Here is a 115,343-nt window from a genome sequence, read left to right as displayed (position 1 = left end):
TTCCAGGGCATGTGCAAACGGTTCCTGGTCTTCAATGGGCGACTGCGTCAATGGACCCACCACATCGATCAGTGGCTGCATGAAACTCTCGAAGCCTTGGGCTTCGAGGCTGTCAAAGGCCAGGCTGCGGTCTGTCATCTCCTGCAACAGACGGCGTGCGGGATGGTCCTTGTCACTGAAAAATCGCGGGTCTGCCAGCGCCAGTTTCAAGAGGGCAGGTTCCAGCGACTTGACGAGCTGCTGCACTGGCCAGAGCAGACGGTCATCGCGTTCGATGTTGTCCAGCATGAGCGCCATCACTTCCATGCTCAAGGCCTGGCCAAGCCCCGCTTTGTGTGGCGCCGTGGTGGTTGCAGCCAACGGGGCCGCCAAGGCCTGCGGGCCCCGGCTGCCCAGCCGCTCCATCATGCGATCCACCTGGTTCATTTCCTGGAGCGCTTCAAAAGCCGCCGGCACGGTGATGTCAAAGTCCGGTGCGGGTGCCGCCGTGCGGTCGGAGGTGCTTTCGAACTCGCGCGAAAACCGTTCAGAGAAAGGCATTTCGGGTGCTGGGCCATCGGTTAGCTCGCCTGTCAGCAGGCGGTGCAACTGGTGCAGCGTCAGCAGGGTTTGGGTGGGGGCGGTTGCTGGTGCGGGGGCATGCTGCGCGGGTGTATGTGTGCCGTCCGTACGCCACTGTGCGGATTCCGGACCGAACCCGGGAGCGTGGCCTTCTGCACCCACGGGCTTCACGTAGACGTAGTTGCCGCCTTGCTGGCGAACCGCAAAACCGGCAGGCTTGATGCCGCTTTCCTGCAACTGCCCGATCAACTGGAGATACAGGGCCATAAGCTCTTTGCCCATCGCCTCGGCCAAGTGCCCCATCCAGTCCCGCCGCACCTGCTCGGACGGCTGCATCTGCCCGACCACGGTTTGTAGGGCCTGCAGAAATAGCTCGGGTTGCAGGGGGTTGTGCCCGGGGTCCACGGTGGATTGGCCTTGCGCTGCGCTCATGAGCGCGTTCAGATCGGCCAAGGGCGTTGCCACGGCTTCGGCGAGCACCTGCCTTGCACGCGCACGCTCGACGCTCTCGCTGATTTGTGACTCGTCCATCAGCTCCAGCTCGTCAAACTGGACCGAAAAAAGCGACCGTGTCGCGGGCTGCTCTCGGTCAGCACCTTTGGCTACGGCTTTCTCCAGGGCGCCAGGAAATCGCTCGCACATGACGGAGCCGACACGGACGAGGTGCTGCCGCGCGTGCATGATGCTGTGGCTCTCGCCGGGGGTGCGGGCCTGGTCTTCGCGTGCTTGCAGAGCCCTGCGGGCGGATTCGATGACGCGCTCCAAAAGATGGCCGGAATGCGCCAAGGAGACGCGCACGACCTGGTGGTAGAGCGCGATGTCGGGACCGGCGGAGGATGAAGTAGCGTGGTTCATGGGCCCATTTCGTAGTCGTGGTGCCATGTTGCGCGGGTTTGAAGGCGTCGCTTTCGGCCAAACGGTATCGGTTGCGCGGCCATTGTCACGGACTCATCGAAAAAGGGGCGCAAAGCCCCTTTGGTCAGCAGCCGTTTCAGTAGTCAGGCCGCCTGGGCAGTACCTTCAGCCGGCGTGGAACTTCACCACCAGCGGCACGATGAGCAGCGCCACGATGTTGATGATCTTGATCAGCGGGTTCACAGCCGGGCCAGCGGTGTCTTTGTAGGGGTCACCCACGGTGTCGCCGGTGACGGCGGCCTTGTGCGCCTCTGAGCCCTTGCCGCCGTGGTGGCCGTCTTCGATGTATTTCTTGGCGTTGTCCCAGGCACCGCCGCCGGTACACATGGAAATGGCGACGAACAGGCCGGTGACGATGGTGCCCATCAGCAGGCCGCCCAGGGCCTTGGGGCCGAGCAGCAGGCCAACCACAATCGGCACCACCACGGGCAGCAGGCTGGGGACGATCATTTCCTTGATGGCAGCGCTGGTCAGCATGTCCACGGCTTTGCCGTATTCGGGCTTGGCCGTGCCTTCCATGATGCCCTTGATATCGCGGAACTGGCGGCGCACTTCCACCACCACGGCGCCAGCTGCGCGGCCCACGGCTTCCATGGCCATGGCACCGAACAGGTAGGGAATCAGGCCGCCGATGAACAGGCCGACGATGACCATGGGGTCGGACAGGTTGAAAGTAATCGCCTGGCCATAGCTTTCGAGCTTGTGCGTGTAGTCGGCAAAAAGCACCAGTGATGCAAGACCGGCCGAACCAATGGCGTAGCCCTTGGTCACGGCCTTGGTGGTGTTGCCCACGGCGTCCAGCGGGTCGGTGATGTCACGCACGCTGCTGGGCATTTCGGCCATTTCGGCAATGCCGCCAGCGTTGTCGGTAATCGGCCCGTAGGCGTCCAGCGCCACCACGATGCCCGCCATGCTGAGCATGGAGGTGGCCGCCACGGCAATGCCGAACAACCCAGCGAGCGAGTACGACACCAGGATGGCGGCGCAGACAAAGATCACCGGCCAGGCGGTGGAGCGCATGGAAACGCCCAGGCCGGCAATGATGTTGGTACCGTGGCCTGTGGTGGAGGCCTGTGCAATGTGCTGCACCGGCTTGTACTGCGTGCCGGTGTAGTACTCGGTGATCCAGACCAGCGCTGCGGTGAGCACCAGGCCGGTGGCGCATGCGCCAAACAGCTTCATCTGCGCGCCCGTGCCGCCCAGGGCGTTGTCGGGAATGATCCAGGCGGTAACGAACCAGAAGGCAATCAGCGAAAGCACCCCGGCAATCGCCAGGCCCTTGTAGAGCGCTGGCATCACGTTCTTCATTCCCGGCGAGGCCTTGACGAAGAAGCAGCCAATGATGGATGCCACGATGGAGACCGCACCCAGCGCCAGTGGGTACATCACGGCGCTCACTGGGGCAGCGGTCAGCATCAATGCGCCCAGCACCATGGTGGCAATCAGCGTGACGGCGTAGGTTTCGAACAAGTCGGCGGCCATACCGGCACAGTCGCCCACGTTGTCGCCCACGTTGTCGGCGATCACGGCGGGGTTGCGCGGGTCGTCCTCGGGGATGCCGGCCTCGACCTTGCCCACCAGGTCGGCACCCACGTCGGCGCCTTTGGTGAAGATGCCGCCGCCCAGGCGCGCAAAGATGGAAATCAGCGACGAGCCAAAGGCAAAGCCGATCAGCGGGTTGAGCAGATTGGCCAGTGTGTGGTCTGCCACCGGGTTGCTGCCCACCAGGAACCAATAAAAACCGGTGACCCCCAGCAGGCCCAGGCCCACCACCAGCATGCCGGTGATGGCGCCGCCGCGAAAGGCGACATCGAGCGCCGGGCCGATGCCCTGCGTGGCGGCCTGCGCGGTGCGCACGTTGGCACGCACCGACACGTTCATGCCGATGAAGCCGCAGGCGCCCGAGAGCACGGCGCCAATGACAAAGCCAATGGCCGTCTTGCTGTCCAGAAAGATGCCGATGAGCACGGCCAGCACCACGCCGACGATGGCAATGGTCTTGTACTGCCGCGCCAGATAGGCGGCGGCCCCCGCCTGGATGGCGGCGGCAATCTCTTGCATGCGGGCGTTGCCCGCGTCTTTGGAAAGAATCCAGCCTCGGGCCCAGATGCCGTAGGCCACGGCGATCAGCCCACAGACCAGGGCGAGGATGAGAGGGGAAGTCAGCGCTGTATTTCCAGCCATTCTTGTATCTCCAGGGTGTTGTTTCGCACGGGAGGAGACACAACGCATGGGGAATGTCTCCGCTGCGTTGCTTCCTCGTGCCCCATACCGGGAGACGATTGGCCAACGCGGTCAATTTACCCTGAAAAATGGCGTGCAAGCGCCAAGAAAGGGGCGCGCCGGTAAAATGAGGGTTAATCCCGACCTGAATTCTTTAATCCTCATCAAACTTCAACGCGAACGACCACCATGTCCCTCAATAGCGTCACCCCTGGCAAGAATGTTCCCGAATCCTTCAACGTGGTCATCGAGATTCCCATGGACTCCGACCCGATCAAGTACGAAGTGGACAAGGAGTCGGGCGCCATCTTCGTCGACCGTTTCATGACGACGGCGATGTACTACCCCTCCAACTATGGCTATGTGCCGCGCACCCTCAGCGGTGACGGCGACCCGGTGGACGTACTGGTCATTACTCCCTACCCACTGCACCCCGGCGTGGTCGTGCCTTGCCGTGCGCTGGGCATCCTGAAGATGGAAGACGAAGCCGGCATTGACGGCAAGGTGCTGGCTGTACCCACGAACAAGGTGCTGGGTATGTACTCCGCCTGGAAGAACATTGAAGACGTGAACCCCGCACGCCTCAAGGCCCTGAGCCACTTCTTCGAGCACTACAAGGACCTGGAAGAGGGCAAGTGGGTCAAGGTGCTGGGCTGGGAAGGCATCGAAGCCGCACACAAGGAAATCGTGGACGGCCTGGCCAACTACGAGAAGGCCAAGGCCTGACGCCAGGTGCCAGGTGCCAGGCGCAGTGTCAGTGACACTGTGCTGCCCCACTCAAAAGCATGCAGAAGGCGACTTCTGCATGCTTTTTTCATGGGGCATCCAGCAATGATGGGTTGCTTATCGACGGGTGAGCCGCCATTTAGATGTGCAGTGTTTTTAGCCTTTTGCGCTGATGCCGTAAGCGTTAGCGGCTATCAAAAATTTATTTTTTGGCCGTTTGCTGCGTGGCAGGCGTTGTGCTGCTCGAGCGCAGGCGGTGTAGGGCAGGGCAGCGCCCTGGTGGATAAAACCGGGACCACCATGACCGAAGTTGTGACGGATATCCGCAGTGTCATGGACATCATGGGTGAGATCAGCGCCGCGAGCCGTGCCCGGGCCATGGGGCTGGCTCAGGCGGTTGGCCATAGCCCACCGGGGTCCCCGGCCGTCAGGGCCGGAAAGACGATGACCGAATGGCCATCGCCCAGTGATGCACGCTGCAGCAAGGGCCACGCCGTGAGTACGGCTCCCAGTTCCCAGGGTGTGCGAAATTCCATGGCACAGCAAGTGCAGGCCGGGCAGCGGTATGGCGTGGGTGCGTTCCCGGGAGGGTGCTGTTCAAGGGCATCAGGTCTCCAGGGCAATCAAAGGCAGGCGAACTGGCATTTTTCCAGGGGTATGACGCTGTCAAGTGGGCAAAGCCTTCCAATGAAGACGGGGATGTGCCTGGGGCCGTAGCGGTGGGTTGGACATTCGTTACCCATGCTGCACAACGGTAGATGACCTCTCGTAAACCGGAGAAAAAAACGGTATCGTGACTTTTTTCTGTCGCTCATGCGACTTGTGTGGGCGGCGGCATAAGATAACTGCCTACGCGACCCCAACCAGGAAAATTTTTATGATTTCGTTCAGCCAGCTCAGTGTTTCCCGGCGACTCGGGTGGTTGGTGGGGGCTGCCATGCTGGCCATGCTCGCCCTGGTGGCCATCATCATGGTGTCTGAGCGCAGCCTGATCCTGCAGGAGCGCCAAGCCAGCGTACGCCAGGCCGTGGAAACCGCCCATGGCGTGATTGCCTACTACCACGCGCAGGCGACCAAGGGCACCATCACCGACGACGAAGCCAAGCAGCGCGCGATGGATGCGGTACGGGCACTGCGCTACAACAAAACCGAATATTTCTGGATCAATGACATGCAGCCCAAGGTGGTTATGCATCCCATCGTTCCAGACATGGAGGGCAAGGACCAAAGCCAGCGCAAGGATCCTACGGGCAAATACCTCTATGTAGAGTTTGTCAAGGTGGTGCAAAAGGATGGTGCTGGTTTTGTGGACTATCTGTGGCCCAAGCCGGGCAGCGATGTGCCGGTGGAAAAAGCGGCCTACGTCAAAGGTTTTGCACCCTGGGGCTGGATTGTGGGCTCCGGCGTGTACGTTGATACGGTACAGGCGACCTTCTTGCAGCGGTTGGGCGAGGCGGGTGGGGTCGCAGTGCTTCTGGCCCTGGGCCTGGGTTTGATTGGTTTCTGGATTGCGCGCAGCATCCTGCGGCAGTTGGGGGGAGAACCCTCTTTGCTCAATGCCATCACGCACCGCATTGCGCAAGGCGATCTGGCGGTGGATATGCCTCAGAGCAAGGATGAGACCAGTGTGATGCACGGCATTCAATCCATGCGCGACAACGTGGCCAGCATCGTGACACGGGTGCGTGAAGGTTCCGAGAACGTAGCAACGGCGAGCGCCGAGATTGCCCAGGGCAACCACGACCTGTCGGCACGCACAGAGCAGCAGGCCAGTGCACTGGAAGAGACAGCGGCGTCCATGGAAGAGCTGAGCAGCACGGTGCGCCAGAACGCCGACAACGCCCGCGAGGCCAATCAGCTGGCAGTGAATGCATCGAGCGTGGCGCAGCAGGGCGGCGAAGTGGTGGCCCAGGTGGTGGAAACCATGAAGGGCATCAATACCAGCAGCCAGAAGATCGCCGACATCATTGGCGTGATCGACGGCATTGCCTTTCAGACCAACATCCTGGCCTTGAACGCTGCGGTGGAAGCCGCCCGCGCGGGCGAGCAGGGGCGGGGCTTTGCCGTCGTGGCCAGCGAAGTACGCAGCCTGGCGGGGCGCAGCGCCGAGGCGGCCAAGGAGATCAAGAACTTGATTTCTGCCAGTGTCGAGCGCGTGGAGCAAGGCAACGCCCAGGTGGACAAGGCGGGAGCGACGATGACCGAAGTGGTGGCGGCGATTCGGCGGGTGACCGACATCATGGGTGAGATCAGTGCCGCGAGCAGCGAGCAAAGCTCAGGGGTGGCGCAGGTGGGCGAAGCGGTCACGCAGATGGACCAGGCCACGCAGCAAAATGCTGCTTTGGTGGAGCAAATGGCAGCGGCGGCCAGTAGCCTCAATAGCCAGGCTGGAGAGCTGGTGCAGTCTGTAGCGGTCTTCAAGCTGGCACACAGCCCTGCCACGCCTGCCCGGGCAGCGACACCACCCGCGCGCCCTGCGCTGGCAAAGCAGCCTCCTGTTGCGGCGCCTGCACGGAGCAAGGCGCCGGGTTTGAAGGCGCCCGCGCCCAAACCGTCGGCTCCGCCCAAGGCCCGGCCTATACCCCCATCTGCAGTGCCACCGGCGCCGGTCCAAGGCAAAGGCGACGATGACTGGGAGAGCTTCTAGGGCGTGTCATCAATCTAACCGTCTTATATGGACTCCCCCACAAGTTCAAGAAACTGATCGATATTTTGGTTGTTGGGGAAGCGCCTGCAGTCGTATATCCGGCATCTAAAATGGGATCGTATTTGTCCCGTGCCGACATGGAATCTGCGTCACCAATGCGCCAGTCGCTACGAACGGCAGGCAAGCTGCCGGAAGAGTTATCGGCGTCTATCGGTGTGGGGTGAACCCTATTGGCCATGATGGTCGATCAATCTCGTCACAAGCGTGGATGGGTGTTCAGTTTCTTCTCGATAACGGCTGTTTTGGATGTTGGCATTCAAGCGGGCATCGCAAAACTCTCCCTGCTGATCTTCTTGCCTAGGCGCACGGTAGGTTCATCAAACGCCACCTTGTCGCGCAGCGTGGCATAACAAATCCGCGCCAGTTTGTTCGCCAGCGCGCACGCCGCCTTGTTGTGATTGCTGCGGGCTTGCACATCCAGTGCCCAGCGGCGCACCCCACAGACCTCGCGCCCCGCGTTATCCGCCACCTTGGAGGCGCGCAGCACGCTCCTGGCGCCATGCGTGAGCAACATACGCAAGTAGCGGTCCCCTTTCTTGGAGATGTGCCCCAGGTAGCGGGAATTACCCGAGCTGTACTCTTTCGGTGTCAGCCCAAACCAGCTGGAGAAATGCCTAGCATCCTTGAAGTGGCTCACATCACCGGATGTAGCTGCCACCATCGCAGTCGCGGTCAGCAGGCCAATACCGGGAATCGACAGCAGCGTAGTGCAGGCCGGGCTGAGCCTGGCCAGCGCAGCCAACTCGCGCTCCAGTTGGGCAATGCGTGCTTCCAAAAGACGAATCTCCTCAATCAACAACTTGGCGGTGCCGCGAATCAAGTCCGGCACGGCCGTGTTGGGGTCGGCCAGCACACGGCTGATTGCTTCAATGCCGGTGCGTGCTCCCACTGGGATGGCAATGCCAAACTCACGGCAGAACCCACGAAGGGCATTGATGCGCGAGGTGCGGGTACCCATCCAAAGGCTGCGGATGCGGTGCATACCCTGCAAGGCCTGTTGTTCCACCGACTTGATGCGCACCGGGCGCATGTCGGAAGCACGGGCGGCTTCCAGCAGCGCTGCCGCATCGGCAGCATCGGTCTTGTTGCGCTTGACGTAGGCACGGATGTACTGGGCGGGTAGCAAGCGCACCTCGATGCCCAGGCCGTTGAGCCAGCGTCCCCAGTGGTGGGCTGAGCCACAGGCTTCCATGATGACCAGGGAAACGTCACGGTTGACAAACCAGCGCTCAAACTGGGTGCGGGTGAGGCGATGGGTTTCAACCACGCGCCATTGATCATCGGCCACGGCGAGTTGAAACACGGACTTTGCAAGATCGACGGCAACGGTAGTAGCATTCATGTCGGACTCCTTACGTTGAACAACCTGATCTCCACGCCAATGAAAACCAGGACGCAAATGTTGCGCAAAAAGACGGGGGAGTCCATCCCATCACTTGAGGGCGTGGGGATTGCATTGCGGGCTGATAGGTATTAAGATTCAGATAAAATGAATCTTTTGTAGACCATGAGCTCCTGAAGGCAGGTGCTGTGGTCATGCCTCCATGAATCAACCCATTTCGCCCTTACTGACCCCAGCCGCGCAGGCACAACCTCCCGCTGTTCTTCAGGGTTGGCCTTTGCTGCGCTTGGGATTTCGTCCGTTTTATCTGGGAGCAGCGCTCCTGGCCTGCCTGTCGGTGCCGTTGTGGATTGCCGTGTTTCTGGGGCATGCACGCCTGGATCTGCCCATCAGCCCCTTGCTCTGGCATGCGCACGAGATGCTGTTCGGCTTTGCGGCAGGCGTCATCGTCGGCTTCTTGCTGACGGCGGTGAAGGCATGGACCGGGCTGCCCACGCCGCGCGGGGCGGTTCTGGGGGCGCTGGCTTTGCTGTGGCTGGCGGCGCGCGTGGCTGCAGTGACTGCGCCCTACGCGGTGTATGCGGTGCTGGATGTGGCGTTGCTGCCGATCGTGGCCGGCATCCTCTTGCGGGTCCTGCTGAAATCGGGAAACAAGCGCAACATACCGCTCATCTCCATTCTCTTGCTGATGTCGTTGGCCAACCTCGCATTCCACCTGGCCGCCACGGGTGTGATCGACTTGCCGCCTCTCTCGCCGCTGTATGCCGGCCTGGCGTTGATCGTGATGATCGAATGCGTCATGACAGGGCGGGTCGTGCCCATGTTTACCAAGAGCGTGACTCCGGGGCTGGTGATTACAGTGTCTCGCCGTTTTGAACTGGGCACGCTGGCAGTGACCGCGCTGGCCTTGGCGCTGTGGGTGTTTGCCCCGGCGGGTCTGTGGACTCTGGTGGCCTGCGTATTGGCCGCTGTGGCGCATGCTGTGCGTTTGTGGAAGTGGCACCCGCTGGTCACGCGCAAGCGCCCCATTTTGTGGATTCTGCATGCCTCCTATGCCTGGATTGCTGTGGGCTTTGTACTGCTGGCCATGGCCCAGGTAGGCTGGGTGGTAGCGTCGGCGGCGGTACACGCTTTTGCTGTGGGAACCACGGGCGGGTTGATCATCGGCATGATCACCCGCACTGCACGCGGCCATACCGGGCGGCCCCTGCAGGCCAGCCGTGCCGAGGTGCTGGCCTATGCCCTGGTGATGGGGGCGACCGTGCTGCGTGTCTTGCTGCCGATCGCTGTGCCGCAGTGGTATGGCATGGCCCTGGCCATTGCAGCCGCGGCATGGTGCGTGGCGTTTGCGATCTACCTTGTGATTTACACCCCCTGGCTTGCCCAGACCCGGCTGGATGGCAAGGACGGCTGAAAAGCCGCCTGTCTCGTTTTGTGCCCAGGGAACGCACAGTGCGTTCCCGTATTTTTATCCTCCGTTTGCCTAGAAAGGCTTCTCCATGCTTCCTACCCAGTCCCCTGTGATCGATGTACGCACCCTCGAGCCGCGTGAGCGCCATGTGCAGATTTTTGGGAAGTTTGATGCGATGCGCGCGGGCGAGGCTCTGCAGATCGTGAACGACCACGACCCCGTGCCACTGCGTCACCAGCTGGAATCCCGTGCGCCAGGCCAGGTCCAGTGGGCCTACCTGGAGTCGGGCCCGGCACAGTGGCGGGTGCTGATCAGCAAGCTCGAGGCCAAGGTGACCGAAGAAGCGGGTTCTTGCTGCTCGGGCGGCGCCTGCGGCGGTTGATGTGTGCCATCCTGCCCACTCTGGTGGTGGGCAGGGGTCGTTTTTACAGTCCGAGGGATAGCAGGGCCGCCTCGGACATCATGGAGCGATTCCAGGGCGGATCGAACACCATGTTGACCGTGATCTCGCCCACCCGGGGCAGGGCCAAAACCTTGTCGCACACCTCGTTGGCAATGGCTTCACCCATGCCGCAGCCGGGGGCGGTCAGCGTCATATCGATCACGACGCGCACTTTTTCGGTATCTTCCAGCGGCTCCAGCACGCAGCGGTAGATCAGCCCCAGTTCCACGATGTTGACCGGAATCTCCGGGTCGTAGCAGGTGCGCAGCGTCTGCCAGACGAGATCGCTGACATCCTTCGCCTCGACGACCTCAGGCAGTGCCAGCGCTGCAGGCTCTTTTTTTCCGATGGCATCGGCGTCCGTACCGCGCAGGCGCACCAGTTGGCCTTCGACCACCAAGGTAAAAGAAGAGCCCAACGCTTGCGTGATTTGCGCCAGGGTGCCTGCTTCCAGATCAATGGGTGAGCCATCGGGAATGCGCTCGACGCACACCGAACGGCGGACCAGGACATCTTCGCGTTGGCGCTTCATCATGGTGTTTTCTCCGCGTGGGGCGTTGCCACGCTTGTGTTGTCTGCTTCCTGCGCCAGGGCATGCATGAGGGCGTGCCAGCCGAGCAGGGCGCATTTGATGCGGCTGGGGTAGCGTCGTACCCCGGCCAGGCTGATGAGTTTGCCCAGATGGGCGTTTTCAGGATCGGTCTCGCCGGTCAGTACGGCGCGGAACTGCTGCTGCAACTGCCGCGCCACTGCCACTTCCTGGCCTTTGATGGCTTCGCTCATCATGGAAGCCGATGCCATGCAGATGGCGCAGCCCTGTCCGTGGAAGCGGATGTCGTGCACATGGCCCTGGCGAATGTCCAGTTCCACGGCAATGTTGTCGCCGCATTGCGGGTTGGTACCGCGTGCCTGGTGGGTGGGGTGGGCAAGGTGGCCAAAGTTGCGCGGTGCGCGTTTGTGTTCCACCACCACGTCCTGGTACAGGTCATTGTCCGGGGTGTTCATTTCAGGTCTCCATTGCGTTGCGCGGCATCCACGACACAGAAAACTGGCAGAGCCCAGGAGCAAAGCGACATAGGGTGGTGTTTCACTTCAGCATCTCCAGTGCGCGGACCACGCCTGCCAGCAGGCGTTCCACTTCGTCGTGGGTGTTGTAAACGGCGAACGAGGCGCGTGTGGTCGGGCCAACGCCCAGGTGCTCCAGCAGCGGCTGTGCGCAGTGGTGGCCGGTGCGCACTGCAATGCCTTGCCCATCAAGCAGCGTGCCTATGTCGTGCGGGTGCACATTGCGGGCGACGAACGACACCAGGGCCGAGCGTGTAGCGTGCGGCGCCAGCACCGTGATGCCCTCGATGGCGGCGAGGCCCGCGGCGGCATGCGCCCGCAGTGCATGCACATGGGCATCGATCACGTCGCGCCCAACCTCGTCGATGAAAGCCGCCGCCGCCGCCATGCCCACGGCGCCGGCCACATGGGGCGTACCGCCCTCCAGCCGGGCAGGCAGACCGGCGAAACCGGCATCTTCGTACGTCACCCATTCCACCATGTCGCCGCCCAGGCGCAGGGGCATCAGGCGCTCGAGCGCGGTGCGCTTTCCCACCAGGGCGCCGATACCCATGGGGCCATACATTTTGTGGCCTGAAAAGGCCATGAAATCGCAGTCAAGCTGCGACAAGTTGGGCGCGGCGTGTGCCATGGCCTGCGCAGCATCCAGCACGGTGAGCGCGCCCGCCTGCGCTGCCAGGGCCAGCAGGTCTTCATACGGAGGGCGCTCGCCGGTCGCGTTGGCGCAGGCAGTGATCGCGAAAACCCGCGTGCGCGGTGTCAGCAGGCGGGCCAGGTCGTCGGTGTGCAGACGGCCCTGCGCATCGGGCAGCAAGATGCGCAGGCTGGCGCCGCTGCGCCGTGCAATCTGTTGCCATGGCACCAGATTGGCGTGGTGTTCCAGGCCACTGACGATGATCTCGTCCCCCGGGCGCAGCCATGCTGGGCCCGTGCCACCGGCCCAGAGCCCCTGGGCCACCAGGTTCAGCGATTCGGTGGTGCCCGACGTAAAGACCAGTTCATGCGCCGCGCTTGCGCCGACGAAACGCTTCAGATCGCTGCGCGCCTGTTCAAAGGCGTCGGTGGCGCGTTGGCTCAAGGTGTGCACGCCGCGATGGATATTGGCGCGGTCTTTCTCCTCGAAATGGCGCATGGCCGACAGTACCTGCAGCGGCATTTGTGTGGTGGCAGCGTTGTCGAGGTAGGCCAGTGCGCCGCCCTGAATGCGCTGCTGCAGCACCGGAAACAGGTCGCGCAGGCCATGCACCACGGAATCAGCTGTCAGAGACGGTGTTTGCGGAAACTGCAGATCACCCATGGTGCGCCTCCAACTGCTGCGCGATGGTGCGCGCCAGCAAGCCATCGGCCATCAGGGTGGCCAGCGTTTCCGGGTCGTCGAAGCAGCGTTCCAGCAGGGCCGTGGCCATGCCTTCAATGATGAGTGCACGCGCACTGGTTTCGTCCAGACCGCGCTGGCGGGCGTAGAACAAGGCGTCTTCAGGCAAGGCGCCCCAGGTGGCGCCGTGTGCAGCCTGCACCTTGTCGTGCAGTATTTCAAGGTGCGGGCGCAGCACCAACCGGGGCTCGCCTGCCAGGGGGATGCCGTTCAGGCGCTGGCGCACGGTGGCATCGTCTGCCCCCGGGGCGATGCGGGTGTGTGCGTTGACCACGGCATGCGCCTGGCCGCTGGCCAGCACCAGCGTTTCCACCGCACTTTCGGTGCGGGCGGCGTTGTGGGCAGTGTGCACCTGCTGTTCCAGCACCACCGCATGGGCGAACAGTACAGCACCCGTGCGCGCGCTGGCGCGGGTGCCCTGCAGGTCCAGCACCGTGCGCTGGAGGTGGTACTGGCTGCCAGAAGCCACCAAGGCCTGCGCATAGTGCGCTCCTTGGCCCAGCCGGGCATGCACCAGGTGGGCCACCTGGTCGCCCGCGGCGGGTGCGGTGATGCGCAGGTGCTGCAGCATGGCGCCTTGGCCCAGATGCAGGTGCACATGCAGGTTCTGCGTCACGCTGCGCTGGCATTGCGCGGGTTCGCGGTCGTGGGTTTCGATGAGTACGCAGCGCACGCCATCGGGCACGTCCACCACCAGCAAAGGGGCCTCCACGGTGCTGCGTGGTTGGTGATGCAGGTGCAGCCACACAGTTTTGCCGGAGCCTTCTTCGGGCATCGCGCCCACACGCAGGCGCAAGCCCTGGCGGCACAGCGCACGGTGCGCCCAGGCAAAAGGGGCGGCGTCGCTGTCGCCGGGCTGGACCAGGCCGCCAAAAAGCTCTGCCCGCTGTTGCGGGTCGCTGGCATCGAGCCAGCGAGCGGCAACGCTGCATTGCAGCGTGTCGCCCACGGGGTGCAGCGTCCAGCCTGCGCCAGCGAGGGGCGAGGCATCGCAACTTGCCGGGTTGGCCTGTGCGCCGTCTCCCAGCCAGGCGCGCGCTGGGGGGGTGGCAGGTGGCGAAAAGATTCGTTGCGTGGGGCAATCCAGCCGCGCACGGCCAGGTGTTCACGGGCGGTCAGCGCATCGGCTTTGGCGGTGTTCATGGCTCAGGCCTCCGCCAGTTCGGGGCTGCGGGCAAAACCGGTCTGGGCGATGCTGCGTGCCAGCTCCAGCCCTCCTGTTTCTGCGATGCAGCCTTGGTCCAGCCGCAGCACGGCATCGGGTTCCAGCGATTCGATCAGGTGCAGGTAGTGGGAGATCACCACCAAGGCCGTTCCCTTGGCGCGCAGTTGGTGCACAAGCTGTACCACGGCCCGCACGCCATCGACATCCATACCCGAGTCGATTTCGTCCAGGAAAGCCAGGCGCGGCTGCAGCAGGGCCAGTTGCAGCAGCTCGTTGCGCTTGCGCTCGCCGCCCGAGAAGCCTTCATTGACCGGACGCGCCAGCATGGCCTCGGGCAGGCCGAGCTGCTGCGCTGCAGTGCGGGCGCTGGCCAGGAAGTCGAACGCATCCAGCGGCTCCTGGCCCCGGGCTTCGCGCACGGCGTTGAGGGCGCTGCGGATAAACAGGTTGTTCTTGACACCCGGGATGTCAGGGGGCGACTGGAACGACACAAACAGCCCGGCGCGGGCACGTTCGTGTGCGTTCAGGGCCAGCAGATCCTGGCCGTCCAGTTGCACTTGGCCGGATGTGACGCGGTACTGCGGGTGACCCGCAAGCGTCAAGCCCAAGGTGCTTTTGCCGCTGCCGTTGGCGCCCATCAGCACCACCAAGGAACCCGCAGGCACGTCGAGAGAGACGGATTTAAGGATGTTGCGCTCACCGATTTGCACGCGCAGGTCACGCACTTGGAGCAGGGGGCTGTGGGTTGTCATGGGATTTCCTTTATAAATTTGATAGCTGCTTGCGCTTGCTGTACATGGTCTAGAGGCTGTTTTATTGAATTTTTCCCCATTAACCCACGGCGCCTTCCAGCGACACCGCCAGCAGGGCCTTGGCTTCCAGGGCAAATTCCATCGGCAGCTCTTCCAGTACGGCCTGGCAGAAGCCGCCCACGATGAGCGCCGTGGCTTCTTGCGGATCAATGCCGCGCTGCTGGCAATAAAAAAGCCGTTCTTCGGAGATGCGGGTGGTGGTGGCCTCGTGCTCCACCACGGCATCGCTGCGCGCCGTGTCGATATAGGGAAAGGTATGCGCCCCGCAGTCCGGGCCGATGAGCAGCGAGTCGCATTGCGTGTGGTTATGCGCGCCGGCGGCGCCCCCGTTCACGCGTACCAGGCCCCGGTAGCTGTTGTGGGCATGGCCCGCGCTGATGCCCTTGGAGACGATGCGGCTCTTGGTATTGCGCCCCAGGTGGATCATCTTGGTGCCGGTGTCGGCCTGCTGGTAGTGGTTGGATACCGCGATGGAGTGGAATTCGCCCCGCGAGTCATCGCCGCGCAGCACCACGCTGGGGTATTTCCAGGTGATGGCCGAGCCGGTTTCGATCTGCGTCCAGGCAATGTGCGAGCGTTGCCCTGCGCACAGCCCGCGTTTGGTCACAAAGTTGTAAATGCCACCGCGCCCCTGTTCATCGCCGGGGTACCAGTTCTGCACGGTGGAATACTTGATGTAAGCGTCGTCGTGCGCGACCAGTTCCACCACAGCGGCGTGCAACTGGTGTTCGTCGCGCTGGGGGGCCGTGCAGCCCTCCAGGTAGCTCACATGGCTGCCTTCCTCGGCAATGATCAGGGTGCGCTCGAACTGGCCTGTGTTGCGTGCGTTGATGCGAAAGTACGATGACAGCTCCATGGGACAACGCACCCCCTTAGGGATGTAGACGAAAGAGCCGTCGGAAAACACCGCCGAATTGAGTGCGGCATAAAAGTTGTCCGCCACAGGCACCACGGTGCCGAGGTAGCGTTCAATCAGTTCTGGATGGTGCTCCACGGCGTGTGAGAACGAGCAGAAGATCACGCCCACCTCGGCCAGTTGCTCGCGGAAGGTGGTCCCTACGGAGACAGAATCAAAAACAGCGTCCACCGCTACCCCGGCCAGGCGGGCGCGTTCGTGCAGCGGTACATTGAGTTTTTCGTAGGTTTCGAGCAGCTTGGGGTCTACTTCGGCCAGGCTCTTGGGGCCATCTTTGAGGGATTTGGGCGCTGAGTAGTAGCAAAGCGCCTGGAAGTCGATGGCATCGACCTGCAAGCGTCCCCAGGCCGGGGGCTCCATGCTCTGCCAGCGCTTGAATGCGGCCAGCCGCCACTGCAGCAAAAACGCGGGTTCACGTTTGCGCAGTGAAATGGCACGAATCGTGTCTTCATCCAGACCCGGAGGCAGGGCGTCTGATTCAACGTCTGTCACAAACCCGTGTTGGTAGGGGCGCTCAAGCGCTTGCACCAAAGGTGCGGCCTGTTCAATGCTGCTGGACATAGTGCATTTCCTTTCAGGGTTGCGCCGGGGCAGTGGCGCGCCCAGGGCGGTGCCGGGATGGGTTTGTGGAGTGTTGTTTCATCGCAGAATCCAAACAGCATTTAATGTGCATAGCGTATGCATCTTTAAGCGCGTATGCAAATGTGCAATCCGGTGACCGCGCCTGCATCAAGGGCATCCAGGATCTAAGGCGATGCTGAACAAGTCACCGCGATGGTGCGCGCCGTGCACCGGGATGGGATGCAAGGCGCAAAACGCAGTCATGGCCGCGGCTATGGCGAGGATTTGCAACGCCGCAGACCGCCCGAGGTACGGATGTGCAGCGCGTGAGGGGCTTGTTCAGCATCGTCCCAAAGGTTGCCATGGGGGTCGTAAAACGAAGGAGTCGTGAAAGAGTGTGTGATCGGGCAGAATCGCTCCTCATCCTTGTCAAACCCTCGTTTTGATCCTCCACATCACCCCCCGTCAACGACAGTGGCTTGTGTCACTGCTGGTGCTGGTGTCTGGCCTGCTGATGGTGCAGTTGTGGGATCGTCACTCGGTGCAGCAACAAGTCGACAAGAGCAAGGCGCTGGCAGCGGACTTGGCAGCAGACCATGCCCAGGCATTGCAGCGGGGTATCGATCGGGCTCTTTCAGCCACCTATGCGATGGCGGCCTTGGTTCGGCAAGGGGGGGGTGAAGTGCTGGACTTTGATGGGGTGGCGACTGAAATGCTGCCCTTCTACCCGGGCATCGCCGCCCTGGGCCTGGCGCCCAACGGCATCATTTGCTGTGTGTCACCGCTGGCGGGCAATGAAAAGAGCCTGGGCTTCAACCAGTTGACGGACATTGCGCAGAACCGCGAGGCGCGCCTGGCGCGTGACACAGGTAAATTAACTTTGGCAGGGCCACTTCAATTGGCGCAAGGGGGCTTGGGGGTGGTGGGGCGTTTGCCGATCTATCTCACCGCAGCGGATGGCGAGCGCCGGTTCTGGGGTTTTTCTTATGCCACCCTGCGGTTCCCCCAGGCGCTGGATGCGGCCCGTCTGCCCGTACTGAGCGAACGCGGTTATGCCTATGCGTTGTGGCGCAAGGTGCCCGAAACGGGTGAACGCCAGCAAATCGAGACATGGAATGCGCAGGCCTTGATCGACCCTGTCGAGCGCACACTCGCTTTGCCCAATGGCGCCTGGACACTGAGTGTGGCGCCCCTTGCAGGTTGGTACCACACGGCAGATCGGGTGCTGGAGGCGTTGGTGGGTGTCTTTGTCAGCCTGCTGATGGCTTACCTCGCATGGCTGCTGTACGCCATGCGTATTCGGGATACCCAGCTCGAAGCGCTGGTTGCGCAGCGCACCAGCGAAATCCTGGCCACGCAACAGCAATTGGAAGCCACGGTCAATGCCATCCCCGACCTGTTGTTTGAAATGGACCTGGAGGGGCGCTATTACAGCGCGCATGTGCCTCGCAAGGATATGTTGATCCCCGCAGCCGACCAGTTGCTGGGCCGATCGGTGGTTGAAATCATGCCGCAGGATGCCGCCCGGGCGGTGTTGGACGCCATCCATGAAGCGAATCAAAAAAGCTGGGCTTCAGGTGCGCAAATTCGCTTGTTCCAGCAGGGGGGCGCAGAACGCTGGTTTGCACTTTCCGTGGCGCGCAAGGCTGTACAACCGGGGGTAGGCCCGCGCTTCGTGGTGCTGTCCCGTGACATTACCCAGAACAAGCTGGACGAAGCGCAGGTGCGCCAACTGGCCCATTTCGATGCGCTGACCGGCCTGCCCAACCGTGTTTTGCTGGCAGACCGTTGCCATACGGCGATCATCATGGCCCAACGACACACCCAGTCGCTGGCGCTGCTTTTTCTGGATCTGGACCATTTCAAGAAAATCAACGATTCACTCGGCCATCGTGTGGGAGATGCCTTGTTGCAGGCGATGGCGCGGCGCCTCATCGCCATGGTGCGCGAACAAGACACTGTCTCGCGCCTCAGCGGGGATGAGTTCATTGTGGTGCTGCCGGACACCGATGCGCTCGGCGCGGCCCACTTGGCCGAGAAGCTGCTGCACGCGGCCGCCGAACCCTTCGAGATAGAGTCGCATGAGCTGACCGTGACGCCCAGCATCGGTATTGCGATGTTCCCGGGCGACGGTACGGACTTTGATAGTTTGTCGCGCTGCGCTGATGCGGCCATGTACTACGCCAAACAACACGGGCGCAACCATTTTCGGTTTTTCACGGCCGAGATGCAGGCCAGCTCCGAGCGCACACTGTTGCTTGAAAACGCCCTGCGGCGCGCTCTGGAGCGAGATCAGCTCACGCTGCATTACCAGCCCCAGATTTCGGTCGCTACGGGGGCCATCATCGGCGCCGAGGCCCTGCTGCGCTGGAAGCACCCCGAACTGGGACAGGTATCTCCAGCGGAATTCATTCCGGTGGCCGAGAGCAGCGGCATGATTTTGCCCATTGGCGAATGGGTGCTGCGCACCGCGACGCGCCAACTTCAGGAATGGATGCAGGCGGGCCATGGGTTGACCATGGCGGTCAACCTGTCAATGGTGCAGTTCCGCCAGGCCGATCTGGTGCAGCGCATCGGCGCCATCCTGGATGAGGCGGGTCTGCCCGGCCGTTGCCTGGAGCTGGAACTGACCGAGGGTGTGGCCATGACCGATCCGGACGGCGCTATTGCCATCATGGACAAGCTGCACCAGCGTGGCATTTTGCTGTCCATCGACGACTTCGGCACGGGCTATTCGTCACTCAGCTACCTGAAGAAGTTCAAGGTCTACAAGGTCAAGATCGACCAGACCTTCGTGCGCGACATCACCACCGACCCTGATGACCGGGCTATCGTGAGCGCCATCATTTCCATGGCCGGCAGCCTGGGCATGCATACCATCGCTGAAGGCGTGGAGACGACTGGCCAGCTGGCTTTTCTGCAGGCCCAGGGCTGTGAGGAGGTGCAGGGCTACTTGTACAGCCGCCCGGTGCCCGCAGCGCAGTTTCTGCAACTGCTGGAGCAGGCGCAAACCGACTACTGAGTCTTTAATCCGGGGTACGTAAGGGGTTGCGCGCTTGCAACTGCTCCAGGTAGTTCGCCATGCCGACGCCTTCGCGTTCCAGGTAATGACCCACCGCATCGGCAAAAGCCGGATGTGCGAGCCAGTGGGCGCTGTGGGTGGGCACGGGCAGCAGGGCACGGGCCATCTTGTGTTCGCCCTGGGCGCCCCCTTCAAAGCGCTGCACACCGTGCGCTATGCACCACTGCAGCGGCTGGTAGTAGCAGGCTTCGAAGTGCAGGCAGTCCACGCGCTCCAAGGCACCCCAGTAACGGCCATAGGCTACGAATTCAGAGTATTTTTGGCCTGTAACGCTTGATGGATAAGCGCTAATAGCTATCAAACTACTAGCAATTTGCTGCCCATTGCGTTCTGCGATGAACAGCAACCATGCCTCAGGCATGTGGGCCGCCATGCGCCGGAAGAAATCCCGTGTGAGGTAGGGCGGATTGCCATGCTCCAGGTAGGTGCGCTCGTAGCAGCGGTAGAAAAAATCCCAGTCGCTGGATGCAATGTCCGTGCCCTGGCGCCACTCAAAACGCACGCCTGCGTCGGCCACCCGGCGGCGCTCCTGGCGGATTTTCTTGCGCTTTTCCTGGCTCAGGCAGGACAGGAAATCGTCAAAATCGCGGTAAGCCACCGAGCCGCCGCCGGGCCGCCCCAAGGCGGTGAGAGCCCCCTCGGGGGGCAGCGAGGACACGGCAGTGCCGAGCGTGGGGGCCATTGAGCCGCCGCCGGGCCGTCCCAAGGCGGTGAGAGCCCCCTCGGGGGGCAGCGAGGACACGGCAGTGCCGAGCGTGGGGGCCATCGAGCCACCGCCGGGCCGCCCCAAGGCGGTGAGAGCCCCCTCGGGGGGCAGCGAGGACACGGCAGTGCCGAGCGTGGGGGCCATTGAGCCGCCGCCGGGCCGCCCCAAGGCGGCGAGAGCCCCCTCGGGGGGCAGCGAGGACACGCCAGTGCCGAGCGTGGGGGCCACATTCTTCCAATGGAATTGCACCGTCTGGCGTTGCATCAGTCCTGCTGCCTTGCAGGCATCCATGTCTGTATCGTCCGCAAACAGCAGGTGCAGCGAAGAGACGCCGGCCTGCGTGCACCAGTCGCGCAGCGCCTGCACCAGCGCGGCGCGGGCCTCACAGTCCCGCGCCATCAGGCGCGTGCCTGGAACCGGTGTGAAGGGAACGGCCACCACCGCCTTGGGGTAGTAGGACAGGCCATGCTCTGCATAAGCGTTGGCCCAGGCCCAGTCGAACACATATTCGCCGTAGGAATGGCTTTTGACGTAGAGCGGGCAGGCGGCCCACAAGACATCGCCCTGCCAGAGCGAGAGAAAGCGCGGCGTCCAGCCAGTGCGCGGCGTAGCGCTGCCGCTCTCGTGCAGGGCGGCCAGGTATTCGTGGCGCATGAAGGGGGTGGGCTGGGCTTGCAGGGCCAGCAGGGCGTTCCAGTCGGCCGCGGCGATGTCCAGCGGAGATGTGGACATGCGGGTGATAATGGCATTTTCAGCCATGGCCATTCCCGCAGCTGTTACCCGCTGGTGGGCTTGTGTGTGTTGGCTCGGCGATGCTCTCTGGGGCCCTGGCGGCTCGTTTCCATTCCATGACGCTTTCCATTTGCACTGCTCAGCTTAATTTTGTGGTGGGCGATCTGCCCGGAAACGTGCAGAAAATCGTTGCCGCGGCGCACGAGGCCCACGCCGCCGGAGCGCACCTGCTGCTGACGCCTGAACTGGCCCTGTGCGGCTACGCCGCCGAAGACCTGTTCCTGCGTCCCGCATTCCAGTCTGCCTGCGATGATGCCGTGAAAGCGGTGGCCCGCGAGACAGCGGGGTTGAAAGACCTGGCGATTGTGCTGGGCCATCCCCAGCGCGCGGCCCCCGATGCCCCCGCATTCAGCCCCTGTCTGAACGCAGCCAGCGTAGTGCGCAATGGCCGGGTGGAGCAGACCTATGCCAAGCGCGAACTGCCCAATTACCAGGTATTTGACGAACGCCGCTACTTTGTGCCGGGCCAGGAGTCTTGCGTGTTCGAGGTGGGTGGGCTGCGCGTGGGCTTGCTGATCTGCGAAGACGCCTGGCATACCGCGCCGGCGCGCGATTGCGTCCAGTCGGGTGCGGAGCTTCTGGCGGTGATCAATGCATCCCCCTTCCACATCGGCAAAAGCACTGAACGCGAACAGACCATGCGGGACCGCGTGCTGGAGACCGGCTTGCCGCTGGTTTATGCCCATCTGGTGGGAGGCCAGGACGAGGTGGTTTTTGAGGGCCGTTCGTTTGCCCTGGATACTGCAGGCGCCGTAGCAGGGCGTGCGCCAGGTTTTGTAGAAAAACTGGTGTTTACGCAGGTGGTTAAAGCGCAATCAGCTATACAAATAATAGCAAATGTGCAGCCTGAGCCTCGCATGGAAGCCGACCTGTGGGATGCGCTCGTACTGGGTGTGCGCGATTACGTGCGCAAGAATGGTTTTCCGGGCGTGCTGCTGGGTTTGTCGGGCGGCATGGATTCGGCGCTGGTGCTGGCGATTGCGGTCGATGCGCTGGGCGCTGCCAAGGTGCGCACGGTGATGATGCCCTCGCCGTATACGGCCGACATCAGCTGGATTGATGCACGCGACATGGCCGAAAGGTTGGGTGTGCAATACGACGAAATTGCCATTGCGCCGACGTTTGACGCCTTGCGGGCCGCGCTGGCGCCGCATTTTGTGGGGCGCAGCGAGGACACGACCGAGGAAAACCTGCAGGCACGCATTCGCGGCACACTGCTGATGGCGCTGTCCAACAAGTTTGGCGCCGTGGTGCTGACCACGGGCAACAAGAGCGAGCTGGCCACGGGTTATTGCACCCTCTACGGCGACATGGCGGGCGGGTTTGCGCCCATCAAGGACGTCGCCAAGACCGTGGTTTTTGATCTGGCGCGCTGGCGCAATGCCAACGACCCCTATGGCACGGGCGCCAACCCGATTCCCGAGCGCATCATCACCCGCCCCCCCAGCGCAGAACTGCGCCCTGACCAGACGGACCAGGACAGCCTGCCGCCCTATGAGGTGCTGGACGCGATCATTGAGCGCTACATGGAAAATGACGAGCCGATCGAGAGCATCGTCGCTGCCGGTTTCGCTCGCGCCGACGTCGAGCGCGTGACGCGCCTCATCAAGATCAATGAATACAAGCGCCGCCAGGCCCCGGTAGGTATCCGGGTCACGCGGCGCAGCTTTGGCAAGGACTGGCGCTATCCCATCACCAGCCAGTTCAGGGCCTGAACCCGGCCGCCACCGACGCCCCCTATTTGCCGCATCAAGGAGTTACCCCATGAAAATGATCACCGCCATCATCAAACCCTTCAAGCTCGAAGAAGTCCGCGAAGCCCTGGCCGAGTGCGGTGTCACAGGCTTGACCGTGACTGAAGTGAAGGGTTTTGGCCGCCAGAAGGGGCACACCGAGCTGTATCGGGGAGCGGAATACGTGGTGGACTTCTTGCCCAAGGTAAAGATCGAGGTGGTGGTCAAGACCGAAGACCTCGATCGCTGCGTTGATGCCATCGTGGGCGTGGCCCGCACGGGCAAGATCGGTGACGGCAAGATTTTTGTCACCCCGGTCGAGCGCGTGGTGCGCATCCGCACAGGCGACTTGGACGACACTGCCATCTGAACGGCAGCACGCCTCGCAGCAGACCAGAGGTCAGATCACCGCGCGCAGTTCTGAGCCGTTCGGACTGGCGGGTATGGGCCGCACCAGGTGCGGGAGCAGGGTGTCTGCCGAAGTGCTGGCGTGTACCAGGTCCATTTGCCAGGGCCCCATGAAGCCGCTGCCCACGCTGGTATGCAAAAAGGCCAGCAAGCCATCGTAGTAACCCGCCACGTTCAGCAGCCCGATGGGCTTGTCGTGGTATCCCAGCTGGCGCCAGGTCCAGACTTCAAACAGTTCCTCGAACGTGCCTATGCCCCCTGGCAGCGCCAGAAAGGCGCCGCTGCGCTCGGCCATGAGCGCCTTGCGTTCGTGCATGGTTTGCACAATGTGCAGCTCATCGCAGGCATGGTTGGCGTATTCCTTGTCGACCAGCGTCTGGGGGATCACCCCCACCACCCGGCCGCCTGCCTGGGCCGTGGCCTGCGCCACCATACCCATCAGGCCGCTACTGCCGCCGCCATACACCAGTTGCCCGCCGTGGGCACCGATCCATGTGCCCACAGCATGCGCCGCGTTGGCAAACAACGGGTTCTCACCGGGGCGCGAGCCGCAGTAAACACACAGGGAAAAAGAGGGTTCAACCATGAAAATACCTTTGAAACAAAGCCGCGCCCCAGACCCCGATGCACAGCAGCAGGCTCAGCAGCACGGCGGCGCTGCCCATGTCTTTGGCGCGCTTGGACAGGTCATGCCATTCGGGGCCAATGCGGTCAATGGCAGCTTCAATGCCTGTATTGAGTAACTCGACCACCAAGAGCAGTACCACGGTGGCGGCCAGCAAGGCGGTTTCAATCCAGGTGCGACCCAGCCACAGCGATAGCGGCAGCAGCACCACGGCTGCAAGCGCTTCCTGCCGAAACGCAGTTTCGCCCCAGGCGCTGCGCAGGCCTTGCAGCGAATAGCCTGTGGCGTGCCAGAGGCGATTCAAACCGCTACGGGCCTTTTGGGGATTGACGGGATCGGTGCTTGACGGAGTAGAAGAGGGCATGGGATACCAGCGCCAGCAGAACGCGCTGCAACGGCCGACTACAGGCCAGGGGGTTGTGAATTCACCAGACGGGTACCTGCCCATGCGTCATGCCAGAACTGCTGTTGCGGGTGCAATCGGCTCGCGAGGGCCCAAACTGCGACCCAACCCAGCACGATCACGGTAACTTCGCCCGCAGGCAGCGAAAAAGGGGACACTGCAAGCAGCGGAGGCAGAAACCAAAGCCAGCTCAACACGTAGCGTGCCAAGGCGCGTGCCTGCGATACGGGGTGGCCTGCTGTGTCCACCACCCGGATATGCCAGGTTTTCATGGCCAGGGTCTGGCCCTTGGCCCAGAACCAGGTGAAATAGATACCGAAAACGACAAACAAGAAAGCCTGCAGCGCGTGGCGATTGTCCAGCGCATTGCGCGTCTGGCTCAGGGTGCCAAACAGGTACCCGGCAATGAAGACCACGCCAAACATCAACATGCCTTCATAGAGCCAGCAGGCCATGCGACGTCCCAGGCTGGGGGCAATGGCGTCGGTTGTCACGCGCGCTGGCTGGACAGTGGGATGGGCGGTGGCGGTAGGCTCTGGCATTGCGGAGTGTGCTGCTCAGTTCAGGTAGATGTCGGAGGGCCGCGTATCGGGCGTCGGTGGTTCGGGTGGCTCTGCCGGCGGGGGGGCGACTGGCGGGGCTGGAACGGCCGTGCTGGCGGGTGCGTTGGCGCTTTGTGCATCGGGTGAGCGCGTTTCGGCGGCCACACCAGGTGCTGCAATGCGGGCCTGTGCTGAAGAAGACGGGGGAATTTTGGGGGGGTTTGCGGGGTTGCCCGCAGGGTTCACGGCCGCAGGCACCTTGGCCAGTCTCTTTGACGCACTGGGGCGTAGGGCGGGAGCTGCTCCCTGCGGTTTTGTGTTGGCACGGGCTGCGAGCTTGCGTTTTTCTTCTTCGCTCAATGCCTGGTAGGCGTCCCATTGAGAGCGTTTGTCTTCGGTTGACAGACGGTTGGTTACTGCAAAGTTGAGCCGTGCTTGGTTGCGTTGCTGCGCACTCAGGCTGGCCCAGGCCGTCATGCGGTCGTGCAGTCGCGCCTGTTCTTCCTCGGGCAAGGATGGAAAGGTTTGTGCCAGTGCCAGCCAGCGACGCTTTTGCAGGCTGCCCAGGAAGGCCCAGCGCTCTGCCAAAGGGTAGAGCGCGAGCTTCTGCGGGGTATTGAGGGTTTCCCAGCCGGGCCCTTCGTCCTTGGAGTGGGCTACTCCCGCTTTCTGGATTTCGGGAGCGTTGGTCTGCGGCTGGGCGGGTGTCGTCGGGGCACTGATCGTTGTTCCAGGAACCATGCGCACCTGTTGCACCACCATCCATGCACCCGCAGCCAGCCCTCCTAGCAACGCCAACGCCAGCACGATGGCTGGCGTTGGGCTGCGGGAACGGTGTGGCGTGTTTACGGGTGCGTGCATGCAGTGCTAAAACAAAAATCAGTGGCTTTGCGTGCCGCCCGATTTCAGAAACTGGGCGAAACCAGGGTCAGAGTATGCCGTGGGAGGCAAATCGTCGGCAAGCAGGGCTGCGTCCAGCTCAGCCACTTCCATGGTTCCGACTTCGTCCAGATCCAGATTGATCACCACCAGGCCGGCCAGCAACGCCATGATGGGAACAGCCGACAGGAGCGACTGCCACCAGTTCATGCCGCTGCCGCCGCCACCCAAAGTGGCGCTGTGGCCCGTATGCACGAGCACGGGCGCCGTATGAACCACGGCAACGGCTTTCTTGCGGCGCGCCAGCGCCTGCATGCGGCCGGCACGCAAACGCTCAGAAATATCGTAAGGCAGCTCGCTGGCACCTTCGGTCAGTCGAGCCGTGATGCGCAGGGCAAAGCGATCAGCGGGCAGTTCGTACGGAGGAGTATGTGCGGTGTTCATAGGTGGATTCCTTTGGCCTTGAGCGCCTTGCTGAGGGCCTGAATGGCACGGAAACAGTGTGTCTTGACGCTGCCTTCAGAGCAACCCATGGCGGCTGCCGTTTCCGCTACATCCATTTCTTCCCAATAACGCATCAGGAATGCTTCCCGTTGACGTGGCGGCAGTTCCAGGATTTGAAGCTCGATATCCCGCAGCGTTTGTCCCCGGCGCGCCAGATCTTCGGCGCTCTGGGCTTGCTCGCCGCCTTCGGGGCCGTTCCAGGCTTCCAGCAGGTCGAAATCCCCACCGCCATCGGCGTCGCTCTCGAAATCGCTCATGTGCGAGAACAACGCATTGTGCGTCTTTTGACGGCGAAACCAGTCCAGCGTGCAGTTGGACAGGATGCGCTGAAAAAGCATGGGCAGCTCGCTTGCCGGCTTGTCCCCATAGTGCTCAGCCAATCGCATCATGCTGTCTTGCACAATGTCCAGGGCTGATTCCTCGTTGCGTACGTGGTACATGGAGCGCTTGAAGGCGCGCTTTTCTACGCTTTGCAGGAAATCCGAGAGTTCTTTTTCGGTGGCCAAAGGGTTTGGGGCAGGGGTGTGTGCAGTACGGAGGGCGCTGCAGCGGGGTGTGCGCAAAACGCCTTTGATTATCGCATTGGGGCGGTTTTTTTCTGCTCCCCACACTTTTTCTTTGTTGCAGTGCGATAATGGCCGACTGCAAACATAAAGGCAAACGGGTCACGGTCCGGCGCGGCAATCTTCACGCCCATGTCCTTGGCCTCAAGTTCTAAGCTGGCTTCACAAGAGTCCACGCAAGGGGCACCCAAGGTTTTTCGTTAGAGAAAATCACAAAGGTTCATCATGGAAATCACCAAGGCCGAAATCGCTTCGGCAGCCGCTGCGCAACACAATCCCGCCTCGCTGGAACTCATGGGTTCCGAGATTCTCGTCAAGGCCTTGCAGGCCGAGGGCGTGCAATACATCTGGGGCTATCCCGGCGGCGCAGTTCTTTATATTTACGACGCCCTGTACAAGCAGGACACCATTCAGCATGTACTCGTGCGCCACGAGCAGGCTGCCGTCCATGCGGCCGACGGCTATGCCAGGGCCACCGGCGAGGTGGGCGTGGCGTTGGTAACGTCCGGTCCCGGCGTCACCAATGCCATTACCGGCATTGCCACGGCTTATATGGACAGTATTCCCATGGTCATCGTCACAGGCCAGGTGCCTACGGCGGCCATTGGCCTGGATGCATTCCAGGAATGCGATACCGTGGGTATCACGCGGCCCATCGTCAAGCACAATTTTTTGGTCAAGGACGCACGCGACCTGGCTATGACGATGAAGAAGGCCTTCCACATCGCACGCACCGGCCGCCCAGGCCCGGTGGTGGTGGACATCCCCAAGGATGTGTCTTTCAAGAAGATTGCCTACGAGGGCTACCCACAGAGTGTGGAAATGCGCTCCTACAACCCGGTGCGCAAAGGCCATGGCGGTCAGATCCGCAAGGCCTTGCAACTGCTGCTGACGGCCAAGCGTCCTTTCATCTATACCGGTGGCGGCGTGCTGCTGGGCAATGCCACGCAGGAACTGCGCACCCTGGTGGACATGCTGGGCTACCCGATCACCAACACCCTCATGGGCCTGGGTGCCTATCCGGCCAGCGACCGCAAGTTCCTCGGCATGCCAGGCATGCACGGCACGGTGGAAGCCAACAATGCCATGCAGAACTGCGACGTGCTGCTGGCCGTGGGCGCGCGGTTTGACGACCGCGTGATTGGCAATCCCAAGCACTTCGCCCAGAATGATCGCAAGATCATCCATATCGACATCGATCCGTCGAGCATCTCCAAGCGCGTGAAGGTGGACATTCCGATCGTCGGCGATGTCAAGGATGTGCTGACCGAGCTGATTTCCATGATCCGTGAGACACCCACGCGGGTGGAGGCTGGTGCTCTGGCCGCATGGTGGGAGACCATCGAGGCCTGGCGCGAGCGCGATTGCCTGAAATACAGCATGGGTAGCACTGACGTGATCAAACCGCAGTACGTTGTGGAGACGCTGTGGAACATGACCAAGGATGCAGACACCTATGTCACATCCGACGTGGGTCAGCACCAGATGTGGGCCGCCCAGTACTACCGGTTTGACGAGCCGCGCCGCTGGATCAATTCGGGCGGTTTGGGCACCATGGGCGTGGGCATTCCCTACGCCATGGGTATCAAGCTGGCTAAGCCCCAGAGTGAGGTTTTCTGCATTACGGGCGAGGGCTCGGTGCAGATGAACATCCAGGAGTTGTCCACCTGCCTGCAGTACAACACGCCGATCAAGATCTGTGCGTTGAACAACCGCTACCTGGGCATGGTGCGCCAGTGGCAGGAGATCGAATATTCGGGCCGCTACAGCCACAGCTATATGGATGCGTTGCCCAACTTCGTGAAGCTGGCCGAGGCCTATGGCCATGTCGGCATGCTGATCGAGCATCCCAAGGATGTGGAGCCCGCACTGCGTGAAGCGCGCAAGCTCAAGGACCGCACGGTGTTCATGGACTTCCGCACCGACCCCACCGAGAACGTATTCCCGATGATCCAGGCCGGCAAGGGCCTGACCGAGATGCTTCTGGGATCGGAAGACCTTTGAGCATAATTGGCCTCTAGCGCGCGTCCATTAAGCGCTGGCAGCTATCATTTTTGTAATTTTCGACGAATCTATTGCCTGCCAAGTCTGGCGCTTACCGGCGCCAGGGGAGGGCAGCGAAAAACGACAGTTTTCTGCGATCATTTTTGGATCGTGCTGCCGTCGCAAAAAGAGGAATCTGCACCATGAAACACATCATTGCCGTATTGCTGGAGAACGAGCCCGGCGCTCTTTCCCGCGTGGTGGGCCTTTTCTCGGCCCGTGGCTACAACATCGAGTCGCTGACCGTAGCGCCCACCGAGGATGCCTCGCTCTCGCGCATGACCATCCAGACGACCGGCTCGGACGACGTGATCGAGCAGATCACCAAGCACCTCAACCGCCTCATTGAGGTCGTCAAGGTGGTCGACCTCACCGAAGGCTCCTACACCGAACGCGAGCTCATGATGGTGAAGGTGCGCGCTGTGGGCAAGGAGCGCGAAGAGATGAAGCGCATGGCTGACATCTTCCGTGGCCGCATCATCGATGTGACAGAGAAAAGCTACACCATCGAGCTGACGGGCGACCAGGTCAAGAATGAAGCCTTCCTGCAGGCCATTGACCGCACGGCCATCCTGGAGACCGTGCGTACGGGCGCCAGTGGCATCGGCCGAGGTGAGCGCATCCTGCGCGTGTAACGGATTGGGGCGTTCAACCGGCTAGCGTTGTTGGGAAGCCTTGCCGTGCAACAGCACTGTCTGCGGCTCCCCGCCTAGCCATCCGGCCGAATCCCCATCCGATGTAAGACAATCCCATTTTTTTTCAGTTTCAACCCCTGCGAATTTCAACCGGAGCGACCATGAAAGTTTTCTACGATAAAGACTGTGACCTGAGCCTGATCAAGGGCAAGACCGTGGCCATCATCGGCTACGGCTCGCAAGGCCACGCCCATGCACAAAACCTGAACGACAGCGGCGTGAAGGTCGTGGTCGGCCTGCGCAAGGGCGGTGCATCGTGGGACAAGGTCGGCAAGGCCGGTCTGAAGGTAGCTGAAGTCAACGAAGCCGTCGCATCTGCCGATGTTGTGATGATTTTGCTGCCCGATGAAAACATCGCAGGCGTTTACAGCGAAATCGAGCCGCACCTGAAAAAAGGCGCCTCGCTGGCTTTTGCCCACGGTTTCAACGTGCACTACAACCAGGTCGTGCCCCGCGCCGATCTGGACGTGTGGATGGTCGCCCCCAAGGCCCCCGGCCACACCGTGCGCAACACCTACACCCAGGGCGGCGGCGTGCCCCACCTGGTGGCCGTGCACCAGGACAAGTCCGGCAAGGCCCGTGACCTGGCCCTGAGCTACGCCATGGCCAATGGCGGCGGCAAGGCCGGCATCATCGAGACCAACTTCAAGGAAGAGACCGAGACCGACCTGTTCGGCGAGCAGGCCGTGCTGTGCGGCGGCGCCGTCGAGCTGATCAAGATGGGTTACGAAACCCTGGTTGAAGCCGGCTACGCCCCTGAGATGGCCTACTTCGAATGTCTGCACGAGCTCAAGCTCATCGTGGACCTGATCTACGAAGGCGGCATCGCCAACATGAACTACTCGATCTCGAACAACGCCGAGTTCGGCGAGTACGTGACCGGCCCTGAAGTCATCAACGAAGAGTCGCGCAAGGCCATGCGCAACGCTCTGAAGCGTATCCAGAACGGTGACTACGCCAAGATGTTCATCCAGGAAGGCCGCCTGAACTACCCCAGCATGACCGCCCGCCGCCGTAACACGGCTGACCACAGCATCGAAGTAGTGGGTGCCCAGCTGCGCGCCATGATGCCTTGGATCGCCAAGAACAAGCTGGTCGACCAGACCCGCAACTGAGTATGCCGCTGCTGCGGTAACCCATGCAAAGGCCACTTCGGTGGCCTTTGTTTTGGGTGAAGCACTCCACCTGCGGCGTGAGGCCACGGCTACACTGCAGCGTTCTGTGGTGAGTTAATACTACTTTTTTGATAGCTGCTTGCGCTTAATAGATAAGCGTTGGAGACACATTTGATGCATGACGGAGAAGAGTCCCATACTGACCAGGGCGTAGTGCTACGCAAGCGGCGCAAGGGCATCTACATCCTGCCCAACCTGTTTACTCTCGCCGCGCTGTTTGGCGGGTTCTATTCCATTGTCATGGCCATCAACGGTCGGTTTGACCAAGCTGCCATCGGTGTGTTCTGTGCCATGGTGCTGGATAGCCTGGATGGCCGCATTGCCCGCATGACCAATACGCAAAGCGCGTTTGGCGAGCAAATGGACTCTCTCTCAGACATGGTGTCGTTCGGCGCCGCTCCTGCTCTCATCGCCTATGTCTGGGCGCTGCACGGCCTGGGTCGGTGGGGGTGGATTGCCTCGTTCGTTTATTGCGCCTGCGCTGCTTTGCGGCTGGCGCGTTTCAACGTCAACACGGCTGTGGTGGACAAACGTTATTTCCAGGGTTTGCCGTCCCCGGCTGCCGCGGCACTGGTAGCGGGGTTTATCTGGCTGATGACCGAGTTGGGCGTAGCACGTGGACAAGATCACTGGATCAGCTGGGCGCAGGTGACCTGGTTGATGTTTGCTTTCACGTTGTACGCGGGCCTGACCATGGTGACCAATGTGCCGTTCTACAGTTTCAAGGATGTGCAGATGAAGAAAAGCGTGCCGTTCATCGTGATCGTGCTGATTGCGTTGGGCATTGCCATCATCAACATCCACCCGCCCATTGTGTTGTTCAGCGTATTCGTGTTCTATGGGCTCAGTGGCTATGTCGTTTATGCCGTGCGCAAGTCCCGGGGGCAGCACAGCAGCGTCATCAGCATGTCTACGGATGAGCCCGACGAGCGTGGTTTGCACAAATGATGCGGGCGCATGCAATTTTTGTGCTACATTGACATCCATGAAATCGTTTGCACTGGCCCTACTGCTATCCCCCCACGGGCGGAGACAGTAAAGCGCGCGCGCACACTTTTTCCACACAGGCCCGTCTGCAGTCGCAACGGGCTTTTTTTATGGGTGCCATAAATTGCGCTGCGGGCCATCAACCCACCAGGAACCAGGAGAAACCACATGGCTGACAAGCTGATTATTTTCGATACCACCTTGCGCGACGGCGAGCAGTCGCCCGGTGCATCCATGACGCGCGACGAGAAGCTGCGCATTGCACGCCAACTCGAACGCCTGCGTGTGGATGTGATCGAAGCCGGTTTTGCGGCCAGCTCCAATGGCGATTTCGAGGCGGTGCAACTGATCGCCAACTCGATCAAGGATTCCACCATTTGCTCGCTCTCGCGCGCCAATGACCGCGACATTGCCCGCGCGGCCGAGGCTCTTAAGGGGGCCAACAGTGCGCGCATTCACACCTTCATTGCCACCAGTCCGCTGCACATGGAAAAGAAGCTGCGTATGACGCCTGAGCAGGTGCTGGAGCAGGCCAAGCAATCGGTGCGCTTTGCACGTAACTTGGTGGGCGACATCGAGTTCAGCCCTGAGGACGGTTACCGCAGCGAAGTGGACTTTCTTTGCCGCGTCATCGAGGCAGTGATCCATGAGGGCGCTACTACGATCAATGTGCCCGACACCGTAGGCTATGCCGTACCTGAGTTGTACGGCAACTTCATCAAGACCTTGCGCGAACGCATTCCCAACAGTGACAAGGCAATCTGGTCTGTGCACTGCCACAACGACCTCGGTATGGCAGTGGCCAATTCGCTCGCCGGCGTCAAGATTGGTGGCGCGCGCCAAGTGGAATGCACCATCAACGGTTTGGGTGAGCGTGCGGGAAACTGTTCGCTCGAAGAAGTGGTCATGGCGGTCAAGACACGCAAGGACTACTTCAACTTGGAAGTGGGTATCGATACGCAGCATATCCTTGCGGCCAGTCGCATGGTAAGCCAGACGACTGGCTTTGTGGTACAGCCCAACAAGGCCGTGGTAGGCGCCAATGCCTTTGCCCATGCCAGCGGTATCCACCAAGATGGCGTGCTCAAGGCCCGTGACACCTACGAAATCATGCGCGCTGAAGACGTGGGTTGGAGCGCCAACAAGATCGTTCTGGGTAAGCTCAGCGGTCGCAACGCTTTCAAGCAGCGCTTGCAGGATCTGGGGGTAAGTTTGGAAAGCGAGGCCGATACCAACGCCGCGTTCGCTCGCTTCAAGGAACTCGCCGATCGCAAGAGCGAAATCTTTGACGAGGATATTCTGGCGCTGGTGAGCGATGACAGCGTTCACGGGGGCAGCGAGCAGTATGCGTTCGTGTCTCTGGCGCAGCACAGTGAAACCGGAGAGCGGCCCCATGCCAGCGTGGTTTTCACGGTAGACGGCAAAGAGGTGCGAGGCGAGTCTGATGGCAATGGGCCTGTGGATGCCTCACTCAAAGCCATCGAGTCGCATGTGAAAAGCGGCGCAGAAATGGTGCTGTATTCGGTCAATGCCATCAGCGGCTCCACCGAGAGCCAGGGCGAAGTCACTGTGCGACTGCAAAACAGTGGGCGGGTTGTCAATGGTGTGGGGGCTGATCCCGATATCGTGGTGGCCTCGGCCAAGGCCTATATCGGTGCACTCAATAAACTGCACAGCAAGGCGGATCGGGTGGCTGCGCAGGGTTGAATCGCCGAGGCGAGTTCGCAGGGGCGGTTGAATCCGCGTAAAATCTCGCCTAATTGATGCAAATCATCGCGCAAGACATTGATCTTGCGCGATTTTTTTATTGGAACTACACTGTGAAACAATTGTTGCCGCCAGGAGATGAGCTTTGATTTCACACCAATCCAAGATGGCCCCACGCTCACTGCTTCAACTGTGTGGAATGGTATTGGCAGGGCTGTTGTTTGCCACCTCTGGCGCCCAAGCCGCACCGCGTAAACAGGCGGTGGAAAAAAAGCACCAAGTCGCAGGAAAACGTCCTGCAGCCAAGTCGGTGGCCCCGCGCAAGCTGGCAGCACGTGGGAAGGCTTCACGTATCGTTTCGGCGTCCGCACGTGCACCGGTTCGCATGGCGGCAGCGCGCCAGTCCTTTGGAGAGTTGGCAGGCCTGCATGATCGGAATGACCCCCTGGACCTCAAATCCAGTGTTGCCTTGGTCGTAGACCAGGACACCCACGAAGTCTTGTTCAGCAAAAACGATCAAGTCGTGCTTCCTATTGCCTCGCTCACCAAGCTCATGACGGGTCTCATCATCAGCCAAGCGGCCTTGCCGATGGATGAGGCCATCACCATCACAGAAGACGACATCGATACGGAGAAGGGAAGCCGCTCGCGTCTGGTTGTTGGCACCACGCTGAGTCGGAGGGAGATGCTTCATTTGGCGCTGATGTCCAGCGAGAACCGGGCAGCCAATGCATTGGGACGCACCTATCCCGGAGGCCTCAAGTCTTTTGTCACCCAAATGAATGTCAAGGCGCGCCTGTTGGGAATGACCGATACGCGCTACGTTGAACCCACCGGGCTTTCCAGCCTTAACCAGTCCAGCGCCCGCGATCTGGCGTTGCTGGTCAACGTTGCTCACAGCGACCCGGTTCTGCGCGAATTCTCCACTTCCCCAGGTTATGAAGTTGCGGTCGGGCAAAAAACCCTCCAATACAACAACACAAATCAGTTGGTGAAAAATCCCAGTTGGGATATTGGCCTGCAGAAAACGGGCTATATCTCGGAAGCAGGCCGTTGTCTGGTGATGCAGACACAAATATCGGGACGTAAACTGATCATGGTTTTCCTCGATTCGGCAGGCAAGCTCAGCCGAATTGGCGATGCGGTTCGCGTGCGCAACTGGGTTGAATCCATGGTCGCCACGCACCCAGCGGCTTTGGGTGGCGGGGGCATTGCGGGCAAGAGTTGAAAAAATTCTTGCCGTGTCGCACTGGTGCAGCCTGTTGTTGGGCCTAATGGGTCGGTAACGATAGGGCGCCCCGTGGCGCACTATCTGGCTGCGGTTTGTAGCCTAAAGCTACGGATATTTCGTGCGCTGTGGACTGCAATTTGGGTAACCAGCTTTCATCCAGCCGATCGGCCGGAGCAGAGATCGATAGGCCGGCCACTAGCCGTCCTTGGTCGTCATAGATGCCTGCCGCCATGCATCGCACCCCCAGTTCCAACTCCTCGTTGTCACGGGCGATGCCGCTGGCGCGGGCTTTGGACAGTTCCCGTTCGAGCGCAGGCAATTGCGTCAGGCTGTTGCGTGTGTGGCCAGCCAGGCCTGTGCGCATGGCGTAGGCGCGTAGGCGTTGAGGATCGTCAGCCGCCAGAAATAATTTGCCAGTAGATGTCAAGTGCAGTGGCGCACGCCCCCCAATGGCCCGCACCACCTGCATGCCTGAGCGTTCGCTGTACGCCCGTTCGACATAAATGATCTCATCACCCTGGCGCATGCTGAGATTGACAGGTTGCTGTATGAGGCGGTGCAACTCGCGCATGGGATGCATGGCTGCATCGCGGACACTCAGGCGCCCTTTGACCAAGTTACCCAATTCCAGAAGGCGCATCCCCAGCCTGTAACTACCTGATTCGGGGCGGTCCACGAAACGGCCAATGGCCAAGTCATTCAGGATGCGGTGTGTGGTGGAGGGGTGCAGTCCGGTTCGCTCGCTGATTTCTTTGAGAGAAATCGCTTCCTCACGCGAGGCAAGCACATCGATCAGTGCAAACATGCGCTCGATGACTTGTACGCTGGGTTTGGCGGGAAGGTCCGGGTCTGTTTTCTTCATGGGGTGTGCAATACGGCAGAAATGTGATTTTACCTTGTGAAATCACGCCGCTTCTCTGGAACAGGTGACTTGCGCAAACCGACCGGGTGCCATTGCTCGTCTGTCAATACTTCATGGGGAAGAAAGCGGGCCTTGTAGTTCATCTTGGGGCTCTCTGCAATCCAGTAGCCCAGGTAGACATGGGCCAGGCCCAGTGTACGGGCCTGTTCAATCTGCCACAGGATGCTGAATGTGCCATAGCTGCTGCGGGCTTGGGGTTCGTAGAAGGTGTAGACCGCCGAGAGCCCATCGTCGAGTACATCCAGTAGCGACACCATGCGTAAAGGGCCCGGGGTGCCTTCCGTGTCCGGTTCACGGAATTCCACCAGACGTGAGTTCACCCGGCTCTGGAGCAAAAACTGGGTGTACTGGTCAATGCTGTCATGGTCCATGCCTCCGCCAGCGTGGCGACCGTTCTGGTAGCGTAGATAGAGTTGGTAGTGTTCAGGGACGAAGCTGGGGCGCAGTACCCGGGCTTGTAAATGGGCGTGCTGTGCCTGGGAGCGGCGTTGGCTGCGATCGGGCTTGAAGTCATTGACCAGCACGCGCAGTGCCTTACACGCTCGGCAACCATCGCAATAAGGGCGGTAGGTAAACATCCCGCTGCGGCGGAAACCTTGTGAGACCAGTTGGGAATAGATGTCGCTGCGGACCAAGTGGCTAGGCGTTGCAACCTGTGATCGGGCTTGGCGATTGGGCAGGTAACTGCACGGATATGGTGCCGTGGCGTAGAACTGCAGTGTTTGTAGAGGAAGGTCGTTGAGTTGCGTCATGCCGCAGGCGCTGAGGGTGGCAGAAGCTCGTCCCAGTATACGGGGTCGAAAGACCAATGCAGTGGTTCCTGCGTGCATGCTGCAGACACATGTTGCAAGAATGCCGTGCGCGAGATTTCCCGTGCGCCGAGTGACGCAAGATGGCCCGTGTTTTGCTGGCAGTCAATCAGAGGAACCTGCTGGTGACGGCACAAGCATACCAAAGCAGCCAAGGCGATCTTGGAGGCATCAGTCGCCAGCGCAAACATGGATTCACCGAAAACAGCGCGACCCATGCCAATGCAGTACAGACCTCCAACGAGTTGACCGCCCACCCAGGTTTCAACACTGTGGGCATGGCCTGCTGCATGAAAGGCGCAATAAGCCTCGATCATCGATGGCACGATCCAGGTGCTGTTCTGTTCTTTGCGTTTTTTTCCTGCGCAATAGGCAATTACCGCCTGAAAGTCGTGGTCTACCCTGATTTCACATTCAGAGTTGGCACGAAATTTTTGGAGTGTCTTGCGCAGTGAACGGTGCAGCTGAAAGTTGCTTGTCTCCAGCACCATCCGTGGGTCGGGTGACCACCATAAAATGGGCTGGCCCGTGCTGAACCAGGGAAAGGTGCCTTGGCGATAGGCTTGAGCGAGATGAGATACGTCGAGATTTCCCCCGGCCGCTAGCAGTCCAGGGGCTGGGCTATCAGGCCCCCAAGCCCGAAGAGGGGCGGGGAATGGATCCGTATTTTCCAGCCAAGGCAGTTCGGGTGACATGGGGTTGGTTAACGAGCAATGTCATGATTGTCGCTGAGACAAGGGGCCTTGAATTCAGACAAATCTGGTGCAGCAGCAATTTGCAAAAAAAAGAGCCCTGAACGGAATCGTTCAGGGCTCTTTTTTTTGGCTCCTCGACCTGGGCTCGAACCAGGGACCTACGGATTAACAGTCCGGCGCTCTACCAACTGAGCTATCGAGGAATGATTGGTATTGAAAAAGCCCCGCTTACACATGCAGGGCCTGAAAATTTTGGCTCCTCGACCTGGGCTCGAACCAGGGACCTACGGATTAACAGTCCGGCGCTCTACCAACTGAGCTATCGAGGAATAAGCCTCAGATTATATACATAAAAAATTGTGAAATTCAGCTGTTTGCCATATTCATACAGGCTCTGGGCGGCACCAGAGCCATGTCAGCACGCAGGCCATGAAAGTGCAGGCCATCGCCGCAGCCCAAATCTTGGGCGTTGTGACAAACAAGATGACTCCGCACAAGGTCATCAGTATCGTCGCGCTCCATTTTGAGCGGCGGTTGACACGGCCGCCGTTGGCCCAGTCGCGCAGCATGACACCAAACAAGGGGTGGTACCACAGCCATTCGTGCAGGCGGGGAGAGCTACGAGCTGCGGCCCATGCGGCCATCAGTATGAATACGGTGGTCGGCAGTCCGGGAACAAACACGCCTATGATTCCCAGCACCAGACACATGATGGCAAACGACAGCAGTGCCCATCGCACCAGCAGCGGAAGCGTGCGGTGAACGGGTGGAGCAGGTCGGCCGGTGCCAGCTGCTGCTGCGGTAGGCTTGCCAGTGGAGGGTTCCATGGTCTGGGTCGGTAGGGCATGGTTTTTAGTCACCGTATTTTGCATCCAGGGCTGTGCTACTGGAGGGAAAGAGCCTGTCCGCAGTACCGGTATGCTGTGGTTCGGTTTGCAGCCCTGCCAATACAAGCGTTGGCAAAAAGATTTACGCTCGCCCGTTACCAACTTTTCTCTGACCATGGCTGTCCACACGATACTGAAAATGGGTGACCCGCGGTTGTTCCGTGCGGTTCGTCCTGTGACTGAATTTGGCACTGATGCACTGCGGCAACTGGTCGCCGACATGCACGACACTATGCGTGCGGCCATGGGGGCAGGGCTTGCTGCACCGCAGATCGGGGTGGATCGTCAGGTGGTGGTCTTTGGCTCCGATGTACCCAACCCCCGCTACCCTGACCGGCCACTGGTGCCTGCCACGGTGCTTATCAATCCAGTGATTACCCCGGTAGGGGATGAAGAGGCGCTGGATTGGGAAGGCTGTCTGTCGGTGCCCGGATTGCGAGGCCGCGTGCCGCGTTGGTCCCACATCCGCTACACAGGCTATGACATGCAAGGGAATGCCATAGAGCGCGATGTAGATGGTTTTCACGCGCGGGTGGTGCAGCATGAGTGTGATCATTTGGCTGGCATCCTGTACCCGATGCGTATGCGCGATTTCACCCAGTTTGGTTTTACTGAGGTACTGTTTCCGGAGATGGATCCAGGCCTGGATGATTGAGCGTCTCCAGCTCTGCGTCAGTCCACAGTCTGGAGCCAGTCGTAAAGCAGACGTCCTCTGGGCCTTCTAGGGAGAAGGTGGAACCACTTCCTTCGGTGACGTCAATGATCAACTGGCTGTTTTTCCAGTATTGATACTGGGACTCGCTGATATAGAAGGGGCAGCCTCCGATTTTCCCGAGCAGCAGGTCGTAACGGCTTGGGGTCAGCTCGCCTTCGAGGTAGCACATCGGCGCACTGCCATCGCAGCACCCGTGTGATTGATAGAACATCAATGCCAAACCGTGCTGCTCTTTGAGGCGATCGATCATGGCCTCGGCAGCAGGCGTCGCTACGACACGTTCGGGCATGGCAGTCCTTTCAAGGTCGGTTGCTGAGAGAAAAAAGGCGGCCAGAGGCCGCCCGTCCTACGTCAGAAGAAGCCGAGTGCCTTGGGGCTGTAGCTTACGAGCAGATTCTTGGTCTGCTGGTAGTGGTCGAGCATTACCTTGTGGGTTTCGCGGCCAATGCCTGATTCTTTGTAGCCGCCAAACGTGGCGTGAGCGGGATAGGCGTGGTAGCAGTTGGTCCACACCCGGCCTGCTTGGATGGCGCGTCCCATACGGTAGGCTGTGCTGCCGTCCCGTGTCCATACCCCAGCGCCCAGACCGTAGGGTGTGTCGTTGGCAATCGCCAGGGCTTCAGCTTCGTCTTTGAACGTGGTGACTGCCAGCACAGGGCCGAAGATTTCTTCCTGGAAAATGCGCATCTTGTTGTGGCCTTTGAACAGTGTTGGCTGGATGTAGTAGCCGCCCGACAGGTCGCCGGGCAGCTGTGCGCGGTTGCCCCCGATCAACACCTGCGCACCTTCTTCCTTGCCCAATGCAAGATAGGTCTCGATTTTTTTCATCTGCTCAACGGAGGCCTGGGCGCCCATCATGCAGTTGGTGTCAAGTGGGCTGCCCTGCTGGATGGCTTTGACACGTGCCAGAGCGCGTTCCATGAAGCGGTCGTAGACCGATTCCTGGATAAGTGCTCGGGAGGGGCATGTGCAGACCTCGCCTTGGTTGAAAGCAAACAGCACCAGTCCTTCGATGGCTTTGTCAAAGAAGTCGTCATCGGCATTGGCCACGTCGGCAAAGAAGATGTTGGGCGACTTTCCACCCAGTTCCAGCGTGGCCGGAATCAAGTTGTTAGCCGCAGCTTGCGCAATGACTCGTCCTGTGGCGGTGGAGCCCGTAAAGGCAATCTTGGCAATGCGGCGGCTGGACGCCAGCGGCATTCCCGCCTCACGGCCATAACCGTTAACGATGTTCAAAACTCCGGGAGGCAATAGGTCGGCAATCAACTCCATCATGACCAAGATGGATACCGGCGTGGATTCCGCCGGTTTGAGTACCACGCAGTTGCCAGCGGCCAGTGCCGGTGCAAGCTTCCATGCAGCCATCAGAATGGGAAAATTCCAGGGAATGATCTGGCCAACGACGCCCAGGGGTTCATGGAAATGGTAGGCAATGGTGTCGCCATCGATTTCGCTCAGACTACCTTCCTGAGACCGCAGACAGCCTGCAAAGTAGCGGAAATGATCCGCGGTGAGGGGAATGTCTGCATTCAGCGTTTCACGAATGGCCTTGCCGTTATCCACCGTTTCTACGTAAGCCAATAGTTCCAGGTTTTGCTCGATACGGTCGGCAATTTTGAGGAGAATGTTGGAGCGCTCTGCGGCAGGGGTGCGACCCCATTTTGTCGAGGCGGCGTGTGCGGCATCCAACGCCAGTTCAATGTCTTCTGCAGTAGACCGTGCAGCCTGGGTGTACACCTTGCCGGTGATGGGAGTGACTACATCAAAGTACCCACCCTTCACCGGTGCAACAAACTTGCCGCCAATAAAATTGTCATAGCGGGGTTTGTATTTGATCTTCGCGTCGGGGGAGCCGGGGAGGGCGTACAGCATGGAATGTCTCCTTGAATGAATGTGTTGACCATGAAGCGATCCACGATTCCCGTGGGCAGTCTTCGCAGGACGTTACGCACAATGCATGCCAGCCTTTGTTTGGGTAGTTTGATGGCGTGAAGCCAGTGTTCTTGCTGGTTTAAGGCGAAAGCGAGGCTGTACCGGGTGTCCCAGTGTGCTGCCAGGTGGTACAGGGTGTTGCAAAACAGAACAACTGGGTGGGTTTTCCTGCTGAAACTGAAATACACCCTGGCGCACAATGGGCCTGTCACCATGTATGCCGCAATGGCGACGCCGGAGATGGCGCACCCATCCTGGCCACTGAACCATCAGGAGACAAACGGCCATGCCCCCTTCCGCTCTTCCGGATAGACCCGTTCCGCGCCTGCTCAGACAGGCACGCCGCCAACTGATGAACAGCGGCAGCTTGCCGCCCGACATGATTCAGTCGGAGTTATCCCGCTCCTGGTTGCGAAGCTGGAATGCCGGTTTACAGCCTTGCGGTCGAACTCCAGGCGTCCCGCATGCTTCTGCTGCACAACTGGCCCGGGCGCTCGAAATTCAGCGTGAATTGGTCGCGCATGCGCGACCAGTGATGGAGTTTTTGTTCGACCAGACACGCGACAGCGACAGCATGGTGGTGCTGGCCGGGACGGACGGCATGCTCTTGCATGCATCAGGAGACCCTCAGTTTGTGGACCGTGCCGAGCGAGTCGCGTTGCGCCCGGGTGCCACATGGCATGAGCAATACCGCGGTACGAATGCGATTGGCACGGCACTTACGGACGATCGTGCGCTGGTTGTGCACGCCGATGAGCATTTTCTTGAGCGCAATGGTTTCCTGACCTGTGCCGCAGCCCCCATTCACGCCCCCGATGGCCATTTGCTGGGTGCACTGGATGTGTCCGGCGACTACCGTGGCTACCATCGTCACACCCTTGGTCTGGTACGGTCGGCCGCGCGAATGATTGAGCACCGGCTGTTTGAGACGCGGCACGACCTGCGCCAATGGGCTGGATTGCGATTGCGTCTTCATGCCCAGCCTGAAGGTCTGGGAACCATGACGGAAGGTTTGTTGGCAGTGCGGGGGGATGGTGTGCTCGTCGGCGCCAGTGTTTCGGCCCTCGATCTTCTAGGCCTTGTCTGGCAAGACCTGGGACAGGTGCGGTTGGATGCAGTTTTGGTGGAACCACTAGACCAGTTGTTCGATTGGTGTCAGCGATCGGTGCATATTCCGCGGGTCGTACACACAACATCAGGAGAATCCGTCTGGTTGCGGGCCGAGACGGGGCGTTCGCTGCAATACACGCGCGGCGCGCAGTCACAGTTGCCCGAGGCGGGGCAAAGGAAGGATGCGCTGGCGGCGCTGGACACGGGTGATGCAGTGATGCAAGCAGCGATTGCGCGTGCACGCAAGGTGATGGATAAGCCGATTCCCTTGCTGCTGCAGGGGGAGTCGGGCGTGGGCAAAGAGATGTTTGCCCGGGCCGTGCACGACAGCGGCACACGCTGCACAAAAGCCTTTGTCGCGGTGAACTGCTCCGCTTTGCCCGAGAACCTGATAGAGGCCGAACTGTTTGGTTATCAAGGGGGCGCATTTACCGGTGCCCGCCGCGAAGGCACGCCTGGGCGTGTCCGAGAGGCACATGGCGGAACCTTGTTTCTGGATGAGATCGGAGACATGCCGTTGTCTTTGCAGGCCCGGCTGTTGCGTGTCCTGCAAGAGCGCGAGGTCGTGCCCTTGGGGGGTGGAAAACCTGTGCCAGTGGATTTTTCCCTGGTCTGCGCAACCCATCGGCAGTTGCCTTTGGAGATGCAGGCAGGACGCTTTCGCGAAGATCTGTATTACCGCATCAATGGTCTGACACTGCAATTGCCCGCTTTGCGTGAGCGCTCCGATTTTGACCATCTCTTGGAAACTCAGCTCTCGCGCCTGGTGCCCGATCGCCCGATTGCCGTTGCTGCTGGATTACGCGACAACTTGCGTCGGTATCCCTGGCCGGGGAACGTGCGTCAGCTGGCAAATGCCTTGCGCACGGCCTGCGCGCTGCTGGAAGAGCACGAATCCATCATCGACTGGCACCACCTTTCCGATGACTTGGCGCTGGCCCTCGGATTGGGCGTTGCTGCCCCAGACCAAGCAGGCGCGGCTGGTAGTGAGGCGGTAGACGTGAGATTGGCGAAGCTTCAGTCGATTTCGCGCCAGGCCATTGCTCAGACCGTTGCGGCTTGCGCGGGCAACTTGTCCGAGGCAGCCCGGGTGCTGGGTGTCAGCCGCAATACCGTCTACCGGCGCCTTCGGGAAGTGCCGGGGGGCGACTGATTCAGGGGCCGGGGGGCGTGACCAGGTCCCAGATGGCGATGAACAATGCAGCGATCACGGGCCCGATGACAAAACCATGCAGGCCGAACAGGGTCATGCCGCCAAGGGTAGAGATGAGCACCACATAGTCGGGCATCTTGGTGTCTTTCCCCACCAGGATGGGCCGCAAGATGTTGTCCACCAGCCCGATCACTCCCACGCCATAAGCTGTCAATATGCTGCCTTGCCATACAGCGCCTGTGGCAAAGAAATAGATGGCCACCGGGCCCCAGATCAGACCGGCGCCTACAGCCGGCAAGAGGGACAGAAAAGCCATCAGGACCCCCCACAGTACGGGCCCTTGAATTCCCAGCACCCAGAAAATGAATCCCCCCAGCAAGCCCTGCGTGGCGGCCACCATGATGTTCCCCTTGAGGGTGGCGCGGATCACGGTGATGAACTTGCTGCTCAGATCCTGTTTATGGCTTTCGTCCAGCGGAATAGCCCTGCGGATACGCGCCCCCAGCGCCTGGCCATCGCGCAACAAAAAGAAAAGCAGATACAGCATCACGCCAAAGCTCACCACAAACTGAAGGGTGTTCTGCCCAATGTTCAGTGCGCGGGTCGCCAGCAACTGGCTGGCCTGCACCGACACCGTAGACAGCTTGTGCTGCAGTGCGGCCACACTGGTCAGATCCAGGCTGTCGAGCAGACTCACGGCCCAGGCGGGCAGGGCGGCAATGACCTGCTGCACATAGGTGCCGAAATCCAGTTGGCCCGAGCGCAGCCGCTCGTACACATGGGTGGCCTCCTGCACAAGCGAAATGCTCAGCAGCGTCATGGGCAGGATTACCACCACCAGGCACAGCAGCAGGGTCGACAGCGCAGCCAGATTGGGCTTGCCTGGCATGCGTTTACGTACCTTGCGGTGCAGCGGCGAGAAAAGAATGGCCAGCGCAACACCCCAAAAAACGGCTTCATAAAAGGGGAAAAGAATCGCTGCGAAGGCCACGGAGACCGTGACCAGGAGCAGCAAGAGGGTCTTGTTCTGGAGCGTAGGCTGGTTCATGGGTGTGTGTCGGTTCGGCAACAATGCAAGGCGCTGAATGTACGCCAGAGCCGCATCGCGCGGACGGTGTGCATGAAACAAATGAGGCGCAACGGCGCCAGGTTTCAGCGATCAATGGCACAATCGAGTTCGTACCAGGCCCTTCCCCAGCCACAGTCGCATCCGCCAACCGGTTCAGCCGTGTCGCGGAAGGTTTGTTAAACCACCAAATGCTTTCTCAAGGAAAGCGGAGGTCAGCGGAATATGAGCGAGACAACGTCCGTCTATCAAGCCTATCAAGGCAACACCTACCTCTTCGGCGGCAATGCGCCCTATGTCGAGGAAATGTACGAAAACTACCTGGCCAACCCCGGTAGCGTCCCGGACACCTGGCGAGAATATTTTGATGCCCTGCAGCATGTGCCTGCGGTGGATGGCAGCAATGCCAAGGACGTGCCCCACATGCCGGTCGTCAATGCCTTCGCCGAGCGCGCCAAGGCAGGTGGTACCAAGGTGGTGGTGGCCAGCGCCGATGCCGAAATGGGCCGCAAACGTACCGCCGTGCAACAGCTCATCGCTGCATACCGCAACGTGGGACAACGTTGGGCCGACCTGGATCCGCTCAAACGCACCGAGCGCCCGGCCATTCCAGAACTCGAACCGTCGTTCTACGGCTTCAGTGACTCTGACCTGGAAACGGTGTTTGACGCCAGCAACACGTTCTTCGGCAAAGAAAAAATGCCGCTACGCGAATTGCTCAACGCATTGCACGAAACCTATTGCGGCACCATCGGTACCGAATTCATGTATGCCACCGACCAGAACCAGAAGCGCTGGTGGCAACAAAAGCTCGAAAGCATTCGCAGCAAACCTAATTTCAGCCCAGAACGCAAGAAGCGCATTCTGGATCGCCTGACGGCGGCCGAAGGCTTGGAACGTTTTCTGCACACCAAGTATGTCGGCCAGAAGCGCTTTTCGCTCGAAGGGGGCGAGAGCTTCATTGCCGCCATGGATGAACTGATCAGTGCAGCAGGTGCGCGGGGCGTCCAGGAAATCGTGATTGGCATGGCCCACCGTGGTCGGTTGAACGTGCTGGTCAACACACTGGGCAAGATGCCCAAGGACCTGTTCGCAGAATTCGACCACACTGCGCCTGAAGATCTGCCCTCCGGTGACGTGAAGTACCACCAGGGCTTTAGTTCCGATGTTTCGACCCCTGGTGGCCCCGTCCATTTATCGCTGGCCTTCAATCCTTCTCACCTGGAGATCGTGAACCCGGTGGTCGAAGGCTCTGTGCGGGCTCGCATGGACCGTCGCGCAGACCCGCAAGGCAAGCAGGTGCTGCCTGTGCTGGTGCATGGTGACGCGGCTTTTGCTGGCCAGGGCGTGAACCAGGAAACATTGGCATTGGCACAGACCCGTGGTTATTCCACCGGCGGCACAGTGCACATCATCATCAACAACCAGATCGGCTTCACGACCTCTGATCCGCGCGACATGCGGTCCACGTTGTACTGCACGGACATCGTCAAGATGATCGAGTCGCCGGTTTTGCACGTCAATGGCGACGACCCTGAAGCCGTCGTGCTGGCCATGCAGTTGGCGCTGGAATTCCGCATGGAGTTCTGCAAGGACGTGGTGCTGGACATCGTCTGCTTCCGCAAGCTCGGCCACAACGAGCAAGACACCCCCAGTCTGACGCAGCCCCTGATGTACAAGAAGATCGGTCAGCACCCCGGCACGCGCAAGTTGTATGCCGATCGCCTGGCCACGCAGGGCATGGGCGAAACCCTGGGCGACGACATGGCCAAAGCCTACCGCGCCGCCATGGATGCTGGTAAGCACACGGTCGATCCGGTGCTGACCAACTTCAAGAGCAAGTACGCAGTGGACTGGAGTCCGTTCCTTGGCAAGAAGTGGACTGATGCTGGCGACACAGCGATTCCGTTGGCCGAATGGAAGCGCTTGGCCGAGAAGATCACCACCATTCCAGAGTCTGTTTCACCGCACTCCTTGGTGAAGAAGGTCTATGACGACCGCGCTGCCATGGGCCGTGGGGAAGTCCCGGTGGACTGGGGCATGGGCGAGCACATGGCTTTCGCTTCGCTGGTGGCCAGTGGCTATCCGGTGCGTCTGTCGGGCGAAGACTGCGGTCGTGGCACCTTTACGCACCGCCACGCGGTCATTCATGACCAAAAGCGCGAGAAGTGGGACGTGGGCAGCTACATTCCGCTGCAGAACGTGGCGGACAACCAGGCGCCTTTTGTTGTCATCGATTCCATCCTGTCGGAAGAAGCGGTGTTGGCTTTCGAATACGGCTATGCCTCCAATGATCCGAACACGTTGGTGATCTGGGAGGCGCAGTTTGGCGACTTCGCCAACGGTGCGCAGGTCGTGATCGACCAGTTCATCGCTTCGGGTGAAGTGAAATGGGGCCGTGTGAACGGCATCACCCTGATGCTGCCGCACGGCTATGAAGGCCAGGGCCCCGAGCACAGCTCGGCCCGCCTCGAACGATTCATGCAGTTGGCGGCTGACGCCAATATGCAGATTGTGCAGCCCACTACGGCAAGCCAGATCTTCCATGTGCTGCGCCGCCAGATGGTGCGCAACCTGCGCAAGCCCCTGATCATCATGACGCCCAAGTCGCTGTTGCGTAACAAGGACGCGGCTTCGCCGTTATCCGAGTTCACCAAGGGCAGTTTCCAGACGGTGATTCCGGAGCACAACCAGGATGTCGTGCGCAATGCTGCCAAGGTCAAGCGCGTCATTGCTTGCTCAGGCAAGGTGTATTACGACCTGGTCAAGCACCGCACTGAACTGGACAGCCTGGACGTGGCCATCGTGCGCGTCGAGCAGGTCTACCCATTCCCGCACAAGGCCTTTGCAGCGGAACTCAAGCGCTTCCCCAAGGCGACTGAGATCGTGTGGTGCCAGGACGAGCCGCAAAACCAGGGTGCCTGGTTCTTCATCCAGCACAACATCTACGAAAACATGCTCGATGGCCAAAAGTTGGGCTACTCGGGCCGTGCGGCCTCCGCATCGCCGGCGGTGGGTTATTCGCATCTGCACCAGGAGCAGCAAAAAGCCCTGGTCGAAGGTGCCTTCGCCAAGCTCAAGGGTTTTGTCCTGACCAAGTAAGGCCGGAAACCCCTCACTCAGTACAAAACACCTCTCTGGAAAGAATTCAAAATGGCTATCGTAGAAGTCAAAGTCCCCCAGTTGTCCGAGTCCGTGGCCGAGGCCACCATGCTGCAATGGAAGAAAAAGGCCGGTGATGCTGTCGCCATCGACGAGATCCTGATCGAGATTGAAACCGACAAGGTCGTACTCGAAGTGCCGGCGCCCGCTGCGGGCGTGCTGGCCGAGATCGTGCAGGCCGACGGCGCTACCGTGACGGCAGAGCAACTCATCGCGCGCATCGACACCGAAGGCAAAGTCGGTGCTGCGGCACCCGCAGCGCCTGCGGCACCGGCTGCTGTAGCGCCCGTCGCAGCCTCTGCAGGTGGCAGCAAGAATGATGTGGCCATGCCGGCTGCCGCCAAATTGCTGGCAGACAACCATTTGTCGGTCAGCGCCGTGGCAGGCACAGGCAAGGATGGCCGCGTGACCAAGGGCGATGTGCTCGCAGCCGTGGCTGGCGGCGTGCAGTCCACCGCCTCGGTGATTCCCACCGGTGTGCCGACCAAGACACTGCCCCAGGTTTTGGCTCCGGCGGCTAAGCCTGATCTGGGCGATCGTCCTGAGCAGCGTGTTCCCATGAGCCGCCTGCGCGCCCGTGTGGCCGAGCGTTTGCTGCAATCGCAATCGACCAATGCCATCCTGACCACGTTCAACGAAGTGAATATGGCCCCGGTGATGGAGATGCGCAAGAAGTTCCAGGACGCTTTCTCTAAAGAGCATGGCGTCAAGATTGGCTTCATGAGTTTTTTCGTGAAGGCAGCGGTGCATGCGCTCAAGAAGTACCCTGTGATCAATGCATCGGTCGACGGCAACGACATCGTTTACCACGGCTATTTCGACATCGGCATCGCTGTGGGTTCGCCCCGTGGTCTGGTGGTGCCGATTTTGCGCAACGCCGACCAGATGAGCTTTGCCGAGATCGAGAAAAAGATCGCCGAGTACGGCCAAAAGGCCAAGGACGGCAAGCTGGGCATTGAAGAAATGACGGGCGGCACGTTCTCCATCAGCAATGGCGGAACCTTCGGCTCCATGCTCTCCACGCCCATCATCAACCCGCCACAGTCAGCGATTCTGGGCGTACACGCGACCAAGGACCGTGCCGTGGTGGAAAACGGCCAGATCGTCATCCGTCCGATGAACTACCTGGCCATGTCGTACGACCACCGCATCATCGACGGCCGCGAAGCCGTTCTGGGCCTGGTCGCCATGAAGGAGGCTTTGGAAGATCCTTCCCGCCTGCTGTTCGACATCTAAGCCACTGCACGTGGCCCGACCCACCCGCGCGGCACCCTTGGGCGCTGCGCCTGGTGGGTTTTCAACCCATTGAATGAGGTTTTCCCCATGAGTAAACAATTTGACGTCATCGTCATCGGCGGTGGTCCCGGCGGTTACATCGGTGCAATTCGCGCTGCCCAGTTAGGCTTCAACGTTGCGTGCATTGACGAGTGGAAGAATGAAAAGGGCGGCCCCGCGCCCGGTGGCACCTGCACCAACGTGGGCTGCATTCCGTCCAAAGCGCTCCTGCAGTCGTCTGAGCATTTTGAACACGCCAACAAGCACTTTGCAGACCATGGCATCACCGCTACGGGCGTCAAGATGGACGTAGCCAAGATGGTCGGCCGCAAGGATGCGGTGGTGAAACAGAACAACGACGGCATCCTCTACCTGTTCAAAAAGAACAAGATCAGTTTCTTCCATGGCCGCGGCTCCTTTGTGCGCACGGTGGAAGGCGGCTACGAGATCAAGGTCGCCGGCGCTACTGAAGAGTCCCTGGTGGGCAAGCAAGTCATCGTGGCTACGGGGTCGAATGCGCGAGCGCTGCCTGGCGTGGCGTTTGATGAAGAGAACATCCTGTCCAACGACGGTGCGCTGCGCATTGGCGCGGTGCCCAAGAAGCTGGGCGTGATCGGTTCGGGCGTGATCGGGCTGGAGATGGGTTCGGTCTGGCGCCGCCTGGGTGCCGAAGTCACCGTTCTGGAAGGCCTGTCCACCTTTCTCGGCGCCGTGGATGAGCAGATCGCCAAGGAAGCCAAGAAGGCCTTTGACAAGCAAGGCCTGAAGGTCGAGTTGGGCGTGAAAATTGGCGAAATCAAGTCCGGCAAAAAGGGCGTGAACGTCGCCTACACCAACGCCAAGGGTGAGGCTGTCAGCCTGGATGTGGACAAGCTCATCGTGTCGATCGGCCGCGTGCCCAACACCATTGGCCTGAATCATGAGGCTGTGGGCTTGCAGCTGGACGAGCGCGGCGCCATCGTCGTCGATGCCGATTGCAAGACCAATCTGCCGGGCGTCTGGGCGGTGGGCGATGTGGTGCGCGGCCCCATGCTGGCCCATAAGGCAGAGGAAGAGGGCGTGGCCGTGGCCGAGCGTATCGCAGGCCAGCACGGACATGTCAATTTCAACACCATCCCCTGGGTCATCTACACCAGCCCAGAAATTGCCTGGGTGGGGCGCACCGAGCAGCAGCTCAAGCAGGAAGGTGTGCAGTACAAGGCGGGTACCTTCCCCTTCCTGGCCAATGGCCGCGCACGCGCCCTGGGTGACACCACGGGCATGGTCAAGTTTTTGGCCGATGCAAGCACAGATGAAATTCTGGGCGTACACATCGTTGGGCCTATGGCCAGCGAGTTGATTGCAGAAGCGGTGGTCGCCATGGAGTTCAAGGCCAGCAGCGAGGACATCGCCCGGATCTGTCACGCCCACCCGTCGCTCTCCGAATCGATGAAGGAAGCTGCGCTGGCAGTGGACAAGCGCACCTTGAACTTCTGATATTTTTGTTTTGTAGAAAAATATGGCTCTAGCGCTTATTGGATAAGCGTTAGTAGCTATTGTTTTTATAGTATGGAGAATTGCCTTTGTCCTCGTCAGTAATCCAGGCCTACGAGGCTGAGCTGGCCAGCAAGGGCTTTCAGAGCGACCCGGCGCAACTGCGTGCGGTGCAGGCCCTGCAGCGCTGTGCCGACGAGTGGGCTGCCTATAAGTCCAAGCGCTCCAGCGCCCTGAAGAAGCTGATCAACCGCCCCGATATTCCGCGGGGCGTGTACATGTACGGCGGAGTGGGGCGCGGCAAGAGCTTCCTCATGGATTGCTTCTTCAACGCCGTGCCGCTCAAGCGCAAGGTGCGCCTGCACTTTCACGAATTCATGCGCGAGGTGCACCGCGAGTTGGCGGGCCTGCAAGGTACGGTGAACCCGCTGGATGTGCTGGGCGCACGCATTGCCAAGCGCTACAAGCTGATCTGCTTCGATGAATTTCACGTGGCGGACATTACCGACGCCATGATCCTGCACCGGCTGCTGGCGGCCCTGTTCGAAAATGGTGTGGGATTTGTCACCACCTCTAATTTCGAACCCGATGGCCTGTATCCGAACGGCTTGCACCGCGACCGCATCCTGCCCGCCATCGCTTTACTGAAAGAGCGCATGGAAGTCATCAACGTCGACAACGGCACCGACTACCGCAGCCGCACCCTGGAGCAGGTTCAGCTGTACCACACGCCGCTGGGGGCTCTGGCCGACGCTGAGATGGAGCGCACTTTCGATCAGCTGGCGGAGGTGCGCGATGAAGACCCGGTGCTGCACATTGAAGCCCGTGAAATTACGGCACGGCGCAAGGCGGGCGGAGTGGTGTGGTTCGATTTTCGTACCCTGTGCGGCGGACCGCGATCGCAGAATGACTACCTCGAAATTGCCACGCAGTTCCATACTGTGCTGCTTTCTGATGTGCCCTACATGCCCGTCAGCATGGCGTCGCCTGCGCGGCGTTTCACTTGGCTTATTGACGTGCTGTACGACCGGCGCGTCAAGCTCATTCTCTCTGCCGCGGTGCCGCCCGAGCAGCTTTACACCGAAGGACCGCTGGTGCATGAATTTCCACGCACGGTCTCGCGCCTCAATGAAATGCAGTCCAAGGAATACCTGGCCCTGGAACGCCGCGTCGTCGACACGGGGTTGACGTGAAGCGGACAGTCTCTCTGGCCTTCCTGGGCGCCGCTTTCATGGCCATGGCAGCCTGGGCCCAGGTGTTGCCGGAGGACGGGCGTGCGGCTTCCGTTCCCGCACCCTCTGAAGTGTCTGCCCGGGCCGCTGGGCGACAGGCCGTGCGCAAGGAGCGGGAGGCCATCGCCCAGGCTTTGCGGCAGTCCGAGGCTGATTGCTACCAGCGTTTCGCCGTTGAAGACTGCCTGCGCAAGGCCCGGCGCCATGCACGCGATGCCCAGGCTGTGCTGCGCCAGCGCGAGTCCGTGTGGGATGAGGCCGAGCGCCAGGAGCGTGCGGCCCAGCGTCTCGAAGACATCCGGCAGCGCCAGCGCGCGCGCACCGCACCGGTACCAACTCCTGCGCGGCCTGCGGTAGCCCCAGGCCGCGTTGACCGCAATACGGAAGAGGCCCACGCGGATCAGCGTGCCCATCATCTGGCAGAGCGCCAGCGAGCCGCACGCAAAGCCCAGGCACAGCACAACCAGGCTGTGCAGCAAAAGGCAGAGAGCGAACGCTTGCGGCGAGCCGAACGCTTGCAGGCCGCCACGGCCCGCAAGGCGCGTGTGCAGCAACGGCAAGCCGACGAAGCTGCTCAAGGTAAAAAGCCCGCAGCGCCCTTGCCGCCCTGAGCCGTTACCGCCGAGCAGGCCAGGCCTATGCGCAGATCAGGTCTTGACCGCTGGCGAAATACCGAGCGGTGGCACCAAGGGTGCGACCTTTTTTTCTTCCTGCAGGGCTTCAATCTTCACGATCACCAGCGACAGGTTGTCGCCGCCGCCCCGGGCACGCACGCGCGCCTTTTCGATCAGAAACTCGGTGGCTTCGCGGGGGGTGAGCGAGTCCACGACCGAACCCAGTTCGGTGGGAGAAAAATAGTGCCATACGCCATCACTGCAGGCCAGCAGCACATCGCCCGGATGCAGTTGGTGGATCATGTGGGTGGCGATAGGCGGGTCGCTCTCGGTGCCCAGGCAACCCACCAGAATGTTGGAATGCGGGTGGTTGTTGGCCTCGGCTTCGGTGATCTCGCCCCGGTCTACCAATGCCTGCACGTACGAATGGTCGCTGGTGCGGTGCATCATGCGGCCATTTTGGAAATGATAGATCCGCGAATCCCCCGCATGTGCCCAGTGGCAGTCCCCCCTTGGATTGATGAGGAAGGCTGTAATGGTGCTGTGGGGTTCTTGCTCTGACGTGATGGCGGTCAGCCGGATGACGATATGCGCTTCCTGCACCAGGGCTTTGAGCATGGTCACAGGATCATCGGTTTCGGGAGAGTAGCGCTCGAACAACTGGCGCGCGGTCAGCATGACCTGGTCAGAGGCCTTGCGCCCCCCGCTGCGGCCCCCCATGCCATCGGCCAGCACCGCTAGAACGCAGCCGTTGTAGCGCGGATGCGAGAGCAGGGCGACCTGATCCTGCTGGTATTCCCGGTCACCTTTGTGGATGCCGGTTGAGGCGCTGAGGCGAATCGCTTTGGACATTCCGTTGATTGTGGATGAAGCAGAGATTGCCGGAACCTGGACAGACCATTAGAGCGCGTATTATCAAGCGCTGTGTGGCGTTTTTACCATGCCACGATGCCCCCAGGGGCCCGTTCTGTCTTGGATTTGTCGCAAACACCCCTCGAAAACCCCCTCTCATCGCTTGCCCGGTGTGTGGAGCAGTCGTTTGCGCCCGGGGGCGCTCTCTCTCGCACCGAAGCCGATTTTCGGCCCCGGCCGGGCCAGCTGCGTATGGCGCTGGCGGTGGCCCGGACCATAGAGCAGGGTGGTGTGCTGGTGGTTGAAGCGGGCACTGGCGTGGGTAAAACTTTTTCTTACCTGGTGCCGACACTGCTCAGCGGTGAGAAGGTGCTGCTCTCCACCGCCACTAAGGCCTTGCAGGACCAGTTACATGCGCGGGACTTGCCGCGCCTGGTGCAGGCGCTGGGCCTGCCCGTGCGCACGGCGCTGCTCAAGGGCCGGGGCAGTTACCTGTGCCTGCATCGGCTTGAGCAGGCCCGCCAGCACAGCGCCGTCCATGACGGCAGCGTGGCACAGACGCTGGCCCGCATCGAGCTGTGGGCCCAGACCACCCGCTCCGGAGATCTGGCAGAACTGCCCGCACTAGATGAACGGTCGGCGGCCATCCCGCTGGCCACGTCGACGCGCGATAACTGCCTGGGCTCGCAATGCCCGCAGTTTCGACAGTGCCATGTGTTACAGGCACGGCGTGAAGCACTGGAGGCAGACATCGTGGTCATCAACCACCACCTATTCTTCGCAGACAGTGCAGTGCGTGAATCAGGAATGGCTGAATTGCTGCCCACCGTGCGCGTGGTGGTGTTCGATGAAGCCCATCAACTCAATGAAACGGGAGTTCTGTTTCTTGGACGGCAGCTTGGCACGGGGCAATTGCTGGATTTTGCGCGAGACCTGCTGGCCGTGGGCTTGCAGCGCGCGCGTGGCATGGCCGACTGGCAAGGGCTGGGCGTGCAGATGGAACGTGCAGCGCGTGACCTGCGATTGCTCTCCGAAAGGGTCTGGCCTGCGACTCGCCTGTCCTGGGAGGGCGAGGTACCCGAAGGCCTTTCTGCTGCCGCCTGGCACGGTGCATTGGCCCAGGTCACACAGGCCTGCCTTCAGGCACTCCAGTCGCTCGAGGTTGTATGCGAGATGGCTCCCGATTTTGTGCGCTTGCAAGAGCGCGGCACGGCGATTCTGGCAAGCCTGGAGCAGTTTGCCGGGCCTTGTGCGCATGACGCAGTGCGCTGGGTGGAGGCGGGCACGCAGTTGCAGCTAGTGGAGGCGCCGCTTGATATTGCTGTCTCTATGCAGGCGCGGTTGCAAGACTCCTTGACGGTAACCGATGGCGAGGAGACTGGTCGCTGGCCGGGTGAAAATCAGGAGCGCGCACGCGCCTGGATCTTCACCTCGGCAACGCTGGGAACCGATCCCCAACTGCGCTGGTTTACCGAGCCTTGCGGCCTGCAGGGTGCGGCAGTCCTGCGTGTGGAAAGCCCGTTTGACTACGCGGCCCAGTCGGCGGTGTACGTGCCTCGGCATTTGGTGCCGCCCACTGACCTGCAGCACGGCCCGCAACTGGCCCAGCTGGTGGGAGATGCTGCGCAGCGTTTGGGCGGACGCACCCTGGTGCTGACGACCACCCTCAAGGCCCTGCGCCTGCTCGGTCATCTGCTGCAGGCACGGTTTGCGGATGGTTCGGCGGGGCTGGAGGTCCTGGTGCAGGGCCAGGGAGCAAAACGCCGATTGATGGACCGGTTTCGCATCGGAAGCAGCCAGGGACAGGCAGGCTGCATTTTGGTGGCGTCCGCGTCGTTCTGGGAAGGGTTTGACGTGCCGGGGGATGCGCTGCAGCTGGTAGTGATCGATAAACTGCCTTTTCCGCCCCCGGATGATCCTTTGGTCAAGGCGCGCTCACACCGCATCGAGCAGGCTGGGCACCGCGCTTTCAAAAACTATTCGTTGCCCGAGGCCGCGGTGGCGCTGCGGCAAGGGGCCGGCCGCCTGATTCGGCATGAATCAGATGCCGGTATTCTGGTGATTGGTGATACGCGGCTGGTGACCAAAGGCTATGGTCGGCAATTGCTGGCAGCCTTGCCGCCCATGCGCCAGCTTCAGTCAGAGCAGGAGTTTGCCCAAGCGCTGGATGCGCTCACCAGAACTTCCACCAAGGATTCGTCTTGCCCTTGAGGCCGTGCTGCATGTAGCTGCTTTGCGGAAAGGTGGTGTCCATGACGCGGCGGGCGTCATCACGCAATTGGGTCAGTCCCAGGGCATCGTAGGACTGGATCAGGATGTACAGGGCCTCTTCGGTGGCTGGTACGGCCTGGTAGTCGGCCAGCGCGCTTTGTGCCCGGGCGATGGCAGCCACGTAAGCACCCCGCTGAAAGTAGTAGCGCGCCACATGCACTTCGTACTGCGCCAGCGAGTTGACGATGTAGGTCATTCGCAGACGAGCATCCTGGGCATAGCGGGATTCGGGAAAGCGGGTGGTCAACTCACGGAAGGACTCGAAAGAGTCTTTGGCGGCCTTCTGGTCGCGCTCCGACAGGTCCTGCTGCGACAACCACGAGAACATGCCCAGGTTGTCATTGAAATTGACCAGCCCCTTGAGGTAGAGCGCATAGTCCAGTGCTGGGCTGGCGGGGTGTAGCTTCATGAAGCGGTCCAGCGTTGCCAACGCCTGGGCTTTCTCGCCACCCTTGTACTGTGCATAAGCCTTGTCGAGCTGGGCCTGCTGGGCCAGCGGCGTGCCGGCGGCGCGGCCTTCGAGTTTTTCAAACAAGGGGACGGCCTTGTCATAGCTGCCACCATTGAGCTCGTCGCGGGCCTCTGCATAGATGCGTTCGGTGGTCCAGCCTGCGGTCTTGTCTTCCGGAGTGCTGGAGCAGCCTGCGGTAAGCAGGCTCGCAGCCAACAGGACAGGGACGATCGCAATGGGTGCACGCAGCATGGCAGGCAGCTTTCTGGCAAAAACAAGGAAATTCCTGGGACACCGCAGCCGGTGGCGGCGTAGGACGAGAGCGGGCCATTGTAGCGGTCACGGGTTGCCCGGGGCGCTGCTGATCGATTGCGTCCGGGCGGAGGGCCTGGGGCTTTCTACAATGCCTGCATGTTTGTTCATTTGCGCCTGCACACCGAATTTTCCGTCGTTGACGGCACCAACCGCATCGACGAGGTGGTTGCCGCCGCCGCCGCCGATGGCCAGCCTGCGCTGGCCATCACCGACTTCAATAACCTGTTTGGCGCCATCAAGTTTTACAAGGCAGCGCGAGGCAAGGGTGTCAAGCCGCTCCTGGGCGCCGAGATCCTGCTCGAGGGCGAGGGGGCCGCTGCTCCCACACGCCTGGTGCTGTTGGTGCAAGGCCCGCAGGGCTATCTGAACCTTTCGGAGTTGCTGGCTCGCGCCTGGACACGCAATGTGGTGAAAAACCTGGCGGTCTGCACCTGGCAATGGCTGCAGGAGCTGGGCGAAGGGCTGATTGCGTTGTCGGGAGCCCAGGCCGGGCCGGTGGGGCAAGCCCTGGTACGGGGAGATGAGACCGGCGGCGCCGACCTTGCGCTGCGGCTGGCGGGCATATTCCCCCATCGTTTTTACCTGGAGATCCAGCGAGCGGGGCGCCCTGACGACGAAGCCCATGTGGTGGCTGCTGTGCAGTTGGCGGTGCGTCTGAACCTACCGGTGGTCGCCACCCATCCGGTGCAGTTTGCCGCCCCGGAGGATTACGAAGCGCACGAAGCGCGGGTGTGCATTGCCGAGGGGGAAATCCTGGGCAATGCCCGCCGCGTGCGCCGCTTTACCCGCGAGCAGTATTTCAAATCTGCCGCGCAGATGGAAGCGTTGTTTGCCGATGTGCCCTCGGCCGTGGCCAACACAGCCGAGATCGCGCAGCGCTGCAATTTGTCGCTGGTGCTGGGCAAACCGCAACTGCCCAACTTCCCCACGCCCGGCGGCATGCCCATTGAAGAGTATTTTCGGGTGGCGTCTTTCGAGGGCCTTGAGGACCGGCTGGCGCATCTCTACCCGGACGCTGCCGTGCGCGACCAGCAGCGTGCGCGGTACGTGGAGCGCCTGGAGTTCGAACTAGGCACCATCCTCAAGATGGGGTTTCCGGGTTACTTCCTCATCGTGGGCGACTTTATCCAGTGGGCCAAAAGCAATGGCTGTCCGGTGGGGCCGGGTCGGGGATCGGGCGCGGGTTCGTTGGTGGCCTATGCGCTCAAGATCACCGACCTTGACCCCTTGCAATACAACCTGCTGTTCGAGCGTTTCCTCAATCCCGAGCGGGTATCCATGCCCGACTTTGACATCGACTTCTGTCAGGCCAACCGCGATCGGGTGATCGACTATGTGAAGGACAAGTACGGCAAGGACGCCGTCAGCCAGATCGCTACCTTTGGCACCATGGCGGCCAAGGCGGCCATTCGTGACGTGGGCCGGGTCATGGACATGAGCTACATGTTCTGTGATGGTATCTCCAAGCTCGTGCCTGCCAAGCCGGGCATGTCGTACACGCTGCAATACCCTCCGGATCCCAAAAAGGACGGCGATAAAAACAACTACGCCCTGGAACTTGAACCCCAGCTTTACGAGCGCGTGCGCAAGGAGGAGGACGTGCGTACCGTCATCGAGATGGCGCAAAAGCTCGAAGGCATGACGCGCAATATCGGCATGCACGCAGGCGGCGTGCTGATTGCGCCGGGCAAGCTCACCGATTTTTGCCCGCTGTACCAGCAGCCCGGCAGCGACTCGGCCGTGAGCCAGTACGACAAGGACGATGTGGAGGCCATTGGCCTGGTGAAGTTCGACTTCTTGGGGTTGGCCACGCTGACCATCCTGGAGATTGCCAAGGACTTCATTGTTCAGCGCCACAAGGGACAGGAGAGCTTCGCTTTCGAGAACATCCCGCTCGACGATCGTGCAACCTACCAGTTGTTTTCAGACGGCAAGACCGAGGCCGTGTTCCAGTTTGAAAGCCGGGGCATGCAAGGCATGCTCAAGGAGGCGCGGCCCTCGCGGCTTGAAGACCTGATCGCCCTCAATGCCCTGTACCGTCCGGGCCCCATGGATCTGATCCCGAGCTTCGTGAACCGCAAGCACGGGCGGGAAGAGGTGGAATACCCGCACCCGCTGGTCGAGCCCGTGCTGGCCGAGACCTACGGAATCATGGTCTACCAGGAGCAGGTGATGCAGACCGCCCAGGTGCTGGGCGGCTACAGCCTGGGCGGTGCCGACATGCTGCGCCGGGCCATGGGCAAGAAAAAGGCCGAGGAGATGGCCGAGCACCGTGCCATCTTCCGCAAGGGCGCTGCGGAGAAGGGCATCGGTCAGGAGAAGGCCGACGAGGTGTTCGACCTGATGGAGAAGTTCGCGGGCTACGGCTTCAACAAGTCGCACGCCGCCGCCTACTCGCTGCTGGCCTACCACACGGGCTGGCTCAAGGTGCACTACACGGCCGAGTTCTTCTGCGCCAACATGACCGTGGAAATGGACGATACCGACAAGCTCAAGGTCTTGTTCGAGGACGCCCGCAAGAACTTCAAAATGGAGTTCGAACCCCCCAACATCAACCGGGGGCGCTACCGTTTCGAGCCCGTCACCAACACCGTGATCCGCTATGGCCTGGGCGCCGTCAAGGGTACGGGCCAGCAAGCCATCGAGGCGATCGTCGCTGCGCGCGAAGGCCGCGGCGAAGGGCCGCAGGGTACAACGTGCGGCCCTTTCACCAGCTTGTTTGATTTCTGCGTGCGTGTGGACCGCAGCAAGATCAACAAGCGCACGGTCGATGCACTCATCAAGGCGGGGGCCTTTGATTCGCTCGACCAACACCGCGCAGCGCTCTCGGCGTCGCTGGATCGGGCCTTCGATTTTTCTACAGCCACCCTGGCCAACGTCAACCAGGGCGGGTTATTTGACATGATGGGCGACGATGCCCACGGCTCCAGTACCCAGGAGCCCGACCTGGTGGATGTGCCGCCCTGGGGTGTTCGTGAGCGCTTGATGTTCGAAAAATCGGCGCTGGGCTTTTACCTCTCCGGCCATTTGTTCGATGAATCTGCGCGGGAAGTGGGCCGTTTTGTGCGGACTCGACTGGATGAGTTGAGCGAAGGCCGTGAAACCCAGACTGTTGCCGGCATCGTCAGTGACTTTCGCGTGGTCAACGGCCAGCGCGGGAGGCAGGGGATTTTTCAACTCGACGATGGAGCGGGCAGGGTAGAGGCGTCGGCCAGCGAGGCCGTCATCACGGCGTTCCGCGACCAGCTCAAAGACGATGAGCTGGTCATCATCAGTGGCCGCCTGCAACCTGGGCGCAACGGCTTTGAGGCCCGTTTTATCGTGCAGCAGGTCATGGATCTGGCGACCGCACGCTGCCGTTTTGGCAAATACCTGCGCGTGGCCGTAGGAGATAAGCCACCCGAAGTCGCTCGCCTGCTGCGTGAATTTTCGCCCCGCCGGGAGAGCACTGAACAAGGTGAATTGCTGCATGGCCTGCGCGTGCGTCTGGGTGTGCGTTGCAATGCAGGGGGGCAGGGCGCCACGGCAGAGTTGCAGCTGAGCGAGGCCCACCGCACCTATCCCACCGATGCAGCGCTGGCGGCCTGGCGCGCCCAGGCCGCCGGTGGCGATGCCGTGGTGGTCTATGAATGAAGCGTCAGGACCCGGGGTTTGAAATGGCCCCTATCGTGGTCATATTTCCTTTGCAAGCAATCGAATCCGCGGGTCGCTAGAATGAAATTAATGGCAACTAAACCCCCTTCAATTTCCCCTGCGCCCGCCGTGCAACGGCCTTCGCCGGACGACGGCGGTTCGGTCGTGCTGGAGCGGCGCACCCAAAAGGCCAAGCCGCCGCAGATGTACCAGGTGCTGATGCTCAACGACGACTACACCCCCATGGAGTTCGTCATCGTTGTTTTGCAGGAGTTTTTCAGCAAGGACCGCGAAACAGCCACCCAGATCATGCTCAAGATCCATCTGGACGGCAAAGGTGTCTGCGGCGTGTATTCGCGCGACATTGCCGCCACCAAGGTCGATCAGGTGCTCGATGCCGCACATCAGGCAGGTCATCCGCTGCAGTGCGTCAGTGAGCCGGTTGAATAAATGGCCGCCCGCCCCGATCTACCCACCAATACCTTACCTGCAAGCACAAAGGAGTTCATATGATTGCCCAGGAACTGGAAGTAAGCTTGCACATGGCCTTTGTGGAGGCCCGCCAGCAACGCCACGAATTCATTACCGTCGAGCATTTGTTGCTTGCCCTGCTCGACAACCCCAGCGCAGCAGAAGTTTTACGCGCTTGTTCGGCCAATATCGATGATTTGCGCTCATCTTTGGCGAACTTCATCAAAGACAACACCCCGCAGGTGGCAGGCACCGATGAGGTGGATACGCAGCCCACGCTGGGTTTCCAGCGCGTCATCCAGCGCGCCATCATGCATGTGCAGTCCACTGGCAATGGCAAGAAGGAGGTGAACGGCGCCAACGTGCTCGTCGCCATCTTTGGTGAGAAAGACTCGCATGCCGTGTATTACCTGCACCAGCAGGGCGTGACGCGCCTGGACGTGGTCAATTTTATTGCCCACGGCATCAAGAAGGGCGAACCGCCAGAGCCTGCCAAGGGGTCGGAAGGCCCCGCAGAGAACGAGGAGGGGCCGAGCGGCGAAAAGAGCGAGAAAGCCTCGCCCCTGGAGCAGTTCACGCAAAACCTCAACCAGCTGGCCAAGGACGGCAAGATCGATCCCCTCATTGGCCGCCACTTCGAGGTGGAGCGCACCATTCAGATTCTGTGCCGCCGCCGCAAGAACAACCCGTTGCTGGTGGGTGAGGCCGGCGTGGGTAAAACCGCCATTGCCGAGGGCCTGGCCTGGCGCATCACACAAAACGACGTGCCCGAGATTCTGGCCGAGGCCGTGGTGTATTCGCTCGATATGGGTGCCTTGCTGGCGGGTACGAAATACCGGGGTGATTTTGAGCAGCGTCTCAAGGGGGTTCTCAAGTCCCTCAAGGACAAGCCCAACGCCATCTTGTTCATTGACGAAATCCACACGCTGATTGGTGCGGGCGCGGCCTCGGGTGGCACGCTGGATGCGTCCAATCTGCTCAAGCCGGCGCTCAGCTCTGGTGCACTCAAATGCATCGGTGCCACCACGTTCACGGAATACCGTGGCATCTTTGAAAAAGACGCTGCGCTGTCGCGCCGTTTCCAAAAGGTGGATGTGGTTGAGCCTACTGTGCAGGAGACCATCGACATCCTCAAGGGTCTGAAATCGCGCTTCGAAGAGCACCACAGCGTGAAATATGCTGCGGCGGCACTGCAGGCTGCGGCAGAGTTGAGCGCCAAGTACATCAACGATCGCCATTTACCTGACAAGGCCATCGATGTGATCGACGAGGCGGGCGCCGCACAGCGCATCCTGGTGCCCAGCAAGCGCAAGAAGACCATCGGCAAGACCGAGATCGAGGAAATCGTGGCAAAAATCGCCCGCATTCCCCCGGCCAACGTGTCCAACGACGATCGGGGCAAGCTGCAAACGCTGGAGCGCGACCTCAAGAGCGTGGTGTTTGGCCAGGACAAGGCGCTCGAAGTGCTTGCGTCCAGCGTCAAAATGGCCCGCTCGGGCCTGGGCAAGGGTGACAAGCCGATTGGTTCGTTCCTGTTCAGCGGCCCCACGGGCGTGGGCAAGACCGAAGCAGCCAAGCAGCTGGCCTATATTCTAGGCATCGAGCTGATCCGCTTCGACATGTCGGAGTACATGGAACGCCATGCCGTCAGTCGCATGATTGGTGCGCCCCCCGGCTACGTGGGCTTTGACCAGGGTGGCCTGTTGACCGAAGCCGTGACCAAGAAGCCGCACTCGGTGTTGCTGCTTGATGAAATCGAGAAGGCGCATCCAGACATCTTCAACGTGCTGCTGCAGGTCATGGACCACGGCACGCTGACGGACAACAACGGGCGCAAGGCCGACTTCCGCAACGTCATCATCATCATGACGACCAACGCGGGTGCCGAGACCATGAACAAGGCCACTATTGGCTTTACCAACCCGCGCCAGGCGGGCGACGAAATGGGCGACATCAAGCGCCTGTTCACGCCCGAATTCCGCAACCGGCTGGACGCCATCGTCAGCTTCAAGGCGCTGGACGAGCAGATCATCCTGCGCGTGGTGGACAAGTTCTTGCTGCAATTGGAAACGCAACTGGCCGAGAAGAAGGTGGAAGTCACCTTCACCGACACGCTGCGCAAGTTCCTGGCCAAGAAGGGCTTCGACCCTCTCATGGGCGCACGTCCCATGCAGCGCCTGATCCAGGACACCATTCGCCGCGCCTTGGCAGACGAGTTGCTCTTTGGCCGCTTGCAGGACGGTGGCCGCCTGACGGTGGACATGGACGTCAAGACGGACGAGAAGGGTGTCGAAACGGGCGAGGTGCTTCTGGACATTCAGCCGCTGCCCAAGAAGGAACGGTTGGCCAAGTCGGAGCCTGCTGAGCCGGAAGAGGCGACCGCCGGGTAAGCCCGGTCCTGGCCGCACTTGTGTGCCGCCTGCCAGTGCAAAGCCAGCCACCGCCGAGGTGGCTGGCTTTTTTTCTATTGAATCAATAGCTTTTGGCGCTTTATTGGCATGCGTCTGATGGCTAATTCTGTTTCCAAATCATTCGTGTCTAGGCGCGAAGCCTACGATCAGTGCTGTAGCACGCGCAAGGCGAAGCAACAACGACACGGGTGATTTAGAAATGGAATCAGGCGATGAATCTATGCGCGTGCGTTATTCAGGGGGCGGGCGTGGAGTCGCCGTCATTGCTGCGTTCCACCCGGTTGCGTCCGGCTTCCTTGCCACGGTAGAGCGCGGCATCGGCCTGCTGCATGGCGCTGTCAAACTCGTCCACACTGGCAAAACTCTGCGACACCCCGATGGTGGCCGTGCATTGGATGGATTCGCCGCCACGGATGGGTATCTGATGGCCTTCAATGGCTGCACGCAGGCGATGGGCCAGGCGCATCGCGCCCGCACTGTCTGTTTCCAGACAGACGGCGACGAACTCCTCGCCACCCACGCGGGATGTCAGATCTCCCTTGCGCGCGTTCTCACGCAACACGTCGGCCACATGGCACAGCACCGTATCGCCTGCCTTGTGGCCGTAGGCGTCGTTGATGCGCTTGAAATAGTCGATGTCCACGATAAACAGGTGCGCAGGCACTGCAGTGCGCGAACGGAAATACGCCTCCAGCGCCTCGCTCAGGCCGCGCCGGTTCAACAATTGCGTCAGTGGATCGCGTGCCGCCATGGCGCGCAGATCGTCCGTCAGGCGGCGCAGCACCAGCCAGATCATCGAAGGCGCCAGCACGGTGGCCAGGAAAGACATGTAGATGTAGAACACCATCTGGAAACGGCTTCCCATGTCCAGTGTCTGCAGCCCTCCTGTCAGGACGTTCACGAACTTCGCGGCGTTCAGCGCGCAAATGCCGCCGATAAGGACGGCGAACAGCACCATCTCGATATGCAGTTGCCTGGCGAAGGTGCGCACGCCGTAGATGACGGTGACCATCATGGCCAGAAAAGCCAGTGCCGACAGGCCGGACAGCATGGCGTAGCGGGCCACCGACCCCAGCGTCCACTGCACCAGCAACTGCAGGGCGGTGTAGGCCAGCGCCAGTGTGATCAGCGGGCGCCACAGCGGCGCAGGGCGGTCGAAAAAACGCATGGCGCCCACCCAAAAAACGGCCGGCACGCAGAGGGTCAGCGTATGGTTGAGCACGCTCATCAGGTTCCAGCCCGGCGGCCCGCCCAGCAGTTGCAGGACGTAGGCCGAGCCCAGCAGCAGGTTGCCGACAGCGAAAGCATCCATGCCCATCTTTTTGCCATGCAGGCGCGCGCCGATCAGCAGGAACATTCCGCCAAAGCACAGCAAATGCACGCACAGCATGCCGACGATGACGGTTGCAACCATGGATTCGTGTGGGAAAAAATGAACGGATCGGGAGTGGGGTGGAAGGGCTGTTACGAATGCTAACCCAGGCACAGAGGCTTGTGCTGACCAAGGCTTTGGTGACCGACGAACCCCGTTGGTTGATTGAAATGCTATAGATTCGATAGCTTTTGACGCTTTCTGGCAAAGAGCTAAAGGCACAAAACACCCATATTTCTTCAATGGCAGGCCCCGCACCGGTTACATTCCCTCCATCTCCGTTTCAAGCACCTGCGCCGCGCATGTCCTCCCACACCTTCCTCTGGCACGACTACGAAACCTTTGGCGCCAACACCCGGCGCGACCGCCCGGCGCAGTTTGCCGCCATCCGCACCGATGCCGAGTTGAACGAGATCGGCGATCCGGTCATGCTGTACTGCAAACCGACCAACGACTACCTGCCCGATCCTGAGGCCTGCCTCATCACCGGCATCACGCCGCAGATCGCCTGGGAGCGCGGCGTGCCCGAGCGCGAGTTTGCCGCCGTGATTGAAGCCGAGATGGCGCAGCCCGGCACCATCGGCGTGGGCTACAACACCATCCGGTTTGACGATGAGATCACGCGCTTCATGTTCTGGCGCAACCTCATCGACCCTTATGCGCGCGAGTGGCAGAACCGGTGCGGCCGCTGGGACCTGCTCGACGTGGTGCGCCTGGCCTATGCGCTGCGGCCGGGCGGCATCGTCTGGCCCACCAAAGAGGACGGCACGCAGAGCTTCAAGCTCGAGCACCTGAGCAAAGCCAACGGCCTGCTGCACGAGGCCGCGCACGATGCGCTGTCGGACGTGCGCGCCACCATCGCCCTGGCGCGGCTGCTGCGCCAGCACAACCCCCGGCTGTTCGACTTTGCATTCAGCCTGCACAAGAAAGACCGCGTGGCCGCCGAGCTGCGCCTGCCCGCCACGGCGCAGACGGCGCGGCCATTCCTGCACGTCTCAGGCATGTTCCCAGCCGAGCGCGGGTGTCTCGCCGTGATGTGGCCGCTGGCCAGCCACCCGACCAACAAGAACGAAATCATCGCCTGGGACCTGGCGCACGACCCGCGCGAACTGGCCCTGCTCGATGTGGAGCAGCTGCGCCTGCGCATGTTCACGCGCACGGCCGACCTGCCCGAGGGCGTCACGCGCCTGCCCATTAAGACGGTGCACCTGAACAAGTCGCCCATGGTGGTGGGCAATGTGAACACGCTGACCCCCGCGCTGGCGCAGCGCTGGCACATTGACCTGGCCCAGGCGGCGCAGCACGCTGAATGGGCCCGCGCGCTGCCCGACATGAGTGCCATCTGGCCCGCCGTGTTCGCGCGCCCGCAAGAGCCCGCACCCGATGTGGAACAGGATTTGTACGGCGGCTTCGTCGGCAACACCGACCGCCGTCGCCTCGACGAGCTGCGCAGCATGACCGGCGCACAACTGGCCGCTGCGCGCACCAGCTTTGACGATCCGCGCCTGGGCGAACTGCTGTTTCGCTACCGCGCGCGCAATTTTGCGTCCACCCTCACGCCCGAAGAACAAGCCCGCTGGCTGCAGCACCGCACCGACTGCCTGCTGCACGGCCAGGGCGGGGCGCTGACGGCCGAGGCGCTGTTTGAGCGCATCGATGCGCTGTCCGAGACTGCCGACGAACGCGCCGAGGAAATTTTGGGCGCCCTGTACGACTGGGCGGAAGTCGTCGTGCCTGAGCACTGACATGAGCGCCGCCCCCACCGCCATTGGCAAATACCGCATCGAGCGCGAGCTGGGCCGCGGTGCCAGCGGTGTGGTGTATTTGGGGCTCGACGGCCTGCGCGGCCGCAAAGTCGCGGTCAAGCAGATGCACGCGCACCTGCTGGCCGACCCGCAGCTTGGCGCACGCCACCGGCGCCAGCTCCAGCAGGAAGCCGCCCTGGCCGCGCGGCTGCGCCACCCCAACATCGTGCGCCTGCTCGACGCCGACGAAACGGCCGAACCGCCGTACCTGGTGTTTGAGTACCTGAACGGCCAGCCGCTGTCCCATCACGCCAGCGCCGATGCGCTGCTGCCACTGGCGCAGGTGCTCGACATCGCCTTCAAGTGCGGCCACGCGCTCGAATACGCCGAGCGCCAGGGCCTGGTGCACCGCGACATCAAACCCGCCAACATCTTGCTGGAACAGGACGGCGACGTGAAACTGGTCGATTTTGGCGCCGCGCTTTCTACCCGCAGCGATGCCACGCAGCTCGCCGGCCTGGTCGGCTCGCCCTCGTACATGTCGCCCGAGCAGGTGCGGGAAGAATCGCTCACGCACCACAGCGACATGTTTTCGCTGGGCGTGGTGCTGTACGAGCTGCTCACGGGGCGGCGACCCTTCGATGGCGAAACCGATTTCGCCACGATGTACCGCATCAGTAACGACGAGCCCACCGCCCCTGGCCTGCTGCGCGCCTCGCTTCCGCCCGAGGTCGATGCCTTTGTGCTGCGCGCGCTCGCCAAGGCGCCGCAAGACCGCTTTCGCCGCTGGGCCGATTGGGCCGAGGCGCTGACGGCCATCTCGCGCGCTTTGCCACGCCAGAGGTCGCAGGACACCGAAACCGAGCGCTTCACCCGCCTGCGCGCACTGCCGTTTTTTGCCGATTTTCACGACGTCGCTCTGTGGGAGCTCATGCGCCTGGGCAACTGGCGCCGCGTGCCGCGCGGCACCGCGCTGATGCGCGAGGGCGCGCCGGGCGATTCGTTCTGCATCCTCATCGAGGGCCAAGTGGGCATCCACCGCCAGAACTGGCAGCTGTGCACGCTGAATGCCGGCGTCACCTTCGGCGAAATGACCTACCTGCGCCCCGAATCCCCCCTGCGCACCGCCACCGCCGTGGCCGAGAGCGAGGTGCTGGTGCTCAAAGTGCGCAACCCGGCACTGCGGGGGGCTTCGGAGGCGCTGCAGTCGTGCTTTGACAAGGCGTTTATCAAGCTGCTGGTGGGGCGGTTGGTGGCCACGAACGAGCAGGTGGCGGAGTGGGACTTGGTGGCTGCGCCGCCAGAGCGTTCCTGAATTGATAGCTGGTAGCGCTTATGGGATAAGCACCAGAGGCTATTTTGGCTATATTTTTTCTGGCATTGACGCCAGCATTCGCGCAGGCATGGCGCAGGCATTGGGGTCGGATCACGATTTCGCGCAGCGAAACTCGTGCTCAGACCCCAATCCCGGAACGGTGGGCGCAGCGCAGGTTCTTTGCCGTTTCTGCCTGAGGCAGCGCATTCACATTCGAGAAGATGAGCGGCTGGTCTCGGCCAAAACCGGTCGTTCGGTGTGTGCCCGCTTCAGGTAGGGTATGCCTGACGCCGAGACAGTGCAGAGTTTGGGATCCGCTTATCAACGTCTATAAAGATTCACTTTTATATCATCAGTAAATAAGCGATCCTCACCCCATGACGAGATAATATTTCTTGAATCAAGCCACTTGACAAAATCCCGATTCGCGGGGGTGTTTTTCAGTCTCGGCGTGAAATACCCCGTTTTAATTTCGGAAAATGGATGGGGCAGATTAGCCAAGACATGACGCACTTCGTCATCTGACATAAGAGCATGATATTTGTTAAAGAGTGAAATCTGCGTCGCTGTAGGTCTAGAATGTATTATTAAGGACTGCGCACTACTCCCGCCAATCTTAGATATGTTGGCATCTGCGTTACTAATAATTTGACCGATAAGTGCTGATCGTTCTGGAAGGTCCACGAGCGCCTCCAAGTCCATCAATTCAACCACCCCGAGCTTGCCTGCATTATCAACATCAGATCGTAGAAGCTCCTCTCGAAAGTCGTCGTCAAGTGCAAAGATGTTGGGATCAGTCAGATATGTGTCGAGGTTGGTCGCGACGAATAGTACCTGCAAATCCTCAATATCAGCGAGTGCATCGAAGCTTTCCTTATTGAATTTGATTTTTCCCTCAGATATCAGGATTCGAAGCTTGATTGGCTCGAGTCCTTTAGGCAGCGTTTTGAATGAATTCGGCAGAGCGTGGACATAATCTTTGTAAGCGGCATCAGACAGCGAACCCGCATTGACGAGGAAATGTCGCAGATTCAGTGAGTTCGAGTCGCTTGGTATGGGATGTTGCAGAATGGTCGCACGGACACCATCTAGATCAAGATACTCAATTAGGATATCTTTCTCAAACCCATCAGTTTCTATGAAGGCGAGACAATTCATCCAGGTCGCTTCAATCGCATTTAGCTGGAACAGTGTTGCGTGAAATTTTTCAGGCACACCCTCTAGAGTCGGTAGTCGGTTCATCTGCCTTTCAAGAAACTTCCGAACATCATCTTGATCAAGTGTATCCTGGCTAAGAATGGCTAGAATAGCAGGGACGTCCTCCTCTGAATTTCTTTGCAACTCTAAAAGAATATCGCTCAGGTAAAGATTAAAGTCACCTTCCACCCTTTTTATCAAGGGTGCGTTATTCGTTGAACGAATGGTAGTGAAATTTCTCGCGCGCATTGACTTGAGATCGCCCTGTCCCAAAATCTCTTGGTAGACATATTCGAGGTTCGTTATCGTGAGCCCGTACCGTCCCTCCTCGAACATGAAGCGTACAATTTCAGAGTGTTCTTTGATTGCAGCTAGATCCTTGACCTCAAAGTCGAGGCATTCAAGGCGTTCTGGTGCTAGTTCGGGCAAGTGCACCAGAATTTCTGGAAGGTTCTCTGCAACAAACTCTGATAGTCCGTCATAGTCCCCGGCGAGCGTTTTGAGCGAGCTTACCGGTAGATTCGCAATCAGTCGGGTAACGTGGGAGATACTGTTGGGGCTGGCAATGGCAGCTGGTACAAGCTTTTTCCAAGCGTTGACTAACCCCAGAAGTAGCGCTGAAACATCTAGGCCGCTGGTGTAATAGGCACTGAAAAAGTCTTCGCACCTCTCGAATTCAGATGAGAGAAGCTCGAAAAGTTTCTTTGCTTGATCAGGGTAAAGACTCTGATCCTTCAGAAGGTTATCGACGAGCTTAACGTTCAAGACATAGCTCTGTCGGAAGTCCTCATCTCGCATCGCTGCGATGACCTCTTTAGGATTGTCGAGCGGAAAATTCGGCTCAGGAGTGACAAATGCCCGAATTTGGATCAGAAACCTGTTGTCATTGGGCGACAAGCGGCCTGAGTGAAATAGTGAGGTGTATTGGTAGTAGGTGTCGTCGAGATGGCCTTCTAAGATCAAAAAGCGGGCGAGTTCTCCATTCTCTTCGAAACCTTTGAAAATCTCCTCTATGTGGTCGGCATTTAAACGCAACAGCTCATTGAGCTTAATCATGCGAAGTGTTGGGATTTTTAATCTGAGATCGTGTATTCGGCGCAGCACCTTGTTCTTACGATCAGACCCTTTACTTTCGATCTCATCCTTGCGTTGCAGGTAGGATTTTTGAGAGTCCACCTCAGTTTGCAATTTTGAAATATCGACCCAATTTGAGTAGTTATTGGCATCGCGGAGGCGTATACGCGGTGCCTCAATCAGTTTTTCGAACGAATCGTGACTAACTAGTTGGGGAAGCGCGATCCATTCCTGATTTTCAAGACTGACGTACACAGCACCCGCTGGAAGCTTCTCAATCAGAGCCATGGCGTAGATTTTCCGCAACTCTCCCAGGTCTGAAGGCGTCTGTCGCTCGGCAACTTCAAGTCGATTTTCGAATTCCTCGATCTCGGTCCTATATCTGGCTTCACCATGCCTAATAAGCTCGTGTTGGTGATTCAGTATTTCAGCGAGATTCCCCGCGCCGCGGTGCAATTGCTCAAAGTCCCTTGGATAGACGTTTTTATAGATCAGGATCGCGAGAAGCTTGTTGGCGTCAAGCAGGTTCTCTCCATCAGTTTCCAAATTGGCTACGTAAATGGCGTATTCATTAAAAATGTTCTGAATCAACCTCAGGTCGTTCAGGTAACGTGAGACCTCTCTTAGAAACTGCCGATCGAGACGATCATCGAGTGCAAGTCTTCTCCCTTGCACCAATACCATATCGATCGAATTTGACGTATTGATGATCGGTATTACGGGAATAATAAATTCGAAGAACTTGGTTCGATCGGTGTTGATAAACATGTCATCGCGCAAGGCGTAGAGGAACCTGATGGCCCGTTTTACGCCGGAGTTTTCGTTTACGAGGCTATTAATTTCGCGCAGTGTGACAAAAATCTCGGCGTCGTTGAATCGATCTAGATCCTCGATGATTACAAGATCGTAATCGGTTGATTGGAAGAAATAGAGTATTTCGTCTAGGTGGCGATTCAGTATTGATGTCTGATCATCATATGTAGGCCTTATCTCAATGTCCTTCAACGAGATGCTCTTGAGTGACAGGCCGAAGCTAGCAACGTAAAATTGATGCAGTGTCATCCATAGAAACATTACTGCGAAGGCGCAAGTCCCCAGATTGAATCCATTGCTGAGCGCGAGCGGAGTGAAAAAGGTGCCGTTAATGATATCTGCTCGCTGACTAAACACATACCAAAGTGCAAGAATTCCAATCGTTATATAAAAAGACTTAAAGATCGACCAAACACTGGGCGACTGGATTCTTTTAAATCGTGACAGCGGGAGTTTGTTTGCGTCAGCACCATACAGCATCTGCTGCAGGATACTTCTCTCAATCTCTTGGCGGCTCACCTTCTCGCCGTTCGAATCAGCCTCGGGAACGAACGCAGCGAGAGAGATATGAAGTGCAGGCCGCGGATATTTCTTCAGGAAGGATTGGATGATGCTGCTCTTTCCTGAACCATAGGGACCAGTTAGGGCAATATTGGAAACCTTCGTGTTGTTCGTCGCAAACAGAATCGCTTCGGAATATATACCGTCCTTGTCCGCCTTATCAGTTGGTGCCAGATCCACAAACTTCGCTTGGGTACCGGCCGAGCCGTCTTTGCTTTCTAGCCAAGACAAAATGCTATTGAGGCTGTTGGCAAGCCCGCGAGTTATGGAGATGGTGGTTTTTATCATGCGATGCTGGAGAAACTAACCTTTAAGAGTCAGATCGCCTTCCTCCCCGAATGTTTTGATGTTACCGAGGATAACTCGGTTGCTGTCATTGAGGCCTTTTTCGATGCGCTTGACCGAGGCCGGATATTATTTGCGCCCACTTTATGTCGGTCTTCTACGGCTAATTGATGTTCGAAGTGTGGAGGATCGAAAGATTGCTTTGGGTCGGCACCAGTCGCTCAGCGTCGCAGACCGTCTTGCACCAATCGAGTGAATGGGCCAGCGCAACCCTGCTGACTCAGACTTCGCTATTTAGCTGCAGCAGCCGTTTCTTTCTGGCCCTATTTGTCATCAAAATTCATAGCTGTCAGCGCTTATCTGATAAGCGCTATAGGCCAATTTTGCTTGAAATCTTAGCCAAAAAACCAATAGCAAACCCCAATCGCCGCCAACACCCCCGCCAGCTCCGCCAACAGCGCACAAGGCACCGCGTGCCGCACCCGCTGAATGCCCACCGCGCCAAAGTACACCGCCAGCACATAAAACGTGGTTTCCGTGCTGCCCTGCACCGTAGCGGCGACCAGGGCGGGGAAGCTGTCTACGCCCTTGGCCTGCATGGTCTCGATCAGCATGGCGCGGGCGGCGCTGCCTGAGAACGGTTTGACCAGCGCGGTCGGCAGCGCATCGACAAAGCGCGTGTCCCAGCCGGCGCCTTCGACCAGCCAGCGGATAGCGTCGAGTGCGTAGCCCAATGCGCCGGATGCGCGCAGCACGCCCACGGCGCAGAGCATGGCGACCAGGTAGGGCAGCAGGCTGCGCGCCACGTCGAAACCGTCGCGTGCGCCTTCGACAAAGGCCTCGTACACCGGCACGCGGCGCCAGGCGCCCAGCAGCACGAACAGCAGCACCAGGCCAAACAGCGTCAGGTTGCCGGTGAGGGACGACAGGCTGGCCAGCGCCGTGGCGTTCAGCGTGGAGAGGAAGGCGACCAGCGCGGCAATGCAGAGGGCCAGCGGCAGCAGGTAGGCCAGCACCACCGGGCGCCACAGCGGCAGCCGCTGCACAAAAGCTACGGTGAGCAGCCCCACCAACGTGGAGGCCGAGGTGGCGAGCAGGATGGGCACAAACACCAGGGTCGGGTCAGGCGCGCCTTGTTGCAGGCGGTACATGAAGATGGAGACGGGCAGCAGCGTGAGCGACGAGGCGTTGAGCACCAGGAACAGGATTTGCGCATTGGTGGCAGTCTGGGGCTCGGGGTTCAGGCTTTGCAGCGAATGCATGGCCTTGAGGCCAATGGGCGTGGCCGCGTTGTCCAGGCCCAGCGCATTGGCGGCAAAGTTCAGCGTCATCAGGCCCAGCGCCGGGTGGCCGCGCGGCACGCCGGGCATCAGCTGCGCAAACAGCGGCGACAGCCAGCGTGCCAGGGATTCGACCAGGCCGGCGCGCTCTGCAATGCGCAAAAAACCGAGCCAGAGGGTGAGGGTGCCAAACAGCAGCAGCATCACCTCGACCGAGAGCTTGGCCATGGCAAACAGGGCCTCGACCATGGCGGCAAATACCTGCGCGTTGCCGCCAGCGAGCCACTGCACCAGCGCGGCGATGGCCGAGGTGACGAAAAATCCCAGCCACAGGGTGTTGAGCATCAAGTCTTCGTGGGTCAGTAGCGGTGCGATCAGGTTAACAGCCCAGCCTCAGGTGTATAAACATCCATCTTCAAATTTTTGAGTCTGGCACCGCAAATGCCAGTACCGCAAGGAATCCGTTTATGGGCGCACAGTGGAAGGCAAAGGGCAAGGCTTTGGTGGCCGATGCCAAGGGAAAACTCTTTGGCAAGCTGGTCAAGGAAATCCAGGTGGCTGCCCGTGGGGGCGCAGACCCGGCCAGCAATGCGCGTTTGCGCCTGGTGGTGGAGCAGGCACGCAAGGTGTCCATGCCCAAGGACACGCTGGAGCGCGCCATCAAGAAGGGTGCCGGCATTGGCGGCGAGGCGGTGCACTATGAGCATGTCATCTACGAAGGCTTTGCACCGCACCAGGTGGCGGTGATGGTGGAGTGCCTGACCGACAACGTCAAGCGCACGGCGCCTGAAATGCGCGTGCTGTTTCGCAAGGGGCAACTGGGTACCTCGGGCTCGGTGGCCTGGGATTTTGACCATGTTGGCTTGATCGAAGCCGAGTCCGCCGTGGCCGGGGCCGACCCCGAAGAAGCCGCCATCGAAGCGGGTGCACAGGATGTCGAGCCGGGCGATGAAGAGGGCACGACGCTGTTCATTACCGCAGCGGCAGACCTCGATGTGGTCAGCCGCGCCTTGCCAGCGCAGGGCTTTACGGTGCTGTCGGCCAAGCTGGGCTACAAGCCCAAGAACCCTGTGAACCCCGCCAGCCTGAGCGCCGAGCAGCTCGAAGAGGTGGAGGCCTTTCTGGCCGCCATCGATGCCAACGACGACGTGCAGAACATGTTTGTCGCCCTGGCCGGCTAAGGCGCACGACTGCGGCTGGAGAAATACCCTTGCAAACACCCCCCATTCGGCGCATCGCCATCAGCACGGGCGGCGGTGACGCCCCGGGTCTCAATGCCGTGATTCGGGCCACGGTATCAACGGCGGGCAACCGGGGATGGGAGTGCGTGGGAATCCGTGACGGCTTCAATGGCCTGTTGCAGCCCGAGCGTTATCCCCAGGGCGGGCTGGTGGCGTTGACGCATGAACGAGTGCGCGGCATTTCGCACCTGGGTGGCACCATTCTGGGCACCACCAACAAGGGCGATCCCTTTCATTTCCCGACCCGCCTGCCCGACGGCAGCATGGGCGAGAGCGATCGCTCCGACGAGCTGCTGGCCTGTTTTGCGCGCGAAGGCATCGATGCCCTGGTTTTGGTGGGCGGCGATGGCACGCTCTCTATTGCCCATGCGCTGCACTGCAAGGGTTTGCGCGTGGTGGGGGTGCCCAAGACCATCGACAACGATCTGGACAAGACCTTCACCACCTTTGGCTTCGATACCGCGGTGGCCTTTGCCACCGAGTGCCTGGACCGCCTGCACAGCACGGCGGAGAGCCACCAGCGGATCATGGTGGTTGAAATGATGGGCCGGTATGCGGGCTGGATATCGCTGCATGCCGGCATTGCGGGCGGTGCCCATGCCATTTTGATTCCCGAAATTCCGTTCGACCTGGAGCCGGTGGTCGCCAAGGTACTGGAGCGCGATGCACTGAGCCGCTCGTATTCCATCGTGGTAGTGGCCGAAGGGGCGCACCCGCGCCAAGGCGCGCGTGCGGTGCTGGCGTCGGCCGAGGCCGGGCACGCCGAACGCCTGGGCGGCATGGGCGAACAGGTGGCGCAAGAGCTGGCCCGCCGCACCGGCAAGGACGCCCGGGTTGTGGTGCTGGGCCACTTGCTGCGGGGCGGCAGCCCGACGGCGTTTGACCGGTTGGCCGCACTGCGTTTTGGCGCGGCCGCCGTGCGTGCGCTGGACGAAGGTTTGTCGGGCGTCATGGTGTCGCTGGCTTTTCCCAATGTGGAGTACGTGCCGCTGGCCGAGGTGGCCGGGCGCATGAAAGGCGTGCCCATGGACAGCGACACCTTGCAGACGGCGCGCGACCTGGGCATTTGCTGCGGCGACTGAGGGGGAGGGTGCGGCGCCAGTCAGGTTCCCGCAAGCCCGTCATGAATAATTATGAATTCAAAACCTGCCTTCCGGCAGCGTGCGAGGCCAAGGAGACCACACCATGAGCAGTTATGCGGAGTTTTATCGCCAGTCCATCGACCAGCCCGATGTCTTTTGGGCCGAGCAGGCCCGACTGATTGACTGGCAGACCCCGCCGCAGCAGGTGTGCGACTACAGCAACCCGCCGTTTGCTCGCTGGTTTGTGGGTGGCACCACCAATATCTGCCACAACGCCGTGGATCGGCACCTCAAAGACCGCGCCAGCCAGCCTGCGTTGGTGGCGATTTCGACCGAAACAGACACCGAGCGCAGCTACAGCTTTGCCGAGCTGCACGCCGAGGTGCAGCGCATGGCAGCCAGCCTGCAAGCGCTGGGCGTGAAGAAGGGCGACCGCGTTCTCATCTACATGCCCATGATTGCCGAGGCCGCTTTTGCCATGCTGGCCTGCACGCGCATTGGTGCACTGCATTCGGTGGTGTTTGGCGGTTTTGCCTCGGGTTCGCTGGCGTCCCGCATCGAGGATGCCGAGCCCGTGGCCATCGTCAGTGCCGATGCGGGTTCGCGTGGCGGCAAGGGCGTGCCTTACAAGCCCTTGCTGGACGAAGCCATCCGCCTGTCGCGCCATAAGCCCGCCAGCGTGCTGCTGGTGGACCGGGGCCTCTCGCCCATGGACCTGGTGGCCGGGCGTGACCACCTCTGGAGTGCGCTGCGCGCGCAGCATCTGAACGCCACCGTGCCTTGCGAGTGGGTCGACGCCACGCACCCCAGCTATACGCTCTACACCAGCGGCACCACGGGCAAACCCAAGGGTGTGCAGCGGGACACGGGTGGCTACGCCGTGGCGCTGGCTGCCAGCATGAAGCATATCTTTGACGCCGAGGCGGGGCAGACCTACTTTGCCACCAGCGACATCGGTTGGGTGGTAGGCCACAGCTACATCATCTATGGCCCGCTGATCGCAGGCATGACCACCATCATGTACGAGGGCCTGCCCATCCGTCCTGACCCCGGTGTATGGTGGAGCATTGTCGAAAAGTACAAGGTCACGCACATGTTCTCGGCCCCCACGGCGGTGCGCGTGCTCAAGAAACAAGACGCTTCCTGGCTCAAGAAGTACGATGTTTCTACCCTCAAGGCCCTGTGGCTGGCCGGCGAGCCGCTGGACGAGCCTACGGCCCAGTGGATCAGCGATGCGCTGGCCGTGCCCATCATCGACAACTACTGGCAGACCGAGACGGGCTGGCCCATTCTCACGCTGGCCAACGGTGTGGAGCAGCAAACCACCCGCTTTGGCAGCCCTGGCAAAGCCATGTATGGCTATAACGTCAAGCTGATCGACGAGGTGACGGGCAATGAATTGACCGAGTCCAACCAGAAAGGCGTGGTCGCCATCGAAGGCCCGTTGCCCCCCGGCTGCATGCAAACCGTGTGGCGCGACGATGAGCGCTTCGTCAACACCTACTGGAAGAGCATTCCGGGCCGCATGATTTACAGCACCTTCGATTGGGGTATCCGCGATGCCGATGGCTACCACTTCATCCTGGGCCGCACCGACGATGTGATCAACGTGGCGGGCCACCGTCTGGGCACGCGCGAGATCGAGGAATCCATCTCTTCGCATCCCAATATCGCCGAAGTGGCGGTGGTGGGCGTGGCCGATAACCTCAAAGGCCAGGTCGCCATGGCCTTTGCCGTGCCGCGCGACGCCAGCGGCCTGGACAGTGACGCTGCACGCCAAAAGTTCGAGGCCGAGGTGATGAAGGTGGTGGACGGCCAACTGGGCGCCGTGGCCCGGCCTTCGCGCGTGATCTTTGTCACCGCGCTGCCCAAGACGCGCAGTGGCAAGCTGCTGCGCCGCGCTTTGCAGGCCGTGGCCGAACGGCGTGACCCGGGCGATCTGACCACCATGGAAGACCCGGCTGCGCTGCAACAGGTCAAGGATTTGGTCGAAGGCTGATCGGGCGCTGGTAAAAGACGGGCCCCGCATGGGGCTGGTCTACTATCAAAAACAGAGCTTCTGGCGCTTTATGGACGGGCGCTAGAGGCTGTTTTTCTATATAAACCTAGCCCGTATGCGGCCGAGAGGCCAGGGCCGGGGCCTGCCAGTTCTTCACCCACGGGATGAAGTCCGCCACCGGCATGGGGCGGGCAAAGTGGTAGCCCTGGGCCAGGTGGCAGCCCAGCTGCAGCAGCATCTGGCCCTGGTCGGCGGTTTCCACGCCTTCGGCAATGATGCGATAGCCAAACGAGCGCGCCAGACCGATGACACCCTGGACGATGGCCAGGTCGCCCGCGTCGTTCATCATGCCGTGTACAAAGCTCTGGTCGATCTTGAGGGTGGACAGCGGCAGGCGGCGCAGATAGGTGAGCGAGGAGTAGCCGGTGCCAAAATCGTCCAGCGAGGTGCCTACGCCCAGGTTGCGCAGAACCTTCAGGGTGCTGGCCACATGCTCGACGTGGTAGAGCGCTGCGGTTTCGGTGATTTCGATTTCGAGCAGGGCCGGTGGAATGTCGGGGTGGTCGGCCAGTTTCTGCTCCATCCAGTCGGCAAAGCCGGGTTGCTGCAGGTGGGGGGCTGAAATGTTCACACTGACCGGAAGGTGGAACTGGTGTGCCATCAATTGTTTGATCAGCGCCAGTCCCGCATCGACCACCCAGGCGCCAAAGGCCACCTCGAATTCTGTGCCTTCGAGCAGGGGCATGAAAGCTGCGGGTGACAAAACCCCTTTTTCAGGGTGCTGCCAGCGCGCCAGCGCCTCGGCGCCCACCACAGTGCCCAGGTGCATGTCCACTTTGGGCTGCAGGTACAGCACAAACTGCCCCTGGGCCAGCGCTTCGCGCAGTTCCGCAATCTGTTCGCGCAGTTGGCGCGACTGGCGTTCCTGCGTGGCGTCGAACTCATGAAAACGGTTGCGCCCCCCCTGCTTGGCGGCATACATGGCCTGGTCGGCATGGCGCATCAGGGTGTCGGCATCCGCATCATCGCTGGGGTACAGGGTGTAGCCGATGCTGGCGGTCACCGAGACCCGGTGGCTGCCGATTTGGTAGGGCGAGGCCAGGCTTTGCATGACCTGGCTCAGCGCATGCTTGCATTCGATGTTGCTGGACAACCCAGGCATCAGAATGACGAATTCGTCGCCCCCTAAGCGCGCCACGCAATCTTGCGGGCGCAGTGCGCGCGTCAGGCGCTGGGCGGCAATCACCAGCAGGCGGTCGCCGGCGTCGTGTCCCAGGCGGTCGTTGACGGGTTTGAACCCATCGAGATCCAGGTAGGCCACACCCAGCAGGGAGCCTTCGGCATGGGCCAGCGACATGCCTTCGGCCAGCTTGCGGGCCAGCAGCACGCGGTTGGGCAGGCCGGTCAGGGTATCGAAATGGGCCAGTCGGCGCAGCAGAATTTCTTGCTCGCGCTGGCCCGTCACGTCCATGGACACACCCAGCATGCGTGTGGGCTGACCGGTATCGTCAAAGCGCACAACTTTGCCCAGCGCGCGCAGCCAGCGGTCGTTTTGGTGGGGCCGCCGGATGCAGGTGGTGGTGTCGAACGGGGTGTCTGGGTCGGATGTGTGGCGCGTGACTTCGGTCGTGATCTGCAGTACATCCTCGGGTTCGAGGGCGTCGGTCCAGACGACGCCGGAGGCATCCACGGCGTTGGGCGGCAGCCCGCGCATGGCCAGCCAGCGCTGGTCGCCCGTGACCAGGCCGGTGTGCAGGTTCCAGTCCCACAGCCCCAGGTTGGCCGCCGAGAGGGTGAGCGAGAGCAGTGCTTCGCGTTCGCGCACCTGCTCTTCAGCCTTCTTGCGATCGGTGATGTCGTGCAGCGCAAAAAGCCAGACATCCTGGCCGTCAAACTCGGTGGCGCGCATGGACTGCAGCAACGTCAGCTGGGCGCCGCTGCGCGTGATGGCCGTGATCTCATAGCCCTTGAGCATCTCGGTGGCGTTGGCCACATGGACCATGTTCGCACGTGCCGTAGCGGCGTAGATGCCCAGGTCGATGGAAGAGTGGCCCAGGGCCTCGTCGCGGGTAAAGCCAAACATGGCTTCCCAGGCCGGGTTGACCTCGATGTAGCAGGCGTTGTCGCGGCGCACCATGCCCATGGGGTAGGGCGCGAGCTGGAACATGCGCGAGAAGCGCTCTTCTGACTGGCGCAGGCGTTCCTCGGCACGCTGGTATTCGTCAATGTCCTGCATCACCCCCTGGATGCGGACCACGCGGCCGTTCTCCACCACGGGTTCTCCCCGCGTGCGCACCCAGCGCAGGCTGCCATCGGCGTGGATGATCTGGATATCCATGCTCCACTCGACCTGCTGCGCGATGCATTGGCGGAAGTTTGCCCGCATGGCGTCTTGCCACGGTGGTGCCACATAAGTCTCGATGTACTGGCGCGGTAGCGCGGAACCCGGTTGCAGGCCATGGATGTCATAGCAGACGTCGGACCAGTACACCAGGCCCTGGCCGCGCACGTCCTCCCAGGCACCCAGCCGCGCCATGCGGCCCGCCTGGGCCAGCGCTGTGTTGACGGCCATGAGCTCTGCATTGGTGCGCCGCTCTTCGGTCGTGTCGTGGAAGACGAACACCAGGCATTCGTCGCCGTCGATTTGTACCTGGCGCGCAAACATCAGTCCGTGGATGGAAACACCGTTGCCGTGGGCCACCATTGGTAGATCATCGACCTGGCCCGTGTTCTGCAGGGCCTCGATCAGCCGTAGGCGCTCGTGTTCGTTGGCCCAAATTTTCAGTTCGGTTGATGTGCGGCCAATGACGTCATCGCGCCGCAGGTTGAGGCGACGGCAAAAGGCGGGGTTGATTTCAAGGTACCTGCCATCCGACAGCCGTGTCAGGCCCGCCGGGTCGGGCAGCACCTGGTAGATCGCGTTGGCGTGGTCTTCAGATGCGCGCAGAGCATCCACGACGGCCTCCATACGGGCAGATTCTGCGGGCTCTGCGGCAAGAGGATGGCGTTGCGCATCTGACATAGCGGCAGTTTAGGGCTGTTCTGCCTCTTTCGCAGCAGGCCGGCGCGCACCAATGAGTCCTGTCGACAACAAAGTGCCCGAAACAATCACCACCGCGCAGCCCAGCATCCAGGGTGTCACGGTCTCATCAAGGAATACCACTCCGTAGAACACGGCAAACACCGGCGCCATGAAGGTCACCGCCAGCGCCCGGCTGGGCCCGGCATGGGCAATCAGGCGGAAATACAGAATGTAGGCAATGCCCGTGCACAACACGGCAATGGCCACAATGGCCGCCCAGGCCCGCACGCCCGGCATGGTGGTCGGCCAGAACCACAGCATGGGAACGCACAGACCCAGCGCCGCCCCCAGCTGGCTGCCGGTGGCAGTGGCCAGCGGCGGCACCCCCATCAGGTACCTGCGGGCGAAGCTGGCCGCCAGGGCATAGCAGATGGTGGCGCCCAGGCAGGCCGCAATGGCCCAGGGCGCTGCCGCTGACTTGATGCCGGCGCCCCCCGGCGCCCGCCAGGCCAGCAACGCCACGCCCACAAAACCAATGCCCAGGCCCAGCCAGCGCAGGCGATTGATACGGTCGCCCAGCCAGACCCAGGCCACCAGCGCGCCAAACAGCGGCACGGTGGCGTTCAGGATGGAGGCCAGGCCCGTGGTGATGTGCAGCACCGCCCAGGAATACAGCGCGAACGGGATGGCCGAGTTCACCAGCCCGGCGAGCAACGTCGGCTTCCAGTGTCGGCGCAGCGCAGGCCACTGGCCCTGGTGCAGCAGGATGGGCCACAAGAAGAGAGTGGCCAGCAGCACGCGCAGCCCGGCGGTGGGCAAGGGACCGAATTCGGCGGCCCCCATGCGCATGAACAGAAATGATGCCCCCCAGAGGGCTGAGAGAAGGACGAATTCACCGATCCAGGAGGAGACTGGGGCGTGGTGGGGGCTTGTCGTCATGCGATAACGCCTTCAAGGCGCAGCAAGGCGGTTTTGCGGTCCAGGCCACCGGCATAACCTGTCAGGCTGCCGTCTTTTCCCAGCACACGGTGGCAGGGCACCACCATGCTCAAAGGATTGCGCCCGACGGCCGCACCCACGGCGCGCACGGCCGTCGGGCGATCCATCTGGCGCGCCAGCGCGCCGTAGCTGGTGGTCTGGCCCCTGGGGATGCGCAGCAGCGCCTGCCACACGGCCTGTTGGAAGGCAGTGCCGCCCGCCAGATCCAGGGGCAGGTCGAACGGCTGGCGGTCGCCGCGCAGGTATTGCTGCAGTTGTTCGGCCGCAAGGCGCAGCACTGGGTGGTCGTGCACGGTGGGCCATGCGCCAGAACCGTCGAGCAGAGGGGGCAGGTGGCGCTGGCCGTCAAACCACAAACCGCACAGCCCGGCGGGTGAAGAGGCCAGCCGGACGGTGCCCAGAAGGGTGGGGGTGCTTGTTTGCACGGTCAAGGGATGGAATTGCATGGCAGGCTTTGAATTAGATACCAAAACAGGCTTTGGCGCAGGAGGGGAGAGCGCCAGCAGCTATTGATTCAATAGTGTTTGAGGGGCGGCAGCGTCCACGGGCCCTGTGCCCGCCCAGGCGCGCAGCACGGCGTAGCCGCGCCAGGGGCGCCAGGCGATGGCTGCTTCGGTGGCGGCCCGGGCAGGATTTTTGTGGCCTTGCACACCCAGGGCCTTGTGCAACGCCACGTCGCCTGCGGGAAAGGCGTCGGGCCAGCGCAACGCGCGCAGGGCGATGTACTGGGCCGTCCAGTCGCCAATACCGGGCAACTGGCACAGGGCGGCGGTGGTGGTCGCCACGTCGGCGCCGGGGTGCAGGGCGATCTGGCCACTGGTCACCGCCCGTGCCAGCACCACGATGGCCGCCTGGCGCTGGCGCACGATGCCCAGTTGCCCCAGCGCATCGCCCTCGGCCTGCGCGAGCACGGCGGGGGCTGGGAACAGGCGGTGCAGCGCGGGCCAAGGCGTGGTGATGGGCTCACCAAAGCGTTCCACCAGTCGCTGGCCCAGGGTGCGCGCAGCCGCCACGGTGATTTGCTGGCCCAGCACGGCGCGCACGGCCAGCTCAAAGCCGTCAAAGACGCCCGGCACACGCAGGCCATCGCCGGTGGGGAACGACGCATGCAGCACCGCATTGATGGCGGCCGGATCGGCATCCAGGTCCAGCAGGGCCCGCACCCGGGCAATCACCTGGGGCAGCACCGGGTACAGGCTGTCGCTGGTCTCGAGCAGCACCTGGTGGCGCGCCGTGTCAAAGCGGGCGCTCAGCCAGCCGGTCACCGCCTGGGCGCCGACCTGCAGGCGCACGGTACGCCGCAGCGCCAGGGCCTCGTCGGCCTGCGCCCACTCCACACCACCAAATTGCCGCTGCGCAAAAAAGGCCAACAGGGCTGGTGCATCGAACGGAGGGCGGTAGGCCAGCCGGATGCGTGCACTGGGCGTTGCACCGGGCGGGGCGCCTGTGCGGCGCAAGGCGGTGGGCTGCAGGCCGTAATGCTGCGTAAACGCCGCATTGAAGCGGCGCACGCTGCCAAAGCCGCTGGCCAGCGCGACCTGGGTGATCGGCATGGCCGTGTCGGTCAGCAACTGCTTGGCTGCCAGCAGGCGGCGGGTTTGCAGGTATTGCAGGGGCGAGACGCCCAGCGCCGCCTCAAAAATGCGGCGCAGGTGCCGGTCGCTCACGCCCAGGCGCTGCGCCACAGCAGTCATGCGCGGAGTGGCCTGTTCTGCGCCCCAGGTGTCCAGGGTATCGAGCAAGTGCACAGCCTGCTGCACCAGGATGCCCGAGGCATCCTGCACCGACCATACCAGCGCCTGGGGCGCTATCTCGGGCCTGCAGCGCAGGCAGGGCCTGAAACCGGCGCTCTCGGCCTGCGCCGCCAAGGCAAAGAAGCGGCAGTTCTCGCGCCGTGGCGTGCGCACGGCACACACCGGGCGGCAGTAGATGCCGGTGGAGGTGACGCCGGTAAAGAACTGTCCGTCAAAGCGCGCATCCCGCGCCTGCAAGGCGAGGTAGCGGCCATCATCGTTTGTGGAATCTGTGCGGGACATGGACGAATGATAGGCCGCTGCCGACCTGCTGCTAGCCGTTTTCGGACATGTGCCCGGTGCGAGCCATGCGCGGGGTGCCGGGGGCAGGCCCCTACAATCGGCGCCGGTTCCGTACACCTGTGAAAGCGACACCCGTGCAACTCTCGCCTGCCATTTTCAAAGCCTATGACATCCGGGGCATTGTCCCCACCACCCTCGACGACAAAGTCGCCCGGGGCCTGGGCCGCGCCTTTGGCGCCGCTGCCCGGGCCGAGGGCCAGACCACGGTGGCCGTGGGGCGCGACGGACGCCTGTCGGGCCCGGCGTTGTCGGCTGCCCTCATGCTGGGGCTGGCCGAGGCGGGGATGGAGGTGATCGACATTGGCCTGAGCACGACGCCCATGCTCTACTTTGCCGCCAGTACGCTGTGCAACAGCGGCATCCAGGTCACGGGCAGCCACAACCCCAAGGACTACAACGGTTTCAAGATGGTGCTCAATGGCCGCGCCATCTTTGGCGAGGAAATCCAGCAGCTCCGCCGCACCATGGAAGAAGAGCGCTGGCAGATCGAACCGGGCGGCTACATCCGCCAGGCCGATGTGCTGGCGGCCTACCGTGAACGCATCGTCTCGGACATCCGGCTCGCGCGCCCCATGAAAATCGTGGTGGACAGCGGCAACGGCATTGCCGGGGCTTCGGCGCCGGACATCTTTCGCGCCATTGGCTGCGAGGTGATCGAGCTGTTCTCAGAGGTGGATGGCAACTTCCCCAACCACCACCCCGATCCGAGCAAGCCCGAAAACCTGCGCGACCTGATTGCCGCCCTGCAGGCCAGCGACGCCGAACTGGGCCTGGCTTTTGACGGCGACGGCGACCGGCTGGGCATTGTTACCCGCGACGGCACCAACATCTTCCCTGACCGGCAAATGATGCTGTTTGCCCAGGACGTGCTCGCGCGCGTGCCCGGCGGCACCATCCTGTTCGACGTGAAATGCACGCAGCGCCTGGCGCCCGCCATTGAGGCCGCAGGCGGCAAGCCCCTGATGTACAAGACCGGCCACTCGCTCATCAAGGCCAGGATGAAAGAACTCGACTCCCCCCTGGGCGGCGAGATGAGCGGCCACATTTTCTTCAAGGAGCGCTGGTTCGGTTTTGACGACGGTACCTACGCTGGCTGCCGCCTGCTGGAGATTTTGAGCCGCCACGACGACCCCGGCGCCGTGCTCAACGGCCTGCCGAGCAGCCACAGCACCCCTGAACTGAACGTGGCCTGCGAAGAAGGCGAGCCCCACCGCCTCACCGCCGAGCTGCAGGCCCTGGCATTTGAGACTTTTGCCGCGCCCGCTCAGATCAACACCATCGACGGCCTGCGCGTGGACTGGCCCGATGGCTTTGGCCTGATCCGCGCCAGCAACACCACGCCGGTGCTGGTGCTGCGCTTTGAAGGCCACACGAGCGAGGCGCTGCACCGTATCGAATCGGCCATGCTGGCGTTGCTTGAACGGGTCAAGCCCGGCGCGCAAGTGGGTGCAGCGGCGCACTGAAGCCGCCACCACCCGTCTCCTTTCATGGCCCGATTGATCCTTCGCCTGTATTCGACGCTTCTCTGGTTGGCGCAGCCCCTGCTGCGCCGCAAGCTGCGCAGGCGTGCCGTGGCCGAGCCCGGCTATGGCAAAGCCATCAGCGAGCGCTTTGGCCGTTATCCGCAACCCATCGACAGCCTCATGCCGCACAGCAGCACCGATGCGCTGGGCCGGTTTTTGTGGATCCATGCCGTTTCGCTGGGTGAAACCCGCGCCGCGGCCATTTTGCTGACAGCGCTGCGTGACCAGTGGCCCGACATGCGCCTGCTGCTCACACATGGCACGGCCACAGGCCGCGCCGAAGGCGAAAAACTGCTGCTGCCCGGCGATGTGCAGGTCTGGCAGCCCTGGGATACGCCGGGGGCCGTGGCGCGGTTTTTGCGCAAATTCAAGCCCGTGGTCGGCATCCTGATGGAAACCGAGGTCTGGCCCAACTTGGTGGCCGGGTGCCGCCAGCAGGGCGTGCCGCTGGTGCTGGCCAATGCGCGCTTCAATGAACAATCGCTGCGCAAGGCGCAGCGCCTGGGCTGGCTGGCCCGCCCGGCGTATGGCGCGCTGACGGCCGTGTGGGCGCAAACCGAGGCGGACGCCGAACGCCTGCGCGCTATCGGTGCGCCCGTGCAAGCGGTGCTGGGTAACCTGAAGTTTGACGTGGTGCCCGATGTCGAACAGGTAACGCAGGGCCGTGCCTGGCGCACCACCAGCACCCGCCCCGTGGTCATGCTGGCCAGCAGCCGCGAGGGTGAAGAAGCACTGTGGCTTGAAGAATTTGTAAAAAATGGGGCTCCAGCGCCCACTGGTAAAGCGCTGTCAGCTATTGAATCAGTAGCATCCAAGGCTGCTCCGGCCCGCTCTGCGGTGCAATGGCTCATCGTCCCGCGCCACCCCCAGCGCTTTGACGAGGTGTACCAACTGCTCTCGCGTGCCGGTCTGCGCGTGTCGCGCCGCAGCCAGTGGGTGGCGGCACCGCCCGATGCCGATGTGTGGCTGGGCGACAGTCTGGGCGAAATGGCCCTGTATTACGGCCTGGCCGATGTGGCCCTGCTGGGTGGCAGCTTTGCGCCGCTGGGTGGACAAAACCTCATCGAAGCCGCCGCCTGCGGCTGCCCCGTAGTGCTCGGGCCCTATACCTTCAACTTTGCCGAGGCTGCGGTAGCCGCCTGCAGCGCAGGCGCCGCCCAGCGCGTGGACGACATGGCGCAAGGCCTGCGCTTGGCGAGTGAATGGGCCAGCGATCCCCGGCGCCTGGCCCGGGGCTGCACGCAAGCGGCGCAGTTCGCGCTGGACCACCGGGGCGCCGCCCAGCGCACGGCGGGTGCATTGGCGGATGTGCTTGCAGCAAGGCACGCGCGCAAGTAAGGTGGTGCGGTGGCTGCTGTGCGCCGCAATGCAGTGACGAGGAAAGGATCGACGTGAAGACTTGGTACTCGCAGTCGCTCGGCGACGGCATTCTCGCCTTTGAACCCAAGGAAGAATTGCGGGCGCAATTTGAGCCCTTGTTTGAAGCGACAGGCAAGCCGACCGATATGGCGGTGTTCACCCGGCACGAGCTGGAAGGGCGCTTGCAATGTGAAGTGATTGCCTATTTTTCCCCGGCTGCAGCTGCGCTGGCCCAGGCCGTTGGCGCCCGCCCCTGTGAGAGACCCGTCAACGCTGACCTTGACCTGCTGGCGGGTGACCCTGCCTGCTGGGCTGCGCTGTTCCCGGCAAGGCCTTAAACGGCTGCGCGCTGCGGAGCAGCGCGAGGCGCTTTTTATGTCAAAACACCCTCTCACGCTTATGGAATAAGCGCTGGCAGCTATGAAGACGGGAGCACAATGATGGCCCGTGTGCCGTGTTGCCCATGTGCGCCGGGGCGTCGCAACCCATCTCCCTTTGCACCATGACCCACCTGCGCACCCGCGCTGTCCACGCTGGCCAGCACCCCGACCCCACCACTGGCGCCATCGCCACCCCCATCAGCCAGACTACGGCGTTTGGCTACGGCACGCTGGAGCGCGGCGCCGCCATCTTTGCAGGCGAAGCACCCGGCTACCGCTACAGCCGCTTTGCCAACCCCACCGTGGCCGCGCTGGAGGCCAAGATGGCCGACCTGGAAGGCGCCGCAGCCGCCGTGGCGTTTGCCAGCGGCACGGCGGCATCGTCGTCGGTACTGCTGGGGCTGCTGAACCCGGGGGATGAACTGGTGTTTCTGGGCCCGCTGTATGGCGGTACCGAAGGCCTGCTGCGCTCCCTGGGCGAGCGCTGGGGCATCACGGTGGTGGACGCCACCACGCGCGGCCTGCAAGCCTGCCTGACACCGGCCACCCGCATGGTCTGGGTCGAAACCCTCACCAACCCCACGCTGCGCCTGCACGACCTGGCCCAGGTGGCCGCCGTGGCCCGTGCGCATGGCGCCATCACCGTGGCCGACAACACCTTCTGCACACCCTGCCTGGTGCGTCCGCTGGCGCTGGGCATCGACCTGGTGCTGCACTCCATGACCAAATACCTCGGCGGCCACGGCGACGCCACGGGCGGCCTGGTGGCCGGTTCAGAGGCCGTGGTGGGTGCCGTGCGCAAGACCGGCCTGGGCCATGTGGGCGGCAACCTGGCGCCGCAAGAGGCCTTCTTGTTTCTGCGCGGCATCAAAACCCTGCCATTGCGCATGGCCGCCCACTGCGAAGGGGCGGCCGCCGTGGCGCACTATCTGTCCACGCACCCCGCCGTGCGCGCCGTGCACTACCCCGGCCTGCCAAGCCACCCCCAGCACACACTGGCGCAGCGCCAGTTGCAGGGCGGGTTTGGCGGCATGGTGTCGTTCGATCTGGCGCGCAGCGAGCGGGCGGTGGCAGCGCAGGTGCTCAACCGCCTGGCGCTGTTCACGCAGGCCGTGTCCCTGGGCGATGTGGACAGCCTGGCCTGCCACCCGGCCAGCACCACGCACAGCTTTGTCTCGGCCCAGGCCCGCGCCGCCAATGGCGTGACCGAAGGGCTGATACGCCTGAGCGTGGGCATCGAGCACCCGGACGACCTGGTGGCCGATCTGGCGCAGGCATTGCAAAACGCCGCCTGAGTGTGCGACCAAATAGCCCTACTGGGTGACACTTTGAATCAACCGGCGTAGGCTGTGCCCATCGCCCCGGTGGAGCGCATGGCGCCGGTTTCACCCATCAGCCAATCAGGGGGGCGGGCGCCGTGTTTGACACAGGAGCCTGCCATGCCTGAAACCGAACCCGCCTTGCCGGGGCCCGACTTTGCCCAAGGCGTTGCCTTGGAGAGCATCCCCCCCAACGACATGCTGCTGGGCCACGCTTACGGCGAGGCCGTGCTCCTGGTGCGCCGGCGCGATGAGGTTTTTGCCGTAGGCGCCACCTGCACGCATTACGGTGGGCCGCTGGCGCAAGGCCTGTTGGTGGGCGAAACCGTGCGCTGCCCCTGGCACCATGCAGCGTTTTGCCTGCGCACCGGCGAGGCCCTGCGTGCGCCCGCGCTGGGCGGCATTGCCTGCTGGCAGGTCGAGTTGCGCGATGGCACGGCGTCTGTCACCGGCAAGCGCATGGCCGCGCCCGTGCATAAGCTGCCCGCCGCCGTGGGCCTGCCATCGTCCATCGTGATCGTCGGCGGTGGTGCGGCCGGGCAGGCCGCTGCCGAAACCCTGCGCCGTGAAGGCTATGCCGGCCCCGTCACGCTGCTGAGCGCCGATGCGGCCTTGCCTTGCGACAGGCCCAACCTGTCCAAAAACTACCTTGCCGGTACCGCGCCTGCCGAGTGGCTGACGCTGCGGCCGCAGGCGTTCTACCGCGAGCACGACATTGACGTGCGGCTGGGTGCGCGCGTGGCACGCATTGATGTCGCGCAGCGCCACCTGGAGCTGGTCGATGGCAGCCGGGTGGCTTATGGCGCCTTGCTGCTGGCGACGGGCGCCGAGCCGATGCGGCTCACTGTTCCCGGCGCCGATCTGGCGCATGTGCACACCCTGCGCACGCAGGCCGACGGTGAGGCGCTGGCCGCTGCGGCCCAGAAGGCACAGCGTGCCGTGGTGATTGGTGCCAGCTTTATCGGCCTGGAGGTGGCGGCGTCGCTGCGTGCTCGCAACGTCGAAGTGCATGTGGTGGGGCGCGAGACGCAGCTGATGGAAAAGGTGCTGGGCCCGCAGGTGGGCGCGCATTTGCAGGCGCTGCATGAAAAGCACGGCGTGGTGTTCCACCTGGGCACAGTCCCGGCGCGCATCACCACAAGTGAAGTGGTCTTGGGCAACGGCGAAACACTGCCCGCCGATCTGGTGGTGGTCGGCATTGGCGTGCGCCCAGCGCTGGCACTGGCCGAGCAGGCGGGCTTGTCCATGGACCATGGCGTGCTGGTCGATGAATATTTGCAGACCAGCGTGCGCGGCATTTTTGCGGCGGGTGACATCGTGCGCTGGCCCGATGCGCTGACGGGTGAGCGCCTTCGCGTGGAGCACTGGGTGGTGGCGGGGCGCCAGGGCCAGACCGCGGCGCGCAATCTGCTCGGGCGCAGCGAACGCTACGACGCTGTACCGTTCTTCTGGACTGAGCAGTACGACTTTGGCCTGTCGTACGTGGGCCATGCCGAGCGTTTTGACGAAGTGGCCATCGACGGCGATCTGGGTGCGCAGGATTGCACCATCACCTACCGGCGCGGGGGTCGCACCCTCGCGGTGGCCGTGGTGCACCGCGATCTGGCGGGTTTGCGCGCCGAGGTGGAACTCGAACGCGCCCTGGCCGCCCACAGGGCCGCAGCGAGGGCGCAGCCATGAGCGCCCCGGTACCTGCCAGCCATGTGCAGATCAAGCGCGCCTACGAACCACCAGCACCCGAGGACGGCACACGCATCCTGATCGACCGCCTGTGGCCGCGCGGCGTCAAAAAGGAGGCACTGGCCCTGGATGGCTGGAATAAGGAGCTGGCGCCCAGCACTGCGCTGCGCCAGTGGTTTGGGCACGACCCGGCGTTGTGGATCGAGTTTCAGCGCCGCTACGCGGCCGAGTTGCAGTCTCAGGCCGAGCCGATGGAAGCGCTGCGCGCGCTGGCGCGCAAGGGACGATTGACGCTGGTCTATGGCGCGCACGACGAGGTGCACAACAACGCCGTGGTGGTGCGCGCGCTGCTGCTGGCGCACGAGAAGTAAATTCATTCAAGGAGCAATGCATGCAGGAACGAATCGACTACCAAAAGGCCTCACCCGGCGCTTTCCAGGCGATGCTGGGGTTGGAAAAGCATGTGCACCAATCAGGGCTGGAGCCCGCGCTGCTGGAGTTGGTGAAAACGCGCGTATCGCAAATCAACGGCTGCGCCTATTGCCTGGACATGCACACCAAAGACGCCCGCGCTGCCGGGGAGACCGAGCAACGTCTGCACCTGCTTGCGGCGTGGCGCGAAACCGGGTTTTATTCGCCGCGCGAGCGCGCAGCGCTGGCCTGGGCCGAGGCCGTGACGCTGTTGGCCGGGCAGGGCGTGCCCGATGCGGTGTATGGCGAAGTGCGCCAGCAGTTCGATGAAAAGGCGCTGGTCGACCTGACGCTGGCCATCGTTGCCATCAATGGCTGGAACCGCCTCGCTGTGTCATTCCAGGCCCAGGCCGGTAGCTACCAGCCGCCGGGCGTAGCTACCCGCTGAGCCAAGGCCGCGCTTGTCGCCGTGCGCGATCACTCCCTTTCTCGCGTGCAAGGAGTTTTCCATGGATGAGCCTCTTGACCCTCATGCCGATGGATCGGCTGGCGCAGCACTTTAACGCTACTGTTTTAGTAGCTGCTTGCGCTTTTCTGGCATGCGTTATGGGGCCTTTTGAACCAAAAGTGCATTGATGGCCTGCACATCGCTCGCTTGCAGACTGCCCGCCGCCTGGCGCAGTTTGAGCGTGCCCAGCAGCACGTTGTAGCGGGCTTGGGCCAGGTCGCGTTTGGTCTGGTAGAGCTGGCTTTGCGCGTTGAGCACATCGATATTGATGCGCACGCCCACCTGGTAGCCCAGCTTGTTGGCGTCCAGCGCGCTCTGGCTCGATTGCTCGGCAGCCTCCAGCGCCTGGACCTGGCCAATGCCGGACTGCACGCCAAAGAAGGCGCTGCGCGTGGCCTGGGCGACGTTGCGGCGGGCGGTTTCGAGGTCGGCCTCGGCTTTTTGCTCCAGCGCCAGGGTTTCCTTCACGCGGTTCTGCACGGCAAAACCGGCGAACAGGGGCAGGTTCAGCGCCACGCCCACGGTGGCATTGTTGGTGCGGCTGTTGAGGCCCGGCGCGGTAATCGTGCCGTTGGGGTTGTGCTGTGCGGCGTAGCTGGCCTGCAGATCGATGGTGGGGCGGTGCCCGGTTTCGGCCTTGCGGGTCTCCAGGCGGGCCACTTCAAGGGCCAGCACGGCCTGGCGCACGCCGGGTTGCTGATCTTGCGCCGTTTGCACCCAGCTGTTCACGTTGTCGGGTGTGATGGAGGGCAGTTGCACGGGCTGGGCCAGCGGCTGGGGCTGGGCGCCCTGTGTGCCTGTGAGTTGGTCCAGGGCCAGGCGTTTGACCAGCAAGTCGTTCTGTGCGGCGATCTCTTGTGCGCCCACCAGGTCGAAACGGGCCTGTGCCTCGCGCGAATCGGTCACGGTGGTGGTGCCCACCTCAAAATTGCGTTTCGCGGCGGCCAGTTGCTCTGATACGGCAGATTTCAGGGCCTGCACGAAGCTCAAGGTATCTTGCGCGGCCAGCACGTCAAAGTAGGCCTGGCTGACGCGCACCAGCAGGTCCTGTGCGGCGGCGTCCAGCTGCGCCTGTGCTACATCCATGCCGCGCTGGCCTTGTTCGTAGCTGATGCGGTTGGCCGGACGGTACAGCGGTTGCGAGGCGCTGATCGCCATGCTTTGCGTGGTGCCGTTGTAGCTGAAGGACGGGCGGCTGACGTCGGTATTGGAGCGCGAGACCCCCGCGCTCAGGCCGGCGCTGGGCAGCAGGCCGGCCCGGGCCTGGTCGGCACGGCGCGCGGCGGCTTCGAGCTGGGCCTGGGCCGATTGCACGGCTGAGTCATAGCCCCGGGCCGCTTCGACGAGTTCCAGCAGGCTCTGGGCCTGCGCCGGGGCGGCAACGGCGGCGCCCAGCGCCAGGGTCAGTATCAGAGGGCGTAGCCGGAGCGATTGCATGGAGAGAGTCCTTCGGGAAAAGCCTGGAAATGCCGGAAAGTGGGGGGTGAACGGGTGCCCAGCGCGGGCAGGGCGTCAGTAGCGCGGAATGCCCGGGTCGTGCTCACGTGCCCACGCGTCGATGCCGCCTGCGATGTTGACCACCGCGTCATGGCCGTGCTGCGCGAGATACAGCGCCACCTGCTGGCTGCGCACGCCGTGGTGGCACAGGCAGGCGGTGGGACGATCAGGGTCTAGTTCTGCCAGGCGTTGCACCAGTTGCCCCATGGGGATGGCCAGCAGTTCGGCGCCTTTGGGTGCAACACTGGCCAGCTCGCGCTCCCAGGGTTCGCGCACGTCCAGTAGTACCGGTGATCCATCGGCGCTGGCCTGGGTGAGCCAGGCGGCCAGTTCTGCGGGACGTACTTGGACGATCATTGCGGTGTCGCTGCGCTCAGAACCGGAAAGCCGAGGGTTCGGCAAAATTCAGCAGGCGGGCGGCGTTGGTGTCCCAGGGGTAGGAAACGTCGAAACGGCTGCCTTGCTTGCGCACCGTGGTGACGCGCATGACCGGTTCCTGCCCTGCAATGGCAATCAGGCGGCCGCCGTCGCGCAGCAGGTCGAGCAACCGCGAAGGCACTTCGGCCACCGAGCCACTCAGAAGGATGGCGTCAAACGGGCCATCGGGGATGCTGCTGCGCGCACCGTCGCCTAAACGCACGCTGGCGTTGCGGATGCCGAAGCGTTCCAGGTTCTCGCGCGCCAGAATGGCCAGCGCGGGGTCGATTTCAAGGGTCACCACCTGGTCGGCGTACTGTGCCAGCAGGGCGGCCATGTAGCCTGAGCCGGCGCCGATTTCCAGCACGCGCTCATTTTTTTGCAGGTTCAGCTCCTGCAGCAGGCGTGCTTCAACACGCGGGGCCAGCATGCACTGGCCGATGCGCACGGCTTCGTCGGGGTCGCCCTGCAGGGGGATTTCCATGTCCATGAAGGCCAGGCTGCGGTAGGCCAGGGGAACGAAGTCTTCGCGGCGCACGCGGGCCAGGGTTTCCAGCACCCCACGGTCTAAAACGTTCCAGGGCCTGATCTGCTGCTCGATCATGTTGTAGCGTGCCTGCTCGATCGGGTCGCTGGTGTTGGCTTTCGTGTTCAGGGGCATGTTCATGGGGTATCTCCAGGGGGCAGAACGAGGGCAGGTCAGGACAAACCCGCGATTTTAGGATGCCTTGCGGCCCAACAGGCGCCGAGCCCATTGCGCCAGGTCGTCCATGTAGCAATAAACCACGGGCACCACCACCAGCGTCAGCAGTGACGAGGTGATCACCCCGCCGATCACGGCCTGGCCCATGGGGGCGCGCTGCTCGGAGCCTTCGCTGATGGCAAAGGCCAGCGGCACCATGCCGAAAATCATGGCCAGCGTGGTCATCAAAATGGGGCGCAGGCGCACGCGGGCGGCCATGAGCAGCGCGTCGTGGCGCGACATGCCGGGCGCGGGCTGGCCTTGCTCGTTGGTGTGGTCCTCGCGGGCACGGATGGCAAAGTCCACCAGCAAAATGGCGTTCTTGGTCACCAGCCCCATGAGCATGATGACGCCAATGATGGAGAACATCGATAGCGACGAGCCAAACATCAAGAGCGCCAGCACGACACCAATCAGCGTGAGCGGCAGCGCCGTCATCAAGGCCAGGGGCTGCACAAAGCTCTTGAACTGGCTGGCCAGAATCATGTAGATGAACACCACGGCCAGCAGCAGCGCCGAGATGGCGTAGTTGAACGATTCGGCCATGTTCTTGGTGGAGCCGCCGAACTGGTAACGGTAGCCGGGCGGGAAGGCCATGCTGTCGAGCGCTTTGCGGATGTCACCCGAGATCTCGCCGGCCGAGCGGTTGTACACGTTGGCGTTGATGGCGACTTCGCGTGTGAGGTCGCGCCGGTTGATCTGGTTGGGGCCGGTCGATTCGCGCACAGTGGCCACCTGGTTCAGGCGCACGATGCGGCTGTTGCCATCGGCACCGGTCACGGTAAAGGGCAGGCGCTCGAGGTCCTGCGGCGTGTTGCGTGCCTCGGGGGCAAGGCGCACGTTGACGTCGTAGGTTTGGTCGTCGGGGGCGCGCCAGTTGCCCACGGTTTGCCCGGCAATCAGGGTGCGCAGGCTGTTGGCCATTTGCGCCACGGACAGCCCCAGGTCCGAGGCCGCGTCGCGGCGCACATCGACGGCGATGACTGGTTTGTCGGGCTTGACGCTCGAATCGAGGTCCACCAGGCCGGGAATGGTGTTGATTTTCTCCTGAACGGCGCGCGTCAGGCGGGCCAGCTCCTGCAGATCGGGGCCTTGCAGCGAGAACTCGATCTGCTTTTGCCCGCCCACCGGGTCGAGCAGGCCCACGTGCGTCACCGTGATGCCCGGAATCTGGCGCAGCCGCTCGCGCAGCACGCCCGACATCTCGTCCACGCTGCGCTTGCGGTCCTTGCGATCGACCAGGCGCACATAGACGCTGGCGTAAATCTTGCCCTGCGTGCTGCCGGTGTTGATGGTCGAGAGCGTGTAGCGCACCTCGGGCATCTCGCGCACCACGGTCTCGACCTGGCGTGTCTTGGCCTCGGTGGCTTCGATGGATGCGCCCACTGGCACATAGAAGTTGATGGAGGTTTCCGAGAAGTCGGCCTTGGGCACGAACTCGGTGCCCAGCAGCGGCACCATGACCACGCTGAGCACAAAGATGCCCAGCGCCAGCGCCAGGGTTTTGAGCTTGTGCACCAGTGCCCAGCCGAGCACCTTTTGGTAGCCCTGGGCCAGGCGTTCGGTGGCGTCGTCGAACCAACCCGTCACGCGGCCGATGGTTCGGCCGTACAAGCTGCGGTCTTCCACGCGCTTGCCGTGGGCGTGGATGCTCGGGTCCTCCCAGATGGATGACAGCATGGGGTCGAGCGTGAAGCTGACGAACATCGAGATCAGCACCGCTGCCACGATGGTGATGCCGAATTCGTGGAAAAACTTGCCGATGATGCCGCCCATGAAGCCAATGGGCAAAAACACTGCCACGATAGACAGGGTTGTCGCCAGCACGGCCAGGCCGATCTCCTGCGTGCCCTCCATGGCCGCCTGGTAGCTGCCCTTGCCCATCTGCACATGGCGCACGATGTTCTCGCGCACCACGATGGCGTCGTCGATCAACAGGCCCACGCACAGGCTCAGCGCCATCAGCGTGATCATGTTGATGGTGAAGCCGAACATGTTCATGAACAGAAAGGTGCCGATCAGCGCAATCGGCAGCGTCAGCCCGGTGATGACCGTGGAGCGCCACGAGTTCAGGAACAAAAAGACGATGAGCACGGTGAGCAAAGCGCCCTCGATCAGCGTCTGGCGCACGTTGTCCACGGCCACGCGGATGGGGCGCGAGCTGTCGCCGATGGTCTCCAGGCGCACGCCCGGGGGCAGTTCCTTGCGCAGCGCCTGCACGGCGTCGTTGAGGCCATCGACCACCTCGATGGTGTTCTCGCCCTGGGCCTTCTGCACCGACATCAGCAGCGTGCGCTGGCCGTTGTAGAGCGCCAGGCTCTCCACCTCCTGCGGGCCGTCTTGCACACGGGCGAGCTGCTCGACGCGCACCGGGGTGCCTGCGCCGGCTTGACCGGCGGCTCCCTGGCCTTTGCGCGCCACGATGATCCTGCCGAAATCCTCGGGGCGCTCCATGCGCGCGTCAATCTGTACCACGCGGTCCTGGTCCAGCGAGCGCACGGCGCCCAGCGGCAGGTCCTGGTTTTCGTTGCGCACGGCCTGCGCCACCTGTTCGGGCGTGATGCCAAAGGCTTCGAGCGCCTGCGGATCGAGGTAAATGTTGATCTCGCGCCGTGTGGCGCCCACCAGTGTCACGGCGCCCACGCCGCGCACGTTTTCGAGGCGTTTTTTCAGCGTCTGGTCGGCCCAGGTGGTCAGCTCCACGGCGCTTTGGCGGGTGGCCTCGTCGCCGTCGGGCAGCACGGCCAGCGACCACACCGGGCGGCTGGCAGGGTCAAAACGCAGCACACGCGGCTCTTTGACCTCGGTGCGCAGCAGCGTGCGGATGGTGGCGACCTTTTCGCGCACGTCCTCGGCGGCCTTGCGGCCGTCGATGTGCAACTGGAACTCGATGATGACCACCGCCGAGCCTTCATAGCTGCGCGAGGTCAGGGCATTGATGCCCGCGATGGAGTTGACGCCTTCCTCGATCTTCTTGGTGACCTCGCTCTCCACGATCTCGGGCGAGGCGCCGGGGTAGTCGGCCGTGACCACCACCACCGGAAAGTCGATCTCGGGGAACTGGTCCACCTTTAGGCGCTGGTACGAAAAAACGCCCAGCACCACAAAGGCCAGCATGACCATGGTGGCAAACACCGGATTCTTCAGACTGACCTTGGTAAACCACATGCTGTGTCGTCCTGGCGGTCAGGGTTTGGCGGCGGGCGCACTGGCTGCAGGTGCAGCCTGGCTGCCCGGCAAGCGCAGTACCGTGCCTTCGGGCAGGGCGCCCACGCGTCCGGCCAGCACCAGCGTGCCCTCGGACACACCTTCGATGGCCACCACGGTCAGGTCTTCTTGTTGCACGCGCTGGCCGGTTTGCACGGCACGGTGCGCCACGCGGCCGTTGTCGGCCACCTGCACGTAGGGAATGGGTTTGTCGGTGCGCACCGCATCGAGCGGCACAGTCAGCCGTTCGGCATGGCCCACGGCCAAAGTGCCTTGCACGAACAAGCCCTGGCGCAGCGCGGGCAGGGCCTGGGTGTTGTCGATGGACAGATACACCGGCACTGCGCGGCTGCCTGCCTGGGCGCTGGGGTTGATGCGCACCACCGTGGCTTCCAGCGGCTCACTGATGCCTTCGACCCGCAAAGTGGCCTTTTGCCCCAGGCGCACGGCGACCGAGTCGGCCGGGCCCAGCAGGGCTTCGAGTTCCAGGCGCGAGAGGTCGACCACTTCCAGAATGCGGGCCTCCACGGCCACGCGCTCGCCATTTTGGGCAAGGCGCTGGGCGACATGGCCGCTGAGGGGGCTGCGCAACACCGTGTCGGCCATGGCCTTGCGGGCCACGTCGGCGGCGGCTTGGGCCGCCTGGTACGAAGCCTGGGCCGCCTGCAGACTGGCTTGCGAGGTATCGAGCGCGGTGCGCGAGATAAAGCCCTGGTCCACCAGGGCACGGTTGTTGGCAAACTGCCGCTGGCTGATATCCACCTGGGCCTTGGCCGCATCGGCCTGCTGCTGTGCCTGGCGCAGCCGGGCATTCGATTCGGTGGGGTCGGTGCGCGCCACTTCCTGGCCTGCGCGCACGGCGTCGCCCTCGCGCAGGCTCAAACCCTGCAGTTCACCGGCTACTCGGGCCTTGATGGTGGCTGTCTGCACCGCACGCAAGCTGCCCGAGATCGGAATGTCGAGCGACAGGTTCTGCTTGCGCACGGGACGCACTTCCTCGGAAGCAATATCCATCACCACCGGGCGGGTGGCCGCCGTAGAGGCGACCAGTGCCTTTTGCTGCGCCTGGCGCGCCGAGATGGCACGCCAGGCGCCGCCGGCGACCAGCGCGATAACGATGGCGGTGGCCATCCAGGGAATCCAGCGTTTCATGGTGGAAAAGTCAGGCAGAGGGAGGTGGAGGGGCAGGGTCCGGGCGGGCCAGCAGGCCGTGCAGCAGGTTATCAACCTGGCAGTGGATGTAGTCCTGCGGACTGAAAGCCATGGAATCGGGCACGCAGGCTCCGATGGAATGCTTCCAGAGCATCAAAAAAATCATGGGGGCCAACACGGCATACACGGCATAGTCCAGGTTGACGGCCCGGAACTCACCGCGCGTGATGCCGCGTTGCAGCACGCTGCGTATCAGTTGCTGGCCGGGCTCGATGACTTCGCGCTGGTAAAACAGGGTGAGTTCGGGGAAATTGCCCGCCTCGCTGAGCATGAGCTTGGTGATGCCCGAGGCGCGGGTGGAGCCAATGCTTTCCCACCACGTGGCGTAGCTCAGGTGCAGCATGTCGGCGGTGTTGCCCTGGAACTGCGCCAGTTCCTGCCCCCATTCGTCAAACCGGCCCACGATGCTTTCGCGCACCACGGCCTTGAAAAGCTCTTCTTTGCTGGGAAAGTAGAGAAACAGCGTGCCCTTGGACACTCCGGCGCGTGCGGCCACCTCGTCCACCTTGGTGGCGGCGTAGCCCTTTTCCACAAAAAGGTCCAGGGCAGCCTCCAGCAACTCACCGGGGCGGGCTTCTTTGCGGCGCTCGCGCTTGGGTGCAGGAGGGGAGGGCGGAACAGATGTGGGCACGCAATTATTTACTGACTGACTGGTTAGTAATATAGCAAAACCACCCACAAGGGTCAACCGCAGAGCATGTGTGCAATGGCCCCATTGCGGGAAGGCGCGCAGAAATGTTTAGGATGGTCGATCAGCACGCCATGTGCAGCACCCTCACGCAAGAAAGACGCCATGACCGAACCGCAAGACCTGGGATTTCCAGCGTTCTATTCCGAGGCGCCCACGATCAAGCTGCGCGACCCGCTGGCCCAGTTTTTGGGCGCGGCGCGCCACGGCGTCATTGAATACCGCTATACCGATGTGGTGCGCCTGTCGGGCCACTCGTGCCCCACCGTGGCGGGCGCCTACCTCATGGCCCTGCATGGCCTGCGTGCGCTCTATGGCACCGAGATGCCCGTGCGGGGCGATGTGGAAGTTTTCATGCGCGATGCGCCGGGCAGTGGCGTGACGGGCGTCATCTCTTCAGTGGTGCAGTTGGTGACAGGGGCCGCCGGGGAAACAGGGTTCCCGGGCGCAGGCCAGCTGGCCCTTTTCGCACGCAAGAACCTGCTGGTCTTTGGCGCCGACGTGGACGGCGTTTTGGGCATGCGCCGCCGCGATACGGGCAAGGCCGTCACGGTGCACTTCGATAATGCGGTCGTGCCCTGGCCTGGCGAGATGCGGCCGCTGATGACCAAGGCCTTTGCCGATCAGGCCAACAGCGCAGAGCTGGAGCGTTTTGCCCAGTTGTGGCAAGAGCGCGTGCGATCGATGCTGGTCGAATATGCTGACAACCCTGCGCTGGTGTGGGTGAGCGACTGGCAGCCCGCCCCGTGAAACCCACCGCACTGCAAGGAAACTGACGTTATGGATATTGCAAGCAGTCAACCCGGCTCCGCTTCTGCGGCGCAAGAGTCCGTTATCACGCTGGGCGGCGGGTGTTTTTGGTGCACCGAAGCCGTGTTTGACAGCGTGCGCGGCATCACCGATGTGGAAAGCGGCTACTGCAACGGCCATACGGAGCGCCCCCGGTACGAGCAAGTGTGCACCGGCAGCACCGGCCATGCCGAGGTGGTGCGGCTGCGGTTTGACCCCACCATCATCTCGGTGCGCGAGATTCTGGAAATCTTCTTCGCCACGCACGACCCCACCACACTCAACCGCCAGGGCAACGACGTAGGCACCCAGTACCGCAGCGGCATCTATTACGAAGACCCCGCGCACCGCCAGGTGGCCGAAGACATGGTGCGCGAAATGTCGCAAGACAAGCTGTTTGGCGCACCCATCACCACCGAGGTGCAACCCTTGCAGAACTACTGGCCGGCCGAGGACTACCACCAGGACTATTACGCCCACAACCCTTCGCAGGGTTACTGTGCTTATGTGGTCGGCCCCAAAGTGGTCAAGTTCCGCCAGACCTTTGCGCGCTTCCTCAAATAGCCGCTGGCGGCTGCAGGGGCAGGGCATAATGCAACCCGATTGCGTTATTGTCCCGCCAGCCCCTGCATGTCCACCCCATCCATTCCATTCACCGCATCCCCCTCCTGGCCCTTGCCGCCCGGTATGCGCGCCACCCGCGCTACCCGCGCTTTGGGTGCGCTGTACCAGGCGCAGCCCCAGGCCACGCTGAGCGTGCCCGAGGTGGCTGTGGCCCTGGACGCGGCCGGTGTGCAGGTCAACCGGGTCACGGTGTACCGCCTGCTCGACCGCTTTGCCGCAGCCGGCCTGCTGCAGCGCCAGATCGACGGTGCCCGGGTCACCCGCTTCGCGTTGGCCGCGCCGGGCCACGACGGTGCCGCCCCGCGCTTTGAATGTGGCGGCTGCCACCGGCAGTTTCGGCTGGCCCAGGGCTCGGCCCGCATGCAGGCGGCCCTGCGCCCCTTGCTGCGCACGCTGGCCCAGGCCGGGCACGAGAACCTGGCCGTAGACATTGCCGTGCACGGCCTGTGTGCGGGCTGCGCCCACCCTGAGGGCGCTGCATGATCCGCACCCGGGGCCTGGCCCACGCCTATCCGGGCGCGGCCCTGCGGCGCTTTCCGGATGTCGATGTGCGCCAGGGCGGCACGCTGCTGGTGCGCGGGCGCTCGGGCAGCGGCAAATCCACCTGGCTGTCGCTGGTGGCCGGGCTGCGCGGCACGGCCACGGGCGACCTGTTTGTGGCGGGCCTGCAGATTGGCACGCAGCGCGGTGCCGAAATCGACGCCTGGCGCGCCCGCAGCATCGGTTTTTTGCCGCAAAAACTGCACCTGAGCAGCGCGCTCACCGTGGCCGACAACCTGGCGCTGGCCTACTTTGCCGCAGGCAGGCCGCGTGACGATGCCGCCATTGCCCGTGCACTAGAGCACCTGGGCGTGGCCGACCTTGCCGCGCGCAGGCCGCACCAGCTCTCGGGCGGGCAGGCGCAGCGCGTGGCACTGGCGCGGGCCGTGCTGTTGGCGCCCGAGGTGCTGCTGGCCGACGAACCCACCGCCAGCCTGGACGACGAAGCCGCCGCCTGTGCACTGGCCCTGCTGCAAAGCAGCGCCGCCGCCTGCGACGCCACCCTGGTGATCGCCACGCACGACCACCGCGTGGTGCAGGCCCTGGCGGGTGCCGTGGTGCTGGATTTGAATGAAATAAGCCTCCAGGGCAATACGGACAAGCGCTAGAAGCTATGAAAAAAATAGCATACATGGCACGTCTGTCCTGGCGCTACCTGTGGTCGCGCCCGCTGGCCGCCGCGCTCAACCTGCTGCTGCTCAGCCTGGGGCTGGCCACCATCACCCTGGTGGTGCTGGCAGCGGCGCAGCTTGACCAGGCGTTTGAGCGTGACCTGGAGGGCATCGACCTGGTGGTGGGTGCCAAAGGCAGCCCGCTGCAGCTCATCCTGGCGGGCGTGTTCCACATCGACACCCCCACCGGCAACATCCCCCTGCAGGAAGTGCAGGCCCTGCAGCAGCACCCGCTGGTGTCGCAGGTGATCCCGCTGAGCCTGGGCGACAGCCATGCGGGCTACCGCATCGTAGGCACCACGCCCGACTACCTGGCGCACTACGGCGCCACGCTGGACCAGGGGCAGCCCTGGCAGGCCCCGATGGAAGCCGTGCTGGGCGCCACGGTGGCGCGCGATATGGCCCGCGCGGGGCAGGGCGGCGCACCGTTGGTGGGCGCCCGGTTTGTGGGCAGCCATGGCCTGGGTGGGGGTGGGCACGCGCACGGCGACCAGCCCTACCGCGTGGCGGGCGTGCTGGCGCCCTGCGGCTGCGTGCTCGACCGGCTCATCCTCACCGCGACCGAGTCGGTGTGGCAGGTGCACGAAAGCGCCACCGCCGCCGACAAGGACGACCTGCAGGCCCTGCAGCAAGAGCGCGAAGTGACCGTGGCCCTGCTGCGCTACCGCACGCCCCTGGCCGCCGTCACGCTGCCGCGCTACATCAACGCGGGCACCGCCCTGCAAGCGGCTGCGCCCGCCATCGAGGTCACCCGCCTGCTGCGCCTGCTGGGTGTGGGCGCCGACGTGCTGCGCGCCATGGGCGGCGTGCTGCTGGCCGTGGCCGCACTCAGTGTGTTCATTGCGCTGTGGAACGCCGTGCGCGAACGCCGCGCCGACATTGCCATGCTGCGCATGCTGGGTGCGCCCCCCGGGCGTGTGGCCGGGCTGTTGCTGTGCGAGGCGCTGTGGCTGGCGCTGCTGGCGAGCAGCCTGGGCCTGCTGCTGGGCCATGGCCTGGCCGAGGTGCTGGGCCGCGTGTTGCAAGCCCAGGGCCTGCTGCCCGTGACCGGCCTGCGCTGGCTGCCTGCCGAGGCCGGTGTGCCGCTGCTGGCGGTGGCCGTGGCCACGCTGGCCGCATTGGCGCCCGCGTTGCAGGCCTACCGCAGCGACGTGGCCGACCTGCTGGCACAGCCCTGAATTTGTTCAAATCTCCCTGAAAGAACCCCGCACCATGAAAAAACTGCACACCGCCCTGGCCTCGGCCTGTCTGCTGCTGGCCTGCGCCAGCGCACAGGCACAAACCCACACCGATAAGGAAACCCAGGCCGACATCCAGCGCCACCGCGCCATGGCGGCCGCACACCAGGCCGCCGCCCAGTGCCTGGAGGCAGGCAAGGGCGAAGCGGTGTGCATGAAAGAGCTGCAGGCCGCCTGCAAGGGCCTGGCCATTGGCAAATACTGCGGCATGAAACACGCGCACTAGAGCCATGGCCTGGCAACGCCCCTTCTTTTTGCTGGCCCTGCTGAGCTTTGCTGCGGCTGCCTCGGCGCAATCCGTGCCAGCGCAGGGCGGGGCGCCTGTGCTGACATCGCCCGTGCCCGGCGCCGCCGCGCTGCCCCAGGGCAGCGGCCCCGGCTACCACAGCCCCGAAAGCCCGATCGCGCCCCTGCCGCAGCGCAGTGATGTGCTGCCCTGGCCGCTGTTGACCGACCTGGCCAAAAAAACCACCCAAACCGCCGTGCTACCCCAGTTCAATACCGCGCAGCAGGCCCTGCACAAGACGGTGCAGCGCATTCAGGGCTTCATGCTGCCGCTGGACGCCAAGGCCACGCAAACGCATTTTTTACTGACGGCCGTGCCACTGACCTGTTCGTTCTGCATTCCTGGCGGGCCTGAGAGCATGGTGGAGGTGCGCGCCAAAACCCCCGTGCGCCATTCGCTCGAACCCGTGGTGGTGGAGGGGCGCTTTGTGCTCCTGAACAACGACCCCTATGGCCTGTTCTACCGCATGGTCGATGCGGTGCCCGTGAAGTAAATGCCCGCCCAGCAGCCGCACAGCCCTTTGCACCGCCGCCTGATCAGCGGTGCGGCCCTGCTGTGGCTGCTGCTGGCCTTGGTGTGGGTGCCGTCGCTGGGCCGCTGGCACCAGGTGGCGCATGCCCAGCCACTGGCCCAGGTACATGCAGGCCATGGGGCCGCAGTGGCCCCGGCGGTGGCCACCAGCGCCTTCCTGCCGCCCTTGCTGGCAAACCACAGCCTGGCCGACTGCCTGCTGCTCGACCAGCTTGCACTGGCCGATGCCGCCCCTTCGGGCCCCCCGGCCATGGCGCCCACGGCGCCTGCCGTGGCACCCGCGCCCCTGCCTGCACCCGGTGTGGCCCAGCGCCACGTTGCGCTGTTCCAGGCCCGGGGCCCGCCCCCGCAGGCGCGGGGCTGATCTGCTGCGGCAGACCCTCAAAACTCCTGATTTCATAGCTGCCAGCGCTTGACCATCAAGCGTTAGAGCCACTTTTCATTCAAATTATTGAGCCAGGCCATGGTACCGGTGCGCGCGCTTGTGCGCGGGCCGCACCGCGCTTGCCGTGCCCTGGCGATGGCATTTCCCATGAAGCAATTTCCTGAAAACACCTTTTCACCCGCCCTGCACCCCGTCGCCCTGGCAGTTTGGCTGGCCCTGGCCAGCAGTGCCCAGGCCCAGGATGCAACCCCGGCCCCCAGCCTGCCGCCCGTCACCGTGTCGGCCAGCGGCCTGCAACTGGGTGCCAGCGACATGACCACGCCCGCCAGCGTGCTCGAAGGCGACGAACTCGTGCAGCGCCGCGAGGCCACGCTCGGCGAAACCCTGGCCGGCGAGCCCGGCATCGCCGCCAGCCACTTCGGCGCCGGGGCCAGCCGCCCCATCATCCGGGGCATGGACGGCCCGCGCGTCAAGGTGCTGAGCGACGGCGCCGAGCTGCACGACGCATCCACCCTCAGCCCCGACCACGCCGTGGTCTCCGAGCCCCTGCTCGCCACCCAGATCGAGGTGCTGCGCGGCCCCTCGGCCCTGGTGCATGGCGACGGCGCCGTGGGCGGCGTGGTCAACGTGCTCGACGGCAAGGTGCCCACCGCCGTGCCCGCCAAGGGGTACGAAGGCAGCCTGGAACTGCGCGCCAACAGCGGCGCCCGCGAAAAGGCGGGCGTGTTCTCGCTCACCGGCGGCACGGGCAACCTGGCCGTGCACGTGGAAGGCGTGGCGCGCGACGCCGCCGACTACCGCGTGGGCCCCGGCTGGGTGCACGACGACCATGTGGACCGCAAGGTGCCCGGCAGCTTCAACCGCACCGACACCGGCAGCGTGGGCATCTCGTGGGTGGGCGAGCGCGGGTATCTTGGCGCCGCCTACACCCGCCAGACCGCCAAATACGGCCTGCCCGGCCACAACCACGGCTTTGAGGGCTGCCACACCCACGGCAACCACCTGCACTGCGGCCACCATGGCGAGGACGACGGCCACGACCACGGCCATGAAGACGAACACGACGACGTGCCCGTGGTGGATTTGCGCAGCGAGCGCCTGGACATCCGGGGCGAGCTGCGCAACCCCTTCGCCGGCTTCACCGCCCTGCGCCTGCGCGCCGCCGCCACCGACTACCAGCATGACGAGGTGGAGGACGGCACCCCCGTCACCACCTTCAAGAACAAGGCCCACAGCGCCCGCGTGGAGCTGCAACACGAACCCATGGCCGGCTGGCGCGGCCTGCTGGGCGTGCAGGCATCGCAACGCCGCTTTGCCGCCGAGGGCGACGAGGCCTACATCCAGCCCACCACCACGCGCCGCGCGGGCCTGTTCGCGCTGGAGGAATACCGCTGGGGCGACTGGCGCTTCGAGGCCGCCCTGCGCCACGACCGCCAGACGGCCCAGGCCATAGCGTCAGGTTCGGCCAGCGGCATCGAACGCAGCCACAACGGCACCTCCGCATCGCTGGGCGCGGTGTGGAAGTTCCGCCCCGGCTACCAATTGGGCGCCAGCCTCACCCGCGCCAGCCGCGCCCCCACGCCCGAAGAGCTGTACGCACGCGGCCTGCACATGGCCACCGCCACCTATGAACGCGGCGACGCCAACCTGCGCGCCGAAACGTCGAACAACATCGACCTGAGCCTGCGCAAGACCAGCGGCGACACCACCTTCGGCGTCAGCGTGTTCCGCAACCGCATCCAGGGTTACATCCACGGCGCCACGCTCGACGAGCTGGATGGCCTGCAACTGCTGCAATATGCCCAGCAAAACGCCACCTTTACCGGCATCGAGGCCCAGGTGCGCCAGCGCCTGAACAACCACTTTGGGGTCACCCTGTTTGGCGACGCCGTGCGCGCCCGCCTGGCGGACGGCAGCCTGCTCCCCCGCATCCCCCCAGCCCGCGCCGGCCTGCGCCTGGACGCCACCTGGAACGCCTGGCAAGGCCAGGTGGAATGGCTGCAAGTGGCCCGCCAGAGCCGCGTGGCCGCCTTCGAGCAGCCCACGCCCGGCTACGGCATGCTGAACCTGGGCGTGAGCTACAGCGGCCAGACCAACGGCATGCCCTGGCAGGTGTACCTGAAGGGCCACAACCTGAGGGACCGGCTGGCCTACGCCCACACCTCCTTCATCAAGACCGCCGCGCCTTTGATGGGGCGCAATGTGACGGTGGGGGTGAGGGTGGCGTTCTGACGGGTGATCCCGTCGTGATGTGAGCAAGCCAGCGGCGGGGGAGGGCGCTGCTGGCCAAATAATTGAGGACCGACTCTAGGGAAGGATTCTTCTCGGCAGCTTGCCAAGCCTGAGGGCCTACGCCGTGCTAGCCGCCCAAGCAATCATTGAGCTGTTTTTGCGCTGGAAGGACTTACACGCTGCTGCGTTTTCTAGGTCAGTTTTGAACCATTCCATCACCTCTAGAATCTCCTCGGCAAGAGAGTCAAAGCGCTGCGGTGAAATGTTGAGATACTCCCCATGTGCGATCTTGTTTCTCGAGGCCAGCAAGGTTTCATCAATCAGGTTGAAGCGGGCGGAATATCTGGCGATATCTATGCCGAGCCAACCCGCAATATTGACAAATACTTCTGACTTCAAATTTCCTTCTGCAGTAATACCCGTGGCTGGCAGTAAAGCTGGTTTGTCAAGCATCGACATCAAATGTGCAATGGTTGAGACTGCCACCGAGGATTTCCCACTATCACCCATCTGAGTGAGCTTGGTTTTGATGCTTAGAGCAACAAATGAGTCTTGCAATTCGCGCGTCTTCATTCCCATTGCGGAAACAAAAATGACATAGGCATTGGAGGCATTTTTTATAAATCCTTCCCAGTGCGCGTACAGCATGGCAATACCTGCACGAACATGAACATCTGCCTTCTTTTCCTTGGCTGATCTAGCAACTGCACGCAGCTCAATAATCTCTTTGCGCCGCCAAGCTAAATCATCGTCCAAGTAGTTAATCAGCTCCTCTGTGGACCGAATTTTCATGGCTTGAAATAATCTACAGCAAATGGAAGTAAATTAGCCAAGCGTGTTGTGCCCCGCACCCCTTGACCAGAGTAATTCGTATATATTTGGTCTGTCCACAAGGCACGAACTTTTTCTATGAGCCAGCTATGACGCTGAGCATCATCTGGCATGGCCATAATGGCTTGCCTGTTTACAGCCATTCCGTGAGTGATTACGTCGAAGGCAGCAAGCATTGATCGGCCTGTATGTCGATTGCCGTCCCAACGTTTAAACACATCGCCCGAAAACGCCGCCCACAATAGCTCGAAAGTCCAGTTGAAAATATCGGTCTCCTCGGCCAGTTCGGCTGTAGTCAACTCGCATAATTTTCGCGCTGCGAGGTCTAGATACTCGTTGACGTCCAATCCCTTAGTGTAAGGAGCGCGCCGGTAGGCGACAAAACGCAATACCATTTCATTATCTTGTGCCAGCTCTTCTTGCGCGGAAGTAAGCTGGATTGTGTCTTTGAATTCCTGCTTGGCAGAACAGTTGCGGACCCATTTGAAGAAATTCTCATTGAGCATCACCAGCACGCTGTTGCGCACTTCTTGGTCGCTGAGCTTTGAACCACCTGTATTGAGACGCTGGAACAATTCATACTTGGCATCGTGATCGCTTTCCTTGCGCAGAATCTCCACCCGAATTCTGGCTCTCTTGATCTCGAGTTGCAACGGAGTGTTGAAAACATTCATATCATCAGCTTGGTTGCTGGACCATTTCATGCCTTCCAGCGAAGGCAGAAAATTAGTTCCAGAAAGCACCAGTGGTTCAATGAGCTCTCCATTGATCTTTAAGACCCCCATCAAATGCAGAGCAGTGGAAATGCGCTGGAGACCATCAATCAGTTCCCAGACCCCGTCTTCACGTTGAAAAACAAATACTGGTGGGACCGGAAGTCCCAGCAAAATAGACTCGATAAAGCGGGTCTTCTGCGAATCTTCCCAGCGAATTAGGCGTTGATAAGCGGGTGCAATGATCAACTCATCACTCTTGTAGAGGCTCGCTATTTCTCCCAGCGACATCTCATAGCCATCGGTAACGACTTGTCGTTTTGCCTTTTCCAGCTCAGCCTGCAATTCTTGAGCGCTCATCTAAATTTTCCTTTGTAATTTCGTACACAGTCGGTCATTTTTCGAAGGTAAAACCACCTCGAAAAATGCGCATTGAAAAGGCTGGTGAGGCGCGCCCGAGCTGACCGTAGCACGCAGAGAGGCTCCGTTCGGGCACAGCCTTTATACATATACGTTTTATTGTAGCTATCAATAAAATATCGACGATCCCCCAAGTTGAGGGTAGACATGCACCGCCCCGTCACGAGTCCAGGGCGGATAGAGGAAGCCTCCGTGCGATCAAGCGCACACCTGCTTCATCAAGACGGCCGCGCCTTTGATGGGGCGCAATGTGACGGTGGGGGTGAAAGTGGCGTTCTGACGGCTGATTCCGTCGTGATGTGAGCGAGCCAGCAGCGAGGGAGGGCGTTGCTGACTCACACACTTTCTCTGCCCCAAACCACCGAAACCAAGGGGGCTCAGGCACCAGAAACCCGTGCCATACTTGATCCCACGTGGTTGATTTTTCTATCCGTTGGATGTGTTTGCCCCCTTTGCGACAGCCCTGCATGCCCACCACTTCGACGCCGTCCGCGAACTTGCTGCAACTGTTACCCGAGGCGGTGGTGCAGACCGACGCGCTGTGGGAGATCACTTATCTGAATCCTGCGTGGCAGAAGCTCACCGGCCATGCTGTGGAGGCGGCGGTCGGCAGGTCTCTGCTGGAATTTGTGCACCCCGACGACATCGGCACCATGCGCTCGGGCATGCCGGTGTTCCGCCTGCGGTTTGCCGGCGCGGACTATCGCTGGGTGCGTCTGCAGCTCCACCCGGAGACGGACGCGGCGGAGCGGGTGATCAGCCGCCAGGGTGTGCTGATCGAAATCACCGAGGTCACCGAGCAGGTGCTGGTGGAGGTTCGCCAGCGCTTTCTGCGCTTGCTGGAAACCATTGATGGCGTGGTGTGGGAAGCTGAAATCGGGGTGGGCAATACCTTCCTGAGCCCGCAGGTGGAGCGCTTGTTCGGTTACTCCGTGGAAGAGTGGCGGGCTGACCCGGGCTTCTGGCGGGCGCATGTGCATCCCGATGATCTGGAGGAGGCCCTGCGCATCGACGATGCCGCCTACAACGCCACGCACAGCCATGCCTACGAGATGAGTTACCGGCTGATTGCCAAGTCCGGCAAGGTGGTGTGGGTGCGTGACCTGTGCCGCGCCGTGGTCGAGCCGGGTCGGCCGAACCGCATGATCGGCCTGATGATCGACGTGACCCAGCAGAAGAACACCGAACTGGAGTTGGTGCGCTCCGAAAACCGCTATTCGCTGGCGACCCGCGGATCCAACGACGGCATCTGGTATTGGAACTTGCGAACGGACGCCCTGCATGTGTCCGGGCGCTTTCACCAGATCGTCGGGCTGGGTGACTGCGATCATGTGCATGACGGTGGCTGGCGCTTTCTTGAGAAGCTCATCGACCCCGAGGATCGCGGGCGCGTGCAGGCGGCGTACCGCAGGCACCTGGCGGGGAACAGCCCGAACTTTTCGGTAGATTTCCGCGCCTTCCACGGGGCTGGGCGGCTGGTGTGGGTCAATTGGCGCGGGCTCGCCGAGTTCGAAGACGGCGTTGCGGTGCGCATGGCGGGGTCGCTCAGCGATCTGGCCGAACGTGGCAGTTCCTACGACATGCTGACCAACTTGCCCGGCCGGCCGTTGTTCCGCGATCGCCTCGCGCATCTCATCGCGCTGCACCAGAACGAGGCGGCGAGCGGTGATGGCGTGCCGGTACGCGATGGCGCCACGATGTTCGCCGTGCTTCTGCTGGATCTCAACGGGTTCAAGACCGTCAATGACACCTACGGGCACCATGTGGGCGACCAGCTATTGCAACAGGTGGCGCGGCGGCTCGAATCCTGCGTGCGGGCGGTGGATCTGGTGGCCCGCATGAGTGGCGACGAGTTCAATGTGCTGCTGGAGTCCATTGACCCCGCTGAAGCCACCCAACGCGCCCAGCAGATTGCCGCCGCCCTTGCAGCGCCTTATGTGATCGGCGAACACACCGTGAGCAGTGGCGCGAGTATTGGTTTGGTCAGCAGCGCATCCAGGCTGGCGACGGTGGACGATTACCTGCGCGCCGCAGACACCGCCATGTACCGGGCCAAAAGCCAGTCGTTGGGCGTGTGCGTGCTTCAATAAAAGGGGTCAGGAGGTGCCTGCGAGGCTGTCGCGTGGCTCGCCTCCCTCGTCCCCTTTGGGTTCGGGCAGGAAATGAACCTGTCCCCATTGTGGTCCTTACGCGGAACGAATGCGGCTTTGCCCAGAAAGCGCCAAGCAGCCGGCAACCTGCCCTCAAAAATCAAACCGCATCCGCCCATTCGACAGCGTGACCCGGTCGCGTGTCGTGTGGCAGTGCCATTGCTCGTACCGGCCCTCCGGGGTCAGCAGGGTCAGGCTCCGGGGGGCGAATACGGCGGCACACGCATGCCCCGGGGCGCGGACCGAGGCGTAGCGGATCCACGCCACGTTGCCTGCCGCACGCACCAGCGCGCCCAGCTTCTGGGTTTCGGTGTAGTCGCTGGGGTGCTTCCAGTGCGCTGCGGCCTGGGACCAGGGGGGTGTTTGCAGGTCGATGGCGCGGCCTTGCACGGCGGCTTCGTACAGGGAGTGGTCGGTGGACAGGTGTTGCGTGATGAGGCCTGCGCTGTCCAGCAGGAAGCGCTGACGCCAGTAGGCGATTTCGGCGCAGGCGCAGTAGGAGTCGTCCGCGCCGTACCAAATACCGGGCATGTGCGTGCTGCGAAAGCGCGAGCCCGTGGGCGGCAGGTAGCGGAAAGGCGCGGCCAGCAGGTAGTGGATGCCTTGGGCCTCTGGGGGCAGGGGTGGCTTGCTGGCGTCCAGCATGTGTTCCAGCACATCCTGCTCGGCGGCGGAGTCCACCAGGCGCATGGTGGCGGCGATGTGCTGTGTTTCGACCATGCGAAACGCATGCATGGCCAGGGGCTGCGTGTGCTCGTGCACCCAGCCGAGGTGCCACGCCGTGGGGGCCGTCACGCGGCGGCCCGCATGCCGTCCAGGTAGGCCAGGGCGTTGACCAGGCCTGTGGGGGTTTCGATGAGTGCGGCGGGTGTGCCGTTCAGCGCCTTGTTGTGGCTGCGCAGCCAGTCGTGGCGCTTTTGTGCGTCGGAGCCGACCAGCGGGTCCAGCGAGCGGAACAGGCGCACCACCAGCAGGGCCAGTTGGCCTTCCTTGGATTGCGGGTCGATGCCGCGGCCGCCTGCAATGCGGCTGATGGTGGGTTCGCTCAGGCCAATGACGCGCGCCAGGGCGGCATTGGAAAGACGCATCTCATGAGCGGCACGGATGGTTGCCTTGCCCAACACGATCGCTTTGTCCGGGGCCAGGGTCATATGGGGTTGCATGGCGGACTCCTGTGTTTCACAGGAAAGAATATAGCATCAATGCCAAATAATTTCATGGCATTTTGCGATAGGTCGGGTTGATGGGGGTGCGCAGCGCCGCAGTGGCTTTGTGCTCCGTCAGGGTGTTGAATAGGCCGTGGCGTCCCTGCCGGGGCAATGGCTAATGTCTCCGCGAAGAGCATTAAGTTTGGCCTCCAGATCTTTACCATAAAGCGCTTATAGCTATCGTAATAATAGCAATTGAAGCCCGGCCATTGCATGGACATGGGCCGAAAAAAACCGGCTCCTCAGAGCCGGTTTTTCACAGGGGGTTACGGGGCTCAGTAACGGCAGCCGCCGTAATCACCCGCGCCGGTGTGCGACTGGACGTCCATTGGCAAGCCTGGGAAGGCCAGGTCGAATGGGTGCAAGTGGCCCGCCAGAACCGCGTGGCGGCGTTTGAAACCGCCACGCCCGGCTACGGCATGCTTGAACCTGGGCGTGAGCTACAGTGGCCAGACCAATAGCACGCCCTGGCAAGGGTTTTTGAAGGCCAACAACCTGACGGACCGGCTGGCCTACGCGCACACCTCGTTCATCAAGAACGCCGCGCCGTTGATGGGGCGCAATGTGACGGTGGGGGGTGAGGGTGGCGTTTTGATGCTGCGGCCGCCCGATGGGGCTGAAGTGGCGTGACCGGGCAGGTGGGCCATGTTCCGCTGGCATCGCACAACGGCCCATCCCAACGCATTGCCCAACAGGCCAGCACGGCACAAAAACAGGACGTGCTCGGCGCCATAATGGCTGAAATGAAGGGGGAGGAGGAATCCATCCGCTATAGAAAACCCACACAACCGCAGCCCGTGGTGGCGGTTCAATTCAACATGATTTATCTGCCGCGATCGACATCGTTTGCATTGCTGAGGCGTCGTGGGGCGGCAGGTAAACGCTGAGTAATCATTATGGAACAATATTCAACTGCTACTGGCATCGTTCTCTCAGTCGCCAGTTTGGTGCTTGCGATCATCTTTTGGTGGGATGCACGCAAACAATCTCAAGATGCTGGGCGAGCACTGAATGAGATCAAAACTCAAATCATCGGTTGGCAGAGTGAACTGAATAAAGCAGCAATCGACATGCTGTCTGCGCGGCCCGAAATGATTGCGCAAAAAACTGCTCTCGAATCGTCCCAAGCGGAAACCGAATTCGCAAAACGTACGGCCGACTTGGTCGAACATTTAGGTAAGGCGGATAGCAAAGGAAATCTGGATGCAATCGCCATTCTCCTAAATCACCAGAAAGACGTTGTCTTGGGCAAGCAAGCAATTGGATTTGACGCCGCGACCCGCGGTCGTGGACTGTAATGGTTAACAAGCAGCTGCATCCGACCGTCTACGGCGTTCTGCTGAAGTTAAACGTTAAATTTCACATGAAGTATTTCGCGCGCTATTTTTTCTTTTCCCTGGCCTTGGCCGCACCATGGAGCCATGCGGCTGCACCAGACCCCTCGCTTGTGGGGTGTTGGCGTGCGGAAAAGATCGTTCTGTACGCGCAGGACGGCTCAAAGGCCGAGGACACGTCCGGGCGTTGCGTTCTCCAATTCAAGGAAGATCACATCGAATCGACATGCATGACTTCTACGGGAATGGCGAGAACCTCTTACCAGTATCGAATTGACCGGCCGAATTTCTATGTGACAACCATGACTGGCAGTACCTTCAAGACCGACCTGATCGGTGCAACACGCGAGTATGAATACCGTATTGAGGGCGATCGACTCATTACGGTCACCCCACCGCAATCCACGTTGCCCGAGCCTCGCGCAGCTGCCATGCGGGTTGAATCAAAAGCGACAAGGAAGTCATGCGAGTGATTGGTGCAACGCTTTTGCACATTGAACGGTTCCTCTTGCCGGACCAGTCTAGGGCCTTCCTCTCCGAGTGAGTGCGCCGTGCCGGGCGCGCATAAAAAAAACCGGCTCCTCAGAGCCGGTTTTTCACAGGGGGTTACGGGGTTCAGTAACGGCCGCCGCCGTAGCCACCCGTGCCGTAGCCCACGTCCGAGCGTTTTCCGGCACCGTAGCCAGCCGCGCTGTAGGCACCGGCGCTGTTACTTGCTTCGCGGGGGCGGGCCAGGTTCACGACGATCGAGCGGCCATCGACGGACATGCCGTTCAAGGCGCTGATGGCGGCCTGGGCGACTTCGGCGGAGGCCATTTCGACAAAGCCGAAGCCTTTGGAGCGGCCGGTTTCGCGGTCCATCATGACCTTGGCCGAGGCAACGCCGCCAAACTCGGCAAAGTTGCTTTCCAGGCTGGAATCGGTCACGGAGTAGGGCAGGTTGCCCACGTAGATTTTGCTGCTCATGGAGGAGCCTTTCTGAAATATGGCGCGCAACGAATGGCGCACCGTTGGGGTACGGGCGTGCGGATCGGGAGTCCGCAGCAACGGGGCGGGGTGGATGGGATCTGGCGTGGCCAGATCATCCATCAGCACGCAGGCGGGTGCTGCATGCTCGTTTGCAGCCAGCCCTGGGTGACTGCAAAGAGACGGGCGGCTTCGCGCGAGGCAAAGGCTTTGTCAAAACGGAACACGCGGCAGTAGCTGCCGTTGCCCTGGGAACGATGGATCGAGAAGGAGGCGCGAAAGCGCCCGCAGTCGGTCGGGTGTGTCGTGGGCGAAACGACGTACTTGCCCATGGAAATGGCGGTCTTTGAAATCGGGTGCATTCAGAATCGCAGGCGTGGAAAACCGGCCTGCGTGAGCATCAAGGGACTCGGTGGGCTGCAGCTCTACAGACCCACTGGGCGACATAGGTCGCAAAAGGCAACCTGCAGGGGGAGGCTTGCACCTCTTGGCAGGCGTTGCGGCGACTGCACGCGTCAAGAGCGGTGACTGCAACACGGTAGATTATAGCTTATTTAATATTTTGATATATTTTAATATTCTTCCTGGTTTTAAAAATACGTGCTGGGTGCTCCCCACACGATCGCCGCAGCGGCAAACCTTGCGCTGGGCGCCTACACCACCTATAGGGCGCTACCGGCCGCTCAACCTTTTGTGCAGGGTTTCACTCTCAGTGGTGCTCCCTCTGGGCCAGTAGCCAAGGGGGCTATCTGCATTGTTGCAATGGCTTGACGTCACCCGATATGTCTGCGCCCCTGCGTCTAGCAGCCGACGAGAGTGAAACACTACACTGAGCCCTCCATGACAATTCCTTTCCCCGGCATGCGCCCTGGCAGCTTCCCGCGCTCCTTGGCGTGCCTTCTTTTTGCCACCCTGGCGGCCTGTGGCAGCACCCCACCAAGCGCGCCATCGGCTGTTCCCGAGCCCACGGCTACCACTGCCCCCACGCCCCCCATCAAGATCGGCATAGCCCTGGGCGGCGGCGCGGCCAAAGGGTTTGCGCATATCGGCGTGATCAAGATGTTGGAAGCCAATGGGTTCACGCCAGCGGTGGTAGCGGGTACCAGTGCGGGCAGCGTGGTAGGAGCGCTGTATGCCAGCGGCATGAATGCCTTTGAACTGCAGGAAAAGGCCGTGGCGCTGGACGAGAGCAAGATCCGCGACCTGCAACTGTCGTCCGACGGCCTGGTGCAAGGCCAGAAGCTGGAGGACTATGTGAACGAACAGGTGCGCCGCAAGCCGCTGGAGCAACTGGCCCGGCCCTTTGTGGCGGTGGCTACGCGGCTTGAAGATGGCGAGCGCACGGTGTTTGCACGGGGCAACACGGGCCAGGCGGTGCGGGCGTCCAGCAGCGTGCCGGGGGTGTTTCAGCCCGTGGTCATTGGCAAATACCATTTTGTGGATGGCGGCATCGTCAGCCCGGTGCCGGTGGATGCAGCGCGCCAGCTGGGCGCCGATGTGGTGATTGCGGTGGATATTTCCAACAAGGCCCGGGGCAAGTCGCCGGGCGACATGCTGGGCACGCTCAGCCAGTCGATCGCCATCATGGGCCAAAAGCTGGGCCAGGCCGAACTGGCGCGGGCCGACGTCATCGTCCGCCCCAAGGTGCTGGATTTGGGCTCGGCAGATTTCAGCCAGCGCGCCACGGCCATCGTCGAGGGCGAAAAAGCCGCCCTGGCCGCGATGCCGCAGATCCGCGAGCGCGTGGCCCAGTTGCAGGCCGAACGCGCCAAGACCCTCCATCTGGCACAGCAAAAAGCCGCCGAGGCCCAATACAAGGCTTGCATGGAGAAGCGCTCGCGCCTGCAGAAAATGGCGGGGATGGCCGGGCTGGGTGAACCCTGCATGAAGCCCTGAGGAGCGCCAGTCGCGTTCGCCCCATTAACCCGGCGACGCCACTTCAAATGGCTTCGCTGCTACCATTCGCCCCCATGCCTTCCCAAACACCGTCCATTCACACCGGTCCGCAGCGCGGCTGCGTGGCTGTGGACGGGCACGCCGTGGTACGTGAGATCTGGCCCTACAAGCCGGTCGCACATTCCTCCGCCCGGCGATAACCTTCCTTCTCTTTCATCTGCGCAGAACCTCCATCGCCGGGCACCAGCCCCGCGCGATGGCGGCCGACTGCTTTGCCCTGATTCGGGCGCGCTGGGCCGCTCTTTTTCAGGAGATGTGCCATGCCACCAGACTATGCCGATGGGCCTTGGCCCCGCATTACCGCACCTGCCTGCCCACGGACGAACGCGCGAGGCCGGGGGTGATGGCGATGGAATTCACCAAAAAGTTTCTGCGGGCCAAAAGCCCATGCGCCGATGGTTTCCGCTGGTTCAGCCGCCATGTGGAAGACGGCACCGGTTACCAGGATGCGCTGGACACGCTGGTCAATGCCGGGCGTGTGGACGATGCCTGCTGGCTGCTCACGCAGTTTGGCCCGACCAATGCGGTGCTGACGGTGGATGTGCTGGAGGCCGAGGCGATCGTGTTTGCCGGCACGATCGAGGTGCGCGGCGGCATTGATGTGGACACTGTCATCCAGGCGGGGCGTTCTATTCGCGCGGGGGGCGGGCTGCGTGCGGGCGGCAATGTGGTGGCGGGCGAGGATATTCGCGTGGCAGGCAGCATCGTCAGCGGCGGCGCGCTGCAGGCCGGAGGCGACGTGCGCGCCGATTGGGGCGTGCAGGTGGAGGGCGATATCCACTGCGGCGGTGACCTGCGGGCCGCGTGGGATGTGGTTTGCAACGGCAAGCTCACGCTCCGAGGCGGGGCCTTTGTGGGGCAGGATTTGATTGCGCAGGGCCCGCTGGCCTGCGACAAAGGCCTGCGCGTAGGCGGCCATCTGACGGCAGGAGACAGCGTGCGGGCAGGGCAGGGCATGCTGGTGGGCGGGGCGCTGACGGGCGCATCGCACCTGGAAGCGGGATGGGGCATCAAGGCGGGTGAGTGCATCCACGCGCAGGGCGCCATCAAGGCCGGCGAGAGCTTGTGCGCGGGCGAGGATATTTGCGCGGGCCAGGGCTACGGCGTGTTTGCCGGGCTGAACGTGCAGGAAGAAGCCTGGAGCGCCAGCGCCCAGGTGTGGGCGCTCAAAAGCCCCGAAGGCCTGCGCAGCGGGGTGTGGAGCGGCCCGCGCGAGATTTGAACCCTGCGGGCCTGCCAGTGGGGGGCTGGCGGTGGTAACGTTCGCCTCCTGAAAGCCCAGTTTCACAACATTGGCCTGTTTTGCCGCGGGATAGGCACATACCCTTGCAGCAGCGGCCCGCACCGTATGGACACAAGATACCTCCCCATCCTTCGCAACGCCGGCGCCGTATTGCTGGCGGCAGGGCTGATCGACCTGGCAGCCCTGGCGTACAGCCTGGCCCAGGGCCTGGCCTACGCCTCGGGTTTCAACCTCTTTGCGGTCGTGGCCGGCATCTTCATGCTGCGCGGCAGCCTGCAGGCCGCGTTGGTGGCGCGCTGGTTTGCGGTGTGGTTGCTGGCAACCCTGCTTGCCACGGTGTTTGTCCTGCCCTTCATGCAGCCCTTCAGCCTGACTTTTGCCCAACTGCGCCTGGGCATGGGGCCTGAACCGGTCGCGGTCGGGCTGGCGGTGATGGTGGTGGGCCTGCTGGGCTGGC

The 115,343-nt window shown here is 62.1% G+C and carries 98 protein-coding genes, 2 tRNA genes and 2 pseudogenes (2 of these 102 cut by a window edge); 54 read left to right on the top strand and 48 right to left on the bottom strand.

Annotation, left to right across the window (positions count from 1 at the left end; translation table 11 throughout):
* Both C8D04_RS05980 and C8D04_RS05975 read right to left on the bottom strand, forming a co-directional pair.
* Positions 1–1,416: the 5' portion of a DUF1631 family protein gene (locus C8D04_RS05980; RefSeq protein WP_116004030.1), read on the bottom strand. It extends 906 nt beyond the left edge of the window; only the first 1,416 of its 2,322 coding nucleotides appear in the window; its start codon is at positions 1,414–1,416; its stop codon lies beyond the left edge, outside the window.
* Between the two features lie 165 nt (positions 1,417–1,581).
* Positions 1,582–3,660: a sodium-translocating pyrophosphatase gene (locus C8D04_RS05975; RefSeq protein ID WP_116004029.1), complete on the bottom strand. Its 2,079-nt coding sequence runs from the start codon at positions 3,658–3,660 to the stop codon at positions 1,582–1,584.
* A gap of 228 nt (positions 3,661–3,888) precedes the next feature.
* Between C8D04_RS05975 and ppa the strand changes: the two genes are divergently transcribed.
* Positions 3,889–4,425: an inorganic diphosphatase gene (ppa, locus tag C8D04_RS05970; protein WP_116004028.1), complete on the top strand. Its 537-nt coding sequence runs from the start codon at positions 3,889–3,891 to the stop codon at positions 4,423–4,425.
* Between the two features lie 156 nt (positions 4,426–4,581).
* Here the strand turns inward: ppa and C8D04_RS19175 are convergent, their stop codons facing one another.
* Both C8D04_RS19175 and C8D04_RS05960 read right to left on the bottom strand, forming a co-directional pair.
* Positions 4,582–4,830 (bottom strand): hypothetical protein, encoded by a 249-nt coding sequence (locus C8D04_RS19175; protein ID WP_158550286.1) that lies wholly within the window; start codon positions 4,828–4,830, stop codon positions 4,582–4,584.
* Positions 4,815–4,961 carry a hypothetical protein gene (locus C8D04_RS05960; RefSeq protein WP_347708413.1) on the bottom strand — a complete coding sequence of 49 codons (147 nt, stop codon included), beginning with the start codon at positions 4,959–4,961 and terminating at the stop codon, positions 4,815–4,817. Before C8D04_RS05960 ends, C8D04_RS19175 begins: the two co-directional genes overlap by 16 nt.
* A 341-nt stretch (positions 4,962–5,302) precedes the next feature.
* Between C8D04_RS05960 and C8D04_RS05955 the strand changes: the two genes are divergently transcribed.
* Complete coding sequence (locus tag C8D04_RS05955) at positions 5,303–7,072, top strand: methyl-accepting chemotaxis protein (RefSeq protein WP_116004027.1); 1,770 nt, start codon at positions 5,303–5,305, stop codon at positions 7,070–7,072.
* Positions 7,073–7,388: 316 nt separating this feature from the next.
* Here C8D04_RS05955 and C8D04_RS05950 read toward each other — a convergent pair whose 3' ends face one another.
* A complete protein-coding gene (locus tag C8D04_RS05950) occupies positions 7,389–8,474 on the bottom strand; it encodes an IS110 family transposase (protein WP_116003225.1) in 1,086 nt (361 codons plus the stop codon).
* Between the two features lie 202 nt (positions 8,475–8,676).
* Between C8D04_RS05950 and C8D04_RS05945 the strand changes: the two genes are divergently transcribed.
* Both C8D04_RS05945 and C8D04_RS05940 read left to right on the top strand, forming a co-directional pair.
* Positions 8,677–9,888 carry an NnrS family protein gene (locus C8D04_RS05945; RefSeq protein ID WP_116004026.1) on the top strand — a complete coding sequence of 404 codons (1,212 nt, stop codon included), beginning with the start codon at positions 8,677–8,679 and terminating at the stop codon, positions 9,886–9,888.
* Positions 9,889–9,973: 85 nt separating this feature from the next.
* Entirely contained in the window at positions 9,974–10,267 is a 294-nt protein-coding gene (locus tag C8D04_RS05940) for a DUF2249 domain-containing protein (protein WP_116004025.1), read from the top strand.
* A gap of 43 nt (positions 10,268–10,310) precedes the next feature.
* On the opposite strand, the gene sufT is transcribed toward C8D04_RS05940, so the two are convergent.
* The 6 genes and pseudogenes from sufT to sufB form a co-directional block, all read right to left on the bottom strand.
* Positions 10,311–10,859, bottom strand: a complete 549-nt coding sequence (gene sufT / locus C8D04_RS05935; protein WP_116004024.1) for a putative Fe-S cluster assembly protein SufT — start codon at positions 10,857–10,859, stop codon at positions 10,311–10,313.
* The gene (sufU, locus tag C8D04_RS05930) at positions 10,859–11,332 is read right to left on the bottom strand and encodes a Fe-S cluster assembly sulfur transfer protein SufU (RefSeq protein WP_116004023.1); all 474 of its coding nucleotides are present in this window, start codon (positions 11,330–11,332) and stop codon (positions 10,859–10,861) included. Before sufU ends, sufT begins: the two co-directional genes overlap by 1 nt.
* 82 nt (positions 11,333–11,414) lie before the next feature.
* Positions 11,415–12,689: a SufS family cysteine desulfurase gene (locus C8D04_RS05925; RefSeq protein WP_116004022.1), complete on the bottom strand. Its 1,275-nt coding sequence runs from the start codon at positions 12,687–12,689 to the stop codon at positions 11,415–11,417.
* A pseudogene (locus C8D04_RS05920) lies at positions 12,682–13,910 on the bottom strand (SufD family Fe-S cluster assembly protein). The gene C8D04_RS05925 and the pseudogene C8D04_RS05920 overlap by 8 nt, the downstream one beginning before the upstream one ends.
* A gap of 3 nt (positions 13,911–13,913) precedes the next feature.
* A complete protein-coding gene (gene sufC / locus C8D04_RS05915) occupies positions 13,914–14,684 on the bottom strand; it encodes a Fe-S cluster assembly ATPase SufC (protein WP_116004020.1) in 771 nt (256 codons plus the stop codon).
* Positions 14,685–14,763: 79 nt separating this feature from the next.
* On the bottom strand, positions 14,764–16,221 hold the full coding sequence (gene sufB, locus C8D04_RS05910; protein WP_116004019.1) for a Fe-S cluster assembly protein SufB: 1,458 nt from the start codon (positions 16,219–16,221) through the stop codon (positions 14,764–14,766).
* 514 nt (positions 16,222–16,735) lie between these two features.
* On the opposite strand from sufB, the gene C8D04_RS05905 reads away from it, so the two are divergent.
* Positions 16,736–19,243, top strand: a complete 2,508-nt coding sequence (locus tag C8D04_RS05905) for an EAL domain-containing protein (RefSeq protein WP_116006046.1) — start codon at positions 16,736–16,738, stop codon at positions 19,241–19,243.
* A 4-nt stretch (positions 19,244–19,247) separates the two neighbouring features.
* Here the strand turns inward: C8D04_RS05905 and C8D04_RS05900 are convergent, their stop codons facing one another.
* Complete coding sequence (locus C8D04_RS05900) at positions 19,248–20,741, bottom strand: GNAT family N-acetyltransferase (RefSeq protein ID WP_347708412.1); 1,494 nt, start codon at positions 20,739–20,741, stop codon at positions 19,248–19,250.
* Between the two features lie 116 nt (positions 20,742–20,857).
* Between C8D04_RS05900 and C8D04_RS05895 the strand changes: the two genes are divergently transcribed.
* Together C8D04_RS05895 and C8D04_RS05890 are read left to right on the top strand one after the other, a co-directional pair.
* Positions 20,858–22,516, top strand: a complete 1,659-nt coding sequence (locus tag C8D04_RS05895; protein WP_116004017.1) for an NAD+ synthase — start codon at positions 20,858–20,860, stop codon at positions 22,514–22,516.
* Between the two features lie 49 nt (positions 22,517–22,565).
* Complete coding sequence (locus C8D04_RS05890; protein WP_116004016.1) at positions 22,566–22,904, top strand: P-II family nitrogen regulator; 339 nt, start codon at positions 22,566–22,568, stop codon at positions 22,902–22,904.
* Positions 22,905–22,934: 30 nt separating this feature from the next.
* Here C8D04_RS05890 and C8D04_RS05885 read toward each other — a convergent pair whose 3' ends face one another.
* From C8D04_RS05885 to C8D04_RS05860, 6 genes are read right to left on the bottom strand one after another with little or no spacing between them, the layout of a single operon-like run.
* Positions 22,935–23,528 (bottom strand): TIGR00730 family Rossman fold protein, encoded by a 594-nt coding sequence (locus tag C8D04_RS05885; RefSeq protein ID WP_116004015.1) that lies wholly within the window; start codon positions 23,526–23,528, stop codon positions 22,935–22,937.
* Positions 23,521–23,931 (bottom strand): diacylglycerol kinase, encoded by a 411-nt coding sequence (locus C8D04_RS05880; protein WP_116004014.1) that lies wholly within the window; start codon positions 23,929–23,931, stop codon positions 23,521–23,523. The genes C8D04_RS05885 and C8D04_RS05880 overlap by 8 nt, the downstream gene beginning before the upstream one ends.
* 38 nt (positions 23,932–23,969) lie before the next feature.
* Positions 23,970–24,512 (bottom strand): RDD family protein, encoded by a 543-nt coding sequence (locus tag C8D04_RS05875; RefSeq protein WP_116004013.1) that lies wholly within the window; start codon positions 24,510–24,512, stop codon positions 23,970–23,972.
* Positions 24,513–24,527: 15 nt separating this feature from the next.
* On the bottom strand, positions 24,528–25,373 hold the full coding sequence (locus tag C8D04_RS05870) for a DUF3106 domain-containing protein (RefSeq protein WP_116004012.1): 846 nt from the start codon (positions 25,371–25,373) through the stop codon (positions 24,528–24,530).
* A gap of 18 nt (positions 25,374–25,391) precedes the next feature.
* Positions 25,392–25,835 carry a DUF3619 family protein gene (locus C8D04_RS05865; RefSeq protein WP_116004011.1) on the bottom strand — a complete coding sequence of 148 codons (444 nt, stop codon included), beginning with the start codon at positions 25,833–25,835 and terminating at the stop codon, positions 25,392–25,394.
* A complete protein-coding gene (locus C8D04_RS05860) occupies positions 25,832–26,401 on the bottom strand; it encodes an RNA polymerase sigma factor (RefSeq protein ID WP_116004010.1) in 570 nt (189 codons plus the stop codon). Before C8D04_RS05860 ends, C8D04_RS05865 begins: the two co-directional genes overlap by 4 nt.
* A gap of 282 nt (positions 26,402–26,683) precedes the next feature.
* Here C8D04_RS05860 and C8D04_RS05855 point away from each other — a divergent pair, with 282 nt between their 5' ends.
* From C8D04_RS05855 to pbpG, 6 genes are all read left to right on the top strand, one after another.
* Entirely contained in the window at positions 26,684–28,462 is a 1,779-nt protein-coding gene (locus C8D04_RS05855) for an acetolactate synthase 3 catalytic subunit (protein WP_116004009.1), read from the top strand.
* Positions 28,463–28,644: 182 nt separating this feature from the next.
* Positions 28,645–29,136, top strand: a complete 492-nt coding sequence (ilvN, locus tag C8D04_RS05850; protein WP_116004008.1) for an acetolactate synthase small subunit — start codon at positions 28,645–28,647, stop codon at positions 29,134–29,136.
* A 161-nt stretch (positions 29,137–29,297) separates the two neighbouring features.
* Positions 29,298–30,311: a ketol-acid reductoisomerase gene (gene ilvC, locus C8D04_RS05845; protein WP_116004007.1), complete on the top strand. Its 1,014-nt coding sequence runs from the start codon at positions 29,298–29,300 to the stop codon at positions 30,309–30,311.
* Positions 30,312–30,485: 174 nt separating this feature from the next.
* On the top strand, positions 30,486–31,319 hold the full coding sequence (gene pssA / locus C8D04_RS05840; RefSeq protein ID WP_116006045.1) for a CDP-diacylglycerol--serine O-phosphatidyltransferase: 834 nt from the start codon (positions 30,486–30,488) through the stop codon (positions 31,317–31,319).
* A 207-nt stretch (positions 31,320–31,526) separates the two neighbouring features.
* Positions 31,527–33,065: a 2-isopropylmalate synthase gene (locus tag C8D04_RS05835; RefSeq protein ID WP_116004006.1), complete on the top strand. Its 1,539-nt coding sequence runs from the start codon at positions 31,527–31,529 to the stop codon at positions 33,063–33,065.
* A 199-nt stretch (positions 33,066–33,264) separates the two neighbouring features.
* Positions 33,265–34,293, top strand: coding sequence for a D-alanyl-D-alanine endopeptidase (gene pbpG / locus C8D04_RS05830; protein WP_233521233.1), 1,029 nt, complete (start codon positions 33,265–33,267; stop codon positions 34,291–34,293).
* Positions 34,294–34,336: 43 nt separating this feature from the next.
* On the opposite strand, the gene C8D04_RS05825 is transcribed toward pbpG, so the two are convergent.
* The 6 genes from C8D04_RS05825 to C8D04_RS05800 form a co-directional block, all read right to left on the bottom strand.
* Complete coding sequence (locus C8D04_RS05825; protein ID WP_116004004.1) at positions 34,337–35,158, bottom strand: IclR family transcriptional regulator; 822 nt, start codon at positions 35,156–35,158, stop codon at positions 34,337–34,339.
* Between the two features lie 29 nt (positions 35,159–35,187).
* Positions 35,188–35,970, bottom strand: a complete 783-nt coding sequence (locus C8D04_RS05820) for an arginyltransferase (RefSeq protein ID WP_116004003.1) — start codon at positions 35,968–35,970, stop codon at positions 35,188–35,190.
* The gene (gene aat, locus C8D04_RS05815; protein ID WP_116004002.1) at positions 35,967–36,722 is read right to left on the bottom strand and encodes a leucyl/phenylalanyl-tRNA--protein transferase; all 756 of its coding nucleotides are present in this window, start codon (positions 36,720–36,722) and stop codon (positions 35,967–35,969) included. The genes C8D04_RS05820 and aat overlap by 4 nt, the downstream gene beginning before the upstream one ends.
* Before the next feature lie 127 nt (positions 36,723–36,849).
* Positions 36,850–36,925 (bottom strand) — tRNA-Asn (locus C8D04_RS05810).
* 50 nt (positions 36,926–36,975) lie between these two features.
* Positions 36,976–37,051 (bottom strand) — tRNA-Asn (locus C8D04_RS05805).
* A gap of 54 nt (positions 37,052–37,105) precedes the next feature.
* Positions 37,106–37,549: a YbaN family protein gene (locus C8D04_RS05800; RefSeq protein WP_116006044.1), complete on the bottom strand. Its 444-nt coding sequence runs from the start codon at positions 37,547–37,549 to the stop codon at positions 37,106–37,108.
* A gap of 175 nt (positions 37,550–37,724) precedes the next feature.
* On the opposite strand from C8D04_RS05800, the gene def reads away from it, so the two are divergent.
* A complete protein-coding gene (def, locus tag C8D04_RS05795) occupies positions 37,725–38,264 on the top strand; it encodes a peptide deformylase (RefSeq protein ID WP_116006043.1) in 540 nt (179 codons plus the stop codon).
* Here def and C8D04_RS05790 read toward each other — a convergent pair.
* Together C8D04_RS05790 and adh are read right to left on the bottom strand one after the other, a co-directional pair.
* Positions 38,218–38,613, bottom strand: coding sequence for a DUF779 domain-containing protein (locus tag C8D04_RS05790; RefSeq protein WP_116004001.1), 396 nt, complete (start codon positions 38,611–38,613; stop codon positions 38,218–38,220). The genes def and C8D04_RS05790 overlap by 47 nt on opposite strands.
* 62 nt (positions 38,614–38,675) lie before the next feature.
* On the bottom strand, positions 38,676–40,196 hold the full coding sequence (gene adh, locus C8D04_RS05785; RefSeq protein WP_116004000.1) for an aldehyde dehydrogenase: 1,521 nt from the start codon (positions 40,194–40,196) through the stop codon (positions 38,676–38,678).
* Between the two features lie 427 nt (positions 40,197–40,623).
* Here adh and C8D04_RS05780 point away from each other — a divergent pair, with 427 nt between their 5' ends.
* Positions 40,624–42,519, top strand: coding sequence for a sigma-54-dependent Fis family transcriptional regulator (locus C8D04_RS05780; protein ID WP_347708411.1), 1,896 nt, complete (start codon positions 40,624–40,626; stop codon positions 42,517–42,519).
* Position 42,520: 1 nt separating this feature from the next.
* Here C8D04_RS05780 and C8D04_RS05775 read toward each other — a convergent pair whose 3' ends face one another.
* Positions 42,521–43,567 carry an AI-2E family transporter gene (locus C8D04_RS05775; RefSeq protein WP_116003998.1) on the bottom strand — a complete coding sequence of 349 codons (1,047 nt, stop codon included), beginning with the start codon at positions 43,565–43,567 and terminating at the stop codon, positions 42,521–42,523.
* 243 nt (positions 43,568–43,810) lie between these two features.
* On the opposite strand from C8D04_RS05775, the gene C8D04_RS05770 reads away from it, so the two are divergent.
* From C8D04_RS05770 to C8D04_RS05750, 5 genes are all read left to right on the top strand, one after another.
* Entirely contained in the window at positions 43,811–46,687 is a 2,877-nt protein-coding gene (locus C8D04_RS05770) for a 2-oxoglutarate dehydrogenase E1 component (RefSeq protein WP_116003997.1), read from the top strand.
* Positions 46,688–46,738: 51 nt separating this feature from the next.
* Positions 46,739–47,983 (top strand): 2-oxoglutarate dehydrogenase complex dihydrolipoyllysine-residue succinyltransferase, encoded by a 1,245-nt coding sequence (odhB, locus tag C8D04_RS05765; RefSeq protein WP_116003996.1) that lies wholly within the window; start codon positions 46,739–46,741, stop codon positions 47,981–47,983.
* A gap of 87 nt (positions 47,984–48,070) precedes the next feature.
* Positions 48,071–49,498 carry a dihydrolipoyl dehydrogenase gene (gene lpdA / locus C8D04_RS05760; RefSeq protein WP_116003995.1) on the top strand — a complete coding sequence of 476 codons (1,428 nt, stop codon included), beginning with the start codon at positions 48,071–48,073 and terminating at the stop codon, positions 49,496–49,498.
* A gap of 86 nt (positions 49,499–49,584) precedes the next feature.
* Entirely contained in the window at positions 49,585–50,688 is a 1,104-nt protein-coding gene (zapE, locus tag C8D04_RS05755; RefSeq protein WP_116003994.1) for a cell division protein ZapE, read from the top strand.
* Complete coding sequence (locus tag C8D04_RS05750) at positions 50,685–51,338, top strand: hypothetical protein (RefSeq protein ID WP_133243607.1); 654 nt, start codon at positions 50,685–50,687, stop codon at positions 51,336–51,338. Before zapE ends, C8D04_RS05750 begins: the two co-directional genes overlap by 4 nt.
* Before the next feature lie 36 nt (positions 51,339–51,374).
* Here the strand turns inward: C8D04_RS05750 and C8D04_RS05745 are convergent, their stop codons facing one another.
* Entirely contained in the window at positions 51,375–52,193 is an 819-nt protein-coding gene (locus C8D04_RS05745) for a protein phosphatase 2C domain-containing protein (protein WP_116003992.1), read from the bottom strand.
* A 96-nt stretch (positions 52,194–52,289) separates the two neighbouring features.
* Between C8D04_RS05745 and C8D04_RS05740 the strand changes: the two genes are divergently transcribed.
* Positions 52,290–54,404: an ATP-dependent DNA helicase gene (locus tag C8D04_RS05740; protein WP_116003991.1), complete on the top strand. Its 2,115-nt coding sequence runs from the start codon at positions 52,290–52,292 to the stop codon at positions 54,402–54,404.
* On the opposite strand, the gene C8D04_RS05735 is transcribed toward C8D04_RS05740, so the two are convergent.
* Positions 54,367–55,167: an outer membrane protein assembly factor BamD gene (locus tag C8D04_RS05735; RefSeq protein WP_116003990.1), complete on the bottom strand. Its 801-nt coding sequence runs from the start codon at positions 55,165–55,167 to the stop codon at positions 54,367–54,369. The two genes, C8D04_RS05740 and C8D04_RS05735, sit on opposite strands and share 38 nt — an antisense overlap.
* Before the next feature lie 159 nt (positions 55,168–55,326).
* Between C8D04_RS05735 and dnaE the strand changes: the two genes are divergently transcribed.
* The 3 genes from dnaE to clpA all read left to right on the top strand — a co-directional run bounded on the left by dnaE (position 55,327) and on the right by clpA (position 61,724).
* Positions 55,327–58,863 carry a DNA polymerase III subunit alpha gene (dnaE, locus tag C8D04_RS05730; protein ID WP_116003989.1) on the top strand — a complete coding sequence of 1,179 codons (3,537 nt, stop codon included), beginning with the start codon at positions 55,327–55,329 and terminating at the stop codon, positions 58,861–58,863.
* 81 nt (positions 58,864–58,944) lie between these two features.
* A complete protein-coding gene (gene clpS, locus C8D04_RS05725) occupies positions 58,945–59,313 on the top strand; it encodes an ATP-dependent Clp protease adapter ClpS (protein ID WP_116003988.1) in 369 nt (122 codons plus the stop codon).
* A gap of 59 nt (positions 59,314–59,372) precedes the next feature.
* Positions 59,373–61,724, top strand: coding sequence for an ATP-dependent Clp protease ATP-binding subunit ClpA (gene clpA / locus C8D04_RS05720; protein WP_116003987.1), 2,352 nt, complete (start codon positions 59,373–59,375; stop codon positions 61,722–61,724).
* A gap of 256 nt (positions 61,725–61,980) precedes the next feature.
* Here clpA and C8D04_RS05715 read toward each other — a convergent pair whose 3' ends face one another.
* Positions 61,981–63,159, bottom strand: a complete 1,179-nt coding sequence (locus C8D04_RS05715; RefSeq protein ID WP_116003986.1) for a GGDEF domain-containing protein — start codon at positions 63,157–63,159, stop codon at positions 61,981–61,983.
* 260 nt (positions 63,160–63,419) lie between these two features.
* Here C8D04_RS05715 and sbcB point away from each other — a divergent pair, with 260 nt between their 5' ends.
* Positions 63,420–64,862, top strand: coding sequence for an exodeoxyribonuclease I (sbcB, locus tag C8D04_RS05710; RefSeq protein ID WP_116003985.1), 1,443 nt, complete (start codon positions 63,420–63,422; stop codon positions 64,860–64,862).
* A 1-nt stretch (position 64,863) separates the two neighbouring features.
* Positions 64,864–66,177: a protein kinase gene (locus tag C8D04_RS05705; RefSeq protein ID WP_116003984.1), complete on the top strand. Its 1,314-nt coding sequence runs from the start codon at positions 64,864–64,866 to the stop codon at positions 66,175–66,177.
* A 321-nt stretch (positions 66,178–66,498) separates the two neighbouring features.
* Here C8D04_RS05705 and C8D04_RS05700 read toward each other — a convergent pair whose 3' ends face one another.
* Together C8D04_RS05700 and C8D04_RS05695 are read right to left on the bottom strand one after the other, a co-directional pair.
* Entirely contained in the window at positions 66,499–70,110 is a 3,612-nt protein-coding gene (locus C8D04_RS05700) for an ATP-binding protein (protein ID WP_116003983.1), read from the bottom strand.
* Between the two features lie 392 nt (positions 70,111–70,502).
* Positions 70,503–71,732 carry a spore maturation protein gene (locus C8D04_RS05695; RefSeq protein ID WP_116006042.1) on the bottom strand — a complete coding sequence of 410 codons (1,230 nt, stop codon included), beginning with the start codon at positions 71,730–71,732 and terminating at the stop codon, positions 70,503–70,505.
* Between the two features lie 122 nt (positions 71,733–71,854).
* Here C8D04_RS05695 and C8D04_RS05690 point away from each other — a divergent pair, with 122 nt between their 5' ends.
* The 3 genes from C8D04_RS05690 to C8D04_RS05680 all read left to right on the top strand — a co-directional run bounded on the left by C8D04_RS05690 (position 71,855) and on the right by C8D04_RS05680 (position 75,709).
* Entirely contained in the window at positions 71,855–72,568 is a 714-nt protein-coding gene (locus C8D04_RS05690; protein WP_116003982.1) for a YebC/PmpR family DNA-binding transcriptional regulator, read from the top strand.
* Between the two features lie 29 nt (positions 72,569–72,597).
* A complete protein-coding gene (locus tag C8D04_RS05685; RefSeq protein ID WP_116003981.1) occupies positions 72,598–73,710 on the top strand; it encodes an ATP-dependent 6-phosphofructokinase in 1,113 nt (370 codons plus the stop codon).
* Between the two features lie 103 nt (positions 73,711–73,813).
* Positions 73,814–75,709: a propionate--CoA ligase gene (locus C8D04_RS05680; protein ID WP_116003980.1), complete on the top strand. Its 1,896-nt coding sequence runs from the start codon at positions 73,814–73,816 to the stop codon at positions 75,707–75,709.
* Between the two features lie 106 nt (positions 75,710–75,815).
* Here C8D04_RS05680 and C8D04_RS05675 read toward each other — a convergent pair whose 3' ends face one another.
* Genes C8D04_RS05675 through C8D04_RS05660 form a run of 4 tightly spaced genes read right to left on the bottom strand, consistent with a single transcriptional unit; the run spans position 75,816 to position 81,766 of the window.
* Positions 75,816–78,731: an EAL domain-containing protein gene (locus C8D04_RS05675; RefSeq protein ID WP_116003979.1), complete on the bottom strand. Its 2,916-nt coding sequence runs from the start codon at positions 78,729–78,731 to the stop codon at positions 75,816–75,818.
* Between the two features lie 9 nt (positions 78,732–78,740).
* Positions 78,741–79,670 (bottom strand): EamA family transporter, encoded by a 930-nt coding sequence (locus tag C8D04_RS05670; protein WP_116003978.1) that lies wholly within the window; start codon positions 79,668–79,670, stop codon positions 78,741–78,743.
* Positions 79,667–80,176, bottom strand: coding sequence for a methylated-DNA--[protein]-cysteine S-methyltransferase (locus C8D04_RS05665; RefSeq protein WP_116003977.1), 510 nt, complete (start codon positions 80,174–80,176; stop codon positions 79,667–79,669). Before C8D04_RS05665 ends, C8D04_RS05670 begins: the two co-directional genes overlap by 4 nt.
* A 60-nt stretch (positions 80,177–80,236) precedes the next feature.
* On the bottom strand, positions 80,237–81,766 hold the full coding sequence (locus C8D04_RS05660) for an AlkA N-terminal domain-containing protein (RefSeq protein WP_116003976.1): 1,530 nt from the start codon (positions 81,764–81,766) through the stop codon (positions 80,237–80,239).
* Positions 81,767–81,900: 134 nt separating this feature from the next.
* Between C8D04_RS05660 and C8D04_RS05655 the strand changes: the two genes are divergently transcribed.
* The 7 genes from C8D04_RS05655 (at position 81,901) to C8D04_RS05625 (ending at position 88,946) form a co-directional block, all read left to right on the top strand.
* On the top strand, positions 81,901–83,289 hold the full coding sequence (locus C8D04_RS05655) for a phosphomannomutase/phosphoglucomutase (protein ID WP_116006041.1): 1,389 nt from the start codon (positions 81,901–81,903) through the stop codon (positions 83,287–83,289).
* A 24-nt stretch (positions 83,290–83,313) separates the two neighbouring features.
* On the top strand, positions 83,314–84,687 hold the full coding sequence (locus C8D04_RS05650) for a 3-deoxy-D-manno-octulosonic acid transferase (RefSeq protein ID WP_116003975.1): 1,374 nt from the start codon (positions 83,314–83,316) through the stop codon (positions 84,685–84,687).
* Between the two features lie 53 nt (positions 84,688–84,740).
* A complete protein-coding gene (locus C8D04_RS05645) occupies positions 84,741–85,046 on the top strand; it encodes a hypothetical protein (protein WP_116003974.1) in 306 nt (101 codons plus the stop codon).
* 164 nt (positions 85,047–85,210) lie between these two features.
* Positions 85,211–86,383: a PLP-dependent aspartate aminotransferase family protein gene (locus C8D04_RS05640; protein WP_116003973.1), complete on the top strand. Its 1,173-nt coding sequence runs from the start codon at positions 85,211–85,213 to the stop codon at positions 86,381–86,383.
* A gap of 144 nt (positions 86,384–86,527) precedes the next feature.
* The gene (locus C8D04_RS05635; protein ID WP_116003972.1) at positions 86,528–88,087 is read left to right on the top strand and encodes an FAD-dependent oxidoreductase; all 1,560 of its coding nucleotides are present in this window, start codon (positions 86,528–86,530) and stop codon (positions 88,085–88,087) included.
* On the top strand, positions 88,084–88,458 hold the full coding sequence (locus tag C8D04_RS05630; RefSeq protein WP_116003971.1) for a DUF488 domain-containing protein: 375 nt from the start codon (positions 88,084–88,086) through the stop codon (positions 88,456–88,458). Before C8D04_RS05635 ends, C8D04_RS05630 begins: the two co-directional genes overlap by 4 nt.
* A gap of 20 nt (positions 88,459–88,478) precedes the next feature.
* Positions 88,479–88,946 carry a carboxymuconolactone decarboxylase family protein gene (locus C8D04_RS05625; protein ID WP_116003970.1) on the top strand — a complete coding sequence of 156 codons (468 nt, stop codon included), beginning with the start codon at positions 88,479–88,481 and terminating at the stop codon, positions 88,944–88,946.
* A 156-nt stretch (positions 88,947–89,102) separates the two neighbouring features.
* On the opposite strand, the gene C8D04_RS05620 is transcribed toward C8D04_RS05625, so the two are convergent.
* From C8D04_RS05620 to C8D04_RS05595, 6 genes are all read right to left on the bottom strand, one after another.
* On the bottom strand, positions 89,103–90,443 hold the full coding sequence (locus C8D04_RS05620; protein ID WP_116003969.1) for a TolC family outer membrane protein: 1,341 nt from the start codon (positions 90,441–90,443) through the stop codon (positions 89,103–89,105).
* Positions 90,444–90,518: 75 nt separating this feature from the next.
* Positions 90,519–90,860, bottom strand: a complete 342-nt coding sequence (locus tag C8D04_RS05615) for a rhodanese-like domain-containing protein (RefSeq protein ID WP_116003968.1) — start codon at positions 90,858–90,860, stop codon at positions 90,519–90,521.
* 16 nt (positions 90,861–90,876) lie between these two features.
* Positions 90,877–91,587, bottom strand: coding sequence for a protein-L-isoaspartate O-methyltransferase (locus C8D04_RS05610; RefSeq protein ID WP_116003967.1), 711 nt, complete (start codon positions 91,585–91,587; stop codon positions 90,877–90,879).
* Between the two features lie 51 nt (positions 91,588–91,638).
* On the bottom strand, positions 91,639–94,830 hold the full coding sequence (locus C8D04_RS05605; protein ID WP_116003966.1) for an efflux RND transporter permease subunit: 3,192 nt from the start codon (positions 94,828–94,830) through the stop codon (positions 91,639–91,641).
* A gap of 18 nt (positions 94,831–94,848) precedes the next feature.
* A complete protein-coding gene (locus C8D04_RS05600; protein ID WP_116003965.1) occupies positions 94,849–96,021 on the bottom strand; it encodes an efflux RND transporter periplasmic adaptor subunit in 1,173 nt (390 codons plus the stop codon).
* A gap of 10 nt (positions 96,022–96,031) precedes the next feature.
* Positions 96,032–96,712 (bottom strand): TetR/AcrR family transcriptional regulator, encoded by a 681-nt coding sequence (locus tag C8D04_RS05595; RefSeq protein WP_116003964.1) that lies wholly within the window; start codon positions 96,710–96,712, stop codon positions 96,032–96,034.
* A gap of 162 nt (positions 96,713–96,874) precedes the next feature.
* Here C8D04_RS05595 and C8D04_RS05590 point away from each other — a divergent pair, with 162 nt between their 5' ends.
* From C8D04_RS05590 to C8D04_RS05550, 9 genes are all read left to right on the top strand, one after another.
* Positions 96,875–97,519 carry an FmdE family protein gene (locus C8D04_RS05590; protein ID WP_116003963.1) on the top strand — a complete coding sequence of 215 codons (645 nt, stop codon included), beginning with the start codon at positions 96,875–96,877 and terminating at the stop codon, positions 97,517–97,519.
* 30 nt (positions 97,520–97,549) lie between these two features.
* Positions 97,550–98,122 carry a peptide-methionine (S)-S-oxide reductase MsrA gene (msrA, locus tag C8D04_RS05585; protein ID WP_116003962.1) on the top strand — a complete coding sequence of 191 codons (573 nt, stop codon included), beginning with the start codon at positions 97,550–97,552 and terminating at the stop codon, positions 98,120–98,122.
* Positions 98,123–98,245: 123 nt separating this feature from the next.
* A complete protein-coding gene (locus C8D04_RS05580; protein WP_116003961.1) occupies positions 98,246–98,665 on the top strand; it encodes a Fur family transcriptional regulator in 420 nt (139 codons plus the stop codon).
* Positions 98,662–99,330, top strand: coding sequence for an ATP-binding cassette domain-containing protein (locus tag C8D04_RS05575; protein WP_116003960.1), 669 nt, complete (start codon positions 98,662–98,664; stop codon positions 99,328–99,330). The genes C8D04_RS05580 and C8D04_RS05575 overlap by 4 nt, the downstream gene beginning before the upstream one ends.
* 5 nt (positions 99,331–99,335) lie before the next feature.
* Positions 99,336–100,571 carry an FtsX-like permease family protein gene (locus C8D04_RS05570; RefSeq protein WP_116003959.1) on the top strand — a complete coding sequence of 412 codons (1,236 nt, stop codon included), beginning with the start codon at positions 99,336–99,338 and terminating at the stop codon, positions 100,569–100,571.
* A 34-nt stretch (positions 100,572–100,605) separates the two neighbouring features.
* On the top strand, positions 100,606–100,857 hold the full coding sequence (locus C8D04_RS05565; protein ID WP_199562974.1) for a hypothetical protein: 252 nt from the start codon (positions 100,606–100,608) through the stop codon (positions 100,855–100,857).
* 4 nt (positions 100,858–100,861) lie between these two features.
* A complete protein-coding gene (locus C8D04_RS05560; RefSeq protein ID WP_116003958.1) occupies positions 100,862–101,410 on the top strand; it encodes a DUF3299 domain-containing protein in 549 nt (182 codons plus the stop codon).
* Positions 101,411–101,812 (top strand): hypothetical protein, encoded by a 402-nt coding sequence (locus C8D04_RS05555; protein WP_116003957.1) that lies wholly within the window; start codon positions 101,411–101,413, stop codon positions 101,810–101,812. It begins immediately after the preceding gene.
* A gap of 168 nt (positions 101,813–101,980) precedes the next feature.
* A complete protein-coding gene (locus C8D04_RS05550) occupies positions 101,981–104,065 on the top strand; it encodes a TonB-dependent receptor (RefSeq protein WP_116006039.1) in 2,085 nt (694 codons plus the stop codon).
* Between the two features lie 117 nt (positions 104,066–104,182).
* On the opposite strand, the gene C8D04_RS05545 is transcribed toward C8D04_RS05550, so the two are convergent.
* Positions 104,183–104,857: an MAE_28990/MAE_18760 family HEPN-like nuclease gene (locus C8D04_RS05545; protein WP_116003956.1), complete on the bottom strand. Its 675-nt coding sequence runs from the start codon at positions 104,855–104,857 to the stop codon at positions 104,183–104,185.
* On the bottom strand, positions 104,854–105,969 hold the full coding sequence (locus C8D04_RS05540; RefSeq protein ID WP_116003955.1) for a DUF262 domain-containing protein: 1,116 nt from the start codon (positions 105,967–105,969) through the stop codon (positions 104,854–104,856). Before C8D04_RS05540 ends, C8D04_RS05545 begins: the two co-directional genes overlap by 4 nt.
* A 527-nt stretch (positions 105,970–106,496) precedes the next feature.
* Here C8D04_RS05540 and C8D04_RS05535 point away from each other — a divergent pair.
* The gene (locus C8D04_RS05535) at positions 106,497–108,119 is read left to right on the top strand and encodes a sensor domain-containing diguanylate cyclase (protein WP_116003954.1); all 1,623 of its coding nucleotides are present in this window, start codon (positions 106,497–106,499) and stop codon (positions 108,117–108,119) included.
* Between the two features lie 153 nt (positions 108,120–108,272).
* Here C8D04_RS05535 and C8D04_RS05530 read toward each other — a convergent pair whose 3' ends face one another.
* Both C8D04_RS05530 and C8D04_RS05525 read right to left on the bottom strand, forming a co-directional pair.
* Positions 108,273–108,974 (bottom strand): RES family NAD+ phosphorylase, encoded by a 702-nt coding sequence (locus C8D04_RS05530; protein ID WP_233521119.1) that lies wholly within the window; start codon positions 108,972–108,974, stop codon positions 108,273–108,275.
* Entirely contained in the window at positions 108,971–109,342 is a 372-nt protein-coding gene (locus C8D04_RS05525; protein ID WP_233521118.1) for an MbcA/ParS/Xre antitoxin family protein, read from the bottom strand. Before C8D04_RS05525 ends, C8D04_RS05530 begins: the two co-directional genes overlap by 4 nt.
* Before the next feature lie 347 nt (positions 109,343–109,689).
* Between C8D04_RS05525 and C8D04_RS05520 the strand changes: the two are divergent.
* The 4 genes and pseudogenes from C8D04_RS05520 to C8D04_RS05510 form a co-directional block, all read left to right on the top strand.
* Positions 109,690–110,017, top strand: a pseudogene (locus C8D04_RS05520) (TonB-dependent receptor); the annotation flags it as partial.
* Positions 110,014–110,274, top strand: a complete 261-nt coding sequence (locus tag C8D04_RS18545; protein WP_133243606.1) for a hypothetical protein — start codon at positions 110,014–110,016, stop codon at positions 110,272–110,274. The pseudogene C8D04_RS05520 and the gene C8D04_RS18545, both read left to right, overlap by 4 nt.
* Positions 110,275–110,283: 9 nt before the next feature.
* Positions 110,284–110,685, top strand: a complete 402-nt coding sequence (locus C8D04_RS05515) for a hypothetical protein (protein ID WP_133243605.1) — start codon at positions 110,284–110,286, stop codon at positions 110,683–110,685.
* Positions 110,685–111,194, top strand: a complete 510-nt coding sequence (locus C8D04_RS05510) for a hypothetical protein (protein WP_233521117.1) — start codon at positions 110,685–110,687, stop codon at positions 111,192–111,194. Before C8D04_RS05515 ends, C8D04_RS05510 begins: the two co-directional genes overlap by 1 nt.
* Positions 111,195–111,336: 142 nt before the next feature.
* On the opposite strand, the gene C8D04_RS05505 is transcribed toward C8D04_RS05510, so the two are convergent.
* Positions 111,337–111,687, bottom strand: coding sequence for an RNA-binding protein (locus C8D04_RS05505; protein WP_116006036.1), 351 nt, complete (start codon positions 111,685–111,687; stop codon positions 111,337–111,339).
* A 122-nt stretch (positions 111,688–111,809) separates the two neighbouring features.
* Positions 111,810–112,019: a hypothetical protein gene (locus C8D04_RS05500; protein WP_116006035.1), complete on the bottom strand. Its 210-nt coding sequence runs from the start codon at positions 112,017–112,019 to the stop codon at positions 111,810–111,812.
* 529 nt (positions 112,020–112,548) lie between these two features.
* On the opposite strand from C8D04_RS05500, the gene C8D04_RS05495 reads away from it, so the two are divergent.
* From C8D04_RS05495 to C8D04_RS05485, 4 genes are all read left to right on the top strand, one after another.
* A complete protein-coding gene (locus C8D04_RS05495; RefSeq protein ID WP_116003951.1) occupies positions 112,549–113,583 on the top strand; it encodes a patatin-like phospholipase family protein in 1,035 nt (344 codons plus the stop codon).
* Positions 113,584–113,657: 74 nt separating this feature from the next.
* Positions 113,658–113,783, top strand: coding sequence for a hypothetical protein (locus tag C8D04_RS19105; protein ID WP_255415504.1), 126 nt, complete (start codon positions 113,658–113,660; stop codon positions 113,781–113,783).
* Between the two features lie 209 nt (positions 113,784–113,992).
* Positions 113,993–114,865, top strand: a complete 873-nt coding sequence (locus C8D04_RS05490; RefSeq protein WP_116006034.1) for a hypothetical protein — start codon at positions 113,993–113,995, stop codon at positions 114,863–114,865.
* A gap of 126 nt (positions 114,866–114,991) precedes the next feature.
* On the top strand, positions 114,992–115,343 hold the 5' portion of the coding sequence (locus C8D04_RS05485) for a hypothetical protein (protein WP_116003950.1). It continues 320 nt past the right edge of the window; 352 of the gene's 672 nt are visible here — the first part of the coding sequence; the start codon lies at positions 114,992–114,994; the stop codon falls past the right edge of the window.

The organism is Simplicispira sp. 125 (assembly GCF_003096555.1).
GTDB lineage: Bacteria > Pseudomonadota > Gammaproteobacteria > Burkholderiales > Burkholderiaceae_C > Simplicispira.
This window is presented reverse-complemented; position numbering and strand designations above follow the sequence as displayed.

Coding starts and splice junctions, on each gene's coding strand:
- C8D04_RS05515 (WP_133243605.1), top strand. CDS start 110,284: ATGGAACAATATTCAACTGCTACTGGCATCGTTCTCTCAGTCGCCAGT.
- C8D04_RS05550 (WP_116006039.1), top strand. CDS start 101,981: ATGAAGCAATTTCCTGAAAACACCTTTTCACCCGCCCTGCACCCCGTC.
- C8D04_RS05745 (WP_116003992.1), bottom strand. CDS start 52,193: ATGTCCAAAGCGATTCGCCTCAGCGCCTCAACCGGCATCCACAAAGGT.
- C8D04_RS05880 (WP_116004014.1), bottom strand. CDS start 23,931: ATGCCCTCTTCTACTCCGTCAAGCACCGATCCCGTCAATCCCCAAAAG.
- odhB (WP_116003996.1), top strand. CDS start 46,739: ATGGCTATCGTAGAAGTCAAAGTCCCCCAGTTGTCCGAGTCCGTGGCC.
- C8D04_RS05955 (WP_116004027.1), top strand. CDS start 5,303: ATGATTTCGTTCAGCCAGCTCAGTGTTTCCCGGCGACTCGGGTGGTTG.
- C8D04_RS05680 (WP_116003980.1), top strand. CDS start 73,814: ATGAGCAGTTATGCGGAGTTTTATCGCCAGTCCATCGACCAGCCCGAT.
- C8D04_RS05735 (WP_116003990.1), bottom strand. CDS start 55,167: ATGCTGCGTGCACCCATTGCGATCGTCCCTGTCCTGTTGGCTGCGAGC.
- C8D04_RS05775 (WP_116003998.1), bottom strand. CDS start 43,567: ATGAACCAGCCTACGCTCCAGAACAAGACCCTCTTGCTGCTCCTGGTC.
- C8D04_RS05560 (WP_116003958.1), top strand. CDS start 100,862: ATGGCCTGGCAACGCCCCTTCTTTTTGCTGGCCCTGCTGAGCTTTGCT.
- C8D04_RS05615 (WP_116003968.1), bottom strand. CDS start 90,860: ATGATCGTCCAAGTACGTCCCGCAGAACTGGCCGCCTGGCTCACCCAG.
- C8D04_RS05625 (WP_116003970.1), top strand. CDS start 88,479: ATGCAGGAACGAATCGACTACCAAAAGGCCTCACCCGGCGCTTTCCAG.
- C8D04_RS05670 (WP_116003978.1), bottom strand. CDS start 79,670: ATGACGACAAGCCCCCACCACGCCCCAGTCTCCTCCTGGATCGGTGAA.
- C8D04_RS05505 (WP_116006036.1), bottom strand. CDS start 111,687: ATGAGCAGCAAAATCTACGTGGGCAACCTGCCCTACTCCGTGACCGAT.
- C8D04_RS05620 (WP_116003969.1), bottom strand. CDS start 90,443: ATGCAATCGCTCCGGCTACGCCCTCTGATACTGACCCTGGCGCTGGGC.
- C8D04_RS05800 (WP_116006044.1), bottom strand. CDS start 37,549: ATGGAACCCTCCACTGGCAAGCCTACCGCAGCAGCAGCTGGCACCGGC.
- C8D04_RS05875 (WP_116004013.1), bottom strand. CDS start 24,512: ATGCCAGAGCCTACCGCCACCGCCCATCCCACTGTCCAGCCAGCGCGC.
- dnaE (WP_116003989.1), top strand. CDS start 55,327: ATGTTTGTTCATTTGCGCCTGCACACCGAATTTTCCGTCGTTGACGGC.
- pbpG (WP_233521233.1), top strand. CDS start 33,265: ATGGTATTGGCAGGGCTGTTGTTTGCCACCTCTGGCGCCCAAGCCGCA.
- sufT (WP_116004024.1), bottom strand. CDS start 10,859: ATGAAGCGCCAACGCGAAGATGTCCTGGTCCGCCGTTCGGTGTGCGTC.
- C8D04_RS05525 (WP_233521118.1), bottom strand. CDS start 109,342: ATGCAACCCCATATGACCCTGGCCCCGGACAAAGCGATCGTGTTGGGC.
- C8D04_RS05925 (WP_116004022.1), bottom strand. CDS start 12,689: ATGGGTGATCTGCAGTTTCCGCAAACACCGTCTCTGACAGCTGATTCC.
- ilvC (WP_116004007.1), top strand. CDS start 29,298: ATGAAAGTTTTCTACGATAAAGACTGTGACCTGAGCCTGATCAAGGGC.
- C8D04_RS05675 (WP_116003979.1), bottom strand. CDS start 78,731: ATGTCAGATGCGCAACGCCATCCTCTTGCCGCAGAGCCCGCAGAATCT.
- sufC (WP_116004020.1), bottom strand. CDS start 14,684: ATGACAACCCACAGCCCCCTGCTCCAAGTGCGTGACCTGCGCGTGCAA.
- C8D04_RS05575 (WP_116003960.1), top strand. CDS start 98,662: ATGATCCGCACCCGGGGCCTGGCCCACGCCTATCCGGGCGCGGCCCTG.
- pssA (WP_116006045.1), top strand. CDS start 30,486: ATGCATGACGGAGAAGAGTCCCATACTGACCAGGGCGTAGTGCTACGC.
- C8D04_RS05960 (WP_347708413.1), bottom strand. CDS start 4,961: ATGGAATTTCGCACACCCTGGGAACTGGGAGCCGTACTCACGGCGTGG.
- C8D04_RS05580 (WP_116003961.1), top strand. CDS start 98,246: ATGCGCGCCACCCGCGCTACCCGCGCTTTGGGTGCGCTGTACCAGGCG.
- C8D04_RS05855 (WP_116004009.1), top strand. CDS start 26,684: ATGGAAATCACCAAGGCCGAAATCGCTTCGGCAGCCGCTGCGCAACAC.
- C8D04_RS05510 (WP_233521117.1), top strand. CDS start 110,685: ATGGTTAACAAGCAGCTGCATCCGACCGTCTACGGCGTTCTGCTGAAG.
- aat (WP_116004002.1), bottom strand. CDS start 36,722: ATGTCACCCGAACTGCCTTGGCTGGAAAATACGGATCCATTCCCCGCC.
- C8D04_RS05865 (WP_116004011.1), bottom strand. CDS start 25,835: ATGAACACCGCACATACTCCTCCGTACGAACTGCCCGCTGATCGCTTT.
- msrA (WP_116003962.1), top strand. CDS start 97,550: ATGGATATTGCAAGCAGTCAACCCGGCTCCGCTTCTGCGGCGCAAGAG.
- C8D04_RS05885 (WP_116004015.1), bottom strand. CDS start 23,528: ATGGTTGAACCCTCTTTTTCCCTGTGTGTTTACTGCGGCTCGCGCCCC.
- C8D04_RS05565 (WP_199562974.1), top strand. CDS start 100,606: ATGAAAAAACTGCACACCGCCCTGGCCTCGGCCTGTCTGCTGCTGGCC.
- C8D04_RS05975 (WP_116004029.1), bottom strand. CDS start 3,660: ATGGCTGGAAATACAGCGCTGACTTCCCCTCTCATCCTCGCCCTGGTC.
- C8D04_RS05905 (WP_116006046.1), top strand. CDS start 16,736: ATGGTGCAGTTGTGGGATCGTCACTCGGTGCAGCAACAAGTCGACAAG.
- C8D04_RS05900 (WP_347708412.1), bottom strand. CDS start 20,741: ATGTCCACATCTCCGCTGGACATCGCCGCGGCCGACTGGAACGCCCTG.
- C8D04_RS05600 (WP_116003965.1), bottom strand. CDS start 96,021: ATGAAACGCTGGATTCCCTGGATGGCCACCGCCATCGTTATCGCGCTG.
- clpS (WP_116003988.1), top strand. CDS start 58,945: ATGAAATTAATGGCAACTAAACCCCCTTCAATTTCCCCTGCGCCCGCC.
- lpdA (WP_116003995.1), top strand. CDS start 48,071: ATGAGTAAACAATTTGACGTCATCGTCATCGGCGGTGGTCCCGGCGGT.
- C8D04_RS05495 (WP_116003951.1), top strand. CDS start 112,549: ATGCGCCCTGGCAGCTTCCCGCGCTCCTTGGCGTGCCTTCTTTTTGCC.
- ppa (WP_116004028.1), top strand. CDS start 3,889: ATGTCCCTCAATAGCGTCACCCCTGGCAAGAATGTTCCCGAATCCTTC.
- C8D04_RS05790 (WP_116004001.1), bottom strand. CDS start 38,613: ATGCCCGAACGTGTCGTAGCGACGCCTGCTGCCGAGGCCATGATCGAT.
- C8D04_RS05610 (WP_116003967.1), bottom strand. CDS start 91,587: ATGAACATGCCCCTGAACACGAAAGCCAACACCAGCGACCCGATCGAG.
- clpA (WP_116003987.1), top strand. CDS start 59,373: ATGATTGCCCAGGAACTGGAAGTAAGCTTGCACATGGCCTTTGTGGAG.
- C8D04_RS05715 (WP_116003986.1), bottom strand. CDS start 63,159: ATGGTTGCAACCGTCATCGTCGGCATGCTGTGCGTGCATTTGCTGTGC.
- adh (WP_116004000.1), bottom strand. CDS start 40,196: ATGCTGTACGCCCTCCCCGGCTCCCCCGACGCGAAGATCAAATACAAA.
- C8D04_RS05605 (WP_116003966.1), bottom strand. CDS start 94,830: ATGTGGTTTACCAAGGTCAGTCTGAAGAATCCGGTGTTTGCCACCATG.
- sufU (WP_116004023.1), bottom strand. CDS start 11,332: ATGAACACCCCGGACAATGACCTGTACCAGGACGTGGTGGTGGAACAC.
- C8D04_RS05650 (WP_116003975.1), top strand. CDS start 83,314: ATGGCCCGATTGATCCTTCGCCTGTATTCGACGCTTCTCTGGTTGGCG.
- C8D04_RS05890 (WP_116004016.1), top strand. CDS start 22,566: ATGAAAATGATCACCGCCATCATCAAACCCTTCAAGCTCGAAGAAGTC.
- C8D04_RS19105 (WP_255415504.1), top strand. CDS start 113,658: ATGCCTTCCCAAACACCGTCCATTCACACCGGTCCGCAGCGCGGCTGC.
- C8D04_RS05590 (WP_116003963.1), top strand. CDS start 96,875: ATGACCGAACCGCAAGACCTGGGATTTCCAGCGTTCTATTCCGAGGCG.
- C8D04_RS05500 (WP_116006035.1), bottom strand. CDS start 112,019: ATGGGCAAGTACGTCGTTTCGCCCACGACACACCCGACCGACTGCGGG.
- C8D04_RS05945 (WP_116004026.1), top strand. CDS start 8,677: ATGAATCAACCCATTTCGCCCTTACTGACCCCAGCCGCGCAGGCACAA.
- C8D04_RS05770 (WP_116003997.1), top strand. CDS start 43,811: ATGAGCGAGACAACGTCCGTCTATCAAGCCTATCAAGGCAACACCTAC.
- C8D04_RS05820 (WP_116004003.1), bottom strand. CDS start 35,970: ATGACGCAACTCAACGACCTTCCTCTACAAACACTGCAGTTCTACGCC.
- C8D04_RS05870 (WP_116004012.1), bottom strand. CDS start 25,373: ATGCACGCACCCGTAAACACGCCACACCGTTCCCGCAGCCCAACGCCA.
- def (WP_116006043.1), top strand. CDS start 37,725: ATGGCTGTCCACACGATACTGAAAATGGGTGACCCGCGGTTGTTCCGT.
- C8D04_RS05940 (WP_116004025.1), top strand. CDS start 9,974: ATGCTTCCTACCCAGTCCCCTGTGATCGATGTACGCACCCTCGAGCCG.
- C8D04_RS19175 (WP_158550286.1), bottom strand. CDS start 4,830: ATGGCCAACCGCCTGAGCCAGCCCCATGGCCCGGGCACGGCTCGCGGC.
- C8D04_RS05490 (WP_116006034.1), top strand. CDS start 113,993: ATGGAATTCACCAAAAAGTTTCTGCGGGCCAAAAGCCCATGCGCCGAT.
- C8D04_RS05690 (WP_116003982.1), top strand. CDS start 71,855: ATGGGCGCACAGTGGAAGGCAAAGGGCAAGGCTTTGGTGGCCGATGCC.
- C8D04_RS05835 (WP_116004006.1), top strand. CDS start 31,527: ATGGCTGACAAGCTGATTATTTTCGATACCACCTTGCGCGACGGCGAG.
- C8D04_RS05555 (WP_116003957.1), top strand. CDS start 101,411: ATGCCCGCCCAGCAGCCGCACAGCCCTTTGCACCGCCGCCTGATCAGC.
- C8D04_RS05630 (WP_116003971.1), top strand. CDS start 88,084: ATGAGCGCCCCGGTACCTGCCAGCCATGTGCAGATCAAGCGCGCCTAC.
- C8D04_RS05570 (WP_116003959.1), top strand. CDS start 99,336: ATGAAAAAAATAGCATACATGGCACGTCTGTCCTGGCGCTACCTGTGG.
- sbcB (WP_116003985.1), top strand. CDS start 63,420: ATGTCCTCCCACACCTTCCTCTGGCACGACTACGAAACCTTTGGCGCC.
- C8D04_RS05705 (WP_116003984.1), top strand. CDS start 64,864: ATGAGCGCCGCCCCCACCGCCATTGGCAAATACCGCATCGAGCGCGAG.
- C8D04_RS05635 (WP_116003972.1), top strand. CDS start 86,528: ATGCCTGAAACCGAACCCGCCTTGCCGGGGCCCGACTTTGCCCAAGGC.
- C8D04_RS05895 (WP_116004017.1), top strand. CDS start 20,858: ATGACGCTTTCCATTTGCACTGCTCAGCTTAATTTTGTGGTGGGCGAT.
- C8D04_RS05825 (WP_116004004.1), bottom strand. CDS start 35,158: ATGAAGAAAACAGACCCGGACCTTCCCGCCAAACCCAGCGTACAAGTC.
- C8D04_RS05640 (WP_116003973.1), top strand. CDS start 85,211: ATGACCCACCTGCGCACCCGCGCTGTCCACGCTGGCCAGCACCCCGAC.
- C8D04_RS05660 (WP_116003976.1), bottom strand. CDS start 81,766: ATGTCCCGCACAGATTCCACAAACGATGATGGCCGCTACCTCGCCTTG.
- C8D04_RS05695 (WP_116006042.1), bottom strand. CDS start 71,732: ATGCTCAACACCCTGTGGCTGGGATTTTTCGTCACCTCGGCCATCGCC.
- sufB (WP_116004019.1), bottom strand. CDS start 16,221: ATGTCCAGCAGCATTGAACAGGCCGCACCTTTGGTGCAAGCGCTTGAG.
- C8D04_RS05740 (WP_116003991.1), top strand. CDS start 52,290: ATGCCCCCAGGGGCCCGTTCTGTCTTGGATTTGTCGCAAACACCCCTC.
- C8D04_RS05700 (WP_116003983.1), bottom strand. CDS start 70,110: ATGATAAAAACCACCATCTCCATAACTCGCGGGCTTGCCAACAGCCTC.
- C8D04_RS05665 (WP_116003977.1), bottom strand. CDS start 80,176: ATGCAATTCCATCCCTTGACCGTGCAAACAAGCACCCCCACCCTTCTG.
- C8D04_RS05535 (WP_116003954.1), top strand. CDS start 106,497: ATGCCCACCACTTCGACGCCGTCCGCGAACTTGCTGCAACTGTTACCC.
- C8D04_RS05545 (WP_116003956.1), bottom strand. CDS start 104,857: ATGAAAATTCGGTCCACAGAGGAGCTGATTAACTACTTGGACGATGAT.
- ilvN (WP_116004008.1), top strand. CDS start 28,645: ATGAAACACATCATTGCCGTATTGCTGGAGAACGAGCCCGGCGCTCTT.
- C8D04_RS05540 (WP_116003955.1), bottom strand. CDS start 105,969: ATGAGCGCTCAAGAATTGCAGGCTGAGCTGGAAAAGGCAAAACGACAA.
- C8D04_RS05950 (WP_116003225.1), bottom strand. CDS start 8,474: ATGAATGCTACTACCGTTGCCGTCGATCTTGCAAAGTCCGTGTTTCAA.